At 59.2% G+C, this 115,343-nt stretch carries 94 protein-coding genes, 3 pseudogenes and 1 riboswitch (1 of these 98 running past the window's edge); of the genes and pseudogenes, 50 read left to right on the top strand and 47 right to left on the bottom strand.

Annotated features, from left to right (window positions below):
• The 7 genes and pseudogenes from EN850_RS28505 to EN850_RS28460 form a co-directional block, all read right to left on the bottom strand.
• Positions 1-533: the 5' portion of an NAD(P)-dependent oxidoreductase gene (locus tag EN850_RS28505; RefSeq protein WP_135880861.1), read on the bottom strand. It extends 388 nt beyond the left edge of the window; the window shows 533 of its 921 coding nt (coding positions 1-533); it begins with the start codon at positions 531-533; its stop codon lies off the left edge, out of view.
• Positions 530-919 carry a YciI family protein gene (locus tag EN850_RS28500; protein ID WP_167531263.1) on the bottom strand — a complete coding sequence of 130 codons (390 nt, stop codon included), beginning with the start codon at positions 917-919 and terminating at the stop codon, positions 530-532. The genes EN850_RS28505 and EN850_RS28500 overlap by 4 nt, the downstream gene beginning before the upstream one ends.
• 17 nt (positions 920-936) lie before the next feature.
• Positions 937-1,335 (bottom strand): hypothetical protein, encoded by a 399-nt coding sequence (locus EN850_RS28495; protein ID WP_135917387.1) that lies wholly within the window; start codon positions 1,333-1,335, stop codon positions 937-939.
• A gap of 495 nt (positions 1,336-1,830) precedes the next feature.
• Positions 1,831-2,652 (bottom strand): annotated as a pseudogene (locus EN850_RS37320) (IS66 family transposase); the annotation flags it as partial.
• A 6-nt stretch (positions 2,653-2,658) separates the two neighbouring features.
• Entirely contained in the window at positions 2,659-4,086 is a 1,428-nt protein-coding gene (locus tag EN850_RS28470; protein WP_135917393.1) for an aldehyde dehydrogenase family protein, read from the bottom strand.
• An 84-nt stretch (positions 4,087-4,170) separates the two neighbouring features.
• On the bottom strand, positions 4,171-5,646 hold the full coding sequence (locus tag EN850_RS28465; protein ID WP_135917395.1) for an amidohydrolase family protein: 1,476 nt from the start codon (positions 5,644-5,646) through the stop codon (positions 4,171-4,173).
• A gap of 26 nt (positions 5,647-5,672) precedes the next feature.
• Entirely contained in the window at positions 5,673-7,187 is a 1,515-nt protein-coding gene (locus tag EN850_RS28460; RefSeq protein ID WP_189591237.1) for a UbiD family decarboxylase, read from the bottom strand.
• Positions 7,188-7,327: 140 nt separating this feature from the next.
• On the opposite strand from EN850_RS28460, the gene EN850_RS28455 reads away from it, so the two are divergent.
• From EN850_RS28455 to EN850_RS28440, 4 genes are all read left to right on the top strand, one after another.
• A complete protein-coding gene (locus tag EN850_RS28455; RefSeq protein WP_135917400.1) occupies positions 7,328-8,875 on the top strand; it encodes an ABC transporter substrate-binding protein in 1,548 nt (515 codons plus the stop codon).
• Positions 8,876-9,173: 298 nt separating this feature from the next.
• Positions 9,174-9,644, top strand: coding sequence for a (2Fe-2S)-binding protein (locus EN850_RS28450; protein ID WP_135917402.1), 471 nt, complete (start codon positions 9,174-9,176; stop codon positions 9,642-9,644).
• A complete protein-coding gene (locus tag EN850_RS28445; RefSeq protein WP_135932937.1) occupies positions 9,641-11,746 on the top strand; it encodes a molybdopterin cofactor-binding domain-containing protein in 2,106 nt (701 codons plus the stop codon). Before EN850_RS28450 ends, EN850_RS28445 begins: the two co-directional genes overlap by 4 nt.
• Positions 11,747-11,823: 77 nt before the next feature.
• The gene (locus EN850_RS28440; RefSeq protein ID WP_189522237.1) at positions 11,824-12,777 is read left to right on the top strand and encodes an amidohydrolase family protein; all 954 of its coding nucleotides are present in this window, start codon (positions 11,824-11,826) and stop codon (positions 12,775-12,777) included.
• A gap of 719 nt (positions 12,778-13,496) precedes the next feature.
• Here EN850_RS28440 and EN850_RS28430 read toward each other — a convergent pair.
• From EN850_RS28430 to EN850_RS28420, 3 genes are all read right to left on the bottom strand, one after another.
• Positions 13,497-14,927, bottom strand: coding sequence for an aldehyde dehydrogenase family protein (locus EN850_RS28430; protein ID WP_135917410.1), 1,431 nt, complete (start codon positions 14,925-14,927; stop codon positions 13,497-13,499).
• 500 nt (positions 14,928-15,427) lie between these two features.
• Positions 15,428-16,462 carry a C-terminal binding protein gene (locus tag EN850_RS28425; RefSeq protein ID WP_135917412.1) on the bottom strand — a complete coding sequence of 345 codons (1,035 nt, stop codon included), beginning with the start codon at positions 16,460-16,462 and terminating at the stop codon, positions 15,428-15,430.
• A 60-nt stretch (positions 16,463-16,522) separates the two neighbouring features.
• Complete coding sequence (locus tag EN850_RS28420) at positions 16,523-18,286, bottom strand: thiamine pyrophosphate-binding protein (protein WP_210235465.1); 1,764 nt, start codon at positions 18,284-18,286, stop codon at positions 16,523-16,525.
• A 475-nt stretch (positions 18,287-18,761) separates the two neighbouring features.
• Here EN850_RS28420 and EN850_RS28415 point away from each other — a divergent pair, with 475 nt between their 5' ends.
• From EN850_RS28415 to EN850_RS28385, 7 genes and pseudogenes are all read left to right on the top strand, one after another.
• A complete protein-coding gene (locus EN850_RS28415) occupies positions 18,762-19,949 on the top strand; it encodes an alpha-hydroxy acid oxidase (protein WP_135917414.1) in 1,188 nt (395 codons plus the stop codon).
• Positions 19,950-20,262: 313 nt separating this feature from the next.
• Positions 20,263-20,409, top strand: a pseudogene (locus EN850_RS37315) (pseudoazurin); the annotation flags it as partial.
• A gap of 25 nt (positions 20,410-20,434) precedes the next feature.
• Entirely contained in the window at positions 20,435-21,304 is an 870-nt protein-coding gene (locus tag EN850_RS28405) for an MBL fold metallo-hydrolase (protein ID WP_135917415.1), read from the top strand.
• A 550-nt stretch (positions 21,305-21,854) separates the two neighbouring features.
• A complete protein-coding gene (locus EN850_RS28400; protein ID WP_135917417.1) occupies positions 21,855-23,147 on the top strand; it encodes an amidase in 1,293 nt (430 codons plus the stop codon).
• 31 nt (positions 23,148-23,178) lie between these two features.
• Positions 23,179-23,838, top strand: coding sequence for a DUF2848 domain-containing protein (locus tag EN850_RS28395; RefSeq protein WP_135917419.1), 660 nt, complete (start codon positions 23,179-23,181; stop codon positions 23,836-23,838).
• Between the two features lies 1 nt (position 23,839).
• Entirely contained in the window at positions 23,840-24,211 is a 372-nt protein-coding gene (locus tag EN850_RS28390; RefSeq protein WP_135880847.1) for a cupin, read from the top strand.
• Positions 24,171-25,148 carry an ABC transporter substrate-binding protein gene (locus EN850_RS28385; RefSeq protein WP_210237992.1) on the top strand — a complete coding sequence of 326 codons (978 nt, stop codon included), beginning with the start codon at positions 24,171-24,173 and terminating at the stop codon, positions 25,146-25,148. Before EN850_RS28390 ends, EN850_RS28385 begins: the two co-directional genes overlap by 41 nt.
• 18 nt (positions 25,149-25,166) lie before the next feature.
• On the opposite strand, the gene EN850_RS28380 is transcribed toward EN850_RS28385, so the two are convergent.
• Complete coding sequence (locus EN850_RS28380) at positions 25,167-25,775, bottom strand: MarR family transcriptional regulator (protein ID WP_135917421.1); 609 nt, start codon at positions 25,773-25,775, stop codon at positions 25,167-25,169.
• A 793-nt stretch (positions 25,776-26,568) separates the two neighbouring features.
• Between EN850_RS28380 and EN850_RS28375 the strand changes: the two genes are divergently transcribed.
• The 12 genes from EN850_RS28375 to EN850_RS28320 all read left to right on the top strand — a co-directional run bounded on the left by EN850_RS28375 (position 26,569) and on the right by EN850_RS28320 (position 43,073).
• Positions 26,569-28,080, top strand: coding sequence for an aldehyde dehydrogenase family protein (locus EN850_RS28375; protein WP_135880844.1), 1,512 nt, complete (start codon positions 26,569-26,571; stop codon positions 28,078-28,080).
• A gap of 3 nt (positions 28,081-28,083) precedes the next feature.
• Positions 28,084-28,509 (top strand): RidA family protein, encoded by a 426-nt coding sequence (locus tag EN850_RS28370; protein ID WP_135880843.1) that lies wholly within the window; start codon positions 28,084-28,086, stop codon positions 28,507-28,509.
• Between the two features lie 313 nt (positions 28,510-28,822).
• Positions 28,823-30,262: an FAD-dependent oxidoreductase gene (locus tag EN850_RS28365; RefSeq protein WP_135880842.1), complete on the top strand. Its 1,440-nt coding sequence runs from the start codon at positions 28,823-28,825 to the stop codon at positions 30,260-30,262.
• A gap of 37 nt (positions 30,263-30,299) precedes the next feature.
• A complete protein-coding gene (locus EN850_RS28360; RefSeq protein ID WP_135880841.1) occupies positions 30,300-31,271 on the top strand; it encodes an ABC transporter permease in 972 nt (323 codons plus the stop codon).
• Positions 31,268-32,170, top strand: coding sequence for an ABC transporter permease (locus EN850_RS28355; protein WP_135880840.1), 903 nt, complete (start codon positions 31,268-31,270; stop codon positions 32,168-32,170). The genes EN850_RS28360 and EN850_RS28355 overlap by 4 nt, the downstream gene beginning before the upstream one ends.
• Positions 32,167-34,005 (top strand): ABC transporter ATP-binding protein, encoded by a 1,839-nt coding sequence (locus tag EN850_RS28350; protein WP_189522236.1) that lies wholly within the window; start codon positions 32,167-32,169, stop codon positions 34,003-34,005. The genes EN850_RS28355 and EN850_RS28350 overlap by 4 nt, the downstream gene beginning before the upstream one ends.
• Positions 34,002-35,702, top strand: coding sequence for a thiamine pyrophosphate-binding protein (locus EN850_RS28345; protein ID WP_135932936.1), 1,701 nt, complete (start codon positions 34,002-34,004; stop codon positions 35,700-35,702). The genes EN850_RS28350 and EN850_RS28345 overlap by 4 nt, the downstream gene beginning before the upstream one ends.
• Positions 35,703-35,843: 141 nt before the next feature.
• Positions 35,844-37,400 carry an ABC transporter substrate-binding protein gene (locus tag EN850_RS28340; RefSeq protein ID WP_135917425.1) on the top strand — a complete coding sequence of 519 codons (1,557 nt, stop codon included), beginning with the start codon at positions 35,844-35,846 and terminating at the stop codon, positions 37,398-37,400.
• Positions 37,401-37,449: 49 nt separating this feature from the next.
• Positions 37,450-39,246, top strand: coding sequence for a thiamine pyrophosphate-binding protein (locus EN850_RS28335; RefSeq protein WP_135932935.1), 1,797 nt, complete (start codon positions 37,450-37,452; stop codon positions 39,244-39,246).
• A gap of 135 nt (positions 39,247-39,381) precedes the next feature.
• A complete protein-coding gene (locus EN850_RS28330) occupies positions 39,382-40,878 on the top strand; it encodes a 4-hydroxyphenylacetate 3-hydroxylase N-terminal domain-containing protein (RefSeq protein WP_135906878.1) in 1,497 nt (498 codons plus the stop codon).
• Positions 40,799-41,464: a flavin reductase family protein gene (locus EN850_RS28325; protein WP_335930846.1), complete on the top strand. Its 666-nt coding sequence runs from the start codon at positions 40,799-40,801 to the stop codon at positions 41,462-41,464. Before EN850_RS28330 ends, EN850_RS28325 begins: the two co-directional genes overlap by 80 nt.
• 184 nt (positions 41,465-41,648) lie before the next feature.
• Positions 41,649-43,073 (top strand): UbiD family decarboxylase, encoded by a 1,425-nt coding sequence (locus EN850_RS28320; RefSeq protein WP_135917429.1) that lies wholly within the window; start codon positions 41,649-41,651, stop codon positions 43,071-43,073.
• Positions 43,074-43,713: 640 nt separating this feature from the next.
• Here EN850_RS28320 and EN850_RS28315 read toward each other — a convergent pair.
• Positions 43,714-45,174, bottom strand: coding sequence for an aldehyde dehydrogenase family protein (locus EN850_RS28315; protein WP_135917431.1), 1,461 nt, complete (start codon positions 45,172-45,174; stop codon positions 43,714-43,716).
• A 238-nt stretch (positions 45,175-45,412) separates the two neighbouring features.
• On the opposite strand from EN850_RS28315, the gene EN850_RS28310 reads away from it, so the two are divergent.
• On the top strand, positions 45,413-46,036 hold the full coding sequence (locus EN850_RS28310; protein WP_135917433.1) for a MarR family winged helix-turn-helix transcriptional regulator: 624 nt from the start codon (positions 45,413-45,415) through the stop codon (positions 46,034-46,036).
• A gap of 288 nt (positions 46,037-46,324) precedes the next feature.
• On the opposite strand, the gene EN850_RS36500 is transcribed toward EN850_RS28310, so the two are convergent.
• From EN850_RS36500 to EN850_RS28270, 7 genes are all read right to left on the bottom strand, one after another.
• The gene (locus EN850_RS36500; protein ID WP_245521032.1) at positions 46,325-46,882 is read right to left on the bottom strand and encodes a TetR/AcrR family transcriptional regulator; all 558 of its coding nucleotides are present in this window, start codon (positions 46,880-46,882) and stop codon (positions 46,325-46,327) included.
• A 633-nt stretch (positions 46,883-47,515) separates the two neighbouring features.
• A complete protein-coding gene (locus EN850_RS28300; protein WP_135917437.1) occupies positions 47,516-48,088 on the bottom strand; it encodes a TIGR02444 family protein in 573 nt (190 codons plus the stop codon).
• A gap of 110 nt (positions 48,089-48,198) precedes the next feature.
• Positions 48,199-48,771, bottom strand: a complete 573-nt coding sequence (locus tag EN850_RS28295) for a UbiX family flavin prenyltransferase (protein WP_135880828.1) — start codon at positions 48,769-48,771, stop codon at positions 48,199-48,201.
• 1,244 nt (positions 48,772-50,015) lie between these two features.
• Positions 50,016-51,056, bottom strand: coding sequence for a DUF3445 domain-containing protein (locus EN850_RS28285; RefSeq protein ID WP_135917439.1), 1,041 nt, complete (start codon positions 51,054-51,056; stop codon positions 50,016-50,018).
• A gap of 38 nt (positions 51,057-51,094) precedes the next feature.
• Positions 51,095-52,060 (bottom strand): PDR/VanB family oxidoreductase, encoded by a 966-nt coding sequence (locus EN850_RS28280; RefSeq protein ID WP_135932934.1) that lies wholly within the window; start codon positions 52,058-52,060, stop codon positions 51,095-51,097.
• A complete protein-coding gene (locus EN850_RS28275) occupies positions 52,057-52,662 on the bottom strand; it encodes a dimethylamine monooxygenase subunit DmmA family protein (protein WP_135917444.1) in 606 nt (201 codons plus the stop codon). The genes EN850_RS28280 and EN850_RS28275 overlap by 4 nt, the downstream gene beginning before the upstream one ends.
• A 4-nt stretch (positions 52,663-52,666) precedes the next feature.
• Positions 52,667-53,800, bottom strand: coding sequence for an aminomethyltransferase family protein (locus EN850_RS28270; RefSeq protein WP_135917446.1), 1,134 nt, complete (start codon positions 53,798-53,800; stop codon positions 52,667-52,669).
• A gap of 908 nt (positions 53,801-54,708) precedes the next feature.
• Here EN850_RS28270 and EN850_RS28265 point away from each other — a divergent pair.
• The 3 genes from EN850_RS28265 to EN850_RS28255 are packed head-to-tail and all read left to right on the top strand — an operon-like array spanning position 54,709 to position 59,476.
• Positions 54,709-57,459 carry a phosphoenolpyruvate carboxylase gene (locus tag EN850_RS28265; RefSeq protein ID WP_245521031.1) on the top strand — a complete coding sequence of 917 codons (2,751 nt, stop codon included), beginning with the start codon at positions 54,709-54,711 and terminating at the stop codon, positions 57,457-57,459.
• Between the two features lie 39 nt (positions 57,460-57,498).
• Positions 57,499-58,803: a serine hydroxymethyltransferase gene (glyA, locus tag EN850_RS28260; protein ID WP_135906890.1), complete on the top strand. Its 1,305-nt coding sequence runs from the start codon at positions 57,499-57,501 to the stop codon at positions 58,801-58,803.
• Between the two features lie 25 nt (positions 58,804-58,828).
• A complete protein-coding gene (locus EN850_RS28255) occupies positions 58,829-59,476 on the top strand; it encodes a response regulator transcription factor (protein ID WP_135906892.1) in 648 nt (215 codons plus the stop codon).
• Positions 59,477-59,857: 381 nt separating this feature from the next.
• On the opposite strand, the gene EN850_RS36495 is transcribed toward EN850_RS28255, so the two are convergent.
• Complete coding sequence (locus EN850_RS36495; RefSeq protein WP_189522235.1) at positions 59,858-60,259, bottom strand: hypothetical protein; 402 nt, start codon at positions 60,257-60,259, stop codon at positions 59,858-59,860.
• Positions 60,260-60,617: 358 nt separating this feature from the next.
• On the opposite strand from EN850_RS36495, the gene EN850_RS28245 reads away from it, so the two are divergent.
• The 15 genes from EN850_RS28245 (at position 60,618) to EN850_RS28175 (ending at position 78,159) form a co-directional block, all read left to right on the top strand.
• Complete coding sequence (locus EN850_RS28245) at positions 60,618-61,808, top strand: aminotransferase class V-fold PLP-dependent enzyme (RefSeq protein WP_135917448.1); 1,191 nt, start codon at positions 60,618-60,620, stop codon at positions 61,806-61,808.
• Between the two features lie 12 nt (positions 61,809-61,820).
• Complete coding sequence (locus EN850_RS28240; RefSeq protein ID WP_135917450.1) at positions 61,821-62,786, top strand: CoA ester lyase; 966 nt, start codon at positions 61,821-61,823, stop codon at positions 62,784-62,786.
• Positions 62,787-62,799: 13 nt separating this feature from the next.
• Positions 62,800-63,984, top strand: a complete 1,185-nt coding sequence (locus EN850_RS28235; protein WP_135880819.1) for a malate--CoA ligase subunit beta — start codon at positions 62,800-62,802, stop codon at positions 63,982-63,984.
• 14 nt (positions 63,985-63,998) lie between these two features.
• Positions 63,999-64,898 carry a succinate--CoA ligase subunit alpha gene (gene sucD, locus EN850_RS28230; RefSeq protein ID WP_135880818.1) on the top strand — a complete coding sequence of 300 codons (900 nt, stop codon included), beginning with the start codon at positions 63,999-64,001 and terminating at the stop codon, positions 64,896-64,898.
• A gap of 65 nt (positions 64,899-64,963) precedes the next feature.
• Positions 64,964-65,932: a D-glycerate dehydrogenase gene (locus EN850_RS28225; RefSeq protein WP_135917452.1), complete on the top strand. Its 969-nt coding sequence runs from the start codon at positions 64,964-64,966 to the stop codon at positions 65,930-65,932.
• Positions 65,933-67,234, top strand: a complete 1,302-nt coding sequence (locus tag EN850_RS28220; RefSeq protein WP_135917454.1) for a DUF4147 domain-containing protein — start codon at positions 65,933-65,935, stop codon at positions 67,232-67,234. It abuts the gene before it with no gap.
• A gap of 159 nt (positions 67,235-67,393) precedes the next feature.
• Positions 67,394-68,116 carry an XRE family transcriptional regulator gene (locus EN850_RS28215; protein ID WP_135917456.1) on the top strand — a complete coding sequence of 241 codons (723 nt, stop codon included), beginning with the start codon at positions 67,394-67,396 and terminating at the stop codon, positions 68,114-68,116.
• A 304-nt stretch (positions 68,117-68,420) separates the two neighbouring features.
• Positions 68,421-69,317 (top strand): glutamine amidotransferase family protein, encoded by an 897-nt coding sequence (locus EN850_RS28210; RefSeq protein ID WP_135917458.1) that lies wholly within the window; start codon positions 68,421-68,423, stop codon positions 69,315-69,317.
• 3 nt (positions 69,318-69,320) lie between these two features.
• A complete protein-coding gene (locus EN850_RS28205; protein WP_135880813.1) occupies positions 69,321-70,061 on the top strand; it encodes a GXGXG domain-containing protein in 741 nt (246 codons plus the stop codon).
• 10 nt (positions 70,062-70,071) lie between these two features.
• Positions 70,072-71,400 carry an FMN-binding glutamate synthase family protein gene (locus tag EN850_RS28200; RefSeq protein WP_135880812.1) on the top strand — a complete coding sequence of 443 codons (1,329 nt, stop codon included), beginning with the start codon at positions 70,072-70,074 and terminating at the stop codon, positions 71,398-71,400.
• Positions 71,401-71,426: 26 nt separating this feature from the next.
• Entirely contained in the window at positions 71,427-72,770 is a 1,344-nt protein-coding gene (gene glnT / locus EN850_RS28195) for a type III glutamate--ammonia ligase (protein ID WP_135932933.1), read from the top strand.
• A gap of 112 nt (positions 72,771-72,882) precedes the next feature.
• On the top strand, positions 72,883-74,136 hold the full coding sequence (locus EN850_RS28190) for a sarcosine oxidase subunit beta family protein (protein WP_135880810.1): 1,254 nt from the start codon (positions 72,883-72,885) through the stop codon (positions 74,134-74,136).
• Between the two features lie 24 nt (positions 74,137-74,160).
• Positions 74,161-74,484, top strand: coding sequence for a sarcosine oxidase subunit delta (locus EN850_RS28185; protein WP_135917463.1), 324 nt, complete (start codon positions 74,161-74,163; stop codon positions 74,482-74,484).
• On the top strand, positions 74,481-77,534 hold the full coding sequence (locus EN850_RS28180; RefSeq protein WP_135917465.1) for a sarcosine oxidase subunit alpha family protein: 3,054 nt from the start codon (positions 74,481-74,483) through the stop codon (positions 77,532-77,534). Before EN850_RS28185 ends, EN850_RS28180 begins: the two co-directional genes overlap by 4 nt.
• Positions 77,535-77,628: 94 nt before the next feature.
• On the top strand, positions 77,629-78,159 hold the full coding sequence (locus tag EN850_RS28175) for a sarcosine oxidase subunit gamma family protein (RefSeq protein ID WP_348630945.1): 531 nt from the start codon (positions 77,629-77,631) through the stop codon (positions 78,157-78,159).
• Positions 78,160-78,466: 307 nt separating this feature from the next.
• On the opposite strand, the gene folK is transcribed toward EN850_RS28175, so the two are convergent.
• From folK to EN850_RS28150, 6 genes are all read right to left on the bottom strand, one after another.
• Positions 78,467-79,318 carry a 2-amino-4-hydroxy-6-hydroxymethyldihydropteridine diphosphokinase gene (gene folK / locus EN850_RS28170; protein WP_189522234.1) on the bottom strand — a complete coding sequence of 284 codons (852 nt, stop codon included), beginning with the start codon at positions 79,316-79,318 and terminating at the stop codon, positions 78,467-78,469.
• A 77-nt stretch (positions 79,319-79,395) separates the two neighbouring features.
• Positions 79,396-79,620 (bottom strand): hypothetical protein, encoded by a 225-nt coding sequence (locus EN850_RS36490; protein WP_189524184.1) that lies wholly within the window; start codon positions 79,618-79,620, stop codon positions 79,396-79,398.
• Between the two features lies 1 nt (position 79,621).
• Positions 79,622-81,301 carry a formate--tetrahydrofolate ligase gene (locus EN850_RS28165; RefSeq protein WP_135917470.1) on the bottom strand — a complete coding sequence of 560 codons (1,680 nt, stop codon included), beginning with the start codon at positions 81,299-81,301 and terminating at the stop codon, positions 79,622-79,624.
• Between the two features lie 43 nt (positions 81,302-81,344).
• Entirely contained in the window at positions 81,345-82,256 is a 912-nt protein-coding gene (folD, locus tag EN850_RS28160; protein ID WP_135880805.1) for a bifunctional methylenetetrahydrofolate dehydrogenase/methenyltetrahydrofolate cyclohydrolase FolD, read from the bottom strand.
• 280 nt (positions 82,257-82,536) lie between these two features.
• Complete coding sequence (locus tag EN850_RS28155) at positions 82,537-84,246, bottom strand: APC family permease (RefSeq protein WP_135880804.1); 1,710 nt, start codon at positions 84,244-84,246, stop codon at positions 82,537-82,539.
• Between the two features lie 1,141 nt (positions 84,247-85,387).
• A complete protein-coding gene (locus tag EN850_RS28150; RefSeq protein ID WP_135880803.1) occupies positions 85,388-86,605 on the bottom strand; it encodes an ROK family transcriptional regulator in 1,218 nt (405 codons plus the stop codon).
• A 196-nt stretch (positions 86,606-86,801) separates the two neighbouring features.
• Here EN850_RS28150 and EN850_RS28145 point away from each other — a divergent pair, with 196 nt between their 5' ends.
• From EN850_RS28145 to xylA, 6 genes are all read left to right on the top strand, one after another.
• On the top strand, positions 86,802-88,154 hold the full coding sequence (locus EN850_RS28145; protein ID WP_245521029.1) for a glycoside hydrolase family 30 beta sandwich domain-containing protein: 1,353 nt from the start codon (positions 86,802-86,804) through the stop codon (positions 88,152-88,154).
• 70 nt (positions 88,155-88,224) lie between these two features.
• Positions 88,225-89,469: an extracellular solute-binding protein gene (locus tag EN850_RS28140; RefSeq protein ID WP_136092737.1), complete on the top strand. Its 1,245-nt coding sequence runs from the start codon at positions 88,225-88,227 to the stop codon at positions 89,467-89,469.
• Between the two features lie 60 nt (positions 89,470-89,529).
• Positions 89,530-90,450: a sugar ABC transporter permease gene (locus EN850_RS28135; protein ID WP_135917472.1), complete on the top strand. Its 921-nt coding sequence runs from the start codon at positions 89,530-89,532 to the stop codon at positions 90,448-90,450.
• Positions 90,447-91,277: a carbohydrate ABC transporter permease gene (locus tag EN850_RS28130; RefSeq protein ID WP_027030997.1), complete on the top strand. Its 831-nt coding sequence runs from the start codon at positions 90,447-90,449 to the stop codon at positions 91,275-91,277. The genes EN850_RS28135 and EN850_RS28130 overlap by 4 nt, the downstream gene beginning before the upstream one ends.
• A gap of 40 nt (positions 91,278-91,317) precedes the next feature.
• Positions 91,318-92,322: an ATP-binding cassette domain-containing protein gene (locus EN850_RS28125; protein WP_136092736.1), complete on the top strand. Its 1,005-nt coding sequence runs from the start codon at positions 91,318-91,320 to the stop codon at positions 92,320-92,322.
• A gap of 109 nt (positions 92,323-92,431) precedes the next feature.
• The gene (xylA, locus tag EN850_RS28120) at positions 92,432-93,757 is read left to right on the top strand and encodes a xylose isomerase (protein ID WP_135917477.1); all 1,326 of its coding nucleotides are present in this window, start codon (positions 92,432-92,434) and stop codon (positions 93,755-93,757) included.
• A 360-nt stretch (positions 93,758-94,117) separates the two neighbouring features.
• On the opposite strand, the gene EN850_RS28115 is transcribed toward xylA, so the two are convergent.
• The 21 genes and pseudogenes from EN850_RS28115 to EN850_RS28020 all read right to left on the bottom strand — a co-directional run bounded on the left by EN850_RS28115 (position 94,118) and on the right by EN850_RS28020 (position 113,972).
• Entirely contained in the window at positions 94,118-94,825 is a 708-nt protein-coding gene (locus EN850_RS28115) for an ABC transporter ATP-binding protein (protein WP_135880799.1), read from the bottom strand.
• Positions 94,822-95,538, bottom strand: a complete 717-nt coding sequence (locus EN850_RS28110; RefSeq protein WP_136092735.1) for an ATP-binding cassette domain-containing protein — start codon at positions 95,536-95,538, stop codon at positions 94,822-94,824. Before EN850_RS28110 ends, EN850_RS28115 begins: the two co-directional genes overlap by 4 nt.
• Entirely contained in the window at positions 95,535-96,566 is a 1,032-nt protein-coding gene (locus tag EN850_RS28105) for a branched-chain amino acid ABC transporter permease (RefSeq protein ID WP_210235466.1), read from the bottom strand. Before EN850_RS28105 ends, EN850_RS28110 begins: the two co-directional genes overlap by 4 nt.
• Before the next feature lie 4 nt (positions 96,567-96,570).
• Complete coding sequence (locus EN850_RS28100; RefSeq protein WP_135917481.1) at positions 96,571-97,443, bottom strand: branched-chain amino acid ABC transporter permease; 873 nt, start codon at positions 97,441-97,443, stop codon at positions 96,571-96,573.
• Between the two features lie 11 nt (positions 97,444-97,454).
• Positions 97,455-98,708, bottom strand: coding sequence for an ABC transporter substrate-binding protein (locus EN850_RS28095; RefSeq protein ID WP_135917483.1), 1,254 nt, complete (start codon positions 98,706-98,708; stop codon positions 97,455-97,457).
• Positions 98,709-98,764: 56 nt separating this feature from the next.
• Positions 98,765-99,760 carry a GMC oxidoreductase gene (locus EN850_RS37885; RefSeq protein WP_348642451.1) on the bottom strand — a complete coding sequence of 332 codons (996 nt, stop codon included), beginning with the start codon at positions 99,758-99,760 and terminating at the stop codon, positions 98,765-98,767.
• On the bottom strand, positions 99,730-100,359 hold the full coding sequence (locus EN850_RS37305) for a GMC family oxidoreductase N-terminal domain-containing protein (RefSeq protein WP_348642450.1): 630 nt from the start codon (positions 100,357-100,359) through the stop codon (positions 99,730-99,732). Before EN850_RS37305 ends, EN850_RS37885 begins: the two co-directional genes overlap by 31 nt.
• A gap of 46 nt (positions 100,360-100,405) precedes the next feature.
• Positions 100,406-101,812, bottom strand: coding sequence for an aldehyde dehydrogenase family protein (locus tag EN850_RS28085; protein ID WP_135917487.1), 1,407 nt, complete (start codon positions 101,810-101,812; stop codon positions 100,406-100,408).
• A 104-nt stretch (positions 101,813-101,916) separates the two neighbouring features.
• Complete coding sequence (locus EN850_RS28080; RefSeq protein WP_135881135.1) at positions 101,917-102,846, bottom strand: helix-turn-helix domain-containing protein; 930 nt, start codon at positions 102,844-102,846, stop codon at positions 101,917-101,919.
• Positions 102,847-103,288: 442 nt separating this feature from the next.
• A complete protein-coding gene (locus EN850_RS28075) occupies positions 103,289-104,050 on the bottom strand; it encodes a hydroxymethylpyrimidine/phosphomethylpyrimidine kinase (RefSeq protein WP_135880793.1) in 762 nt (253 codons plus the stop codon).
• The gene (locus tag EN850_RS28070) at positions 104,041-104,646 is read right to left on the bottom strand and encodes a thiamine phosphate synthase (protein WP_135906938.1); all 606 of its coding nucleotides are present in this window, start codon (positions 104,644-104,646) and stop codon (positions 104,041-104,043) included. The genes EN850_RS28075 and EN850_RS28070 overlap by 10 nt, the downstream gene beginning before the upstream one ends.
• On the bottom strand, positions 104,643-105,416 hold the full coding sequence (locus EN850_RS28065; RefSeq protein WP_135916641.1) for a thiazole synthase: 774 nt from the start codon (positions 105,414-105,416) through the stop codon (positions 104,643-104,645). The genes EN850_RS28070 and EN850_RS28065 overlap by 4 nt, the downstream gene beginning before the upstream one ends.
• Position 105,417: 1 nt before the next feature.
• Complete coding sequence (gene thiS / locus EN850_RS28060; RefSeq protein ID WP_135880790.1) at positions 105,418-105,618, bottom strand: sulfur carrier protein ThiS; 201 nt, start codon at positions 105,616-105,618, stop codon at positions 105,418-105,420.
• Positions 105,587-106,588, bottom strand: a complete 1,002-nt coding sequence (gene thiO / locus EN850_RS28055) for a glycine oxidase ThiO (RefSeq protein WP_135916642.1) — start codon at positions 106,586-106,588, stop codon at positions 105,587-105,589. The genes thiS and thiO overlap by 32 nt, the downstream gene beginning before the upstream one ends.
• The gene (thiC, locus tag EN850_RS28050) at positions 106,585-108,420 is read right to left on the bottom strand and encodes a phosphomethylpyrimidine synthase ThiC (RefSeq protein WP_135906944.1); all 1,836 of its coding nucleotides are present in this window, start codon (positions 108,418-108,420) and stop codon (positions 106,585-106,587) included. The genes thiO and thiC overlap by 4 nt, the downstream gene beginning before the upstream one ends.
• 105 nt (positions 108,421-108,525) lie before the next feature.
• A riboswitch (TPP riboswitch) is annotated at positions 108,526-108,642 on the bottom strand.
• Between the two features lie 108 nt (positions 108,643-108,750).
• Positions 108,751-109,203, bottom strand: coding sequence for an aspartate 1-decarboxylase (panD, locus tag EN850_RS28045; RefSeq protein WP_135880787.1), 453 nt, complete (start codon positions 109,201-109,203; stop codon positions 108,751-108,753).
• Positions 109,204-109,318: 115 nt separating this feature from the next.
• Positions 109,319-109,420: pseudogene (locus EN850_RS37300) on the bottom strand (biotin synthase); the annotation flags it as partial.
• A gap of 148 nt (positions 109,421-109,568) precedes the next feature.
• Complete coding sequence (gene nadC, locus EN850_RS28035) at positions 109,569-110,435, bottom strand: carboxylating nicotinate-nucleotide diphosphorylase (protein ID WP_135906946.1); 867 nt, start codon at positions 110,433-110,435, stop codon at positions 109,569-109,571.
• Complete coding sequence (locus tag EN850_RS28030; protein ID WP_135906948.1) at positions 110,435-111,976, bottom strand: L-aspartate oxidase; 1,542 nt, start codon at positions 111,974-111,976, stop codon at positions 110,435-110,437. The genes nadC and EN850_RS28030 overlap by 1 nt, the downstream gene beginning before the upstream one ends.
• On the bottom strand, positions 111,973-112,947 hold the full coding sequence (nadA, locus tag EN850_RS28025) for a quinolinate synthase NadA (RefSeq protein ID WP_135917493.1): 975 nt from the start codon (positions 112,945-112,947) through the stop codon (positions 111,973-111,975). Before nadA ends, EN850_RS28030 begins: the two co-directional genes overlap by 4 nt.
• A gap of 59 nt (positions 112,948-113,006) precedes the next feature.
• Positions 113,007-113,972, bottom strand: a complete 966-nt coding sequence (locus EN850_RS28020) for a hypothetical protein (RefSeq protein WP_135906952.1) — start codon at positions 113,970-113,972, stop codon at positions 113,007-113,009.
• 207 nt (positions 113,973-114,179) lie between these two features.
• Between EN850_RS28020 and EN850_RS28015 the strand changes: the two genes are divergently transcribed.
• Together EN850_RS28015 and EN850_RS28010 are read left to right on the top strand one after the other, a co-directional pair.
• Positions 114,180-114,905, top strand: coding sequence for a toll/interleukin-1 receptor domain-containing protein (locus tag EN850_RS28015; protein ID WP_189524185.1), 726 nt, complete (start codon positions 114,180-114,182; stop codon positions 114,903-114,905).
• Positions 114,902-115,343, top strand: a 442-nt coding sequence (locus EN850_RS28010; RefSeq protein ID WP_135917497.1) for an ArdC-like ssDNA-binding domain-containing protein, incomplete at its 3' end; no start/stop codon positions are given. The genes EN850_RS28015 and EN850_RS28010, both read left to right, overlap by 4 nt.

The following is a 115,343-nucleotide window of genomic DNA, read 5'->3' as shown; positions in this document are numbered from 1 at the left end:
CCAAAATCTCCACAGTAAACAACGCTGTCGAGCATGTCTTCGAGAACGGAACGCCAGCGTTCGACTACAGCGAGTTCCCCGCTCGCGAGCATCAAACCCTTTCGAGCCGCGACGGCAGTCGGAATACCTGAGATCGGGCAGTCCAGCATGACGCCGCCGTGAGCGGCGTACTGGCGCGCCGTATGCATTTTCACGTCGATGTCAAGTGTGCTCATTTCGACAAGCACTGGGAGCAAGCCGCCGCGCGACAGAAATCCATTCGGACCGGCCACGACCTCGGTCAGGGCTTCAGGTGTCGGCAGGCAGGTCATGAGCACGTCCGATCCGGCGGCGGCCGCCGCCGGCGAAGCCGCAGGCGTGCCACCAATACCTGAGAGCGGCTCAAGCGACCCGCGCCGATAGCCGACGACGCGGTGACCACGTTCTATCAGGTTGCCTGCCAGTACCAAACCGAGACTGCCAAGGCCGACAAAGCCGACCTGGACAGATCGCGCGATCGGCTCGGTTGGGGCAGGTCTGTCAGAAACGCTCACGACGAGACCCCCGGAAGGGAGGCTGTCGCCGTCGACAGAGACAATCGGATGCGTAGTGCGCCTTCGTTGAGAGTCCAGATGGCAAAGTGCGCGTCGCGAAGCCCAGCTTTAAAAAAGGGCTCATCGCACCAGAGGGCTTGAGCTTCGGAGAGATCAACACCCTGAAGGATAGTCAGACCCTCATAGGGAGGCACCTCCGGGCCCGCTACAGGACCAGACCCAAACAGCACGCCGCGGCGCTCCAGTTCAATGAGGTAGGCGAAGTGATCGGGCAGGAGCCGGCGTATCGCGTCGGGATCGCGGGCATTGACATGGCGGATCACGACAAATGGTGCTGCCATCATTCGCTCTGTTAGGAGTTTGAGGTCGTTACCCTCGTTCGGCATTTCCGTCTCCCCCGTTGTCATGCCAGGTTGAACGAGCGGTCGGAGAAATGCACAGAGAGGTCCAGTGCTCCTTTATTGATCAGCCAGGGACGGACTCGGTAGGTCCGGTACTTCAAGACATGAAAGATGTCCCCTTGTGCAATTTCGTGCGCCTCCGCTTCTGAGACAACCTTTAGCAGGATCATTCCATCGGGGTGGTCTGGATCATCAACGAAAGGCCCAGCCAAGAAGACTTTGTTCTGGCGCTCCAACTCGGCATAGTACCCAATATGCTCACCAATACGTGCGATGCGCCCGCCAGCATCTTCGTTCCATAGGGGCGTCTTCTCTAGAAGGAGGGCATAGACCAGAAGCCCAAGCATGCCTTGGGTGCTCTCCTGCTCGCTGGCGCGTACCGCCTCGCGGAAGGTACTCATCGCATGCTCTCCTTAAGTGTGGTCGGCCTCGGGCACTGCCGCATAACAGCACCACAAAAGCAGGCTGGCAGACATTCATATTTTCTATAGCTATTTTTAACAGGCGTTTGCAAGGCCTGCAATCGACATTGTGAATCTGGCTTCGGCTAAACCGCCGGATGGAGATTGATGTCGTATTGGGCCCAAATAGCCCAAACGTGTCAGCAGCCCCCTGGCTCCCGGCCTCGACACAGGGCACCTCGTGCCCGACCGGAATGCGCTCGAGCTATTGCGGAGAATGGGTGACGACGGAGGCGTGAAGGCGGCGTATCGAGGCGGGTGTCCAAGCCTGTCAACCTCTCAAAGAGAGCGACACGCCATGCACACACCTACCAGCATCGTCCGACTGCGTTAGTCCGACAAGATCGACGATCACCTGACTGAGAGGCTCCGCACAGGAGTCTGCCGTCTCCTGGCCCTAGCTGTCGAGATGGAGGCTGAAGCGCATGCGGTGTTCTAAGGCCCACGGCCTTGAGCGGCTTGGCGCATAGGCAGCAGGTCGTTGATCTGGCTCTGCGGGTGGCAGGCGACGATGCGGGCGATGAGGTCGGCGAGGTAAGATTGTGGGTCAACGCCGCTGAGCTTGTAGTTTCGATGACCTAGCGATGACCGTCCAGCGCTCGCCGCCGCCGTCGCTGCGGGTAAAGGCCGCATTTTGCGATTGAGCGCGATTGGTCGGATAGCGCGTTCGATGACGTTGGAGTCGATCTCGGCGCGGCCGTCGTCGATGAAGCGACTGAGGCCTATCCATCGCGAGAGTGCGTGGCGGATGGCCTCGGCGAGTTTGCTCTTCTGGCTGATGAGGGCGAGTCGACGATGATGCGGCTTCTCGCCAGGCGGATGTCGCGGCGTTCCTCGGCCGAACCGCCGCGGATCTCACTGTCGATCCGGTAGAGTTCGGCGATCCGCGCGAGCGCTTCCGTGGCGATCGGCGCCGGACCGCTCGGCGCGAGATCGTGTAACTTGTGCCGCACGTGGCTCCCGCAGAAGGCCACGCCCACGGTATTGCGGTCGGCCAGAACCTTATAGCCTGCGTAGCCATCGACCTGCAGCGTGCCGACGAAGCCTTGAAGGTGCCGGACCGCCTGCTCGGACTTGCGATCAGGCGCGTAGAGATAAGCGACGCCCGGCGGATCGACGCCCCCAAGGTCGTTCGTCACGAACGTAGGCGAAGAGCTGGCCGGTCTTGGTTCGGCCGCGACCGGGATCGAGCACCGGCGCCGTGGTCTCGTCGGCAAAGAGCTTGGCCGACGCCTTCAAGCGCTCGATCAGACGTTCAAGCAGCTATGCCGCCGCCCAACCAAGTATCGCCTTCACTTCCAGATACTCTTCCAGTCCGAACACACCGTTCTCGCGTCCGTTGCCCGACTGCCGGTACCCTCCAAAGGGCGCGACGGTATCTGACGTTGCCATGTTGATGTAAGCGCGTCCGGCACGGAGCTTTCGCGCAACAGCCTGCGCGCGCAGGAGGTTAGCTGAATGGACGTACGCGGCTAGACCGAAAACCGTTCCATTCGCGATCTCCACGGCTTCGTCCTCGTCCTCATAGCCGATGATGGACAGAACAGGCCCAAAGATCTCCTCCTGTGCGATCCTCATTCCGGGCGCCACATCAGCGAAGATCGTGGGACGAACATAATAACCGCGATTGAGACCGTTAGGGCGACCAAGACCGCCGCCTACCAATTGAGCGCCTTCGTCGATCCCAAGCTGAATATAGGTTTGCACACGGTCGAACTGTGCCTGGCTGATAAGCGGCCCGAGTCGGGTGCCTGCGTCATCCGGGTGGCCGACCACAACCTTGTCGAGGGCACGGCGTGCGATTTCGACAACGCGAGGCATCTGATCACGTTGTACCAGCATGCGGGTCGGCGCAACGCAGGCCTGTCCGGAATTTGTGAAGGCCCGCAACACCCCAGCTGGAATTGCCTCGTCGAGATCCGCGTCAGGCAGGATGATGTTGGCTGACTTGCCACCAAGCTCCTGATGAACGCGCTTCACCGTATCGGCCGCCGTTTTGGCGATTTGAATGCCAGCACCGGTGGATCCCGTGAAGGACACCATGTCGACATCCGGGTGGGAGCAGATTGCGTGACCGACCACCGGCCCAGTCCCGTTCACGAGATTGAAAACGCCCGCCGGGACGCCGGCGTCATGTAACACCTCGGCGAGCAGTACCGAGCTCAAGGGGGCTATCTCGCTCGGCTTGAGCACGACGCAGCACCCCGCGGCCAATGCGTAGGCAAGCTTCGAGGCAACAAGTCCCAGCGGCCAGTTCCAGGCGGTGATCAACCCGCAGACGCCGATCGACTCCCTCACAATCCGACTCGTCCCAAGCGGGGCCTCGAAATCGTAGGCCTGCAAGACGCGTCGGGCTTCCCGGAAGTGGGATAACGCCATCGTCACCTGCACTTGGCGTGAGAACCAAGCCGGCGCTCCCATTTCCAAGGTGATGATCTTGGCAAACTCATCAAGACGCTGCTCGTAGATGTTTGCAATCTGGTCGAGGAGTTCTACGCGTTCAGCTACCGAGGTTGCACTGTAGGCTGGAAAAGCCCGTCGAGCAGCGAGCACGGCCTTATCAACATCCGCAGCCGCCCCCAAACTGATCTGCGCGAAAGGCTCCTCCGTCGACGGATTGATCACGTCCATCGTTTGCGGGGCGACGGGGTCAACCCATTCGCCCGAGATATAGAATTTGTGATGATGCATCTCTTCCCTCGCAGATGGCGCTCGTGTTGAGACGCCGGATGTTTCAGAATGTAAAATCTGGGTTTTGCAGGTTCAGGGTGCCTCTCATTTATTCCCCTGCCCTTGCTCGATGAGTCTCTGACCTGATTGCAAGAGACGGTCGCGCAGGCCGTGGGCTGCAGAGTTGACGAGACGCCCTTGCCATTTCTGTGCTTTGCCGTTCACGAACACCGATTCGACTTGCGCTGCCGTCGAATAGAAGACAACGCTTTCAGCAGGGTTCTGTGCCTGCCCAAGATCGCGGGGTGATTTCCTGATCAGCTGAATATCGGCAGCCTTTCCTTTTGTGATCGAGCCGATCTCCCGATCCATACCCAAAACTCTGGCGCCCTCTATGGTCGCCCATTCGAGAGCTTCGTGTGCGGTGATGGTGAGCTCCTTTGGATCCTGACCCTCTCGAAGAAGGCGATCGTTGTCGAGCGCGCGCTGCATCTGCAGCGCGATCCTGATCTGGGTAGCCATTTCCGGACCGACGTTGGTGGGGATGTCCGTCCCAACCGCAGGTCGTCCCCCGGCCAGCCGAACATGTCCGGTGGCTGGGAAGCCCATCCCCATCTGCATTTCGACCTCCGGTGTCACCGTGATCGTCGCACCCGAGTCGACGACGGCCTTATACTCGCTGGCCGTGAAGGAGTTTGCGTGAACGAGGTTGATGTCAGGGCCAAGCAGCCCCGCGTCCGCCAGCTGGCGAGCCGCTTTGTTCTTCGGTCCGACCGTGCCCCATCCTGTGTGCATCGTAACCATAACGCCAAGGCGGCGCGCCATGGCGATATCGCGCGTCGTGGCCGGCAGAGTTGATTCATCCGGCCCACGGATAGCAAGAGCCATTCGTACAAGCCCGCTGTCAGACGATAGACGCTCCTTCCGCAGCCGGGCCGCATCTTCGGGATGGTCCCGGTTAGGGTCGGCATACCAGTCCCAATCGCCAGGCGGGCCGTATCCGAAAACGCTACGGACGCCCGACTCAAGGAGAGCGTCAACGGCACGGTCCGCATGAGCCGGCGTATTGATCGCATGACAGTAATCGAACACAGTGGTGGTCCCGGCGCTCACTTGCTCGAAACAACCCGCCAAGTTCGCCAGGTACAAGTCTTCGGCGCTGATGTGGGGTCCGATTCCACCCAGAATACGCTGAACATACTGGTCCAGGCTCCAATCGCCTGCGATACCAGCCATAGCGCTTTGCCAAAGATGGATATGAGCATTCACGAAGCCTGGCAGAGCTATCAAGTCGCTTGCATCTATGACTTCGGCATCTGGCGCGTCGATGGAGTGATCGACGGCTGCGATTCGACCGGAGCGGATAAGGATGTCACCACGCTCAAAAATCGGGTTTTGCGGATCCATTGTCAGGATTGAGGCGCCGCGGATCAGAATGTCGTCCCGAGTTGGTGCCGGCCGAGATTGTGTCGGCTGGTCAGCGCTGCGCGCGCCCTGGGCGCCCGCCAGCACCGCGGCTCCGGCAAGAGCTGGCAAGATCTGTCTGCGATTCAAGTAAAACAGGTGTCTATCATTTTTCATGAGTGTTCCTCCGTTGAAAGTTTCTCTCAGAGCCCGTTCTTCGGTGCGCGCCCTGCCGTGCTGGTGGTTCCTGCCCGATTGATCGCTGGACCTTCTTCCTCGGTGCGTGTGGTCTGAGCGCGCAAGACCGTGGCCCACTTATCGCTGACGGCCTTAGCCTCTGCTGGATGAAGCGCGGTGCTGGGCGGAAAGCGCGAGGACCAGGCATAAGGCCGACAAGCATCGATGATGGCTTTGGAATGCGCTGTCACACCAAGCTCCTTCGCCTCGGGCGGGATGCGCGGGTCGAGGGCGGAACTCCAGCCATTTCTGATGATATCGATCGAGTCCGAGGGCTCGCAGCGCGTAGCGACCGCCCACAGAACATCGTCCATGTTGGACGGATCGATATCGTCATCGACGAGAATGATCAGGCGTCCCATGTAGCTATTGGCGGCCGCTATCAGGCCAGCTCGCTTCGCATGCCCATCATAGCGTTGCTTGACAGCGACAACCGTAACGAGTGACGAGACATGCTGCCAAACACCGGTGACATCGGTGACACCGGCGTTTTCGAACAGTGTCCAAAGGGTTGCAGCCTTCAATGGCAGCCCAAAATGGTGGAGCGGAGGCTTCAACGGAGGCGAGGCAAACAGGATCGGATTGTGCCTGAAATGCACCGCGTCGACCTGCATTACCGGTTGCGGTCGGCGATCTGCCGCATAGTATCCGGTGAACTCTCCGAATGGACCTTCCTCCGCCATCACCGTCTTCGGATCAAGCAGGTAACCTTCCAGAATACTTTCGGCTAGTGCCGGAACCAACAGTTGTGTCAGCGGCGCTCTTGCCAGCGGAATCGCTTCGCCCTTGACGGCTCCGGCAAAATCATACTCCGAATAACCGGCTGGGAGAGCTTCGAAACCTGCTAAGAAGAGTGACGGATCCTGGCCGTTGACGATGGCGACCGGACAGCTTTTACCCTGGTCCCAGAACTTCTTTGCAAGGATGGCTCCGTGCCGTCCCAAGTGATCGAACTGAATCGTGACCGTATTCGCTGTTTGAACCTGGACTCGGTAGATCGATGCGTTCACCCAGTCGCTGTCAGGATCGCCCATGACGACGAGGCTGCCCGATCCGATATAGCGGCCGCCGTCGTCCGCATGCCACTGCGGTACAGGAAAGCATGCGAGGTCGACTTCGTGGCCCGCCATCGTGTTCTCTAGAAACAGAGGTTCGGTGAGGCGCTGCGGCAAGGGGCCACTCCGCTGGAAGGCGGACCGTTTCTCTTTCCATCGCTTGAGAGCTTCCAGAGGGGCGAGCGATGGATCAAGGCCGAGTGCAATGGCCGCTTTGACGGAACTGTTTGTCGCGTTGGTGAAGACGCGAAAGCCCGCGGGATAGCCGTCGAACTTGTCAAACAGAAGGGCAGGGCATTCGGGTAGGTTGGCCGCGACCTCGGTAACAGCTCCAACCTCTAGATGCGGATAAGCACCGGGAACTCTTCTGAGCATGCCCTGGTTGTCGAGCGCCTCGATGAACCCTCTCAGGTCTGCGTAACTCACGAGAAACGTCTCCTCTGTGCGCAGTTCCCCGCGGCTCGCGCTCATCGATGCGCTTCGCCCGGGAGCAATCATTGAGTGAATTAAACACACTTGACTACCTATTGTCTATAGCAATATTCTATGTGTAGGGAGGAACGCACATGTCGAAAATACGCATGCTTCGGAACACACTGGACCGCCGTCAGTTGATGGGTGGCGCGATTGCCGCGATGGCTCTTGGTTATGCGGGCTCCGCACTTGGGCAGAGCAGCCCAAAACCCCAGAAGGGTGGGTCTCTGCGCGTTGGCATCGCCGGCGGCGGCCCCACCGACTCACTTGACCCGCATTCCGCGATTACCCCGGCTGACATCGCCCGTGTTCTCAATCTCTACGACGGTTTGGGGGATGATAACGAACAGGCCGAGTATCGACCGCTTCTGGCAGAGGAGTTCGAGGTAAATCCCTCGGCAACCGAGTGGACGATTCGGATCAAGCAGGGAGCTGAATTTCACAACGGCAAGACGATCGGCGCGGATGACGTCGCCTATACGATTCGACGGATCATCGATCCGAAGAACCCTCGCAATGTAGCGCCGCTTATGCGCTCCATCGATCCAACGCAGATCGTCAAGCTGGACGACCGTACGATCCGTCTTAAGCTTCGCCGTCCCGATGCGGCACTGCGGGACGCTTTCCGCGTACTAAGCACCGGTGTCGTGCCTGTCGATTTCGACCCTAAGAGCCCCGTTGGTTCAGGCCCGTTCAAGCTCGACCAATTCGTTCCGGGTGAGCAATCGACTTTCAAGCGCTTCGAGAACTATCATGGACAAGCGCCTTACGTAGACGAACTGGTCCTCATCGATCTCCCCGACGATGTTGCGCGGGTGAATGCTCTTCTCGGAGGGCAGGTTCACGCGATCGAGGGTCTTCCCTACTCCCAGATACCGGTGGTGAGTGCCAACAGTAGCTTCAAGGTCCTGACGAGCAAAGCGGGGTCGTTTCGGCCATTCACGATGCGGGTCGACAAGCCTCCTTTCGACGACGTCAGGGTGCGGCAGGCTCTGCGGTTGCTGGTCGATCGCGAGCAGCTCGTAAAACTGGCCTTCTTCGGCCACGGACGCGTGGCATACGATGCGTACTCGCCCAATGATCCCTGTTTCGACACGTCTCTGGTTCGGGAGCGCGACGTCAAAGAGGCTCGGTCGCTGCTTGCCCGCGCGGGTCATTCCAATCTGCAGTTGGAATTAGCCACGACCGCGGCCGCACCGGGTCTGCTCGAAGCTTCACAGATCTTTGCCGAACAGGCGCGGGAAGGGGATGTGACAATCAACGTCAAGCGGCTCGACCAGGGCGGCTTCTTCGCGGAGTATACCAACTGGCCCTTCGCGGTAGATTACTGGACCAACAATCCTTACCTGAACCAGGTTGCCTTGGGGGAACTCGCCACTTCACCACTCAACCCGACCCGGTTCTCCGACGAAGAGTTCACGCGTCTTAACGACCTTGCCCGCGCCGAACTTGATCAGAACCGCCGGTGCGAGCTTGTGCATCAGATGCAGCGGATTTCCTTTGAGCGGGGCGGGCTGATCATCTGGGGCTACCCCGACACTATCGATGCTCACTCGGCCCAGATTGGCGGCTTGGAACCCGACCTTACGGGGTGGGGTCTGAACCGTTACAAGTTCAAGAAAGCATACTTCGTCGCCTAGTGACGCTGGCGAGGCCGACCAGAATAGGAATGACGTGATGCTGTATCGTTCCGCGATGAGCACAGAGGACGTTGCTGCTGCACCGGCAAACCTGCCGGTGCCGTCTGCGCCATTCCGATCGTTCAACCCTCGCCGTATGATCGGCGACATCGTTGCTTCGCCCCTTGAAGCGCCAGCAGCTGATGGGCCGGGAAGCCTCTTACTGAAATGACAGTCCGGAACTTCCGAAAAGGCGAGGGTCCTGAATTGTCGAACCAAATGTCACTTTGATCAGTGGCATGGAAGTGCAGGTATTTTCATGAGCGGCCCGATCCATCTGACAGTCAATGGAACGTCCAGGATTTCAGGGGCTGCGCCGACGGTCCCGCTACTTTACGTCTTGCGAAATGAACTCAATCTGATGGGCACACGCTTCGGCTGCGGTCTGGAGGCCTGCGGGGCTTGCGTCGTTCTCGTTGATGACCAGCCTGCGTATGCTTGCACCTTGGAGGTTGCCGCCGCAGCAGGTCGGCACGTGCGAACGGTAGAGGGCTTGTCGGTCGAAGGGAGGGCCGGTCCTCTGCAACAGGCCTTTCTCGATGAGCAAGCCGGTCAATGCGGCTATTGCCTGTCTGGAATACTGATGTCGGCTCAGTCGCTGCTGGAGCGCAACGCCGCTCCGACCCGGGAGGATATCGTAGCGGCCCTCGACAAGCATCTGTGCCGCTGCGGGTCCCACCAGCGTATCGTCCGGGCGGTCGAACGGGCAGCAGAGGCGATGCGCGCATGATACCTAACGCGCTTCCGCAGAGCATTTTGGATAATCCACGCCTGAATCAGTGGATTGGCTTCACCGACGACAAGGTCATTGTCTCAACCGGCAAAGTTGAACTCGGACAAGGTATTCTGACTGCACTTTCCCAGATCGCCGCTGAGGAGCTGGAGGTCAGACCCTCCCGTATCCTGATGCAATCGGGTGAGACCAGCTGCGGTCCTGACGAAGGCGTTACGGCGGGCAGCCTCTCCATTGAGATGGGTGGCGCAGCTATAAGGCAGGTCTCTGCTGAAGTCCGTCAATTGTTCATCGAGCACATCGCACGCATGGCCAAGGTGTCGCCCGAAAGCCTCAAAATTGAAGACGGTGAATTCCATTGCGACGGGGGCGTTGTCGGAACATATTGGAGCGAGGCCAGCGTCGTCGATCTCGACTGCGAGGCGAGGGGGTCACTCAATGTTCGGCAGCGATCCAACTACCGGATTGTTGGCCATGACCTACCACGGGTAGATCTTCCTGCGAAGGTGTTAGGATCCGCTTCGTTCATTCACGATATCAGACTCCCCGACATGCTCCACGCCCGGGTGCTGCGGCGTCCGCGGCGAGGAGCACGTCTCGCAAACGAGCCTCTTCTACCTGGTCGTTTTGCAGGGATGGTGGAGATCGTTCGCGAGGGCGATTTTGTGGCCTTGCTGTCCGACGATGAGTTTGTCGTCCAAGAGTGTGCACCATTGGTTGCGGACCGGCTCATATGGGAAGACGGCCAGCCTGTCCCGGACGAGGCGGGCGAGCCTGAGTGGCTCAGACGCCAGGCTTCCGTCGACACCACGCGGGATGTGGGAACCGTGGGCAATGCTTTGCGCACATCCAGGTTCGAGGCGACTTACTGGCGCCCCTACCTAGCGCATGGATCGATCGGACCCTCTTGTGCCCTGGCTCAGGTCGTCGGCGCGCGCACACTTACGGTTTACACTCATTCTCAAGGCGTCTTTCCGCTACGTGCTGCGTTAGCCAAGGCACTTGCCCTAGACCCCGCAGACATTGATGTGCGCCATAAACATGGCGCTGGCTGCTACGGCCACAATGGAGCGGATGATGCGGCTTTCGATGCGGCCTTTTTGGCGGTACGCACTCATGGCCGGCCCGTCAGGGTCCTGTGGACACGACGTGATGAGCTCTCAGCGTCACCAGTAGGCGCTGCCATGTCCATCGACCTGGCCGCCGAACTTGATGTCGACGGTCGGCCGTCGGGCTGGACCATATCGGTTTGGAGTACCCCGCACGCGCAACGGCCGGGGACCAGCGGTGGCGTCAATTTGCTCGGGGCCGAGGCCATACCAAACGGACCGCCATTGGTGACGCCGCTTGATCTGCCGGATGCGATTGGCGCCGGCGCTATGCGCAACGCTGTCGCGCTTTACGATTTTCCGCAGAAGCTCATCAGCCATTTTGTGCCTGACGTCCCGGTCCGCACGTCCGCTCTCCGTGGGCTTGGCGCGCTAGGCAACGTCTTTGCGATCGAGAGCTTCATTGACGAACTGGCCGACAATGCTGGCCAGGATCCAATCGCATTCCGACTTTCCTTGCTTAAGGATAGGCGAGCCAGGCGAGTGCTGGAGGCCGTAGCTGAAACGTCCCAGTGGAACACACTACGCACAAACAATGCCGGCGGCGTCGGAGTCGCGTTCAGCCGCTACAAGAATTATGCCGCCTACATGGCTACGGTCGCTGAGGTCAGCGTCGGCGAGACAGTTCAGGTGCACCGAATCTGGTGTGTGGTTGATGCGGGCCTCGTCGTCAGTCCTGACGGCGCCCGCAATCAAATCGAGGGCGGTATCGTGCAGGCGACGAGCTGGGCACTGCACGAAGAAGTCCGCTTTAGCGAAGGTGAGATCGCCGCCAAGAGCTGGGAGCAGTACCCAATATTGCGGTTCTCGGAAGCTCCCGCCGTGGACACTATGATAATTGACGCGATTGATGAGCCTCCGCTCGGGGTGGGGGAAGTTGCCTTGGGCCCGACAGCGGCAGCCATTGGCAATGCCGTCGCAATGGCTCTGGGTCAGCGTGTTCGCCGGCTCCCCTTCAACCGAGTTCGCCTCGTCGAAGCGCTGACTTAGTCGCTCGCCGGCTGTGGGGCGGCTTGCCGTCCGGCTCACGAAGCGCCTTTCCCGTAACCCATTGATCGGAAATGACCATGATCAAGAACCACCGCGTCATCGCCCTGGAAGAACATTATCTTGACAGCCAGTTGGCCCAGGCCATCAAGGCTTTTCCCATGCCGAAAATTGATCCCTTGCTTACTGATTTCGCCGAGGCGCGTATCGGCTCAATGGATAGTGCCGGGGTAGACTTTCAGATCCTGTCACACTTGCCTCCTGCGTTGCAGGGCCTGCTCACCAATGATGCAGCCGAAGTTGCCATTGCTGTTAACGATCGACTGAAGAAGATCGTCGATGCCGCACCGCATCGCTTTGCGGCGTTCGCGTCAGTGCCGACTTCCAATCCGGAAGCTGCGGCGCGCGAGCTCGCGCGCACGGTCGGAGACCTTGGTTTCGTCGGCGCCATGATCCACGGCCCAACAGACGGTGTCTTTTTAGACGATCCACGCTTCGACCCTCTGTTCGACGCAGCGCAACGTCTTGATGTACCGTTGTATCTTCACCCAGCTGATCCTCTGCCGGCGGTTCGCGATGCTTACTTCGGCCCGCTCGCCGAGAAGCACCCAATGTACCTGCGGGCGGCATGGGGATACACGATAGAGACCGCCACCCAGGCGGTCCGGCTGATCCTGAATAATGTTTTTGACCGGTTCCCTAGCCTAAAGATTGTCCTCGGACACCTTGGCGAAACCCTGCCCTATGTAATGGATCGCATGGACGAGGCTCTGTCGCGGGACGCACCGGATCTGCACTTCAAGAAGCAATTCCTTGAGCACTTCTATGTCACGACAAGCGGGTTCTTTTCCGACGCTCCGTTGAAATTTTGCATCGCCGAGATGGGCATCGAACGTGTCATGTTCTCAGTCGACTGGCCCTTCGCGTCCAATGAAGTCGCCTGCAGTTGGGCTGCCAAACTCGACCTTTCAGATCCGGACAAGGATCTTCTGCTGCATGGCAACGCCGAGCGACTGTTCCGTTTGCCAACGTAATCTCTGTCCGCCTGGACTGGCGAACTCGCTGAGAAGAGCTGCCAGCACCGTTGGTTGAGCCAGCATACAGTCGTGCGGGGCCGCCAGGCTGCACCATCTAAGGCCGGCTTCTTCGCGGAGTATGCCAAATGGCCCTTCGCTGTAGATTACTGGCCCCACAATCCTTACCTGAACCACGTTGCCTTGGGTTGGAACCCGACCTTACGGGCAGGGTATGAACCGTTAGAAATTCAAGAAAGCATACTTCGTGGCCTAGTCTAGTGACGCTGCTGAACCGGACCTTTCAGAATAGCAAATGACGTGATGATGTATCGTTCCGCGATGGAGCGGCCTATGCCCGGGTTTCAGCCACCCTTTTGCGCCCTGGCCGTATCGATGGACCTTGGTGGGTGGTGACATCGACCATAATCTGGCTCATCGGGGCACGCCTCAAAAGCCGAATGAAAACATCGGCTTTGACCCTATCGCGGTATCTTTGGAAAACTGTGTTCCAGCTCCCGAAAAAGGCTGGAAGGTCGCACCACGGCTTCCTGTCCGCACGATCCAAAGCAACGCTTCGATGAAGCGGCGATTGTCGCCACCACTTCGTCACGGATCGGCTGGCTTGCCCAGACAATGCGGTTCCATCTTCGCCCATTGGGCGTCCGTTAGCACAACCGTTCCATCCAAAGCTTGAATCACAATCGAGCCAAAAGTGGAGTTCTGAATCTCAACAAGCCTTAGTCCATGATTGCCTTTGTCTCCAGGAATTCCTCGAGACCAAAAACACCAACCTCTCGGCCGTTGCCCGATTGCCTATAGCCGCCAAAAGGCGCTTCGTACTCTGTGTCGTCTTCGCTCGGTCCATTGTTAAGATATATGCGGCCGGCACGAATCCGTCGGCCAACTCTCCTGGCTTCACCGACGTCATCGGCAAAGACATGACCCGCAAGGCCGAAGATCGAATCGTTGGCGATGTCGATCGCTTCGTCTTCGTCCCGATAGGTCATCACCGAAAGGACCGGTCCGAAGATCTCCTGCTGGGCGATGGTCATTTCGCGTGTGACGCCGGCGAACACGGTCGGCCGCACAAAATAGCCCCGGTTGAGGCCTTCCGGCCGACCAAGACCACCCACGACGAGGCGAGCGCCTTCTTTTATGCCGGTCTCGATAAACGACTGCACGCGATCGAACTGCTGTTTGTTGACCAGCGGCCCATGCGTGGTCCTGTCCGCGCGCGGGTCGCCCACGACCATTGCAGCCACCGTGGACTTGGCGAGTTCAAGGCACTCATCAAGTTGGTTCTCGTGAACCAGCATGCGGGTCGGCGCCTGGCACGACTGTCCGCTGTTACGGAAAGCACGTATGACACCAGCAGGCACCGACCTGCCGAGGTGATTGCCGGGAAGCAGGATGTTGGCAGACTTGCCGCCCAACTCCTGGTGCACCCTCTTGACGGTTGCAGCAGCGTCGATGGCCACTTGGATCCCCGCGCGCGTCGAGCCCGTGAACGACACCATATCGACGTCTGGATGCGTGGAAATAGCATGCCCGACGGTAGGGCCGTCACCGTTGACAAGATTGAAGACGCCGGCCGGAGTGCCTGCTTCGTGAAGGATTTCGGCGAGAATGATCGCGCTCAAAGGCGAAAACTCGCTCGGCTTTACCACCGAGGTGCACCCTGCAGCAAGTGCGCTCGCGAGCTTCGCCATGATTTGGTTGAGCGGCCAGTTCCATGGGGTGATGAAACCGCACACACCGATCGGCTCGCGCACGATCAGCGCCTTGTCCAGCATCTGCTCGAACTCGTAGGTTTTCAGCACTTTGACTGCCGATTTTAGATGGCTGAGCGAAGAGGCTGCCTGGAGCTCGCGTGAGAAATTGATCGGAGAGCCCATCTCCAGCATCATAGCCTGCGAGACGTCCTCGAACCGGCGCCGATATTCATCGGTTATCGCATTAAGGAGATCGATGCGCTCGGCCTTGCTCCACCGCGAAAACGCTGGAAATGCCTTTTGCGCCGCCTTGACGGCTCGATCGACATCTTCGGCCGTGCCCAGATTGATGCGCGCAACTGGCTCTTCTGTCGCTGGGTCGATCACGTCAACTGCGTTGCGGGCGACCGGGTCAACCCACTTCCCGTCTATGTAGAATCTAAGATTGTTGTCCATAAAGACCTCCATTGCGCCGCCGTCGCTGCGGGCAGATCCAGCGGTGATCGACGTTTCCCTCGGTCGATATTGCTACATGTTAAACCTATCTTATCAACATATATTTTCCGGGTGCCACCGAATTCTTACGGTCTAATCCAACAACAATGAATGTGCCTGTCTTATGGATTGCCGGATCGCGATGGCTCCAGCCGCACTTCCGACGGAGGCTCATCTATGGCGCGTCAGGCGCCAGACACGCGCTCGCAATAATTGTCGAGCGTCGCGTTTTTGTTAGGGCGTGTTGGAAACGCTCGCTAAACCTGCTGGCCAGCATCCTTCTGTTTGCCCTGCCATCTAATGAGGCCAATTCATCGCGAAACGCTCTAAGCGGTTGTCGGATGCGCCCTTGCGTACGCTGAATTCTGTCGATTGTGCGCCGAGCTGATCGTTTGTCGCTCCACTACGTGGCGGAAGACAGACTCCAAGATCGAGTTTGCTTGAAAAGTGCTGCGCCTCGTTCAAGAAGCTAGCAGGTTTTCCTTAGAAAATTTTTCCCAATCTGGATTTACGTTGTTCCGCACCAGGCCATGCTCAAAAAAGTCTTTGAGCATGCCGGCTGACAGCCTACGGCGGTCACTCGTCGAGGCGTCAGAATAGGACGCGGCATGGGGCGTCAACGCCAGGCGCCCGGCAATCCAGGGCTCACGGTCCAACCATGCCTTGAACAAAGGCTGTGAAGGGTCCGGAGGCTCCGATGGCAGGACGTCGAATCCCGCAGCTCCCAGACGGCCGCTTAGCAGCGCGTCGTAAACCGCGTCGATATCGACCAGCTTGCCACGAGCAATGTTTATGAGAATGGCGCCTGGCTTCATTTCACCAAGCCGGTTGGCGTCCAGTAGTCGAAGCGTGGTATCATTGAGGGGCATGTGGAGACTGACCACATCTGATACGGAAAGCACTTCCGAAAGGGACTTGGCACGCCGAAAACCCATCCCCAGCTCATGCCCTTCGGGCAAGAGTGGATCAAAATACAGGACGCTCATGTCTAGAGCGGAAGCTCTCCTGGCCACTGCGGTTCCTATCCGGCCCAAGCCAACGGCACCGAAGATGCCGCCGCGGAGACGCCGCACGACTGGCACATTTTCACCGTTGAAGTTACCGGTTAGATCCGTCCTCAAGCGTTCGTCATACGAGCCAAGGCCCCTCGCTAAGTAGAGCAGCAGTCCAATCGCGTGGTCTGCTATTTCGGACGTACCGTAGTTCGGCACGTTGCAAACCGGAATGCCGGCTTCGGAACATGCACCTATGTCGATGTTGTCATAGCCAACACCTGCTCTGACGATGATCCGACACCTCGAAAGCTTGCCGATTGTAGAACGATCAAGGACGATGCGATTCCGCATCAGGACGGCATCGCAGTCGCCCCAATCTTCCGCACTTATGGCGCTCACATGTTGCACGCCACGAACGTCGAAAGACAAGTTTGGGCCGGCCACGTCGGCGGCAACCTCTTCGACGTCCATATCGGGCACCAGAACTTTGATAGTCGACATGTTAGGAGACTCACCCGTTAAACTTATCGGAGATAATGTGAATGACGATTGGTCGAACGTTCAGCCGCGCGACATCATCGAGGGAGGGGCGTAGGTCGCGCCAACGAGCACATCGATGAGATAAGGCCGTCCTTCTCTCACTGCATCGAGCCCTCGCGCGATCGCACTCTCGAGATCTTCGATGGTTTCAACTGGGCCTTCTGCCTGCACACCTTGGCTGCGCGCCATTGCACTGAGGTCAACGGCAGGATCATCGATGCGCTGACCAATCCAGCGGTTTGCGGTTTCACGTGACCTAACCTTCGCAACCGCCTCCTGGTGCAGCTCATCATTGAAATTCGATCGATTGTTGCTGACGATAAAGAGCGCCGGCAGCTGATAATGTGCAGCGGTCCAAAGAGCCGTAACACCTTGGAGAAAATCGCCATCGCCCAGGACGCCCACAACCAGTCTGCTCGTATCTTTCAACGCGAGCGCGGCTCCAACCGTCAGGCCGGGGCCTGCAGCCAGGCCGCCGCCTCCGTCGTGACCAAGAAAATCCAGCGGCCCACGAAGATCGAAAACGTCTCCAACCCAGCTCAGATTTGAGTGGGCCAGCGTCAATTCGCGATCACCTCGAGCACGTTGCAGGGCAACTTCGATATCGTGGGGATGTATTCCCGGGCCGGGGGAGTAGTCCCCTGATGGCGACGTGGACGCGGGATAACTGACGGAGCTTCCTCGGGTCAGGGAGCGCGTGGCGTCGAGCAGTTGCTCGACAAATCTGTCAGAGTTTGCCAGCACCGGCGCATCGACTGGGGGAAGCCCGAAATAATCCATGCTCCAGCCCCGATGTAGATGGCTATCCAGTGATACGTTAATGATCGTCGCCTGTATCTTGTGGGTTTCAGAACTTACGCCGCGCAACAGGCCGTTGAGGTCCGGCCAGTCCAAGCTCAAGATCACATCCGCGGCCGCAACCTCATCCTTGAAATTTCCACCCAAAATGGAGATTGGCGGCAAAACATGAAGCGGATGCGATGTCGGGAAAACAGCACGCTCGAGAACCGACGTCACCACCGTTGCGCCAAAGAATTCGGCGAGTTCGACACGGCGGTCCCAGTCCGCTTGAGATCGCGATCCACGTCCGATAAGGAAGAGGGGGTGTGTCGCGGCGTTCAGAAGATTCGCGATCCTGCTCACCGTAGCCGCATCCGCAACGGCAGCTGGCGCCGTACCGTAACGCGCCGGAGGAAGCTCCACCTGCTTTGTCAGACGGCTTTCCTGCATACCCGCATCGAGGCAGATGTAGACCGGCGCTTTTGGTTCAGTCTGCGTTAACTGCATGCCACGGAGAAATGCCTCGATTGTGCCGTGCGTAGACCGCGGCTCGTCGTCCCATTTCACATAATCCCGTAGGAGTGCTCCCTGATCCTTCGCCGTATGGATCCAGTCGATCCAGGGTCGCCGTTTCTCGGGTTCAATGGGGCCGGTAGCGCCCACGACGATCATGGGCATGCGGTCGCAATAGGCGTTGAAAATGCCCATGAGACCGTGCATCAGGCCGACGTTGCTATGGAGAATAGCCCCCATAGGCCTATCGCGCACTTTCGCGTAGCCGTGAGCGATTGAGATTACATGATCCTCATGCAGGCAAAGCAACATTTTCGGCCGCTCATCACCGAGGAAATTGACAAGGCTGTCGTGCAACCCCCGATAGCTGGCCCCCGGGTTCATGGTCACATACTCAATCCCGAGATGTCGCAGCATGGCAGCGGCGACATCGCTTCCCCACTCGGGGCTCGGCTCGGAAACGATCCCCGCTTGCAACTCCGACTGGCGCACCTAGTGCCCTCCCAAAAAAGCTTATTTATGAAGCTAAATTTCATATGCATTATGATAGCTTTCTATCGTCCTAATGTGCAATAGCGGTGTGCATTCCATCGATCCGCGGCCGCCGTTTGGTTGCATCGACAGGACTCGTGCTACGGATAAGCAGCATCGGAGACCTGTCGATCCAACTGTCGAACACTCCGATCCGCCGACGCTATATTCGGCATCGGCGCTGTCTTCATCGTCGCGGGGCTCCGTCCATAGCAGCGGTGCCGACGACCTCAGCACCGCACTCCCCCGGTCACATGCTGGCGTCACACGTGGCCTGGTCTGCTCCACCTATTGGCTGGTATTTATCTGCCGTTGACATGTTGCGAAATAGCATAGTTAAGTAGGTAATTAGCCAATGTCGGCTGCCCTTGCGGGGGGGCATTATTGTTATGCTCGAAGTTGCCATAAGGGTGCATAAGGGTGAGAGGAAACCGATATGCGTTTGACGGAATGCCTCTCCGTTTCGGATTTCAGGCTAGCCGCGAAGCGCCGATTGCCAAGATTTCTGTTTGAATTCATTGACTTAGGGTCCGAAGACGGGGTTGCGCTTAACGACAACATCGAATCTTTCAGAAAGATCAAGCTGCAGACTAGGTTTCTGGTCGACCTCTCCAAGCGCGATATGAGCACCCAGTTGTTTGGGATGCCACTTTCGCTACCCCTCGCCACTGCTCCAACCGGTATGGGAGGTTTTTGTTGGTACAGCGGCGAGGTTGCTATTGCGAAAGCTGCGGCAGAGGCTGGGATTCCGTTCACGCTCGCGTCGACGTCTGATGCCAGTATGGAGACCGTCGCGAGAGAAGCCGGCGGCCGACTTTGGTTTCAAATATATATGTGGAGGGAGACACACTATTGTTACGAGATGATCGCGCGCGCGCGTGACCTCGGATTCGAGGCATTGGTGGTCACTATCGATCAGGCGCTGGGGCGATCGAGAGAACATAATGAACGAAACAAATTCTCAATACCGTTCCGATTGAGCACCCGCACCAGCATTGATGCTGTTCGCCGGCCGCGCTGGTTGTTGGGCGTTGCGGCACAGCAATTAGCAAAGAAAGGAATTTGGTATCACGCCAATCATCCGCAACGGTATCAATCAATTTTAGGCAATGCAGCGATACCAGACCGACATGAGGCGATGACCTGGGATGAGATTGCTAAAATTAGAGATGTATGGCCGGGAAGACTAATTGTTAAAAGCGTTCTCAGTCGCAAGGACGCTCAAAAAGCGATTGCCTGTGGCGCCGACGCGATTGTGGTCTCCAATCATGGAGGGCGAGCTCTCGATTCAGCCGTCTCCTCAGTCGAGATGCTGCCGGAAATCGCTGCTGAAGTGGGCAAGCGTATACCTATACTTGTTGACGGCGGAGTGCGGCGTGGAAGTGATATTGCAAAGGCTTTGGGCCTTGGCGCGGCTATGGTTCTTATTGGTCGCGCTCCGCTTTACGGCGCTGCCGTTGCTGGGCAGCCCGGCGTCGCAAAAGTCTTCAGGCTCTTGGCTGACGAGTTTGAAAAAACTTTGGCCTATCTTGGATGTCGTACGCCGGCTGAGGTGGATAAATTCATTTTTGCAGATAACGCATTGCGGAATGCCCTCTCTACGGGCCAGGACCAGCATCGGTAGCGTCGCATCTCGTGGTGAATGAACACCCGGATATGGGCCGGCCAGCGTCGCACAACGCTCTCCGCGCCAATCACCCGGCCTATTGTCTGTATGCGGAGCTGCCATACGCGCGCTGCTTTCCTGGAAGATCCCGAGTAGCGGATCGAAGCTCGTTGGTTCTTTGCGCCAACGCAACGTCAAGCGATGTGAAACGAGGTTGTGCCAGCGCAGAGAGCGCCCCGCGAAGCACGCTGTCGGTCCTCTGGAACCGATAGGGCTGGCTCAAGAAAGACTGAGGGACAGATCCGATGAACAGAGCACTTTCGATCTCACCGTGGCAGCCGCATGTGGTGGCGACATGTCGGGCAAGCATCAAGTGCAGATGCTGAACAAGGGAACCACCGGGCGGGCTCAGCACTTCGAGCCGGAGTTCCTGAGGGTAGCACCCGGCGACACGGTGACATTCGGGGCAACGGACAAAAGGCCATATCTCGGAGGAAGGTAGCATGCAGACGCTTCGAATAGGGGACGTAACAATTACCAGCATAATAGAACGGGACGGCCCTTGGCGCCGACCCGAGGACATGTTCCCAGCTTATGATCCGGAGATCGGGCGGCGTCACATCGCCGAACTAGACCCGGTCGTTTTCGACAAGGCATCTGGCCGAATGGTTATCACGTATCAGAGCTTCGTCGTGCGCACGCCGAAGCACACCATTTTGGTGGACACCTGCACCGGCGACCACAAGGGCTACTCGGCTCCAATGGACTTTCCGAAACAGCCCTGGCTGGACGGGTTCCGTGCCGCGGGCCTGCGCTTCGAGGACATCGACTACGTTTTTTGCACTCATCTCGACATCGATCACTGCGGCTGGAACACCGTCCTCAAGGACGGGCGCTGGGTACCGACGTTTCCGAATGCCAAATACGTCTTCCACAAGGGCGAGTACGCCGCCAGGGAAGCTGAGACCCGGCAAGGCGACAATACGCTCGACAACGTCTGGCGTTTCAACTGTGAGCCGATCGTTGAGGCGGGGCAGGCACTTCTGGTGGACGAAAACTATGAGCTCGACAATACCGTGTCTCTGACGCTGACACCCGGCCATTCTCCTTGCCATTGCTGCGTCAATATCCGCTCGAGGGGCCAAAGTGCCGTAGTCACCGGCGACCTGTTCCACCACGCCCTGCAATGCCGCGAACCGGAATGGTCGACAAACTTCGACTGGGACCCAAAGGCTGGCATCCGCTCGCGCCGAAACTTCCTGGCATCGGTTGCCGGAACCGGCACCTTGGTTCTGCCGATCCATTTCCCAAATCCGACGGTCGGACGAATCGAGGCGGACGGCGACCGGTTTCGCTATTCTTTCGTACGTTAGAAGTGACACCGCGACCCAGCGGAACTCTGTTCCGAGCGACAGGAGGCGGAGGCATTTCAGGAGGAAAGGCTCCATGTGCATATTCGCCTAGGATGTGTGGGTTCCGATAGCGGACGCTTCCCCGAATGCCTGTAACGAGCGCACTCGAGAGTTCCTTCCTTTGATTAAGATTGGTCCCTCCTCGATGTGTAGCTCGACGTATGCGCGCACTTTGCCATCGTCAATCTGTGGTATTCCCACTCGAACGGCCTCGAGCTTCAGTCCGAGCGACGTGACGTGTGGTCGGTTATGTCTCAGCCGTGCCAGACTGTCGGATCGCCAGCGCATCACCGGGAATAGGGCAGCAGGTACCAAAGGTTGGCGCCGACGGCCTTGATTATCTGCCTAATGCGTGTCGGCCAAATCCTGCCAGCGTGCCTTCTTTATCTGAGCCTAGGACCGACGGTTAGATTGTCGCCGCCGGAAAAAGCTAGACAGACTGCCGGCAACAGGATTATGTTCATTAGGTATGTATGTTCCTATGTAAAATTTAGAGATATCGAGGTCTCCAATGGATCGGAAGTGCGCTGCGGTCGAGCGGCTAGACCGGGCGATTGCCGCCATCGGGGACCCAAATCTAGACGGCATGGTGGCTTGCCCCACCGTGTACTTTGAGGCTGCGCGCGCCGCGGCAACGGCAGCGGATGCGCGTGCAAAGGCTGGTATCAGTCTCGGGCCGCTCGACGGGGCGATCGTCACAATCAAGGATCTTTTTGATGTCGCCGGCGAGGTGACCCGCGCAGGTTCTGTGGTTCTCGCCGGCGAAGGCAAGGTTGCGACCCGTGATGCGGTTGCTGTGAACCGAATGCGGGCAGCGGGCGTGATCATCGTCGCGAAGACGAATATGAGCGAGTTCGCATTCTCGGGCGTCGGCACCAATCCGCATCTGGGAACGCCACGCAATCCACTCGACACCAGCCGGGTCCCGGGGGGCTCATCGTCAGGCGCCGCCGTGGCGGTAGCCCGCGATTTCTGCGAGATCGGGATTGGCACTGATACCGGAGGCTCGACACGGATACCGGCCGCCCTATGCCGCCTGGTCGGCTTCAAGCCGACCAGCAACCGGATTTCCACCGGAGGTGCTTTTCCTTTGTCGGAAAGTCTGGACTGTGTGGGTCCGATCGCCCGCACGGTCGACGCATGCGCTTCGGCGGACGCGGTTCTGGCCGGCGTCGAAGACGACCAGGCTGCGGTGCCGCTGGCGGGGCTGCGCGTCGGCGTCGTCCAAGGTTTGCCCTTCGAGGGCATAGATGCGGCGATTGCCGAGTCGTTCGATCGCGCCTTGCAGGCGTTGGCGGCCGCTGGTTGTCGCGTGACAGATGTCATACTGACTGAACTCGACGGCATGCGCGAGGTCAATGCCAAGGGCGGAATTGCAACCGCCGAAGCCTTCGCGTTGCACCGCCACAGGCTGAGCCAGGCTTCCCGCATAGATCCGAACATATTGGTGCGGATCGAACGCGGCAAGACGATCGGCGCCGCCGATTACATCGATATGATCCGTGGACGTGGCGCGCTTGCCGCTTCAGTCGGCCGGAGCGCGGCCGACTGCGATGTGCTCGTCATGCCAACTGTTCCGATCGTGGCACCGACGCTGGAGCAAGTAGCAAGTGCGGCAGGTTTCACGGAGCGCAATGCACTCCTGTTGCGCAACACGGCGATCGCGAATTTCTTCGATCTGCCCGCCATTTCGTTGCCTGTCGAAGGCCTGCCTGGCGCTGCTCTCATGATGATCGGGCAATCTGGCCGGGACAGGCGACTGCTGGCCATGGCCCGATCGGTCGAGGCATGTCTGGGCGAATAATGACCGCGTTGAAACAGAAGGAGGGGGTCACTTGATCCAAACGAGAACGCTCGATCCGAGGGATGTCAAAGATCTGACGATCGCCGGATGGACTGGCAGAAACCGTGATGCCGTCGAAAAACACATCCACGAACTAGAGGCGATCGGCGTTGCCAGGCCCACCTCCACGCCGATTTTCTACCGGGTTTCTGCCTCGCTCTTGACCGTCAGTCACTCGATCGAAGTGATGGGTGATGCCTCGAGCGGGGAGGTGGAGCCGGTGCTGGTCACACTCGGTGGCCAGCTTTGGGTAGGCGTCGGTTCCGATCATACCGACCGCAAGGCAGAAACAATCGGCGTGACGCTCTCGAAGCAACTTTGCGCGAAACCAGTAAGTTCGACACTCTGGCGCTTCGCGGACATCAAAGACAGATGGGATGACATCGAAATCCGCTCGCATATCAATGTCGACGGCGAACGGCGTCTCTACCAGGAGGGTACGCTTAGCACCATGCGCCCACCTGGGGAACTGGTGGTGCTTGGGTTCGGCGGTAAGGGTCTGAGCGAAGGGTCTGCCATGTTCTGCGGCACGCTCCCTGTTCGTGGCGGCTTGCAGCCGTCCCAGCGGTTCGAGATGGAGATGCGCGATCCATTAACCGGTGAGACAATCACCGCTGCCTACGACGTAATCACGCTGCCTGTGCGAGGATGAGATGACAGAAAAGCTTCACGAGGAATTTGCCATCGTCGACCTTGAAGAGGGTTGGCACACCCCGGATGGCTACCCATCGGGCATCAAGCAGAAGATTCTCTCCGGCGGACTTGACGAGGTGGCGCGCAAGGGTAATCGGACCCGGCTGCTGCGTTTCGACCCGGGCGTCTATACGACCTCGCCATTCGTCCACATTTACTGGGAGGAAGTCTTCCTCGTTTCAGGGGATCTCATTGTCGGTAACGACACGGACGGGAAGGGGGGGGAGAAATTCGAGGGCTATACTTACGCAGTTCGGCCGCCCGGCGTCTATCACGGCCCCTTCAAGTCGGATGGCGGCTGTCTCCTGCTTGAAACGCACTGGTTCCAATAAGGAGTTTGCCATGCTTAAGCTTGCCGTGCCCGACATGGTGTCGAACTCCTACTTTCCGGCGGAAGCCGCGATAGAGCTTGGCCATTTCCGCGATAACGGGTTGGATGTTTCCCTGGACCTGATGTTCCCAGTAGACCGTTCCTACAAGGCGCTGCGGGACGGTGAGATCGACATAGTCGCCGGATCCGCACATTCGGCGCTGGCCGCCTTTCCGAACTTCAAGGGGGTGAAACTCCTCTGCGCGCAAGCGCAAGGCATGTACTGGTTCCTGGTCATGCACGCCGACTATGCCGCGCAACGCGGCGACCTTTCGGTATTGAAAGGCAAAAGGATCGGCGCGGCGCCGTGGGTGGAAACCGGATTGCGTGGGTTGCTCGCTGAAGCGGGTATCGACATCGAACGCGACGGGGTAACGATCGCTCCGGTTCCATCGCAGCCCGGCCAAACCGTCAACTTCGGTCTCAATGCCGCCAAGGCGCTCGAGGCTCGCCTGATCGACGGATTCTGGGCTAATGGCATGGCAGCCGAGATCGCTACAACCAGGGGCATCGGCAAGGTCATTCTTGACGTGAGGCGGGGTGACGGTCCTTCCGAGGCCTTCGATTATACTTTCGCCTCGATCGCGGTTCGCGACGAGTTCGTCGCGGAAGACCCGAAACGCGCACAGGCGATCGTGCAGGCGATCGTCGATACCCACGCCCATCTGCATAAAAATCCGGATGTGGCGGCCCAGGTCGGCGCAGCGCTGTTCCCGGCAAACGAAGCCGGCCTCATTACAACGCTGATCAAGCGCGATCTGCCATTCTACGATCACCGCATCTCCCGCAAGACCGTCGCGGGAATGAGCAGGTTCGCACGGCACATGAATCTGGCTTCGCAGGATCTCGCCTACGAGGATGTGGTGGCGAGCCGGACAAGCGCCTTCAGCGACGTCTGACCGCTGGCGGATGGCTGCTCAGTCGATCGGGTTTTCCCGCTCCGCGACCTTGAGTTGCGCCAGCGCCAACTCGCTGTTGCGAGAAAGACGAGTGAAGAGCGATTCGGCCGAAGCAAGATCGGCCGCCGTCATTCCTTCAAACAGAACGTCGTTAACTTTGGTGACGAAAGGTGCGACAGATTTAACCGTCTTTTCGCCTTCCGCGGTCAGACTGACAAGCACGCTGCGCCTGTCGTCATCCGACGAGCGCTTCACGAGCAGGCCACCGCGAATCAAGCGGCCCACCTCGGTCGTCACGTGCGTTGGTGCCAGATGAACATACTGCGCCAGCCGCTTTATGGTGACGCCCTGCTCACCTTGTCGATAGGCCACTCCGAACAAGACGGCAAACTGGGAACCGGTCAGCCCGATCTGCCGACCGAACGCCTCTCGGCAAACAGTCAATTTTCCGAGAACTTCGGCAAACAGGTATACGACATGACGGAAGCTGTCGTCGCTGCCGTCAACGAGTAAAGTGGGATTGGAGACTGTCAACGGCGCAGAAAATTCAGTCTGCTTGATGCTGGCAACGGTCTTCGTCTTTGCCGCAACCCCGGTTGTAGCCAACTTCTGCTTGATCTCTGGCACTCATGTCCTCCGGATAAACCACCCCGAACCTTCTTGCCCAAGCGCCAACGACGGCAGACCAGAGCGAGTCAGGTTCTAGGAACTGGTACCTGAAAGGTATCTTGATATCAAATCTGGAAAGTTTTCTGGCAGCTATTCAACGGTATCCGGTGCGTGGCTTTCTGCTGTGGCAACAACGGACAACGCAACAATGCGCCCTGTATCCAACTCCCCATTCCCAGAGCTTTCGTAAAGCTTCTGAATTAATGTTAAACATTCTCCAAATTAGAAAGGTATTGAAGTCCTGGTCAAGAGGGAATCGGGCAGACGCACCGTCAGCGGCGGCGAGGGCTGCGGCAAGCAGTTGCGTCAGTGGAATTTAGTGACAACGAGCTTGGCGTCGAAGGGGGGAGGTTCCGCCCCCTTTATGCGGTCAGATCTCCTGCATTGATAGCATCGGCATTGGTTTCTTCGATCTGTCACGCTGGGGATCTGCCCGATTGGCTTGATCTGATGAACTGATGCCTCCCAGGCATAGTGTTGAGCCAAAGCCCCGTTGTGGGCTCGTGAATGTCCCAGCGCAGTCCGATTATGATCACACTGTGCCCTTCCAAAGCTCGATGCCATCTCATGTCACGTGGTGTGCAAGTCGGTCGCAATGTCATGACGCGGTGCCAGACGTGACGCAGAGGTTAAGCGCTTCACCTGTTTCAACGAGCGGCATCAGCCAGGGAAATTGCTAGTTGACAAAACATCAAAATGATATGTTAGTTATGGATATAACAGTTGGTGTTTTGGAGGAGATTTCATTCAGATGGTTCGCGATTCCGCAGCTTTTGAAGCGTCAGAACCAACGCTGTCGTCAACCACATCGATGGTCGGTGCACGAAAGTGGGGGTTGGTGATAGACGGTAAGATCACTGGCGCGTTGGAAGGGCAGGAGTTTGAGAACTTCAGTCCCGTCACCGGCGCCATGATATGCCAACTGCCCGATGCGCGTGAGCGCGATGTCGAAGCTGCGGTTGCGAGCGCGGCCAAAGCTCAGGTTGATTGGGGCCGCATGCCCGTCAAGGAGCGCTCTTCCATTGTAAGGAAGCTTGCGACGGTACTCCGGGAGCACCGCAAGGAGCTCGCTGCGCTCGACGCCATTGATGTCGGAAACGTGTATTCCTTTATGCTTGCGGACGTGGATGCCGCAGCCGACACGCTAGAGATGATGGCGAATTTCGGCCTGAGCCTGACTGGACGGACTTACCCGGTCGCGGATACGCACCTTTGCTATTCCCGGTATGAGCCCTACGGTGTGGTCGCACGCATCAACGCGTTCAATCATCCAGTGTTGTTCGCGGGTCAAAAGATCGGCGCGCCTCTGGTCGCGGGCAACGCCCTTATCATGAAGCCTTCTGAGAACGCCGCTCTTTCGGCTTTGCGTATGGGCGAATTGTTTGCAGAACATCTTCCGCCGGGATTGCTCAATGTGATCGTCGGGAAGGGGGCGGAGTGTCCGCAAGCGATTGTCCGACATCCGGCAGTCAAGAGAATTGGCTTCATCGGCAGCTCACAAGTCGGGATGGCCATTCAGCGCGACGCCGCCGCTGTTGCAGTAAAGAATATCACGTTGGAACTTGGCGGCAAGAATGCACTGATCGTTGCTCCTGACGCCGACTTCGAAGCCGCTGCAGTCGGCGTCGTAAAAGGAATGAATTTCGTGGGCTGGCAGAGCCAGTCCTGCATGTCGACGACCCGTGCAATCGTGCCCCGTTCCGAGCAGGAGCGGTTCGCCTCTCTGGTTAAGGCGGAGGTTGAATCTATTGTGATCGGGGATCCATTTGAGCCCACCACCAGGATGGGAACGCTCGCCTCTCAGGCGCAGTTCGAGAAAACACGGATGTACGTGGACATCGCCAAAAGCGAGGGCGCCGAACTCGTGACCGGTGGTGAGCCTCACACGGGCTGCGGGCCTGGCCTCTATCACAAGCCGACCGTTTTCACCAACGTTCGTCCCGAAAGTCGCCTGGCGCGCGAAGAGGTCTTTGGACCAGTTCTATCGATAATAGGTTACGACACCCTCGATGAGGCAGTCCAGATCGCCAACTCCGTCACCTTCGGGCTCACGGGTTCCGTCTGGAGTCGCGATATCGGGACCGCTCATCGGCTCGCGCACGCATTACAGGCCGGTTACGTGTGGATCAACGATTCCTCCTCGCAATTCGAAGGCGTTCCGTTCGGCGGCTACAAAAACTCCGGCATCGGACACGAGGATGGATTGGAGGAGCTGTTTAGCTATGCGCAGCTCAAGGCGCTCAACGTTCGTATCGGAGGATAGATCGTGACTGAAGTTGGTATTTTGCCCAAAGGGCTTGGACCGTTCCGCATAGGCCGCGATACGATGCCTTGGAGCAGCGGGTGCGTATCTGGCGGCTTCGTTTTTCTCTCAGGCATCGTCGGGCACGTCGACGACGATGGCAATCCAGTTCCCGGACTCGAAGAGCAGACGGAACTCGCCTTCGCCCGTCTAATCTCGGAACTCGAAAGGGCTGGAAGCTCGTTCGATAATCTGGTTCGGCTGAACCAATATATCACCAACGCCTCTGAGCGAGAACCTTACGTGGGCCGGCGGGAGGCCTTTCTAAGGAGTAAAGTAGACAAGTACCCGGAACGCCGGGCTTTTGCGTCAACTCTCCTTATCACCACCCTTGCAGACCCCGCTATCCGGTTGGAATTGGAAGCGACTGCGGCAGTCGGGGCAAAGTGAATTGACGCGAGTAAATGCTTGACAGCTACGAAATTCATATTAATATTGTATGTTAATTATCTCGTCGGAAGGGATGAGCATGCGGCGAGACGGTAGGTAGATATTGCACCTTGGCATACGACGAGCGGAGAGGTTGAGACCATGAAGGCTTCTTCGCTTGATGTTTGAAGGGGCGACTTGAGTCCTCTCCCGGCTGGATCGAGCGAGCCCAGATGTCGCCTCTGCAGGCGAAAGATGAAGTTGAGTTAGATAGGCGCCCGACAGTTACTACTACTGTGATCGTCAGTTCGATAAGATTGGAAAGTTAGTACAAATGGCAAGTCCAAACGGTCAAGCTGTAACACCATTGACGCTGCGCGCCCCTAGTGTTATCGATCTGGGAAAGCGCCGCCCGCTTTGGCTTGACCAAGCTTTTGGCGACGATTTTCCTGGCAATGCCCCTCTTAGCGGCAATCATAAAGCTGACGTTGTAATCGTAGGCGGCGGTTATGTCGGCTTGTGGACAGCTTTAGAGCTGAAGCGGCTTCAACCGTCGCTCGACGTAGCGCTTGTGGAGCGCAAGACGTGCGGCTCCGGCGCCTCGGGGCGCAATGCCGGGTTTGCCATGCCATGGTGGCTCAAGATCTTAACGCTGGAAGAGGTCCTTGGTCGGGAGGAGGCGTTAAAGCTTTGCATAGCGAGCGAAGATGCGGTGGCGCAGGTCATAAGTTTCTGTGAAACGCATTGCCCGGAGGCACAACCGCGGAAAGATGGCTGGATGTGGGCTGCGTCCACGCCAGCACATGTAGGACGTTGGGAGGCAACGGTCCGCAAGCTTGAAGAGCTCGGCAAGCAGAGGTTTACACTCTTAGGCGCGAAAGAGATTCAGGAGCGGATCGGGACCAATACCCACCTTTCTGGCGTCTATGATCCGAACGCAGCTACTCTTCACCCCGGTTATCTGGTTCGCGGACTCCGTAGACGGGCAATCGAATTGGGAGTGAGGGTATATGAAAATTCGCCCATGCTCGAGATCAGAGACGCTAACCCGGCTGTGGTCGTCACGAAAAACGGCACGATCTCGGCACCCCAGGTTGTGTTGGCCAACAATGCCTGGTCAGCAAACCACCCCGCAGTCAAGGGAAGAATCGTAGTTATTGCGGCTGACCTGCTTGCTACCAGCCCGATTCCGCAAAGGTTGGCTCAGTTGGGATGGACTAACGGCACCGGCGTTATTAACGCGCGCCAGCGCATCCAGGTTTATCGCACTACCCCGGACGGCCGAATTTACTTCGGTCGCGGCGGGGGAGGACTTGCATTCGGAGGTTGGTTCGGCGACCGCTACGACTCGTCCCCAAAACATTCTCGTGAAACCGCGGAAGCCTTCCAAAAAATATTCCCGATGTTGGCTGACGTAAAGATCTCTCACAATTGGACCGCGCCGATAGACATGACGCCGACGGGGCTTCCCTTCTTCGGCCGCTTTGGGAAGTACAAGAATGTATCCTATGGCGTTGGCTGGAGCGGCTATGGAGTCGCATTGTCCCATATTGGCGGACGCATCCTATCTTCGATGGCCTTGGAGCTAAAGAACGAGTGGTCGGAATGCGGCCTTGTAGACCGGCCGGCTGAGAAATTTCCACCCGAACCTTTCCGCTATCTCGGGGGCAAGCTCGTACAGGCGGCGGTGACGGCTAAAGAGAAATCGGACGATTCACAGAAGAAGCCCACTAAGTTTGTGTCTCTTCTGAGTCGTCTTGCGCCAAAGCATTGACGTTCCGCTCTGGGCAATCGGGACTACCGGACAGAGGATGCAGATGCGAGCATTAAGCGAAACATTGAAGCAGGTCGGTTCGGCTTTGCTTGCGCTACTTATAATCAGTATCGTGACATTTGCCGCGACCAGTATTCGTTCGCCTGAAGCAGTGGCAATGAATGCGCTGGGCCGCGAAGCGAGCACCGACGCAATCAACAATTTCATCATCCAGAACGGGCTTGACCAGCCATTGGTATTCAGGTTCCTGACGTGGCTCTGGCACTTCGTCCGCCTCGACTGGGGAATGTCCGCGGTGAACAACCGGCCGGTGAGCGAGGTTGTCATCCCTTGGATCAGCAACACCCTTGCGCTTTCAGTTGTCGCACTCGCTCTCGCCCTGCCCATATCCGTTTGGCTGGGGCTCTTGATGGCTAAGAAATGGGGTACTGCCACGGACGTGGGTCTTCTCTCCCTGACAGTGATCCTGGCCGGCATCCCAGAATTCGTCGTGGCCATTATATTGATGTTCGTATTTGCTCTGTGCCTAGGCCTGGTGCCGGTCGACAGCACGCTCGCAGACCACGGGACTGTTCTGGAGCGTATCCAAGCCTATGTTTTGCCGACTTTGACCTTGGTCGTTGTGATGGTGCCGCATATGAGTCGTATCGCGCGCGCATCCGCTGCCGAAGCTCTACGCGCGCCTTTTATCAAGGCCGCAATCCTGCGCGGCATGAGTCGCAGCATTGTCTTGTGGGACTATGCGATGCGCAGCGCGGCTGTGCCCTTCGTCAACGCCGTGGGCATCAATGTCGTCTATCTGCTTAGCGGGGTAGTCGTCATCGAGAATGTGTTCGCATTTCCTGGCATTGGGCGGCTGCTCGTCCAGGCTGTGGCTTCCGGCGACACCAACGTGGTGCAGGCGATAGCAGTCGTCATGGGCACGCTTTTCCTCGCCATCAGCTTCGTTTGCGATCTTCTGGTGATCTATTTCAATCCGAAACTGCGCAGGCGGAAGGGTAGTGCATGAGCACGATTATAGTGGGCGGCGCTGTCACGGGTTCCCTGGACGCACCAGCCAAGCCGTCTTCCATTTTCAAACACGCGCTGCTCCACACGGTGCAGGGGCGTGTTGGAATAGCATCGCTCACATTGATCTTCCTGGTTATTCTGCTTGGCCCGCTGTTCGCTCCCTATTCGTACAGCGAACTCGGCGTCGGTGCGCCGCTTGAGCGCGCGTCGTTGGCTCATCTCTTTGGGACTGATCAGTTAGGTCGGGATATCCTGAGCCGGCTCCTCTTCGGCGGCGGGACAGTTGTGCTCGTGCCTTTGGTTGCCGTCACCCTGGCGTTTTGCATTGGAGGCGGTGTCGGCACCTACGGCGCCTACAAAGGGGGCAAAACAGATCTGCTCATAACTCGCACATTTGATCTGTTTCTCGCTGTTCCGCCCCTGCTGCTAGCACTTGTTATAATTAGTGCCCTGGGAACTTCGCCAATGGTCCTCGTGGCTGTGGTGACGATTGTCTATATCCCTCGCATTGGCCGAGTGATACGCGGAGCCACACAGGGCATCATTACGAACGACTACGTTGCGGCGGCCGAGGCGCGCGGCGAATCTACTCTCGCGATTCTACTTCGTGAGGTCTTCCCAAATGTTATGGGTCTTGCCTCAGCAGAGTACGCTCTCAGACTTACCTATTCAATTCTGTTCGTGGCTACCCTGAGTTTTCTGGGCCTCGGCGCTCAACCGCCGAGCTCTGATTGGGGATTGATGGTCGCCGAATCCAGAGGGTTCATCTCCATCAATCCATGGGCAACCTTGGCCCCCAGTTTGGCTATCGCCATCCTCTCGGTCGGGTTCAACCTTGTCGCGGATGCACTGGCGAGCGTCGTCGGAGCCTCCGAAAACGGAAGAGTAGTGATTTGACAGCGGTCCTTGACGTCCGAAATTTGTCTGTTGCCTACCGGCAATCGTCGGGGACACTGAACCACGTCGTCGAGAAGGTCGACCTGAAGCTATTTGCGGGTCAAGTTCTTGGTCTCGCTGGAGAATCAGGTTCGGGCAAATCAACCACTGCACTCGCTGCTATAGGTTATAAAAGCAGCAACGTGGCAATCACGTCTGGAGAGGCACTCCTGGGCGATCGCGACCTTCTCGTGCTGCCTCGAGAGGATCTGCGCGGTATCTGGGGCAAGGAGATCGCTTACGTCTCCCAAGACTCATATGGCGCCCTCAGCCCGGCTACAACCATCGGTCACCAATTCATTCAAACGATCCGGCGGCACTTCGCGATCTCCCAGGCCGACGCTGTCGCTCGATGCATTGAGTTGTTGAGATCTGTTGCTATCCCAGATCCCGAGAGCGCTGTTGGTCGCTATTCTTATGAATTCAGCGGCGGACAACTCCAGCGCATCTGCATTGCGATGGCCATGGCCTGCAAACCACGCCTGCTGCTCCTTGATGAGCCAACGTCGGGTCTGGATGTTACGACCCAGGCTCGGATTTCGGCGCTCATCCGAGAGTTGGTCTCGGAGAATAACGTCGCCACTCTCTACGTCAGCCATGATTTAGCTTTGCTGCGCGAATGCTCTGACGAGTTGGCGGTAATGTACAACGGGCGTGTGGTTGAATATGGTCCGACTGCAGCGATCGTTGACCGTCCGCAACACCCATATACGAGCGCTTTGATCCGAGCAGTTCCAAGCGTTCGCATACCCGCAAAGATCGAAGGGATCTCAGGTCAGACACCCCCCAGCGTTGTACTGGGTCGGTGCTCATTCTCTGATCGCTGCGCCTACAAACGCGAGGCTTGCGAACAGACAGACATTCCCGATCTTTTGCGCAATGACGGCGGCGTTGTTAAATGCCTGTTCCCGCTGAAAGGCCAGCAGGCTAGGGCGCGGATCGATACTGGACGCGCAACAGGCCTGAGCGCACTTGCACCGGTCCTGAAGGTGAGTAACATTTCGTGCCATTATCTCTTCAAAAAAGAACCAGCAGTAAACAACGTCTCGCTTACGCTACGGCCAAAGGAAATCATTGGCATCGTTGGAGAGAGCGGGAGCGGAAAATCGACACTGCTGCGGGCAATCGCAGGTCTTCAACCTTTTTCCGGCTCGATCGAGTTTGATGGAGAGGTTCTTGCGGCCTCCGCCCGCAAGCGTTCGAAGATTGCCAAGTTCGGCATTCAGGTCATCTTTCAGAATCCTGATACTTCGTTGAACCCAAGGCACACCATTTTTGACTTAATCCGGCGTCCGCTGGTCCTCGCCCGAGAAGGCAAGATCAGCCGATCTGACCAGCATGACATCGTGGTGGAGACAATGCGATCGGTCTCCCTCCCAACTAGCATCCTGGATCGATACCCCTCGGAGCTTTCCGGTGGGCAGAAGCAACGTGTTGCAATCGCTAGGGCCTTCGCACCGAAGCCCAAGGTCGTCTTGTGCGATGAAATCACGTCTGCCCTGGACGTATCGGTTCAGGCCCACGTCTTGCAGCTTCTGAGAGATCTCTCGGACAAAAGCGGCACCGCCATTGTTTTTGTCAGTCACAACTTGGCTGTTATCAGATCTCTCGCTGACAAGTGCATGGTGATGCATTTGGGAAAAGATGTTGAACAGCAGCCGACAGAACAGCTGTTCAATTCCCCATTGCAGGAATACTCGCGAGAGCTATTGCGGGCTATTCCTGATCTGCAGTGTGGAGATAATGAGAATGCGTTCTCGCCAATGCGTGTATCGGTCAAAGGGGAAATAAATTGACGGGAACATCTGTTGAATATGGGTCGGATTTGGTGATGTCGCTTCTTCTTGAGGCGGGCATCGATACAATTACCTTCAATCCCGGGTTCAGTGTAAAAGGGATCACCGACTCGCTCGCCCATTTCGGGTCCGAATTCAGGGCAATCATGTGTCCCCAGGAGGGCGTCGCGGTTGCTGCCGCACACGCTTATGCGAAAGCGACGGGCAAGCCGATGGCCGTCATTCTGCATAACATCGTCGGTCTACAGAACGGGACCATGGCCATCTTCGACGCCTGGTGCGACCGAGTGCCGATGATCGTGCTTGGTGGTACCGGCCCGCTCTCGAAGGAGGAACGTAGACCATGGATCGACTGGATCCATTCAGCGCATGATCAGGGTGCGCAAATCAGAGAATACACAAAATGGGATGATCAGCCCCTCGACGTTGAGTCGGTGCCGGAGAGCTTTTGGCGGGCGTGGCAGACCTCGGTAGCCGTCCCGCAAGGTCCGGTCTACGTGTGCTTCGACACTTCCGTTCAGGACGCCCCAATCGGAAGTTCGGCGTCTACCCACTGGCGCAAGCTAAACAACGCACCGACGTCGCCGGCCCTCAGTCGGGAGCATGCGCAATCTGTTGCGAGCCGTCTTGCAAGCGCTACGCTACCTGTAATCGTTACCGATTTCGCTGGCGAGACACTTGAAGGTTTCAACTCGATTCGTGAGCTTTCTGAGTTACTGGAGTGTCCGGTAGTCGACTGCGGAGCGAGGTTCAACTTCCCGACCAATCACCGGCTCAATTTCAGCTATCTGGAAGAAAAAGTAGTGCCGCAAGCTGATCTGATCTTGGCGATCGACGTCGAAGATCGCGACGGCCGCGTTCTCCCCCATATCCGTCCCGAGACGGAAGTGATCTGGATAAGCCCGGCGCACTTACGCATCCGTTCTTGGTCGCAGGACTACCTAAAGCTCCCGCGCGCCAGCGAGCAGGTCACCTCCGCGGCTGCGCCTGCCTTGAAGGCCATCCTCCAAGAGATCGTTCACTTTCCTGATGTCGCCGAGCAATCCGGGCGCCGGCGCGCGCAGATCGAGGGCGTAGTCGATCAGGCGAGGGCGCAATGGCGCCAGGATGTGTCTACACAGACGGGCATCTCACTGTCGACTCTGGCCGCAACTATGAAAACGGTCCTCTCTGAACTCGATTGGACCCTGGTTACTGGGTCAATGTACGGGTGGGACAAAAAGCTGATCGACATGACCAAGCACCGCGCGCATCTGGGCGGCGAGGGCGGAGGGGGCTGTGGCTATATGCCAGGAGCCGCGATAGGCGGCGCTATTGGACTTAGCGACGGCAGTGTCCCAGTTGCAGTTATCTCCGACGGTGACCTTCTTTTCTGCCCGTCGGCTTTATGGACAATCGCAAATCAAAATCTTCCCATGCTGATTATCATGGACAACAACCGAGCTTACAAAAATACGCTGGCCCACGGACAGCGCGTTGCGACCCGACGAGGCCGCGCTGAAGCAAATGCGTTGCTGGGCAATGTTTTCACCGATCCGAAAATCGATTTCGCTGCTATGGCGCGATCATACGGGTTGGAGGCGTTCGGCCCGATAGAACGGCTGGAGGATCTAGAGAGCACTTTGAGAAAAGCAATGGATATCGTTCGTAGCGGACGCCCCGCTCTTGTCGATGTTGTGACAGAGCTTGTCATCTGACGCTTGTGGCCCCCGCGCGGCCAACGCGTTTCCCGACAGAATATGTACGATTTTAGGTGCTATTTTAGATGACAGAGATATGTTAATCTGGTAGATTAATATTGGCGGCGTTTCGGCCGTCCTAAAACAGGGGAACTGGTCATGAAGAAGCAGCAGGAAGCTGTCGGCTGGAACATCAGTCGACGCCACGCTATGATGCTTGCGCTAGGTGCTCTAGCGCCTTTGAGCATCGTAGATTCACTAATCTCTCAGGCGCACGCTGCCGGCAAAACAGAGATCAAACTCGCCATTGGCGATGCCCAGGTCAAAGAAACGCTTGATCCAGCGCTGTCTGAAATAACCAATTCACATGTCGTCGTCGGCGTGGTTTACGATCATCTGGTTCGTTATGATGCGACATATAAGCTAACGCCACATCTTGCGGAGCGCTGGGAGCCCAACAGCGACGCGACCGAATGGACATTCTATCTTCGAAAGGACGTCAAGTGGCATGACGGCCGCCCGTTCACCGCTGCGGATGTCGAGTATACGATCCGCCGCCTGATTGATAAAAATGTCGGCTCAGATCTTTTTGCGCGGCTTGCGCCCTCGATTGATCCCAAGCGTATCGTGGTGAAAAACGATCACGAGATCTCGATCGGCCTGTTGCGACCCGACGCGTTCCTTCCGCTTACTTTCGGCACGAGGCAGTCAGCGATCGTTCCGACCGGCTTCGAAACGCGGACAACGGACCTGAGCAAAGCCATCGGATGCGGTCCATTTAAGCTTGTCAGTTATTCGCCTGGCAAGGGCTGGGAAGCTGTAAGGAATGACGAGTATTATGGTGGAGCGTCGAAGATTGAGCGTATTCGCGTTTCTGTAATCCCGGAGCAGGCGACTAAGTTGCAGGCAGTGGTTGCCGGCGATTTCGACGCGTGTGATGCGATACAACCTTCGCTCGCTCGGACGATTGAGGGCAACAGCAAGGTAAAGCTGGCACGGCTCACCGCTGATCGAATGATGTGCATTGCCATGGATTCGACTCAGAAGCCGTTCAATGATCCGCGTGTTCAAATGGCAATCAAGCGCGCTATAGACCGCAAGAAGCTACTAGACCTTTCCTATCTAGGCTATGGCGAAGTCAGCAACGACATTCCCGTGCCTCCAACGGATCCCTTATATCCTTCAGACGTAGATCACTCGCAGGATATTGAACTGTCGAAAAGGCTGCTCGCGGAAGCCGGATATCCCAACGGTATCGATATCGAATTGGGAACGTCGGAATCGTTCGGAGGAATGGTTGATCTTGCCGTTGCCTTTGCGGGCATCGTTGCCCCGGCTGGAATTAGAGTAACCGTCAAGCAGCACCCGCCTTCGACTTATTGGGATCAAGTCTGGCTGCATGGGGCGATGTATGTGACCTACTGGACAACCCGCCACGCAGCAGACCGGCTTCCGATCACCTACGGCGAGGACTCCCATGTGAACGAATCTCGGTTCAAAAGCCCCAAGTTGCATGATCTGGTTGCCGGGGCCCTGGCTACGCTGGATGAAGCGAAGCAAAAAAGCCTTTTTCAGGAGGCTTTGCGCCTCGTCGCCGAAGAATCCGGACTGATCGTGCCGTTCTTTATCGACAAGCTGTGGGTGGCTCAGTCGGCATTCGACCTTCGTGTGTCGCTGGAAACCCAGGTTGATCTGGCAAACTCGAGCTTTAGTTAGTCATTGCTTTTTAGGTATGTAGATAGGTTTTAACGTGCAAAAAACTATAATGCTTGAGTCCGTCATCAAGTCCGGCCCGTCGAAAGACGGGCCGGAGTGGGGGTCGGATGTCGTCGCTGCAATGCTGCACCGAATGGACATCGAATACGTTGCTGTAATGCCCGGTGCATCCTTCCGGGGAATGCAAGACTCGTTCGTCAACCACATAGGGAATAAGGATCCAGGTCTTCTTCTGTGCATTCATGAGAATTCCGCCGTGGGCATCGCCCGCGGTTACGCCAGGGCCTCCGGCAAGCCCATGGGGGTCATCTTGCATAATGTCGTCGGTCTCTTGGCCGGCTCCATGGGAATTTTCGACAGTTGGATCGACCGGAGCCCTATGCTCATCATCGGCAGCACGGGACCCGTAGACGCCGCGAAGCGACGGCCGCTGATTGACGGCATGCATACGGCAAACGTTCAGGGCAATCTGGTCCGCGACTTCACGAAATGGGATGATCAGCCCGCCTCGTTCGCAGCTCTTACAGAAGCTCTTCTCAGGGCAAATCGCATTGCGCGGCAGGAACCGCCAGGCCCTGTCTATGTCTGTGTTTCCACTGATATTCAGGAGGCACCGGTCCCAAGTGATTTTGTTCTGCCGGATCAGACCCGTTTCGCGCCCGCTGCATCGCCGTTTCCACCTCCTGAACTGGTTGAACAAGCAGCCTCTTGGCTCTGCAAGAGTCGATTTCCCGTCGCTATTGCCGACCGGTCCGGACGAGACGAGACTTCGAGCAAGGCGTTGGTGGATCTTGCGGAGATGCTCGCCATGCCTGTCCTTGACCAGGGCTGGGCATGGAGGAGCTTTCCTAGTCCGCACGACCTTGATTTCACCGGAGACGAGAAGGCGATTTTGTCGAAGGCGGACGTCGTTCTTGCGCTCGATTGTACGGATTTGGCCGGCGAAACGGCCGACCTGCCCGCAGGTGTTAAGATCATCAACATCTCGAGCGATGAGCTGCTACATCGCGGCTTTACCGCCGAATATCAAGCCCTGCCAGCTGTAGACCTACCTATCCTCGCTTCTCCGGCAACGGCCCTCCCAGAGCTCCTGCGATGCTGTAAAGCCAAAATTGAAGCCGATACGTCGTCGGGAGCTCGGGTAGAGGGCCGGCGTACTCAACTAAGGGCGTTCAAGGCCGAGCTATCTGCACGACAAGCGGCGCTAATAGCCTCGAACCGTGCAGGGCAACGGCTGACCGAGACATCACTTTGGACGGGCTTGGCGGAACAGCTGGCGAATGAACCGTACTGTATCACTGTCGGCAATTCGCGTCGCCAAGCGCCTGGTGTGATGAAACTCGGGACGGGTTTGAGCCTCGACCTGTCCGGAGAAGCTGGCGGCGCCGTCGGCATGATGGTTCCCGTAGCGATCGGCAGTGCGATCGTTGTCAGCAAAAATGGCCAGCTCCCCGTCGCAGTCATAGGTGACGGAGAATTTCTTGCAGGCTCCTCGGCGATTTGGACGGCCGCCAAATACCGCATTCCAAGCCTGATTGTGGTCAACAACAACAGAAGTTTCCTCAGCGATGAGCATCATCAAGTCCGAATGGCGGAACTTCGTAATCGTCCCACGGAGAACGCCGGCGTGGCAATGAGCCTGGTGGACCCGTCATGCGAGATTGTTTCTGTTGCGAAAGGCTTCGGAGCAATAGGTATTGGACCCATTACTAGCTACGACGAGTATCTGGCAGCGCTGAGTGAGGCGATCCCAATGGTTCGCGATGGTAAATGCGTCGTGGTGGAGTGCCTTACTGAGTATCGCAAGCTCAATGTCTTCAAAGAGCGGGATTCCGGGCGAACCTGACAGGCGGGTCCTATTTGCAATCAGGGCACCCCGCAGACCGAGAGATAGGAAAGCGGGTCGCCAAAAATTCTGCTTGACCAAAATAGCTACAATATGTATGTATCTAATTAGATCAATCAAGTAGGAGTGCATTCGATGAATCCTGGTCTCCATGCCATCGACGCCGCAAAGGCTCAGTCTTCAAGGAGCATGCGAACGGGTGAGGAGTATCTAAACTCGCTTCGGGACGGTCGCGCCGTCTTCGTTGATGGCGAACGTGTTCGTGACGTCACGACGCATCCTGCTTTCGCGGAAGGGGCAAGGTCGGCTGCTCGGCTATTCGACATCGCCTCTGACCCTGCGATGGAGGAGCGGATGACTTTCGTGTCGCCGACCTCTGGCAACCGCGTGTTGCGCGCTTATCAAATTCCTAAGAGCCACGCGGATCTTAAGGCACGGCGATTGGCGTCTGAAACGTGGTCTGAGGCCTCGTTTGGGATGATCGGCAGGTCACCCGACCACGTATCTGGTTTCTTCTGCGGCTATGCGGCACTTCCGGAAGTTTTCGCAGCCGGCGGCAAGGAATACGGCGAGCGCGTGGTTTCTTTCTACGAAAAGCTGCGCGAAAATCACCTTTGGGCGACCTACGCCATTGTGCCGCCGCAGATCGACCGGTCTAAGCCGGCGCACAAACAAAGTGATCCCACTCTCTACGCAGGTGTCGTGAAGGAGAAGGATGGCGGGATCGTGATTTCCGGCGCCCAGCAATTGGCTACTGCCGGGGTTTATTCTGACTACCTTTACCTAAGCTGCATTCACCCACTTCAGGCGGGTGACGAGAACTACGCCATTGGCGTCGCCATACCCATGAACGCTCCAGGTCTGAAGCTCTATCCTCGGCGTCCCTTCGCTCTGCAAGCTACCAATACCTTCGACTATCCGCTTACGAGCCGGTTCGATGAATCTGATTGTTTTGTGGTGTTGGACAACGTGTTCGTGCCGTGGGAAGAAGTGTTCATCTATCGCAACATTGAGGTGTGTCGCGACCAGTGGTGGAAGACACCCTCGCATCTTTATGGCAACCTTCAGGCGCAGGCTCGCTACGCGACCAAGCTCCGCTTTATGGTCGGCTTGCTGCAGCGAATGAACGAAACTACCGGTAACTCAGGGCTTCCGCCTGTGATGGTACAGATGGGAGAACTGACAGCCCTGGTGTCGATCGTGGAGAAGATGCTGGAAGCGCAGGAGACCACAGCGACCTATGATGAGCGCGGTTTCATGTGGCCTGATCCAGCGGCGCTTTATTCGGTGATGGCGCTTCAATCTGAGATCAACCCCCGCATGATAGAGGTGGTGAAAGAGCTGACCGGTGCAGCGATGATCACCATGCCTTCCTCGGTGAAAGATCTCGACAGCCCGGAGACTGCCTCCGATATTGAGCGCTACATGGCGTCCGGAATAACGTCTGCTCGCGATCGCATTCGGCTAATGCGGCTGGCGTGGGACTTCGTCGGCTCTGAGTTTGGTAACCGGCATCAACAGTACGAGAAGTTCTACGGCGGCGCGTCGTTCATTGTTAAGCAGAATATGCTGCGAAGCTACGACATGCGCCGCGCAACTAACTTGGTGGACAAAGCTCTTGCCCTCGATTAGTTCACTCCAGGCCTCAGGGCCTTCGCACAAACGAAGCGGCCAGCCCGTCACGTTAGAGGACGGCCGGGAACTTCGGAATGCTTTCGCGACGTTCGCGACGGGTGTTGCGATCGTTACCACCTGCGTCGGCGACGAGATGATCGGTGCGACTGTTAGTTCGTTCAACTCGGTTTCGCTTGTCCCTCCGCTTGTGTCGTTCAGCATTGCGCGGACGGCTCGGGCATTGGAAGCCTGGAACGCGACTGACCGGTTCGGCGTAAGCATCTTGGCGCGGGCGCAGTCCGAGCTTTCTAGCCGGTTTGCCAGGAGCATGGCGGATAAATGGAGCGGAGTCGAAATCCGTGAGGCTAATGTGATCAACGTTCCCCTGATCGGGGGAGCGCTGATGTGGTTTGAATGCGAAGTCTACGCGCGCTACGATGGAGGGGACCATATTATCCTTCTCGGGCGTGTTCTTGCCGCAACTCGCAACTCCGAAGCCGGGACCGATCCCCTCCTTTTCCACGGCGGTACTTATCGGCATCTCGCGCCCCCAGTGGGTTCGGAAACAATTCCAGACAACGCGATGTGGCCGCACGGATGGTAGGTACGCGACACGCTGCCCACCATAGCCGCCAACGCGGTGTCTGCTGTGCCCCGCCAACGGGACTGCCACATCATTGTCTTTCAATGCGGCTTGGGGAGTCGACGCGTCGCCGTTGCAGGTTGACCCTGCCAAATAGGGCATCTGAACCACTGCACATGCATCATTTGTCTGATAGGGGCTCGCCATGAATGTTGCCTACCGAGATCTTCGCGAATTCATTGGGTTGGTGGACGACATAGGCGATCTCCGGCGCGTTTCAGGCGCATCCCTTATGCATGAGATAGGCGCTATCACCGAAGTCGCTGCCGGCGACGCAAGCTGTCCAGCCCTTTTGTTCAACGACATTCCCGGCCAGGCGACTGGCAACCGCGTTTTCACCAACGCAACGGTCAGTGCGCGGAGAGCAGCGCTGGCCCTTGGCATAGATTACAACCTGCCAGCACTGGAAGCACTGAAGCTTTGGAAAACTCGACGCACGAGCTTGAAGCCGATCGCGCCTGTAGAGACTAAAGACATCCCAGTTCTGGAAAACGAAGCGCGTGGCCAGGATGTTGACCTCTCTCGTTTCCCAAGCCCAGTCTGGCACAAGCTGGACGGGGGCCCCTATATCGGGTCTGGCAGCGTCGTCCTGACGCAAGACCCCGATACTGGCTGGGTCAACTGCTCGATCTACCGCGTCCAAGTCCACAGTCGAAATCGCGTCACTATTCAATTCGATCACAACGGACGTCATGGTGCGATCATTTCGAAGAAATATTGGGATCGCGGCCAGGCCTGCCCCGTGGCCGTCGTCAATGGCCAGGACCCATCACTGTTTATCGCTGGCTTTGAGTATCTCCCGGAGGGAGCATCGGAACTTGACTTTGCGGGCGCCATCCGCGGAGCGCCGGTAGAGGTGTTCAAGGGGCCGCTTACTGGCCTTCCGATCCCCGCACGGGCGGAGATAGTCCTTGAAGGGCGATTACTGCCGATGGCTGTTGAAAGCCTTCCAGAAGGGCCGTTCGGGGAGTTCACCGGCTACTACGCGGCCGATTCTCGACCAGGCCCGGTGATGGAGGTGGACGCCACTTACTTTCGCAACGATCCAATACTTTTCGGCTCTCCGCCTTTGAAGCCACCACGCTTCCATTTCGGATTGTCGTTCCGTGCTGCCAGCATCTGGAGCAACCTGGAAGCAGCTGGTGTCACCGACGTAGTAGGAGCTTGGCAGCACGTTTCGCAACTGATGACAGTCGTCGCAATCCGGCAGCGCTACGCCGGTCATGCTAAGCGCGCAGCGCTCATTGCGGCCGCGCATAGCTATATGGGGCGTCTAGTGGTCGTGGTCGATGAAGATATCGATCCCACAAGTCTCAATGACGTAATGTGGGCCATAACCACGAGAGCCGAACCGTCTGAGGATGTGGACATTATCCGGAACGCTTGGAGCTCTTCGCTCGATCCTCGCATCCCCCCAGCGCATCGGGATATTGGTTTGACCTCACATTCGAAAATGATCATCGATGCCTGCATTCCGTTTCAGCAGCTGGGCACCTACGCGCCCACCACAGCGCTTGGCATCCAAGAGGCCCAAGGAATCCGGCAGAAGTGGCCGCAGGTATTCAAGTAGAAGGGCGGCCTCCAATCTCATGCGAATGCCGGCGCCGATAACCGGAGTGAGGTCTGGGTATAATTTATTCGCACAGACCCTGAGCCGACGTGCCCTTTCCGTAGCGGTAGTTGCGGATTGGTCATCGTGCTGGTGATCGGCGCTGTTGGAGGCTCACTGCCAACTTCGCGAACTGTTCACATTCCTCGTCATTTTCCTCGGTCGCGCCTGCACGGCTCCAGCTGACCAGCAAAGCAGTCGACCGTGGCATCGGCAAATTGCACAGTACGCCAGCTTCTGAACTCGGAGGATTTGCACTGCCGTTAGGGTGCCTACATCCTACATCCATCTTGGCGCCTTCGCTCTCACCGGAGGCACCGGATCCCGGTCGGCGTCGCCTTGAACAGTGCGGCTCTCTGGCGTCCCCTGGCGAGACCGAGTGAGCAAATAGGGCCGAGTCGCTGCGGACAACAATGTCAGTTTGTATCCGAAACTTATCCAGGTCGACTGGCGACGGACATTCAACCAAGGACGCTGACATGTCGTCGCGATTTGGACCCATTGTCGAGCACCATCAAATCACCGTGGAAGTGAACGTGCGTTGATTTGTCGGCGTTCGTAGGAAGACCCGCATCCATATTGCGGGTCGCCCCCGAACCCATCAGAAAGCAATGTTGACATTCTTGAGCTGAGTGCATGCAAGAAGTTCCTCGATGGATTCCTCCCGTCCGAGGCCGGACTGCTTGTAACCACCGAATGGCGCGCCAAGGAAATGCGTGCTCGAGCCGTTGACCCAAATATACCCAGCCTCGACCCTTGCGGCCGCACGGTGGGCGGTACTCAGGTTTTCGGTCCAGATCGAGGCGGTCAACCCCAGCTCTGATTCGTTTACAGCCTGGAACAGGCTCTCTTCGTCAGACCAGCGAATGATGGACATTACCGGACCAAAAATCTCTTCGCGCGCAATTCGCATGGACGGCGAGACATCTTTGAAAATTGTCGGAAGGTAGAAGAAGCCTCCAGAAAGCCGGGGATCCTCTGGCCTCTTACCACCGAAGATCAGCGTCGCTCCGTCCTCCTTGCCGTACTCAACGTAACGCTCTGTCTTTGCCAATTGCTCTGCACTGACGAGGCATCCCATGTCCGTGTCCGGGTCGGATGGAATGCCGGCCGTGAGTTTCGACACGGATGCCACGATGTGCCCAATGACCTCGTCGTAAATACTCTCATGCAGGAAAACACGAGACGTCGAACCGCAGGACTGGCCACACCATGTAAAATTCATGCCCTGGACCGCGCCAGCTGCGACCTTCGCGGGGTCTGCATCGGGAAAGGCTATCAAAGCATTTTTGCCCCCTAGTTCGAGACTGAGTTTCTTTAACGTCCCGGCCGCGGAGCGAGCGATGGCCTTTCCTGTGGCGACCGACCCGATCAAGCCAACCATGGCGACTTTCGGGTGCTCGACAAGCGCTTGGCCGCATTCGAGTCCTCCCGGCAAAACCGTGAATACCCCGGGTGGAAACAGGTCGCCAACCAGTTCTGCAAACAGCAGCGTGGACAGTGGCGCCTGGGCGGGCGGTTTCATAATAATTGCGTTACCCGAAACGAGCGGGGCGGCTGCGCGTTGGGCGGCAAACAGAAATGGATGGTTATACGCATTGATACGCACGACCACGCCGAGGGGCTCCCTCACCGTGTAGTTGATTGAATCTGCACTGAAGGGGATAGTGGTTCCCTTTGCTTCCGTCGCAAGTCCTGCGAAGAACTCGAAGGTGGCGGCTCCGGATTCGGCGTCCTTAATCATCCGCTTGTATGGGCCACCAGAATCGACAGAATCTGTCAGAGTTATCCGCTCGGCATTGGCTCTGATGATTGCTGCCGCCTTGCGCAAAAGTGCGACCCGATCTTGCAACTTTGTTTGTCGCCACTCTCGGAAGCCTGCCTGTGCGGCGTCTACAGCGGCGTCAACATCCGCCTTACCTGCAATCGCGGTGATGCCAAGACTTGCTCCGGTAGCAGGATCGAAAACCTCTTCGCTCAAACCCGTCAGAGACTCGTGCCATCCGCCACCATAATAAAGCTTGCGGTGCGAGGGGAGGGCAGCCTGGATATTGGATTGCATGAGGGTCCTCGTGGCGAGCGTTCAATCTAGAGGCTATAACTACAAAATGTACGTTTCTTATCAAGCTTTTTTTGGAACGAGAACGGAAGGATCGCAAGGGGGAACACAAATGTCGCGGATATGAGTGTCCTGCGGAAATCCCCAATCCCCTCTTTGATTGAGTTAGCTTTGTGATGTAACTAGTGCTCCTTGGGATTGTACGCTTATCCCCTACGGCTGCGCAGATAGAGGTATATGGATGGCGAAAGTGACAACGACCAAGGAAGTCGCTCAAGGGAGAGTACGAAAACGCAAGTCGCAGCCAGCGCCCTTTTCTCCCCCGTTAACCGTTTCACACCGCGAGCTCTTGTACAAAGGTAGCGACGACCGCTTTCGACAGGTGATTTACCTTTTCGTTGAGGTGCTGGGACGCTTTTCGGTCTGCCGAGATGCGTTTGGTCGCTCGATCGGTCTGACCGGTTCGCAGTTCGCCGTCCTCGCCGGCGTTGCATACCGCCAAGGTGAGCAGGGCGTCACGATAAAGCGTTTAGCTCAATACATTCATCTCGCGCCGACGCACGTAACGACGGAGGTCGGCCGGCTTATCCGTATGGGCCTCCTGCAAAAATTCGCTGCTGACGATGACCGCAGAAGTGTGCTTGTCAGTTTGACTGCGGTTGGCGAGGAGACGGTCGTAACTGTCAACCACTTCGTCCGCCGCGTAAACGACGTCTTGTTTGAAGGTGTGTCCGCAGAGGATCTGGAGCGCGCGGAGGGCGTTTTCAACCGTCTGTCGCGCAACAGCGAGTTCGCCATAGCCGAGCTTAGAGTGGCCGAGCGTGAGAGCGCTGAAGGTGATAGTAGGTGGGGCATGGGCCGGTAAGGGGGATACAGCGCCAGTGCGCCCTCAGCACATTTGAGCCTGCAAGCGTTTCAAAATTCCCAACCAGTCGACCTGATAATTCCAGCATTCGACATTGCCGCATCTAGCCGAATTTGCGTTCACCTCTTGTTGTTGGTGACGCTGACGTCCAGCACCACCATTTACCGCGATCGAACGATGCGCTTGAAGGCACCTGTCGATGCCAGCCATGAGGGCAACCCGAACGCCGTGGCCTGGCGCGTAAGAACCGCTTCCCGCGCCCGCGATATCCCGACATGTCTGAAGGAGCTAGCGAACCTGTTTTTGAATCAAGTCGACGCCGCCAGCGGTCATGCCGTGGGCGAACCATGATGCGACCTGATTGAGATTTGGCCTGACCGCATCGGCTACGAGCAGATGCGCCACTGAATAGGATGCTATTATTTCGATAGCATGCTGCACATCGATAGCGCTGTGCACCTCACCTCGGGAAATCGCTGCTGTGAAGGCAGTCTCCATTTGGCGAAAAGTTTGAAAGACCACCTGTCGAAGCGACGATTTCACTAAAGGGGCTGACACAGCCTCTGCGAACATACACTGCAATATCTGGCCTGATCCACGAGACCAGCTGTTAAATACCTGCGTCAGGCAGGCGGCTATGTCCTCTTCAAAGGAATCTTTAAAAATTGGGGCGGCGCCATGATTTCTCCTCTCGTAGATATCTTTTAGCAAAGCAAACTTGTTTGGCCACCATCGATAGATCGTTGGCTTGCCCGCATGTGCTCGTCGTGCCACCGCCTCAAAGGAAAAGCCTGCGTGACCAGCCTCCAACACCAGGCTTTCAGCCGCCTTTAAAATAGCGTTCATTGTCTCGTCGCTTCTCCTCGGTCCAACTGAATGCCTGCTCATTGCCATCCACACCTTTCCGTCGAAACCGAAGCCGCTCAACGAAATGACAGGTGCCTTGCACAGCGGGCTACGGCACCCTTCCCGCACTTCGATCTTGCGCTAGATAGCTACATCATATACATTTATCGAAAGGTCTGTGGTTGTATAACTAGCGGTGCCTATTAGATGTTTGGCAAAGGTCTCATCCAGGTGCACGACGACTCGACGGGATGCGACTACTTCATCCTGGCCATCGACGGTCAAACTTTTGTAGCTCATCGGTCGAAACCAGATTTTGGCACGAGCTGTAAAAGCGATAAATCGCTAGTTCCAGATCGGCCTCGACGTGCAATTAATTTTTCGATCGCGAGATTCGGCATCACAGCACAGTACCAGGGCTGGGCAAAGAATTTGCAGTGCCGATCGGTGCGTGGAATCGCGAATTTGTTGAAGCAGCTCGTTCGCACTATGTCATCGCGATCGAGGCGTTCTAGATGGTATTCCGCCCGAACCTAGAGCTTTGGCGCTAACGCGCTTGGGTCGCCCACTGGAGCCTCACAGCGGCCACTGCTATCGGTAAGCCATCGTTGTAGTGGCCGGTGAGGCATAAAATCATCCGATCGAGGATACCGAAGCGGACAAGTGTGAAAGAGCGGTCAGTGGCGGCACGCCGCAACAGAGGGCGATAATTGCGGCCATGTCGTCAAAGTCCTGAACATCCATCTTGCGGCCAAGATGCGAGCTGTAGAGCGCGATGTTCAAGGCAGCCCTTGACGCGGAAACCCGGAGCCCAGACGGTAGGGTGCCAGTATGTTCGACGGCACCTCCAACTAGAATCGTTTGCTCGGCATGCTCGGTGTCAATCTCGACCTTCAGAAGTGCACGGTAGAGGTCGCCTGTTTGTCCAGCCGGCAGGTTTGCCATGCCGCCTTTTGACGCCTTGCGGGCCGCGCGCGTTGGGAGAACCACCGTGCGGTGCCACCGCACAGCCGGAGCAATTATTGCGTCGAACGCATTTTGGTCGAGGTAGGTTGCTGAAGGATCGGACCACCAGAGGCAGAAAAATGCGATATTTACATCAAGCCCAAGCGCATCCTGCAGATTGATACAACGCTCCTTCACTCCTGGGCGGGCGTAGAGTTCTAGAGAAAAACTCCACAAGTCCTTCTCTGCGACGTGGGGCATTTCGTCCTCCCAAGTTCGATCGGGTGCGAGTTAAACCAGCAGTGGGCAAGCCGCGGGCAGGACTGTTCACGCTGTCATTTGTGCGCGAGGGGTGCGTATAGTGCTGGAACCTATGCTCCGGACCACCTGACGAGATCCGGAGGCCTCATTCCAAAGAGATCGAGCGCCCTGCCCACGGTATGATCAACAATGTCATCAATCGTCTGAGGGCGAATATAGAAGGCGGGAACCGGTGGCATAACGATAGCACCAGCTTCAGTCACCTGCACCATGCTTTTAAGATGCCCAAGATGAAGCGGGGTCTCTCTCACCAACAGGACCAGCCGTCGCCGTTCCTTCAGGACGACGTCTGCCGCGCGCGTCAATAAGCTCGAAGTAGTGCCATGCGCTATCTCCGAGAGGCTCCTGATGGAGCAGGGCGCCACAATCATGCCAATTGTTTCGAATGAGCCACTTGAAATCGAAGCGGCAACATTTTCGTTGCGATGAACAACGCTAGCTAGTTCCTCAATCTCTTTGATCTTGAGTGAGACCTCATGCGTGGCCGTCAGCTTCGCTGATTTACTCATAACAAGGTGAGTTTCAAGATTCAGACGGCGTGCGATCTCAAGCGCCCGTATCCCGTAGATAATGCCCGAAGCTCCGCTAATTCCCACAATCAGGCGTTTCGACGATCCGGTCAAATGCTACCTCCAAAAATCAACCAACCTATCCTCGACGAACTGCAAAACATATCAAGGGGTGCATCGCCTGAGCAGGTGCAAAGTCGCGGTCCATCTTAAACGTTGCTTGAACCGCGGTTGCTTCAGGAGATCGCTCAACGAAGATTGGGGACGACGCTTAGACGACCGTTAAATGCAGCCAATCCAATGGCGGGGCGGTATATGCTCCTCGCTGTCCACCGTCACGCTAACATCCAGACCGCAGAAGTCAAGACATGTGAGCGAATAACATTTCATGATAGAACATCGTTGTAGGTAACGGCTTCCCTGCGCGCACAACGAGCTATCTCCCAGGGACGTCTCGCGCTGCACGTGGCGGTTGGCTTGAATGGCTTGAATGCGGAGCTTCGCCATCGCCTTAAAGGCAGGAGCCATGCCGGCAACTCGTGAATAGGGCGGAGGTCTTGTTCATAAACTGGAGCACTGCCTCGGGCGATGTTTCGAATCAACCTTCGCCTACAGGGTTCAACATTATGCATTCCACCTTGTGCTCGAGCTAGGCAGCAAGCTTCAGAAGCCGTGGTAACCCGCTCTCGCGGCGGGTGAAAGGTCAGCTCGCGCGAGAACCCGGGTCCCAGCAGCGGCATCAACTCGACGCTCTCGATACGGGCAGCGCCCTGGTGCAGGCAGAGAGGGGGCGTAATGGCGACACAGACGCCGGTCGCCACTCTGGCGGCGAGTGCGTCGGAGGTGTCGAATTCGAGCATGCGCGGCGGCTCCGGGCGTGGCGGGCGAAGATGCCACTCGACTTGCGTGCCGCTATGCGAGTGCGCTTTGTGCCAAATGAGCTGATGGTGAGAGAATATCTCGCGCCCGGCAATCGGGACCGAGGTTTTCGAGACTAACAAGAAACAGGGCGCGCTAAACAGCGGATGACCGATGCCGCCGTCACCTCCTCGACGAAGACCTAGTTAGCGCCCATCCGGGCTGGCATGACGCTTTGCGATCCCACCTTAGCTCTGGCCAATCATCCCGCTGCGGCCCGTGTTTGTGTTCACAAAATGGTCTAGGTCAGATCGTGGCAAGATCGAATCCGTAAAAAATGGGCCACTCTTTGTTGGAGCGGCCCCAGCTGGGGAGACAAATCAGATGATCAAAACCGTCCGTTTGGCGTTATTCCAAAGCAAGTTCCGACAGGACCCAGTGCATCGACAAGAGTTCGATACCTTTCCGGCTGATGTCTTGCTGCGACTGCGTCGGTAGGGTCAGTTCGGCCCAAACCCGGGCGAAGTCGGGCTCCCGTCGTCGAGTTTAGACAGCCAATCGATCAGGGCCGGGCGGTAGCGTGTAAGGCCCTTGTAGGTTGCAAGTTCTTCGGGCAGGTCGCGGATGACGCGGTGCAGGCGCCGCGCCCATTTCGGCTGCGTCACCAGTTCGTCCATCTTGATGAGGTAGCAGCGGATCGGGAAGACGATGCCGTTGGAGCGCGGCAGCCGCCAAAAACTCTGCAATTCGACGCGCAGATGCACCTTGTCGCCGACATTCTCGGGCGTCACCGTGGTGCGGTCCGGTCCCCATTTGTGGTAATTCTCCGGGCTGGTGTCGAGGCGCGGATTGACGGTCATCGTCCAGTTCAGTCGCCTGGCCGGTTTGCCCTGCTGGATATTGGTGAGGAATTTCAGCGCCCTGACGAAAATCCCCTTCTCGTGCGCCAGCGGCACTGGCGCGTGCCACTCGAAGAAGTTCATGCCGATGTCGAAATCGAGCGACCAGTCGGCCTGGGTGGTGACCATGCCGGCATCCATCCACAGATTGCCGTCGCGCTGGTCGAGGATGCAGAAATCGCCCTGGCTCTGGCGGGTGATGTATTCCATCGGCCCGTAAGGCAGCGTCGAGGTGTCGCCGAAGGTGAAGGTGTCATCGATGCCGAGCGGCCGGTTGATCCAGCGCCAGCGATCGCCGTTTCGCTCCAGGGTGAAATGCTCGGGGTAACCCAGCGCCTGCTGTTCCATCAGAAGCTCAAGCAGGTCCCAGCCGGCCAGCGTCATGTGCGGCAGCGACTGGCAGCGCAGCGGGTCCTCGGCCAGCACCAAAGCGCGGTCCTGCATCTCGGCGACATAGTGCTCGTCGACGTCGATCAGGTTTTCCAACACGCTGCCCTTGGGACCAACAACATGCGGCTCGATATTGACCGCATACATGTAGCTGTCTTCGTGGAACGGAAACGGGAAGCGCTTGATCTGCTCCGGGCTGTTCCTGAAGGTAAAGTCGCCCCGGAACGTCTCTTTTCTAAAGTCAATTCCCATAACATCCTCCTCCTGACCGACGAACGCGCCGATATGCCTCAGCGTTCAAGCACCAACGATTTGCCCTCGAAGCGGGAGACGCATGGCATGATCTTGCAGCCTGAACGGTGGTCTTCCTCGCTCAGCCAATGGTCGTTGTGGATGAACTTGCCGTCATACGAGATGACGTTGGTCTCGCACTGGCCGCAGACGCCGCCGCGGCAGAGATATGGCGGATCGACACCGGCGGCTTCGATGGCTTCAAGCAGGCTTTGCTGCTCGCCGATGCGGATGGTCTTGCCGCTGACGGCAAGTGTCACGTCGAAAGGCAGGCCGGGCTGGGGCGCCGCGAAATGCTCGTAGTGTACGGTCTCCGAGGGCCAGCCCAGCTCTGCAGCGCGGGCGCGGACCCAGTTGATCATGCCGGCCGGGCCGCAGACATAGAGATGCGTGCCCAGCGGCTGCGACGACAACAGCCGGTCCAGCTCGATGCGCTCGTCGCGATCGTCGTGATAGAGCCTGATGCGGTTGCCATAGCGCTCCTGCAGCACGTCGGCATAGGTGCCGAGCGAGACGGTGCGGCAGGTGTAGTGCAGTTCGAAATTGCCGCCGGACCCGGCGAGCTGCGCGGTCTGCGCCATGAACGGCGTGATGCCGATGCCGCCGGCCAGCATCAGATGCTTCTTCGCCCTGAGGTCGAGCGAGAACAGATTGACGGGGTAGCTGACCACCATCTCCAGGCCGGGCTTGACCGACCGGTGCATGAACAGCGAGCCGCCGCGGCCGACATCGTCGCGGCGCACCGAGATGGTGTATTCGCGCGTGTCGAGCGGCGAGCCCATCAGTGAATAAGGATTGAGCCTTGTGAGGTCGCCGTCGCGCATCTCGACCACGACATGGGCGCCGCCGGAAAAGGTCGGCAATAGCTCGCCATCGCGGCGGCGAAAATGGAAGCGGGTGACGAGGTCGTTGACCGGAACGACATCGCTGACGACAACATCGAGCTTGGTGGTGCCGGTGCTCATGGGAAGGCCTCCTCCATTGGAGGAATTTCCGAGCGATCCTCGGCATTGATGCACACGCCCTGGAACGCCGCGAGACGCCGCGAATAATGATCGCGCACCAGAAGCAGCAAGCCGCAATGTGCGCAGGTCGCCGGCTGCGTCGTGACATTCTCGGTGATGCCCTTGCAGTGCACGCACTGCATGCGCCGCGCCAACGAGCCGCGATGCTCTGTTTGCATCGAGGTGTGATCGATGCCGGCTTCGAGCGCCACCTGCATGGCCTGGCCGATCAGCCCTTCGGTGCCGGCGAGGTAGAGGCGCAGGCCCATATGGGCGTTGCTCAGCGTCTGTTTCAGTCGCGGCAGCAGGCTGGCGAAGGACGGCGCCTGATGAAACTGCCCCGGCTTCAGCGCTTCGAGAGCGGCGACGTGTTTGCCGTCCGGATCCGGGATATAGACGATTTCGGCGCCTTCGAAAAATCCGGCCGGCGCTCTTGCGGCCATATCTGAAATAGCAAGAGCTCCTTCCGCGTCAGCAACAAAAAGGTGGTGGCTTCCGGTCTGCGGGGACAATGTTCCGAAGACCGGCCGACTGAGAATCGTCTTTACCGGCGTGGTGTCCAACGCCTCATCCCTTCGCAGTGCGCTTGATCTTCTTGGGGTCGTCGAAGGGCAGCGGCTGCGCCGTCGCCTTGATCGAGCCGCTCTTGTTGCGGATTTCGAGCTTGGTGTCCTTGACTGCACAGTCGACGTCGAGCCGGGCGATGCCCATCGATTTCTCGACCAGCGGCGAATACATGGCGCAGGTCACCACGCCTACCTTTTTGTCGTCGCGATAGACCGGCGCGCCCTCGTCGGCCGGCTCCTTGCCGTCGAGCAGAACGCCATAGATCTTGAAGCGTTCCTTGCCCTTGAGGCGGTAATGCTCTTCGGCGCCGCGGAAGCCAGTCTTGCCTGGGCTGACGGTGAAGTCGAGGCCGAGCTCCCACAGCGTGTCACCGGGGCCTTCATTCTCGAACGGATACTTTTGCGAATTATCGTAGGGGTAGAACAAGAGGTAGCTTTCGACGCGCAGCATATCGAGCGTGGTGAAGCGGCAAGGAATGATGCCGGCGCTCTTGCCCTCGTCCAGGATCCTGTCCCAGATCGTGCCGGCATCCTGACCACGGCAGAAGATTTCGTAGCCGCGCTCGCCTGTATAGCCGGTGCGCGAGATCATCACGGGCAAGCCGAACAGCTGCGTTTGCATGTGATGGAAATAGTTGAGATCGCGAATGCCAGGCACATGCTTGGCCAGATAGTCGACCGCTGTCGGACCCTGCAGCGACAAATCGTGCAGATTGTCGTCGAAGCGAACGGAAACATCGCGGCCGATCGACGCCCGGGTCAGTTCTTCATGACCAGACCCTGAGCCATGGACGACCATCCAGGAATTGGTGGATATCCGGTAGATGACACAATCATCGGTGAATTTGCCTTGGTCATTCAGCATGCACGCATAGACAGATTTGCCGGGATAGATCTTTTCGACATCACGGGTGGTTGCGAGATCGATGAGATGCGAGGCGTGCGGCCCTGTGATGTGCACCTTCTTCAGGCCCGACACATCCATAAGTCCGGCCTTGGTGCGGATGGCGATGTACTCCTCGTCGGCATCCTTGTCGTAGGTCCAGGCGGTTCCCATGCCGCTCCAGTCTTCGAGTTTCGAACCCAGCGCCCGGTGGCGATCCGCCAGGGTCGAAAATCTCCAGGATGCCGTCATCAGTAGTCCTCCTCCGAAACTGTCCCAATCGCGTCCGCGCTTTGCCTAAGGCTGGCGCCAAGTAAGCCATACTGAACTGAAATTCGAGCGCAGTGCAATACCCATATGCAATAAAGTTTACTGTAAGGCAACTTTTCGGTTTGCGAGCCTACCGCCGAACTCGTAAAGAATGCCTGCCCTAAAGGAACAGTTATGCGCTTTCAGAAATGAGGCTAGAGCGTCGAGATGGTTGGAGTGACCTCGTAGTTCCTGTGACGACTATGAAAGCCATTAAATTCAAGGTCTTGAAAGTGGAAGCGCGCGGCTGCGGGGCACCGCCGCGAGCCCTCAATCATGTCCGCCAGGCAGTTGACGAGGCCTTCGTATTCCCTGTGGATTGCTAGAAAACTCGCGTGCGGGAAACGATCCTGATGATGGCGAATGAGTTCGTTGGCGTCCTTCCCCAGCAGGATGGACGCGCCCCCCTTTGAGCTAGAGTCGACAAGAACCGTTCTGGCCAAGTGGGATGCATCTGTCTGGCCTCAACGGGAGCTTCGCAAACAGCCAAGGGGCTTGCCACCTCTGTCATCTGAAAAAGGGGAAATGGCGATGGTCCGGCGAAAAGTTCGTCGTTCGCGTCGACACAACTGCTTGGCGATGTGCCAAATGCGCGGCGAACCGCGTCAGACCCGCAGCTGATCTGCTGGATCCCTGTGTCGCTCCTGTCGGGGACTCCATCCGGAGGATGGCTGGTGCTGCTGAGCGGGACATAGGCTGTAAGCATCTGAAAAAATTACATTTAATTATATCCTACGCCGCCGACAATATGCTACTTGAAGCGTTGCTTTTACACTGATATGAATATAAAATTCATTGCAGGAATATCAGAAACCCCTCAAGTATGCCCCAGGGGCCGAAGGGTCACGAAGATGATCATGCTCCCGGAACAGGACCATCGCCCAAGAGACGAGCAGGGCGATGTTTTGGAAGAAAATCGGCCAATGAATTTCCGTGAAGATGCCCGCAGCTTGCTGTTCCGACTGCTCTTGTCGGTTGTGGCCGAACGCGAGCCAGACATAGCCGAAGTGCTGAATGGGCAAGTCGATCTCGACACATTGCCAAAGGAACGGCGCATCGCCGCTCTGCAGGCCGCTGGCATCTGGTTTCAGCTCCTGGCCATTGCCAGAGAACTGGCTGCAATGCGCTCACGCCGGGAGCTTGAGCAGGCCGGCGGGGCCGACGAGGTGATCGGGTCATTCTCCAATGTGGTTGGCCAGATCGCAGCGCAAGGCTACTCGGCCGCGACTGTACAGGAGGTCCTGAACGGGCTCTGTGTCGGACCGACGATGACGGCGCACCCTACCGAAGCAAAGCGCGTGACGGTGCTTGAGATTCACCGGCGCATCTACCGCAAATTGACGGAACTGGAGCAGCAGCGATGGGCGCCACGTGAGCGCGATACTCTGGTCCGCGATCTGAAGAGTGAGATCGAAATCCTGTGGATGACCGGCGAGCTAAGGCTGGAGCGCCCTTCCGTCGAGCGAGAGATTGCCTGGGGATTGCATTTTTTTCGTGAGGTGATTTTTGAGGCGACGACGCAGCTCTATGAGACCTTGGAGGGAGCATTGCGCCGGCACTATCCGCAGCATGATCTCAAGACGCCGTCGTTCATGCGCTATGGTTCCTGGATTGGGGGCGATCGCGATGGCAACCCCTATGTGACGGCAAAGATCACTGCATTTGCCTTGTCTGAGTGTCGCAACGCGGCCATCGAATGGTATCGGGAAAAGGTACGGCGGCTGGTCACAGTTTTGAGTGCCAGTTCCAATGTTGTCGATATGCCGGAGTTCTTTGGATCTGCGCTGACGGTGGCGCTTGATAAAAGCGGTGATGGACAGCAGATCGCGACGAGGAATTCGAATGAACCTCTTCGGCAGTTCGCTGCAGCCATGCTGTGTCGGCTTGATGCGCTGCATGGCAGGGGAAGTGGTGTTGCCTATCAGAATGAAGAGGGTTTCAGGAAGGACCTGCTATCGCTTTCGAAGGTGCTTGACGCCATCGGAGGCAATCTGATTGCCAAACGCTTCGTCCATCCGCTGGTGAGGCAGCTCGATACTTTTGGTTTTCGCACCGTGTCGCTGGATATCCGACAGAATTCGACGGTGGTCAATCGCGTCCTGGCGGAACTGTTCGCAGCAGCCTCGCCGCATGTTCCGGCGTGTCAACCTGGAAGCCCACAGTGGTCGGCGCGCATACGCGAAAGCCTTCACGCCGGCGAACGGCTCGAGATCAAACGAGACAATCTTGGTGAGGAAGCCCGTGAACTCCTCGATCTGTTTGATGTCATTCGCGACGCTGCGCTTGAAAGTGGTAACACGTCGATCGGCACCTTCATCCTGTCCATGACACAGTCTCCCGAGGACATTCTGGCGGTATACCTCCTTGCCCAGTATTGCGGTCTGGCGACCGCTCTCGATGGATCTGGCACGATCAGGCTCAAGGTCGTGCCCCTGTTCGAAACGATTGGCGATCTGCGCTCAGCACCAGAGATCATGGATCAATTGCTGGCGACGTCGATTGTTCGTCGATCGATACGTGACTTCGCCAACCGTCAGGAGATCATGCTCGGCTATTCTGACTCCAACAAGGATGGCGGGTTCCTCGCCTCTAACTGGGAATTGAGCAAAGCCCAGAAACGACTCACGCGGACGGGTCAGAAAAACAAGATCAAGATCAGCTTCTTCCATGGTCGTGGTGGATCGGTCAGCCGTGGCGGTGCGCCGACTGGAAGGGCGATCGCGGCCCAGCCCGCGCAAACAGTTGGTGGCGTGATGCGCGTGACTGAACAAGGCGAGGTGGTGTCTTCGAAATTCGCCAATCGCGGAACAGGGCTCTATCAGCTCGAAATCCTCGCCGCGAGTGTATTGGCCCACAGCGTCAAGTCGGCCGACGAGGCCGAACTTAAGGACAATCCGGAATTCGAAGAAGCGCTCGATGCCCTGACCGGCATGTCGCAGGCCTCCTATGCCAGCCTGATCAACGAGCCGGGATTCATCGACTATTTCAACCAGGCGAGTCCCGTCGAAGAGCTCGCCCTCCTGAAGATCGGGTCGAGACCTCCGCGTCGTTTTGGTGCAAGCAGCCTTGCTGATCTTCGAGCCATACCGTGGGTCTTTGCCTGGAGCCAGAACCGTCATCTTCTGACGGGATGGTACGGTATCGGCAGCGCATTGAATTCGTTCGTCTCCGTGCGAGGCGATCATGGCATTAATCTGCTGAAGCAGATGTTCGAGCGTTCGCGTTTCTTCCGCCTGATCGTCGATGAGGTGGACAAGACGCTATACCAGGCTGACATGGAAATTGGCCGCCTATATGCCGGGCTTGTCACTGATCCTGAGACAGGCGAGCGCATCCATAAGAAGATTGCTGCCGAATATCAGCTGACGCGCCGCATAATCGGGGAGATCACCGGCCCGGTCGACCTGTCGCGACGCTTTCCTGCGTTTAAGCGCCACTTCGACCGAACCCGACCGCAGATGGACGACATCCACAAGCTTCAGGTGAAGTTACTGCATGAGGTCCGAACGCATGATGGTTCGAAGCCAAGTCCTAAGCGGGCAATCAATGCGCTTCTGTTGTCGATCAACTGCATATCCGCTGGCCTTGGATGGAGCGGCTAGCATCAGAGCTCGCTATTGTACTGAATAAGGAGGACACAAATGAATATTCCGACAAGACCGGACCTTGGCAGCCTCGGCCAGTTCTTTCGCACAGGCGTTGCAGAATCCGATCCGGCCGTCGACGCCGCGATGAATCGTGAACTGCAAAGGCAGCGGGACGAGATCGAACTGATCGCTTCGGAAAACATCGTTTCAAAGGCGGTGCTGGAGGCCCAAGGGTCTGTCCTGACCAACAAATACGCCGAGGGATATCCTGGCCGGCGTTACTACGGCGGTTGCCAGTATGTCGACGAGATAGAAGAACTGGCCCGCAATCGTGCCATGGAGCTGTTCGACTGCACTTATGCCAACGTGCAGCCCAATTCTGGCAGCCAGGCGAACCAGTCGGTCTTCATGGCGCTGATGCAGCCGGGTGACACGTTCATGGGGCTCAACCTTGCCGCCGGCGGCCACCTCACTCACGGATCTCCAGTCAGCCAATCGGGTAAGTGGTTCAACGTTGTCTCCTATGGCGTGAGGCCGCAGGATCAGCGGATTGACTATGATGAGGTGCGTCATCTCGCAATCAAGCATCGGCCGAAACTCATTCTGGCTGGCGGCTCGGCCTATCCTCGCATCATCGATTTCGAAATCTTCCGCAACATCTGTGACGAAGTTGGCGCCAAACTCTTTGTCGACATGGCCCATTTTGCCGGTCTGGTTGCAGGCGGGGTACATCCCAATCCGTTGCAGCACGCGCATGTCGTGAGCACCACCACGCACAAGACGCTGAGAGGTCCGCGCGGTGGCATGGTGCTGTCCAATGACGAGGAGATTGGGAAGAAGATCAACTCGTCGGTGTTTCCAGGCATCCAAGGGGGACCCTTGATGCATGTTATCGCAGGCAAGGCGGTTGCATTCGGTGAGGCGTTGAAGCCCGCGTTCAAAACCTATGCCGCCAATGTTGTCGCAAATGCCAAGGCTCTGGCCGAAACCATCGCGGCTGGTGGGGTGGACATCGTGTCCGGCGGCACGGACACCCATCTGATGCTCGTCGATCTGCGCCGCAAGCAATTGACCGGAAAGACTGTGGAAGCCGCTCTCGGTCGCGCTCACATCACCTGCAATAAGAACGGTATCCCCTTCGATCCGCAGACCCCTGCAGTCACTTCTGGGATCAGGCTCGGGACCCCCGCTTGTACGACGCGCGGCTTCATGGCCGAAGAATTTCGTCAGGTAGGGAAATTGACGATGAAGGTTGTCGACGGGCTTCTGGCAAACGGGGAACAAGGCAACAAGGCCGTCGAGAACGAAGTTCGCGAAGAAGTGGGCACGCTGGTGCGCAGGTTCCCCATCTACGATTAAACCGGGTTCAGGATCGACAATACCCATGGCCGAAGTGAACAGATTCAAGGTTATGATCGCGGACCGCAACCCGCTGGTCTTAAGTGCCCTTTGCGACATGATAAACAAGGATCAGCGTTTTGAACTCGCACAATGCGTTCAGAGCGGGGAAGCCTTCATCAAGGCGGCTTCCGAGCCGGTCTGCGCCTTTGATGTCGCGGTCGTCGGTTGGAAGCTGTCAGATATGGATGGTGGCGAGGTCCTGGCCGCGTTGCGAAGGCTCGAGCTTCACGTGCGTGTCGTGGTCTTCTCCAATGAGCACGACACCGCCATTTTGAAACAGTGCGTTCGCATGGGAGCACAAGGCTTTTGCTATCAGTTCGACGATCCATGTATTCTCTTCGAAACGTTACTCGTCGTCGCGAGAGGCAGGATCTGCATACCTTTCATCGATGTCGCCAAAATTAACGATACACCGTTGTCAAAACTTACACCGCGGGAGCGAGAGTTGCTGGCCGTTCTGGCGGACGGTTGGACCAATCTACAGATCGCGACGCGCACCGGTCTTTCCGAAAACACGGTCAAATACCATCTGAAAAATCTCTACGACAAGCTCGATGCACGCAATCGTGCTATGGCCGTGGCGCTGTATGCTGCAGAGAAGAAGCGGGGCGTGCCGCAAACTATCCGCTAAGTCCGGCAGACGACCTGGTGTCATTCACTCCACGTTCTGGCGCAGGCGGTCGGTCATTGAAGAAGGCCGCTTCACGCAGGGTTTGTTCTTGCCATCAGGCTCCAGCATGCGCCTGTCCGATTTCGCGCGCCAGACGCCCGCGATGCAGCACGCTTTTGGGTCGAACACGCACCCGCCGGTGATTTAGAAATATTCCTTTTAAGAAAGAAATATTATTTGTAGTATTCGTTTGGTTAAGCTATGGTTGGGCCGATAAAGGCAGAACGTCTCCTGCGAGACAGGTGCTATATGCAGGCATGTCTTTGCGAAACGCCGAGCGCGGAGTTCGTCATTTCCATGGAAATTGCCAACGTTTGCCCAGGCGGATTTCATCAACGTGGCTCATGCGAGGCGTCGCGCTTTCTGCCGCCGCTTCACGACGGGCATGCCCCATTCGGGCTTCATTTGTCTTTCCAGGATGCATTGGATTCTTACGAAGAATGGGCGGCTGAGGCCGACGAACCGTCGGTTGCGGTTGACGGTCAGCATGTGACGATCAGCTCCGTTTTCTGCCGAATGAGTGATTGCAAGGACCTGCTTCCCCGGCGCATGCTCGATGCACTGGTCGTTCTGGTTCCGCCAGAGGCTCAGAGATCGCTTGAAGCGGGTCGGACCACGTTTGCAAACGGGAGCCGACTGTTGTTGGCCATGTGCCATCAACGCCGCACCTGTCGTCGACAGATGCATAGTGACGAGCTGGCGCTCAATCACGTCGATTCGCTCCGGATGGAAAATATAATTCAAAAAATATTATCTCGGATTTATTGTTCCAAAGAGATATCGGCACCTCAGGTCAATATTATTTAAAATTCTAGTTGTAAAAAAAACATCGAAGTCATTCACAAATTTCTCTGGCTAGTACAGACAGTCATACTGATAACTGTCAGTGGTCTTGCGTGCGGTATAATTGAAAAGGGTAGGTTTGTCCTACCCTTTTGGGTCATGATGGAGTGCTCATATGGGCCTATTTCGAGGCGGGATCTTTGTATTTTCTCCCCGGATGGGTGTTGTTTCGAATGGGCCGAGATATCTATGCTCCAATCGGAACCAGGCGATGCCTTCAGAGCCGGGATTCGCCAAGCCGATATGAGGAGAATCTGTCATGGCCGGATACAACCATCTTTTCATCCCAGGACCGACCAACGTTCCTGAACGGGTCCGGCAGGCGATGAATGTTCCGATGGAGGACATGCGCGCCGGATCATTTCCGGAATTCACGCTGCCGTTGTTTGAAGACATCAAGAAGGTGTTCAAGAACGAGACCGGCCGCGTCTTCATATACCCCTCGTCAGGCACTGGCGCCTGGGAAGCGGCGATGACCAACGTGCTGAGCCCCGGCGACGGGGTGCTGATGTCACGGTTCGGCCAGTTCTCGCACCTTTGGATCGACATGGCCGACCGTCTCGGCTTCGTTGTGGATGCAATCGATTGCGAGTGGGGGACCGGTGTTCCGCTCGAGCTCTACGCCGAGCGGCTGAAGGCCGATAAGGGGCACCAGATCAAAGCGGTGTTCTGTACGCAAAACGAAACCGCCACCGGCGTGACCAGTGATGTCGCTGGTTGCCGTGCCACACTCGACGCGATTGGTCATCCTGCGCTGCTCTTCGTCGACGGTGTGTCATCGATCGGCTCAATCGATTTCCGACAGGAAGAATGGGGTGTCGACTGCGCCGTCAGCGGTTCCCAAAAGGGCTTCATGATGCCTGCGGGTCTCGGATTCTTATCGGTCAGCAAAAAAGCCATCGCCGCCTCTAGAGAGGCGACCCATCGGCGCTGCTATTTCTCGTTCGAGGACATGATCCGCGCCAACGATGCCGGCTATTTCCCCTACACGCCGGCGACACAGCTGCTGCGCGGCCTGCGCGCCTCGCTCGATCTGATCGCTGAGGAAGGGCTCGACAACATCTTCGCCCGTCACCATCGCCTCGCCGAAGGCGTGCGCAAGGCGGTCGACGCCTGGGGCCTGAAGCTGTGCGCAAAGGCGCCGAAATGGCACTCCGACACCGTCAGCGCCATCCTGGTGCCGGAAGGCATCGACAGCGGTGACGTCGTCAAGCGCGCCTACCAGACCTATCAGACCTCGCTCGGCGGCGGCCTCAACAAGGTGATGGGCAAGGTCTTCCGCATCGGTCATCTCGGTTGGCTGAACGAGGTGATGGTTCTGGCGTCACTGTCCGCCGCCGAACTGGCGCTGCTCGACTGCGGCGTCAAGCTGGCGCCGGGCTCCGGCGTCGGCGCCGCCATCCAGCATTTCCGCGCCTCGGCCGCGATGCCGGTCGCCGAAGCCGCCTGAGGGGAACCGACGATGAGCCACACCATCAACCATTTGAAAAAATTGCGGCTGCAGCGCAGCGAGCTGGCGGTTCCCGGTTCCAGCCCGGAAATGATCGACAAGGCGGCCAGCAGCGCCGCCGACTTCGTCTTCCTCGACATCGAGGACGCGGTCGCGCCGCCCGACAAGGAACGCGCCCGCAAGAACATCATCCAGGCGCTCAACGACATCGACTGGCGCGCCAAGGGCAAGACCGTCTCGGTGCGCATCAACGGGCTGGACACCCATTACATGTACCGCGACGTGGTCGATGTGATGGAGCAAGCCGGCGACCGGCTGGACACCATCCTGGTGCCCAAGGTCGGCGTCCCGGCCGATCTCTACATGGTCGAGGCCATGGTCAACCAGATCGAGATGGCCAAGGGTTTCAAGACCCGCGTCGGCCTCGAGGCGCTGATCGAGACCGCGCTCGGCATGGCCAATGTCGAGGCGATTGCCGCCACGCCCGGCCGGCTGGAGGCCATGCATTTCGGCGTCGCCGACTATGCGGCAAGCTGCAAGGCGCGCACCGTCAACATTGGCGGCCTCAATCCCGACTATCCCGGCGACCAGTGGCATTTCGCGCTATCGCGGATGACCGTCGCCTGCCGCGCCTATGGCCTGCGCGCCATTGACGGGCCGTTCGGCGATTTCTCCGATCCGGAGGGCTACATCGCCGGCGCCAGGCGCGCCGCTGCCCTTGGCATCGAAGGCAAATGGGCGATCCACCCGTCGCAGATCGCGCTCGCCAACGACGTCTTCTCACCGCCGGAAAAGGAGGTGACGCGGGCCAGGCGGATCATTGAAGTGCTCAAGGAAGCGGAGGAGCAGGGCAAGGGTGCTGCGTCTCTGGATGGCAAGATGATCGACGCTGCATCGGAACGCATGGCGCGCAACGTCCTGGTCACGCACGAAGCCATCGAGCGTCCGATGCATTTACGCGAAGCCGCACAGAACTGAGGAGGAGTTCGACATGGACATCCACGAGTATCAGGCGAAAGAATTGCTCTCCCGTCATGGGATCCATGTGCCGCGCGGCGGGCTGGCCTATAGCCCCGAGCAGGCAACGTATCGTGCCAGCGAAATCGGCGGCAGCAAATGGGTCGTCAAGGCGCAGGTTCATTCCGGCGCTCGCGGCAAGGCCGGCGGCATCAAAGTCTGTGCTTCCGATCAGGAGGTGTGCGATGCCGCCGAGTCCATGCTGGGCAGGAAGCTGGTGACCCACCAGACCGGCCCACGCGGCAAGCTGGTATCGCGGCTCTATATCGAGGAGACGGTCGAGATCCAACAGGAAATCTATCTCGCCTTTGTGCTGGATCGTAAGGCCGAGAGGGTCATGATCATAGCTTCCGCTTCTGGCGGCATGGAGATCGAAGAAATCGCGGAGAAAAAGCCTGACTCGATCATTCGGGCAACAGTCGATCCCGGTACGGGTATGCAGCAATACCAGGCGCGCGAAATCGCCTTTGGTCTGGGCCTGGAAACCAAATTGATCGGAAAGGCGACCGAGACGCTTCTGGGTTGCTATCGGGTGTTTCGCGACTATGACGCCGCGATGCTGGAAATCAACCCATTGGTCATCACCGGAGACGGCAATCTGATGGCCCTGGACGCCAAGATGTCGTTCGACGAGAACGCCTTGTTCCGGCGGCCGGAAATCTCCGAACTGCGCGACAAGAGCCAGGAAGACCCACGCGAAACCTTCGCCAGCGACCGCGGCCTCTCCTATGTCGGCCTCGACGGCAATATTGGCTGCATCATCAACGGCGCCGGCCTCGCCATGGCGACGATGGACATGATCAAGATCGCCGGCGGCGAGCCGGCCAACTTCCTCGACATTGGTGGCGGCGCCTCGCCCGAGCGGGTGGCGAAATCCTTCCGCGCCGTGCTTGGCGACAAGAATGTCGAGACCATCCTGGTCAACATCTTCGCCGGCATCAACCGCTGCGACTGGGTTGCGGAGGGCGTCATCAAGGCAATACGGGAAGTCGGCGTCAACGTGCCGCTGGTGGTGCGGCTTGCCGGCACCAAGGTCGAGGAAGGGCGCCGCATCCTGGCCGATTCAGGCGAGGCGGTGATTGTCGCCGACACGCTGGCGGAAGCCGCCGAAAAGGCCGTCGCCGCCTGGCGCGCGGCCACCAAGAAAAAAGCAGCCTGAGGGAGGTCGAGAAAATGGCAATCCTGCTCAACCGCAGCACCCGCGTCATCGTCCAGGGGTTTACCGGGAAGATCGGCAGTTTTCATGCCGAGGATATGCAGCGATACGGGACCAAGGTGGTTGGTGGCGTCACGCCCGGCAAGGGCGGCCAGACGCATCTCGGCCTGCCCGTCTTCAACACGGTCAAGGGCGCCGTGCGTGAGACCCGCGCGGAAGCGAGCATCGTCTTCGTGCCACCGCCCTTCGCCGCAGATTCGATCATGGAAGCCGCCGACGCCGGCATCAAACTCTGCGTCTGCATCACCGACGGCATCCCCTCGCAGGACATGATGCAGGTAAAGCGCTACATGCGCCGCTACCGCTTCGAGGACCGAATGCGGCTGATCGGCCCGAACTGCGCCGGCATGATCACGCCGGGACAGGCGCTGATGGGCATCATGCCGGGCAACATCTACCTGCCCGGCCGCGTCGGCATCGTCGGCCGCTCCGGCACGCTCGGCTATGAGGCGGCCTCGCAGATGAAGGCGCTCGGCATCGGTGTATCGACCAGCGTCGGCATCGGCGGCGACCCGATCAATGGGTCGTCCTTCCGCGACATTCTTGAACTGTTCGAGAAGGATGATGACACCGACGCGGTGGTCATGATTGGTGAAATCGGCGGATCGCAAGAAGCCGAGGCCGCCGAGTGGGCCAGATCGAATATGAAGAAACCGTTGATCGCCTACATCGCCGGGCTCTCTGCGCCGAAGGGAAGACGTATGGGCCATGCCGGAGCAATCATTTCCGCCTTCGGCGAGTCTGCACAGGAGAAGGTGGAGATCCTGCGTGACGCCGGCGTGACCATTGTGCCGACACCCGCCGCGTTCGGCGCTACAGTGGCCGGCGTGCTCGCCGAGCAAATGAAAGCCGCCTGATCCGAGTTCGTGCAATCGGGATTGGTTTTGACGGGCGATCCTTATCCAACCGGCGAGGAACTCGCATGAAGCCGCGCATAATTGTGACGAGGCGTTGGCCCGACGCTGTCGAGCGCGTCCTTGCGGAACGCTTCGACGTCACGCTGAACCAGGGAGATATTCCTTTCACATCGACGCAGCTCAAGGCCGCGATGGCGGGCTTTGATGCGATTCTGCCGACGGTCAGCGACAAGCTGCCCGCGTCTGTTTTTCCCGATGAGGACGGGCGCACCAAGTTGATCGCAAATTTCGGAGTTGGGTTCAGTCACATCGATCTCGATGCCGCCAGGCAGCGCGGCATCCTAGTGACAAACACGCCAGGCGTACTGACGGATTGCACCGCCGATATTGCCCTGAGCTTGCTGCTCGCGGTTGCGAGGCGCACCGGCGAGGGCGAACGCCAATTGCGGGCGGGAAAATGGTCGGGATGGTGTCCGACCCATATGATTGGCGCCAAAGTTTCGGGCAAGACGCTAGGCATCATCGGGATGGGGCGCATAGGCAAGGCAGTTGCGAAGCGTGCCCGTTTCGGCTTTGGCATGGACATCATATTCTTCAATCGCTCGCGCGTGGATGATGATGAGCTCCGGGCGATGGCTGCCACGCAGGTATCAAGCATCGAAGAAGTCCTCAATCGATCGGATTTCGTGTCGCTGCATTGCCCCGGAGGGGCCGAAAATCGACACTTGATCGACGTCAAGCGCATCGGCGCAATGAAGCCCGGGGGATTTCTGATCAATACGGCCAGAGGTGACGTTGTCGATCAGGATGCGCTTATTCAGGCGCTCGAGAACCGCACCATCGCTGGCGCCGGCCTGGATGTATTTGCCGAAGAGCCTCTCGTCCCCGAACGGCTCTTGCGATTGAACAATGTTGTTCTGCTTCCGCACCTGGGCTCTGCCACCGAAGAGACACGCGTGGCGATGGGGATGAAGGCGGTGGACAACCTGATCGCCTTCTCCGAGGGGCGTCAACCGCCCGACAGGGTGACCTAGGTGGTCATCCAATCGGCTGGCGTGCTCAAGGCCCTTCGCCAAGAGGCTGTAGCCCTGTTTCGCGACGGCGTGGCGGCAGCAAATCCTGAACACGCAGTGTCCGCGGCGTTGCTTGAGCGCAGTGAGCTGCTCGAGCGGGCGTCGCGGATCATTCTGGTCGCCTTCGGCAAGGCAGCCTGCTCCATGACGCGGGCTGCCCTGCCTTTTGTCCGCGACAAGTTGGAGAGGGCCATCGCCCTCACCAATCACGAGAACATCGACCCCATTGATGGGGTCCAGGTGATCACCGGCGGCCACCCGATCCCGGATCAGGGCAGCATTGCGGGCGCAGCGGCGATCGAGAATGCCGTTGCGGGCGCGCGGGACGGCGACCTGGTTCTTGTTCTGGTCAGCGGTGGCGGCTCGGCCTTGCTGTGTGCGCCGCCGTTGGGCATCGAACTCGCCGACAAGATAGCCCTCAACAAAGTATTGGTTCACTCCGGGGCGGACATTGGCGAGATCAATTCCGTCCGGCCATTGTTCTCGCGACTTAAGGGCGGCCAGCTTGCCCGTTTGGCGGGAAAAGCCCGCGTATTATCATTAATTCTCTCGGACGTTCGTGGCGACAAAGTCTCGGCAATCGCCAGCGGACCGACCGCGATGCCCGATGTCTCGGCCCGACGAGCAGTTGAGGTGCTTGATAAATATGGACTGCGGCCGAAGTTAACCACCGCTTTGAATTGCCGGCTTGATGAGTTCCAAGCGGTACCTCACGAGGCCGCGTATGATTTCGACAATGTCGAGAATGTCATTGTCGGGAGCAATCTGATCAGTCAGCGAAGGGTAGCTGACAAGGCCCGCATCCGGTTTCATTCCGTGGTTCACCCAAATGACTGGCTTTGCGGAGATGTCCTTGCTGCTGCAGCCACGCTCCACAAACGCGCACGCACGGCCGCCGAACACAATGCGCCTGTGGCACTGGTCTTTGGCGGGGAAACCACCGTAAAGGTGAGGGGTAGTGGGACCGGCGGGCGTAATCAGGAACTCGCCTTATGCTTTGCTCTGCTGAACGAACATTTGCCTATACGCAGACCATGGGTTTTTCTCAGTGGTGGAACCGACGGTCTTGACGGACCGACGGATTCAGCGGGCGGCATAGTTGATGTTGGCTCGCTTGACCGGATGCGGAAGACGGGCCTCGATCCCCTCGGCAGCCTGGAGAACAACGATTCCTACCGGGCGCTTGCTGGCTCAGGGGACTTGTTGATTACCGGCGCGACCGGCACCAATGTTGCCGATATTCAGATTGTCCTGATGCGCTGACCTTCAGTGTCCTCGGGCGCCCGGATAGTGCCGGCACCCTTTAACAACGCTTCGATGACAGCCAGCCGTGCCCAGTGCCAGGAGTCGGCGTATTGTAAGGTGTGGCAAATATGTTTACCTAAAGTGAAATCGTAGGGTCTGGGATTTGGGCGGTTCGAAATGGCAAAAGTCAAAAAGCTTGTGACGGCCGCCAAGGTGTCTGTCAACGAGCCAGAGGGCAAACCGCCCGCGGCGCCAGCCGTCCCACGTTCTGCTGTCTTGTCCCAGGATCCCCATGCCGTTCGCGATGCCAGGGAGAAAGTCCTTGAGCTTGCGATCGGTCGCGAGGTCCGAGCCTTTCGCAAGAAACTGGGCATTACTGTCGCGGACCTTGCGAGCACCACGAATATCTCGCTCGGCATGCTGTCGAAGATCGAGAACGGGATAACATCACCGTCCTTGACGACGCTACAGACGCTTTCCAATGCCCTGGGCGTGCCGATCACGGCCTTTTTTCGACGCTTCGAGGAGGATCGAAACGCTGTTTTCGTCAAGGCAGGCGAGGGCATGGACGTTGAACGGCGTGGCACCCGGGCAGGTCATCAGTACACCTTGCTTGGCCATATCGGTTCGAACACCAGCGGAGTCGAGGTCGAGCCCTACCTCATTACCTTGACGGAAGACTCCGACGTCTTTCCAATGTTCCAGCATGATGGCATGGAATTTCTCTACATGCTCGAGGGCGAGGTTGTGTATCGCCACGGCGGCAAGCTCTACCGCATGTTGCCTGGCGATAGCTTGTTCTTCGATGCTGATGCCCCGCACGGACCGGAAGAACTGATCAAACTTCCAATGCGCTACCTTTCCATCATCTCGTATCCGCAGAGCGGCGGACAGGATTAGCTGGGCAGAGGACCACGGGAACACGGGTTTATTTTGTGGCCGACTGAGGCCCTTAACCCAGCGGCGTTGCCTATTCTCGTCAACGCCTTCGCCAGCCTTGTCAGGCAGCCTTCGAGAATTTCTATAAAAAGCAGATAGTTGGCTCTCGCTGCTATCATCAGTTGGGTATGGTTCTGGCCTGTATGCGAGAAAAAAATGGTGTCCGCTTATTTCTCCCTCAGGAAAAAAAAATTCATGACAGTTGATTTGCCAATTTGGACCTGCTACCAAAATTGTCAGCTGCAATCACTATGGAGTGGCCGTCATGTGCGGAATCGTGGGGCTTTTTTTGAAGGACAAATCGCTTCAACCCCAATTGGGTGCGATGTTGTCCGAGATGTTGATCTCTATGACGGATCGCGGACCTGATAGTGCGGGCATTGCTATCTACGGACCTGCCACGCCTGGCCGCGCCAAGGTCACCATTCAGTCGCAGTCGCCGCAGTCCGATTTTGCCGGATTGGCAGCGGAGCTGCGCAAGAAGATTGGCGTCGAGGTCAAGGTCGCTGTCAATTCGACGCATGCCGTCATCGACGTCCCCTCAGACCGGATCGATGCGACCCGTGCGGCGCTTGGCGAGATCAGGCCATCGATCCGCGTCATGGGTTCGGGCGATAACGTCGAAATTTACAAGGAAGTGGGCTTGCCTGGGGACGTGGTCGATCGTTTCGGCCTGTCCAAGATGATTGGAACGCACGGCATCGGTCATACCCGTATGGCCACCGAATCGGCGGTGACGACCATGGGCGCCCATCCGTTTTCCACGGGGCCGGACCAGTGTCTGGTTCATAACGGCTCGCTGTCAAACCACAACAACGTTCGTCGTGAACTCAAGCGCGAAGGCATGAAGTTCGAAACCGAGAATGATACCGAGGTGGCGGCTGCTTATCTTTCATCGAAGATGGCTCACGGTATGAAGCTTGGCGAAGCGCTGGAGCACACACTCGGCGATCTGGATGGCTTCTTCACTTTTGTCGTTGGCACCAAATCAGGCTTCGGCGTGGTCCGTGACCCCATCGCCTGCAAGCCGGCAGTTCTCGCCGAAACCGACCAGTATGTGGCCTTCGGGTCGGAATACCGCGCTCTCGCGATGCTGCCTGGCATAGAAAACGCCAAGGTTTGGGAACCTGAGCCAGCAACTGTCTATTTCTGGGAGCATTGAGGTATGCATACGACCAATCTTGCCACGGCCGCAGCGCCGCGCAGTTCGGACCATTCAGCGGTTAAGTTCGATCTTGCCAAGACGCCGCTACGGGAACTCAACCAGGCGCTTCACAACATCAAGCCGGGGTCCAACGAGACGGCTTGGGAAATTCTAAACCCCGGCGGCGGGCATGCTGTCGCTGCTGGAGTGGACCAGCCAATCACTGTCGATATCAGGGGCAGCGTTGGCTATTACTGCGGCGGCATGAATAGCCAGGGCACCATTACGGTACATGGGTCGGCCGGACCTGGTGTTGGCGAAAACATGATGTCGGGTGAAATCATCGTGAAGGGTGACGCCAGCCAGTACGCTGGCGCTACCGGCAGGGGTGGCTTGCTGGTTATTGAAGGCAATGCGTCTTCGCGCTGCGGGATCTCCATGAAGGGCATCGATATCGTCGTTCATGGCGATATCGGACACATGTCGGCTTTCATGGCGCAATCAGGGCATCTGGTGGTACTCGGCGATGCGGGAGACGCGCTCGGAGACTCCATCTACGAAGCGAAGTTGTTCGTCAGGGGCAAGGTCCAGAGTCTTGGAGCCGACTGCATCGCCAAGGAAATGCGTCCCGAGCACATCGCCAAGCTGCAGGAACTGCTCGACCGCGCCGGTGTCAAGGGCGTGAAGCCGGAGGAGTTCACGCGCTACGGCTCCGCGCGCACCTTGTACAATTTCAACATCGACAACGCCGCCGCGTATTGAGGCCAGCATCATGACCTATCAGAATCCGCCAACCATCCCGCGCAAATCCGCGACGTTCGACGACTATACGATGTCGGAAATCCGCCGCGCCGCGGCCACGGGCATCTACGATATTCGCGGTAGCGGCGCCAAGCGCAAGCTCCCGCACTTCGATGACCTTTTGTTCCTCGGCGCGTCAATCTCCCGCTATCCGCTCGAAGGTTACCGTGAAAAGTGTGACACGACCGTCATACTCGGCGCACGCAACGCCAAGAAGCCGATTACATTGAAGATCCCGATCACTGTTGCCGGCATGAGTTTTGGCTCGCTGTCTGGCCCAGCCAAAGAGGCGCTGGGACGCGGTGCCACGCTGTCGGGAACATCAACGACTACCGGCGATGGCGGGATGACCGAGGAAGAACGAGGCCACTCGCAAACGCTGGTCTATCAGTATCTGCCCTCGCGTTATGGAATGAACCCGCGCGATCTTCGCCGCGCCGACGCAATCGAGATCGTTGTAGGCCAGGGTGCTAAGCCCGGCGGCGGCGGCATGCTGCTTGGCCAGAAGATCTCTGACCGCGTTGCCGAAATGCGCACGTTGCCCAAGGGGATCGACCAGCGTTCGGCTTGCCGGCATCCTGACTGGACAGGACCTGACGATCTTGAGATCAAGATTCTCGAGATCCGTGAGATCACCGATTGGGAAAAGCCTATCTACGTCAAGGTCGGTGGCGCACGTCCTTATTATGACACCGCGCTTGCGGTGAAGGCGGGTGCCGACGTGGTCGTGCTTGATGGAATGCAGGGCGGCACCGCCGCAACCCAGGAAGTGTTTATTGAAAACGTGGGCCAGCCTATACTTGCCTGCATTCGGCCCGCCGTCCAGGCGTTGCAAGATCTCGGCATGCACCGAAAGGTGCAACTCATCGTCTCTGGAGGCATCCGCAACGGCGCCGATGTCGCCAAGGCGTTGGCGCTGGGGGCCGATGCCGTGTCGATCGGAACGGCGGCGCTTATTGCTCTAGGCGACAACGATCCGCGTTGGGAGTCCGAGTACCAGAAACTTGGAACCACTGCTGGCGCATATGACGACTGGCACGAAGGCAAGGATCCGGCCGGTATCACCACGCAGGACCCCGAGCTGATGAAGCGGGTCGATCCGATCGCGGCGGGGCGACGGTTGGCCAACTACCTGAAGGTGATGACGCTGGAAGCGCAGACGATCGCGCGTGCGTGCGGGAAGAATCATCTGCACAATCTGGAGCCGGAGGACCTTTGTGCCCTGACGCTTGAGTCAGCAGCCATGGCCGGCGTGCCTTTGGCTGGCACGAACTGGGTACCGGGCAAAAACACCTTCTGATTCAGCAAAGCTGGGAGAGACAAGCTATGGGAACGGCTTTCGAGAGCAAACTGGAGCCTAAGGCGGCAACCGATCTGGGTGAATTCGCCAAGGCGCGGAGCATCAAGTATTTCATGATCTCCTATACCGACCTTTTTGGTGGGCAGCGCGCCAAGCTGGTTCCCGCTCAAGCAATCGCCGACATGCAGAAGGATGGTGCCGGTTTTGCCGGCTTCGCCACCTGGCTCGACCTGACGCCGGCACATCCCGACATGCTGGCGGTTCCGGATGCCTCCTCCGTCATCCAACTGCCGTGGAAGAGGGATGTAGCCTGGGTCGCCTCAGACTGCGTGATGGAAGGCAAAGGCGTCGAACAGGCGCCACGCAACACACTCAAGCGTCTGGTGGCGGACGCGGCCGAATTGGGCATGCGCGTCAAGACCGGTGTCGAGCCGGAGTTCTTCCTGACGACGCCGGGGGGAGAGAAAATCTCCGACGAGTACGATACCGCGGCGAAGTCCTGCTACGACCAGCAGGCCGTCATGCGTCGCTACGATGTCATCGCCGAGATCTGTGACGCCATGCTGGAGCTTGGCTGGAACCCCTATCAGAATGACCATGAGGACGCGAACGGCCAGTTCGAGATGAACTGGCAGTATGACGACGTGCTGCCGACCGCGGACAAGCACTCGTTCTTCAAGTTCATGGTCAAGTCGATCGCAGAAAAGCACGGCTTGCGCGCCACCTTCATGCCGAAGCCATTCCAGGGTCTGACCGGAAATGGCTGCCACGCCCACATCTCGGTATGGGACCTTGCCGGCAAAACCAATGCGTTCGCAGACAAGAGCATGGAGCTGGGCCTTTCCCAACAGGGCCGGCATTTCCTCGGCGGCATCATGAAGCATGCCTCGGCACTTGCCGCGATCACCAATCCCACGGTCAATTCCTACAAGCGCATCAATGCCCCACGCACGATCTCCGGCGCGACATGGGCTCCCAACACGGTGACCTGGACCGGCAACAACCGAACCCACATGGTGCGCGTGCCTGGCCCTGGCCGCTTCGAACTCCGCCTGCCCGATGGCGCCGCCAACCCTTATCTCATGCAGGCAGTCATTCTCGCTGCTGGTCTTTCCGGAATTCGCACGAAAGCCGATCCGGGCGAACGCTCCGACATCGACATGTACAAGGACGGCCACAGCGTAACCAACGGTCCGAAGCTACCGCTAAACCTGCTCGACGCGCTGCGCCAATACGACAAGGACATCGAACTCAAGGCCGCGATGGGCGAGGAGTTTTCGACGGCGTTTCTCAAGCTGAAGCATCAGGAATGGAACTCCTATGCCTCCCATTTCACGCAATGGGAACGCGATCACACACTGGACGTCTAAATCCAAAGAGTCCGCGTGGAAAACGGCTCCGTCGCCGCCTCCGCTTCCTCCCAGGGCCCGGCGGAGCCGTTTTCGAACATTTTGGAAGTGCAACTTTCGCAGAATTGACCCGATGAAATACTCCATCTTCTCCCTGGCGCGTGCGGCATTGTCCGGGCACAAAAACTGGTCCCGTACCTGGCGTGACCCGGCGCCTAAAAGTCGTTATGACGTCGTGATCATCGGCGGCGGCGGCCACGGGCTGGCCACTGCCTATTTCCTGGCCCACAAATACGGCATCAGGAATGTCGCCGTACTGGAAAAGGGCTGGATCGGCTCCGGCAATGCCGGCCGCAACACCACCATCATCCGCTCCAACTACATGCTGCCCGGCAATACCGGCTTCTACGAGCTGTCGATGAAGCTGTGGGAGCGGATGGAACAGGACCTCAACTATAACACGATGGTCAGCCAGCGCGGCATCATCAACCTCTACCATTCCGACGCCCAGCGCGACGCCTTCGCGCGGCGCGGCAACGTCATGCGCATCAACGGCATCGACGCCGATCTGCTCGACGCCACGCAGATCCGCAAGATGCTGCCGTTCCTCAACTACGACAATGCACGCTTCCCGATCCAGGGCGGACTGCTGCAACGCCGCGCGGGCACGGCGCGCCACGACGCCGTCGTGTGGGGCTATGCCCACGCGGCCGACAAGCTCGGCGTCGATGTCATCCAGAACTGCGAAGTGACCGGCTTCATCCGCGACCAGAACGGCGCGATCACCGGTGTCGAGACGTCGCGTGGCAGGATCGGCGCCGGCAAGGTCGGCATGGCGGTCGCCGGCAGCTCCTCGAAGGTGGCGGCGATGGCCGGCCTGCGCCTGCCGATCGAAAGCCACGTGCTGCAGGCCTTCGTGTCGGAAGCGATCAAGCCACTCATTCCCGGCGTCATCACCTTTGGCGCCGGCCATTTCTATGTCAGCCAGTCCGACAAGGGCGGCCTGGTCTTCGGCGGTGATCTCGACGGCTACAATTCCTATGCCCAGCGCGGCAACATGCCGGTCATGGAGGATGTCTGCGAAGGCGGCATGGCGCTGATGCCGATGATCGGCCGGGTGCGCATGCTGCGCCAGTGGGGCGGCATCATGGACATGTCCATGGACGGCACGCCGATCATCGATCGCTCGCCGGTCGACGGCCTCTACATCAATGCCGGCTGGTGCTACGGCGGTTTCAAGGCGACACCTGCCTCAGGCCTGACCTTCGCGCATCTGCTCGCCCGCGACGAACCGCATGAGGAAGCCAAACGCTTCCGCCTCGACCGCTTCCAGCGCGGCTTTATGATCGACGAAAAGGGGCAGGGGCCCCAGCCTAACCTTCACTGAAGACCAGAACAGGACTATCGGGAAATGCGCATAGCATGTCCATTTTGTGGAACGCGCGAAGTTGGCGAGTTCACCTATCTCGGTGACGCCAAACCGAAGCGCCCGGCCATGGTGGCCCTCGATGTCGCCGGCGGTGCCGTCGGCGAGGCGGAGGCGTTCTACGATTATGTCTATCTGCGCGACAACGTCGCCGGAGAGATGAACGAATACTGGTACCACGGCGGTGGCTGCCGCTCCTGGTTGCGCGTCTCCCGCAACACCGCCACGCATGAAATCACATCGGTTGTGGCTGCGCCCGGCGTAGGCGCCAGCTCTTCGCCGGCTCCAACCGCAGGTGTTAGATCATGACCGGCTCGCTGACGCTCACCTCCGCGCAAGGCAGGCCCGCGGCAGGTGCCAAGGTTCCCACGGCGGCTTCCGGCAGCGCCCAATCCAACCGCCTCGTCACCGGCGGCCTGATCGACCGTGCCGCACCGCTGAACTTCGCCTTCGACGGCAAGACGATGACTGGCTTTGCTGGTGACACGCTTGCCTCCGCGCTTGTCGCCAACGGCGTCAGGCTGGTTGGCCGCTCGTTCAAATACCATCGCCCGCGCGGCATCCTGACGGCCGGCTCGGAAGAGCCGAACGCGCTGGTCGAATTGCGCAGCGGCGCCCGCCGCGAGGCCAACACCAAGGCGACCACCACCGAGCTTTATGACGGCCTCGATGCGCTGAGCCAGAACCGCTGGCCATCGCTGCGCCACGACGTGATGGCGGTCAACCAGCTCCTGTCGCCGATCTTCGTCGCCGGGTTCTACTACAAGACCTTCATGTGGCCGGCGAAGTTCTGGGAGATGATCTATGAACCCGCCATCCGTCGCGCCGCCGGCCTTGGCCGGTCGAGCGGCCTGGCTGATCCGGATCACTACGACAAGGCCTGGGCGCATTGTGACGTGCTGGTGGCGGGCAGTGGCCCGGCCGGCATCTCCGCCGCACTCGCCGCCGGCCGCGCCGGCGCCCGCGTCATTCTCGCCGAGGAAGACAGCCGCGTCGGCGGCAGGCTCTTGTCCGATCACGCTGAGATCGACGGGCTGTTTTCGCGCGAATGGCTGACCAATGCGCTTGCCGAGCTCTCGTCCTTGCCCAACGTTCGCATCATGACCCGCACGGCGGTGTTCGGCGTCTACGACGGTGGAACCTATGGCGCCCTCGAACGCGTCAACGACCATGTGGCGACGCCCGCCAAGCATCGGGTCCGCCAGCGGCTCTGGCGCATCGTCGCCAAGCGTTGCGTGGTGGCGGCCGGCGCCATCGAGCGCCCGATCGTGTTTTCGGGTAATGATCGCCCAGGGGTGATGATGGCTTCGGCGGTCCGCACCTATATCGACCGTTTCGCCGCGACGCCGGGCAAGCGCATCGCGCTGTTCACCAACAACAATGACGGCTGGCAAACCGTCGAAGCAGCGCTGCGTGCCGGCATCGAGATATCCGGCGTCATCGATTCACGCCCGCACATTCCCGACCAGTTCCGGGCGGTTGCCGAGGCTTCCGGCTTCCGCGTCTTCAACGGCGTCGTCAGTGACGCCAGCGGCGGCGTGTCGGGAATAAGCAGGATCAGCATCGCCCAAGCCAGTGGCGGGACAGCGGAGATCGCCGCCGACACGCTGGCCATGTCCGGTGGCTGGAACCCGTCGGTCGGCCTGTCCTCGCATCAGCGCGGCCGACCCACCTGGCGCGACGACATTGCCGCCTTCGTGCCGGGCGATTGTCCGCCTGGAATGACTGTTTCTGGTGCGGCCAACGGTGACTTTTCGCTTAGCGCCTGCTTGCGTGGCGGTCATGCCTCGGGCATCGAGGCCGCCGCCGAATGCGGCCACAAGCAAAAGGCCGGCGCCGCGTCCGCGGCCGTCGCGGAGGTATTCTCGATCGCGCCGCTGTGGCATGTCGAGGGCAAGCACAAGGCATTCGTCGACTTCCAGCATGACGTCACGGCGTCGGACATTGCGCTCGCCCAGCGCGAAGGCTTTGAATCGGTCGAGCATCTGAAGCGGTACACGACGCTTGGCATGGCGACGGATCAGGGCCGCAATTCCAACGTCACCGGTCTTGCCATCATGGCCGAAGTCAGCGGGCGCACGATCCCGCAGACCGGCACCACCATCTACCGGCCGCCGCAGGTTCCGGTTGCCATCGGTGCCCTTGCCGGCCACCATCGCGACGAAAAATTCCATTCGACTCGGTTGACGCCCTCGCACCGCTGGGCCGCCGAGCGCGGCGCCGTATTCGTCGACACCGGCCTGTGGAAGCGCGCGCAATGGTATCCGCTGCCCGGCGAAAAGGACTGGCTGACGTCGGTTGACCGCGAAGTGCTGACGGTGCGCAACGGCGTTGGTTTCTGCGATGTCTCCACGCTCGGCAAGATTGACGTAATGGGTCCCGACGCCGGCGCCTTCCTCGACCGCGTCTACATCAACATCTTCTCCTCGCTCGGCGTCGGCAAGGCGCGCTATGGCCTGATGCTGCGCGACGACGGCATCGTCATGGACGACGGCACCACGTCGCGGCTTGCCGAGGACCATTATTTCCTGACCACCACCACGGCCAAGGCCGGCCCGGTGATGCAACATCTCGAATATTGCCGGCAGGTGCTGTGGCCCGAACTCGACGTGCAACTGACATCGTGCACCGACCAGTGGGCGCAATTCTCGATCGCCGGGCCGAAAACTCGCGATCTGCTGCGCGAGATCGTCGACCCGGCCGAAGACCTGTCCAATGAAGGCTTCCCCTTCATGGGCGTGCGCGAGGTGAAGCTGCGCGGCGGCGTCACGGCCCGGCTGTTCCGCATTTCTTTCTCGGGTGAAATGGCCTTCGAGATTTCCGTGCCGGCGCGCTATGGCGACGCCCTGGTGCGCAACCTGATGATTGCCGGCAAGCCGTTCGGCGTCATCTCGTATGGCACCGAGGCGCTCGGCGTCATGCGCATCGAGAAGGGCCACGTCGCAGGTCCCGAACTCAACGGCACGACGACGGCGGGTGATCTCGGCCTCGGCAAGATGGCGTCGAAGAAGAAGGATTTCGTCGGCCGCGTTCTCGCCGCTCGCGAAGGCCTCGTCGATCCGAACCGCCAGGTTGTGGTCGGCCTAAAGCCGGTCGACAAGGCACGACGGCTGCGTTCGGGCGCGCACATCATCCCCAAGGGCGCGATACCGGGACCCGACACCGACCAGGGCTACGCAACCTCGGTCTGCCACTCGCCGATGCTTGGCCAGTGGATCGGCCTTGGCCTGGTCGAGCGCGGCCGCGAGCGCTTTGGCGAAATCGTCCGTGTGCATGACCCATTGCGCGGCGAGGACTACGACGTCGAGATCTGCAATCCGGTCTTCTACGATCCCGAGGGAGGACGCCAGCGTGGCTGATTTTACCTGGACCGCCAGTTCGCCGCTGCAGCATGCAGCCGCTCCTGGTCGCCGAGGCGCGGCCGTGCTTCAACCTGGCATCGTCTTGTCGGAGGTGCGCGACTTCAGCCTGGTCCTGGTCTTCGCCCGGCGCGGGCAGGGGCCGGCCACCGCCAAGGCCGCCAAGGCACGGTTTGATGTAGAAGCGCCGTCAACGCCCCAGGCCGTCGCGGGCGAGTCCGCCACGCTGATCTGGTCAGGCGCCGACCAGTTCTATGCCCTGTTTGCCAACGCGAAGGAGCAATCGCCGGTCGACGCGCTACGCGAAAGTTTTGCAGGCAAGGCGTCGCTTTCCGATCAGTCGGACGGCCGGGCGCTGATCCGGATATCCGGCCCAAGCGCGCGCAAGATGCTGGCCAAGCTGTCATCGCTTGATCTGGACGATACGGTCTTCCCCGTCGGTGCGGCCGCCGCGACCTCGATCGACCACACCGGCGTCAATTTGTGGCGCGGCGCCAACGCTGACGATGGATCACCAGTCTTCAACGTCCTGGCTTTCACCAGCTTTGCCGATAGCATCTGGCATAGTATCTTAGACGCATCCGCCGAATATGGCACTGAGATCGTCGGTTCTGATGGGCTCTAACGGAAGCTTCATTTTTGGCGGTCGACTGCCTGCAGTCAACCCAAATCAAGCGCGTCGCCTGGTGGAGACATCAATGCAGCACTGCCGCTTTAAGTGTCATCCTCGACCGTACTGACGTGAATCTCGGTCGGCACGAGGGGCAGAGCCTTTGTAGGACGGCGCATCGATAACCTGTCTCCCCCGAGCGAAGCTCGCTTGAAAGGCTGTATCGCTCAACGGATCGCCTCTATAGTTGTGGCGCTCCCATGCACTCGGACCACAATCATGAACCATCAAAGCTCGGGATCAAACATCCGGCTGAAATCGATCAAGAGGGGTCATCCAGTCTAACGACGTCGCCGGCAATGCGCTGGAGCTGCGCCACAGCGTTCCCGACAAGTCGTCCCATTACTTTTTGCTCCGATGCGATCTCGGCCAAGGGTACCAGCACAAATGCACGATTGAACATTTCCGGATGAGGCAGGGCACAGCCTGGGAGGCGAATTTCCGCGTCACCAACGAACAGAACGTCGATATCAATGAGACGAGGCCCCCACGGTCTCTCTGGTGTACGCCCAATCTGGCTTTCGATCGCTTTGCAACGTTGCAGCAGATGGCGTGGAGGCAGACTGGTCAAGCCGATTGCACAGCCGTTGACAAACCAATCCTGGTCCGTCGCGCCCCAGGCAGCCGTCTTGTAGAAATGTGAGACGGCATCGATTTCCACGCCTTCTTCGAGGCTGAGCAATGACAATGCGGCGCGAAGGTTCGCCTGTTTGTTGCCTATGTTGCTGCCAAGGGCAAAGGCTACCCGCGACTTGCGCGCGCGGCGTACTTCGATTCCGACATGATCCAAGGCGTGGGCAATCGGGGCAGAAGGCTTGCGGATCCGGACCAGCACCTCAGACACGGATGGAAATCCGACAAGAACTCTCTCGGCGATACGGTCACCGAGCGTTTCGATCAACCTAAAGGGGCCGGAAGCCGACACCTCGACCGCGAGGTTGCATAGCGTGGCGTAGCAGACGGCCTTCGAATAGTCGTCGTCACGCACGCATTGTTCAAGATCCGAGACGCAATCGATATCGATGAAAAATTTCTGCCCCAGACGCGTCTCTTCGCTCAGCACTCCATGATACCCGTGTACGCAGAGGTTGGACACAAAAACCCGGTCGGTCACCGCCGCGATGCTGGGCCTCGGCGAATCCTCAAGCAGACCGGCTGAGTGACGGGTTGTGGGAGATGCGAACGGGACGTTCAATTGACGGCCCGTTCCAGTTCCCGCGATTCCGCGAAGCTGCCTGAGGCCTCGAAATTTTCGTCGGAAACTTTTCCAACTCCCGTCGGCGGCATGCCTGCGACATCCTCGTTGTGCGGATAAAACGGCATTGCTGCCAGCGGGCCTTGGCTGGCAGCAAGTCCGGTGGAGTCCGGCGAACACATGACGGTTTGCACAGCAATCGTCGCCGCTAACCCGTGCATCTCAGAACAGGCCTTCGATCTGGCCGGCCTCGTTGAGGAAGATCTTCTCCGAGGACGGCGCCTTGGGCAGGCCGGGCATGGTCATGACCTCGCCGCAGATGATGACGACGAAGCCGGCGCCCGCCGACAGCCTGACCTCGCGCACCGGCACGGTGTGGCCGGTCGGTGCGCCGCGCAGGTTCGGGTCGGTCGAGAACGAGTACTGGGTCTTGGCCATGCAGACCGGCAGATTGCCGTAGCCGGCGTCTTCCCAGGCCTTGAGCTGGTCGCGCACCGACTTGTCGGCGATCGCTTCCGAGCCGCGATAGATGCGCTGGACGATGGTGTTGATCTTCTCGAACAGCGGCATGTCATCGGGATAGAGCGGCGCGAACTGCGAGGCGCCGGATTCGGCCAGCGCCACCACCTTGTTGGCGAGGTCCTCGATGCCGGCGGAGCCCTTGGCCCAGTGCTTGCACAGGATCGCCTCTTCGCCCATCGAGGCGACATAGTCCTTCATCGCCTGGATCTCGGCGTCGGTGTCGGAATAGAAGTGGTTGATGGCAACCACCGCCGGCACGCCGAACTGGCGGATGTTCTCGATGTGGCGGCCGAGATTGGCGCAGCCCTTCTTGACCGCCTCGATGTTTTCCTTGCCGAGGTCTTCCTTCTTGACGCCGCCATTCATCTTCATGGCGCGCACGGTGGCGACGATGACGGCCGCTGCCGGCTTCAGGCCCGCCTTGCGGCACTTGATGTCGAAGAACTTTTCAGCGCCAAGGTCGGCGCCGAAACCGGCTTCGGTGACGACGTAGTCGGCGAGCTTCAGCGCCGTCGTGGTGGCGACGACCGAGTTGCAACCATGCGCGATGTTGGCGAACGGACCGCCATGGACGAAGGCCGGGTTGTTCTCGAGCGTCTGCACCAGGTTCGGCTGCATGGCGTCCTTCAGAAGCACGGCCATGGCGCCGTCGGCCTTGAGGTCGCGGGCATAGACCGGCGACTTGTCGCGGCGATAGGCGACGATGATGTCGCCGAGACGCTTTTCGAGATCCTTGAGGTCTGTCGACAGGCACAGGATGGCCATGACTTCGGAAGCGACGGTGATGTCGAAGCCGGCCTCGCGCGGATAGCCGTTGGCGACGCCACCGAGCGAGCAGATGATCTCGCGCAGCGCCCGGTCGTTCATGTCCATGACGCGGCGCCAGGCGACGCGGCGGGTGTCGATGCCGAGCTCATTGCCCCAGTAGATGTGGTTGTCGATCAGCGCCGACAGAAGATTGTGCGCGGTGGTGATGGCGTGGAAGTCGCCGGTGAAATGGAGGTTCATGTCCTCCATCGGCACGACCTGTGCGTAGCCGCCGCCGGCGGCACCGCCCTTGACGCCGAAATTCGGGCCGAGCGAGGCTTCGCGAATGCAGACGATCGCCTTCTTGCCGATGCGGTTGAGGCCGTCGCCCAGACCGACCGTGGTCGTGGTCTTGCCTTCGCCGGCCGGCGTCGGGTTGATGGCGGTGACCAGGATCAGCTTGCCGTCCTTGTTGCCCTTCACCGACTTGATGAACTCGGCGGAAACCTTCGCCTTGTCGTGGCCGTAGGGCAAAAGGTGCTCGGTCGGGATGCCGATCTTGGCGCCGATCTCCTGGATCTGCTTTTTCTTGGCGGCGCGCGCGATCTCGATGTCGGATGATACTTCGGCCATGGGTTCTGCCTCAATGAGAGTTCGGATTGAGCGGACGATGCGCCTATTGAGCGCGCGATGCAGCGGAAAGTGATAGCGGCGCCTGCCCGGCTGCGCGGCGGGCAGCGGTCAACGTATTGGCCATGAGCATGGCGATCGTCATCGGCCCGACACCGCCTGGAACCGGGGTAATGTTGCCCGCCACAAGTTCGGCTTCTGCGTAGGCCACATCGCCAACCAGCCGGGGCTTTCCCTCGCCATTAAAGACACGGTTGATCCCGACGTCGACGACGGTTGCCCCCGGCATGATCCAGTCACCTCTGATCATTTCCGCTCGGCCAACTGCAGCGATCAATATGTCAGCGGTCCGGCAAAGCGCGGGCAAATCCTTGGTTCGGCTGTGGGCAACAGTTACGGTGGCATTCGCGTTGAGCAACAGGCTCGCCATTGGCTTGCCGACGATGTTGGAACGACCCACCACCACAGCATTGAGACCAGAAAGGTCACGGCCGCGTGCACGTTCTATCAGCAGCATGGATCCAGCTGGCGTGCACGGCACGAAAGCTGTGTCGAGCTCACCGGTGCCGAGTTTGCCGACATTGATGAAATGGAAGCCGTCGACATCCTTGTCTGGTGCGATCGTTTGAATGATCCGCCCTGTGTCTATGTGAGCCGGCAGAGGCAGTTGCACCAGAATGCCGTGGACCGAAGCGGTCGCATTGAGCTTTTCGATGAGCTCGACAAGCTCTGCCTCGTTGATATCGGCTGGCAATGTGTGTTGCACCGAGTGGAAGCCGCACTCCTTGGCCTTCTTGCCCTTTGAGGAGACGTAGACCTGGCTCGCCGGGTCCTCGCCCACGATAACGACAGCAATACCTGGCGTGACGCCGCTGGAGGCTATCAAGTCAGCGGTCGCGGCCTTAACTTGATTGACCACGTCGGCCGCAGCGAGCTTACCGTCCATCACTTTCGCCATCGGTCGGATGACTCCTCATCGTTCGTGCAAGGCTGGAATCCCTTTGCATCCAGGGCGCCAGAGTCCGCATTGCGGAGGTGACTCGAAATCCGAGCTTTGGCCCAAAGGTCGCTGATTTCTCGGGGCGGAGTCGTATCAGCGGAGCAACGCAAATGTCAACTAAGATGCAATAAATATTCATAACAAGAATATTTGACTGGCGCCGGCTTGCGGGTTTCGGACTGCCGAAACTTTTAGGAGGGGCCAGCTCGCGCCGGTCCCTCCTCGTCGGTTGGCTGGCTCAGAGAACGAAGAACCAGTTGGCAAGCAGCACCACCATTATGCCGGCTAGAAGGGTCAGGTATGGCAGGATGCCAGCTTTCCTGACGCTCAGGTCGCTCGGCGTCATGCCAAGGTCGTCAAGCATGTGCTCGGGGAATTTCCCGCCGTCCTGGACATAGTGACGGAAGCAGAAGACCGGGAGGATCAAAGCTGCGGTGATCAAACCGGCCCATAGAGCCATTGGATTCCAGACCTTTGCGCCGGCACCCATAAAGGCCGCATTGCAATAGGCAAAAAGCGCACCGAGCGTAATCAGCCAAGTCGGTGCCCGCCACGGCCGCTTGATGGCGCCATTGTCTATGCGATGTATCCAGCCGGAGTTCAGGTTGAGGAAGTTGAAGATGATGTAGCCGCAGTTCGACACAGCCAGGATAAAGAAGAAGCTTGTCGCGTCAGCGGAGGCGATGGCCAGTACGATCAGATTGAATATCAGGTCGGTCCACATGGCGCGCGTGGGGGCACCATGCTCGTTGACATGGCTAAGATAGCGCGGCAGCCACCCATCGACGGAACCTTGATAAAGCGTGCGTGAGGACCCAGCCATTGCCGTCATGATGGCGAGCAGCAACGCCAAGATCATCAGCATGACGAGCAAGGTCTTTACCAAGCCGCCACCGCCGACCATGCCCGCGAGAGCATCGGCGACGCCTGAGCCGTCCACGATCGGCGTAGCCAGCATGCCATTCAATCCGAGCACGCCTTGAAAGGTGAACGGGACCAGCACGAAGAGCAGCATGCACAACAGCCCGGAATAGAAAATGGCCTTGAATGTATCAGTAGCCGGGTTCTTGAACTCAGACGTGTAGCAGACGGCAGTTTCGAATGCATAAGTGGACCATGCCGCGATGAACATACCTCCAAGAACAAGCGTCCAACCGCCAATGTTCCATGCGCCGGGGGCGGGTGCATAGGGGGCGGCGAGCGGAACGAAGGGAGCATAGTTGGCCCAATTGATCTGACCTGTGATGATAGGCACGACGCCAACGATCAGCAGTGGAACGATGACCAGCAGTCCTACGACTTTTTGAACCGCCGCTGTTCCAAGAATGCCTCGGTGTTGGATGGCGAAGGTGATGAGCATCAGCACTGCGCCGATGAAGAACGTGGCGTTGAGAGAGAAACCGACCGGTCCCAGATTATGACTGTAGAGCGTCCATGTACGAATGGCGGGCGTTGCGGCAGCGGTCACTGCTGCGAGGGCATCTGTAGCACTCGCGCCAACGTTCGCGGCAAGATATTGGGCGACTTCTGGCGAGGCAGCTGTGAAAATGGGCACGGGCGTCAGGGCATTGAGAATGTAAGCCGCAGCAATTGAGCAACCAAGCGACAGCACCGGTGACCAAGCGAACCAGTTACACCATACGGACAACGGTGCCACGAATTTGGAATAGCGAAGCCAGGCCGTTGCCCCGTAGACCGAGGCGCCGCCTGACTTATTGGGAAAAAGGCCCGCGATTTCGGCATAGGTAAAAGACTGAATAAAGCCCATCGTCATGGATGCGATCCAGATCGCGAAGGCGACGTTGCCGGCCGTCCCCGCAATGCCGCCGATCGAAAACAGGACCAATGGTGGCACGCCGCTGGCCACCCAGAATGCACCACGCCAGTCGATGGTTCTGTGCAGTTGCCCCGCCGGCTCTGCAGGGCTTGTGTCGACGAGTGAACTCATTTGCTAGCTCCCATTGTTGTAGATCTCATCCTGGCACAGGCCCTACCGCGTTGCGTGTCGGTTCACTTAATCAACCCAGAGTTGCTGGAATGACCGCAAAGCACACATCATGTGGATCAGAGCATGCCTCCTCTAGGGATTGTTCGTTCTGATCGCTGTTAATTCAGGCAGGATCCGCCGGTCGCGGCGCAGCAAAGTCCCCAGATCCCCCTCACCAGATGATTGCTGGTAAGAAAAAAATTTCACTGTGAGGAGAATACTTGGTCTTTCCGGCCTGTCAAGAAGGTTTCGGTTGGCATGTAATCGAGGCCTGACACCAAAACATGCGCGTGGCGGTTTGTGTCCCGCCTCCGTGTCAAACGAGAGGTCAAGTCGATTGCTCCGCGTGTTTCTCGGTTCGAGGTCGCAACATTTGGATGGTGCCTCTGGGGAGTGTTCTCAACTGGTCGTCGGCGAATTGGGTGCTCCTTGGGCGGGTTTCAGGGTGCTCGTTTCTAAGCACACGGCCTTGCCGACAACAGCCATCCTGCACCTGCCCGACTCCGAGCAGGTGCGTGACTGTGTGTGGTTGAGATCGATCGGTTTGCTGATCAACTCCAGATGCAGAAACCACGCAAGGATGGCTGCGCAATCGGAATTTAGAACGCCACACAGGCCTTGGATGAGGAACAAAGGTCGGGGCCCACTGCCCGGCGATCTCATATACTTCGGCGTGTGGGCTCATCCTAGTCGGATGAGTCTGAGGAGAAAGCGTCCGGCAGCAGAGCAGGACGCCCCTGAGCGGCCGGAATGTTGCAGAGCAAATCTTCGCAGCACGGGACGGCGGCGGCATGGAATGGCGTGCAGATCGGCGGACTGCTCTGAGTTCATTGCGGCCACATCGAACTGCCCCTGAGGGGGTCAAACTTGCATAACATGCTGGCCTGAACTTGGTCTGGTCTCCAGAGTTCACTTCGGAACTCAGTAATGGCCCGGCAATCCGGTGACTCTCGCTGCCAACTTAAAATCAGACGTTCTGCACCAAGGACTCGCTGCATCCTCTTCAATGGCCGACAATGGATTTCGACAAAGGCCGGAAGACGACCGGGCAGGTCGCTACGGGCGGGTGCGATCACCCGCGACGGCAGCCTCACAGATATTGCTAGCCGCGTCTTTCGGTGAAGGGTTCGTTTCCGGTTGGGCGCGCACCACTCTCGCGCTCAAACCCCGCAGTGCCTTCGAAGTCGAAGAACTTCTGAATCGCGAGTGCCGAAGCGCCTCGGGACCAGACGTTGTTGTCCCAGTCAATTTCGATCGGCGGCGGGGTCGCGAACGAGGATTCGCGGACAGCGGCAATGAGGGGCTCGATAAGCGCCGGGCCAAAACGAACCGCTTCTCCGCCGACGATGACGACTTCCGGGTCGATGAGATCGATCAGGCCGCTGAGCCGGTGACCGATCTCGCGGCCGACTTCGCTGAGATAGTCCAGAGCGAGCCGTTCGCCTGCTTCGATGGCCTGCTGTAGGTCGGCAGGGAGCTTGCGGGAGCGCTTGCTGATTTCAATCCAGGCGCTGTCCATGGCTGGCTCGGAGAGACGCCGATCCCAATTCAAGCGGTCCTGCGTCGCAATCGAGTCATCGCCGTCCTTGACGGGGAACCCGATCTCGCCAGCCGCGGATCGCGCCCCACGATGGATCTGGCCATTGAAAATCAGCGCCGCCCCGACGCCCGTGCCTATGATCAACACCAGCACCGAACTGCGTCGCCGTCCGTGTCCGAAGAGTTGCTGGGCTATGGCGAACGCATTGACGTCGTTGTCGACCCAGACGGGTACGCTGATCTGCGACGCGATCATTTCCGCGATCGGCACGTCCCACCATCCCAGGCGCTGCGAGACCAGACAGACGCCACGGTTGACGTCGACCAATCCTGGCATCGCCATGCCGATGCCGACAAGTTTCTGCCGGCCTTCGCGCCGATCACCCATAAGCGTGGCCACGCCCTCCTTGACGGCATGGGCGACGGCCACGGGGCCGTGGTCGGGGAGCGGCAGTTCGCAGGCGCCAATCGTGCGGGTGGAAAGGTCCGTGAGTGTGCCCTCCAGCCGGCCCTCCGTCAGCTTGAACCCGATGGACCAATGTCTGGCATAGTCGATGCTGAGTGGTATCGGCCGGCGGCCGCCGCTGCTTTGGGTGCTCTTGCCTTCCAAGACGATGCCTTCGTCAATCAGTGCGGCCGTAACACCGGTAACCGCGGCTGGGCTCAGACCTGTCATCGCAGCTATCTCGACCCGGCTTAGATCACCTTCCCGACGCAGGCAGTTGAGTATCAGGCGCCGGTTCATCGCCCGCGTCGTATTTTGGTCCGCCTTGAGTTTCATGACTTACTTCATTCTGTGAATTAAGTATTGCATTAGCGCGCATGATGCCCTATGAAGGCTGAAGAGATCAAGCCGCGTAACGATGCGGCAGATCGCTCCCGGGGAGGGGTTCCGGACCGAGCTAACACGACTGTTGCCGCCCATGGGCAGCAACAGCAGGTGATTTTTGCAATGCACGCCTCTTTCCCGCGAGGGCATGGAGCATCGTCTCCAGTTTGCCCTCGACGGCGGAGCTGTGCGCGGAGAACAGGCGGCTATGGCACCACAACTCAGATCGTCTTCGCCAAGCGCCCAATGGGCTACGATCCGCGTCGACGCGCATCAGGCGTCGGACAGTCCATCCGTCTGGGCGGATGGCGTGGTTACGCCCGACTTCAAGGGTTTTGGCGGCTGCTTCAACGAGCTTGGGTGGAAGGCCCTTTCGCATCTTGACGAAAACGAGCGCGGCGAGGTGCTCGGTGCCCTGTTCTCGGACGATGGCTGCGCCTTCAACTATTGCCGGCTCCCGATCGGGGCCAACGATTACGCGGAGAGTTGGTACAGCCACAACGAGACCGAGGGGGACTTCGCCATGGAGACCTTCTCGATAGCCCGCGACCGGCAATATCTGATCCCTTACATCAGGGCCGCGCGCGCGGTGCGTGGCGACGATTTCCATCTCTTCGCCTCGCCGTGGAGCCCGCCGACCTGGATGAAGTTCCCGCGGGCGCATAACCACGGAACGTTGATCTGGGAGCCGCGCTATCGCCACGCCTATGCGAATTACTTCGTCCGTTTCGTCAAGGCATACGAGGACGAGGGGATCGCGATCAATGCGGTGCACGTCCAGAACGAGCCGAACTCGGATCAGAAATTTCCTTCCTGCATTTGGACAGGCGCGAAAATGCGCGACTTCATCCGCGACGATCTGGGAGCTGCCTTCAGGTCTGCCGGCCTTGATGCCGAGATATGGGCGGGCACGATCGAGCGCGGCGACTTCAATGACTGGGCGGGCACCATTCTGTCGGATCCGGCTGCGGCCTCTTTCGTGAAGGGGATGGGATTCCAATGGGCCGGCAAGCACGGCGTGCAGCGAACGCGCCAGGCCTTTCCAGATCTGCCGATTATTCAGACCGAAAACGAATGCGGTGACGGCGCCAACAGTTGGGATCAAGCCCACTACGTCTTCGACTTGATCCAGCATTACCTGAGCAATGGAGCCGAGGCTTACCTTTACTGGAACATGGTGCTGGAGCCCGGAGGCGTCAGCACCTGGGGCTGGCGCCAGAACGCCATGGTGACCGTCGATCCCACCACGCGCAGCGCCATTTTCAATCCCGAGTTCTACGTCATGAAGCACTTCGCCGGCTTCGTGCGACCGGGCGCGGCCGTATTGAAGACCGGTGGCCCGATGGCCGCAAACACCCTGGCTTTCCGCAACCTCGATGGCGGCGAAGTCTTCGTCGTGCAGAACGCGCAGGATATCGAGAGGACGATCACGGTCCGGGGCAGCCGTGAATCGGCAACTTTGAACCTCGCCCCCTTTTCCATAAGTACGCTCACTCTTTGAAACCAAGCGGCGGGCGCCAAGCCCGTTCTCTAGGGAGGAAACCGAAATGAAAAAATTGTCATGCTTGCCCATGCTGGGGGCAGCATCGCTGCGGGCCACATTCTTTGCATCTGCGGCGTTCGCGGATGTGACGGTCCACGTTCTTCGGCCAGAGGTACCGAATACCGAAAAGGCCTATCACCAAAAAATGGCCACGGACTTCGAGAAGTCGCATCCAGGTGTCGATATCGCTTTCGAATACATCGCCAACGAGGCCTACAAGCAGAAGCTTACGACGCTGCTGCAGTCGGATCAGAAACCGGACCTCATTTTCAGTTGGGCGGGGGGCGTGCTCACGCAACAGGCCAAAGCCGGCGTTCTCCAGGACATCTCCGCATCCGTCACCAGCCAGTGGTCGGCGTCGATCGCTAGCGCCGGATTGTCGGCGTTCACCGTCAACGCAAAAGTCTATGGCATGCCGGTCAACGCGAGCGATGTGGTGTTTTGGACCAATCTCGATCTCGCAAAGAAGGCTGGTGTCGACCCTGAAAGCATCAAGACCTGGGATGATTTTCTGGCAGCGGTCAAGAAGGCAAAGGAGGCTGGTGTCACGCCGATCATGGTTGGCGGCAAGGACAAATGGCCACTGCACTTCTACTACGGCTATCTGTGGGTGCGTGAGGCGGGCAAGGACGGAATGGCCGCGGCCATGGGCGGCGAAGGCGACGGTTTCTCTGCCGCGCCCTTCGTGAAGGCTGGCGAGGACTTCAAGAAACTCGTCGATCTGCAGCCCTTCGAGGCTGGTTTCATGGATACCACGTTCGAGCAGGCGACGGGCCAGTTCGGGGACGGCAAGGCCTTGTTTCATCTCATGGGTGATTGGGAGTACGGGACCGAGAAGCAGAATTCGGTCAGCGGCAAGGGCATTCCGGACGACAAGCTCGGAACCATACGCTTCCCTGCGGTCGCAGGTGGGGCCGGCGAGGCGACCGACACGTTCGGGGGCATCAACGGTTACGCGGTCATTGCCGGAGCACCACCGGAAGCGGTCGAATTCCTGAAATACATGACCGACACCGAAAATCAGAAGCTGGCGGGCGCCCAGGGTCTCTTCATACCGATCGCCAAGGGCGTGGAAGAGAGCATTGCGAATCCCTTCTTCCGCAAGATGTCCGAGGCGCTCGCTGTCTCGAAGTTCCATCAGATCTTTCTCGATCAGGCGCTCGGATCCGATGTCGGGGCCACGGTCACGGACGTGGCCGCGGATCTGGCCCAAGGCGTCGTCACGCCAGAGGCGGCGGCAAAGACCGTGCAGGACGCCTGGTCCATGCGCTGATGGCTTTGACCGGGCGCGAACCACGCGCCCGGTCTTTCAATCCATCCAGGGAGGATGAAAATGACCGAGCTTGCTGCGCCCGGACTAGCTCCGAGCATGCGTAGTGGAAGGCGCTTCACCAGCCAAACCAGCGCCCTCCTTCTGATGTTGCCGCCCGCGCTGGTGCTTTTCACATTGTTTGTGGCGTTACCTCTGTTCGACGCCGCGTACTACAGCCTGTTCAAGTGGGACGGCTACGGCACACCGACAGATTTCATCGGTCTGGACAATTTCAAGCAGGCCCTGGGCCATGCCGTCTTCTGGCAAGCAGTACGCAATACGCTGATCGTGCTTGCGGTTTCCGTTTTCGTTCAGCTACCCATCGCGTTGGGCCTCGCCTTGCTGATCTACGAGAAGACCCCTGCCAATACGCTGTTTCGCCTCATCTTCTTTCTGCCTTTCATCCTGGCCGAGGTAGCTTCGGGCCTGATTTGGAGTTTCGTATTCGACGGCAACACGGGCGTGGCTGCCGCTCTCTTCCATGCGCTGGGAATGGAGCCCGTTTTCATTCTCGCGGATCGCCACTGGGCATTCGCGGCCATTACGCTGGTCGTCGTCTGGAAATATTTCGGGTTTCACATGATGATCTATATCGCCGCCCTGCAGGGCGTGCCCAAGGAAATGCTCGAGGCGGCACGGCTGGAAGGTGCCGGGCGCTGGGCGATCGTGCGCCATGTCCAGGTGCCGATGATCGCCTCGGCCATCGCCGTGTCGGTGTTTTTCTCCATCGTCGGCTCCTTGCAACTCTTCGACGTTGTGATCCCGCTCACCAATGGTGGCCCGTCCAACTCCACGCATACGATTGTCACCTATCTCTACACTTTCGGCCTCACCCGAACGCGTATCGGCTTCGGAAGTGCAGTCGGCGTCATGCTGTTCGTCACCGCTGTCGCTTTCGCCGTTCTCTACCAACGCCAGATTAGCAAGGGGAGCCGGTCATGAATGCGTTCAGATTTCTTCCAGCGCTTGGAAAGGCCGCCGTCCTGCTGGTCTTCACCGGTTTCGTGCTGGGGCCGTTAACGGTCGCCGTCTTTGGCGGCTTCAAGACCAATGGCGAACTCCGCGTCAATCCCTTTGGCATCCCGCAGCAATGGGACTTCGAGTTCTACGCGGCCATGCTGGGCGATCCGGCGTTCTGGCGCTACATGGGAAACTCGCTGATCATCTCGCTGTTGACCGTGTTTTTGACCCTGATCGTCTCAGCGGCGGCGGCTTATGTCTTCGCCCAGATCCGCTTTCTTGGGTCGAGAATGATGCAAGCCTATCTGCTGGCGGGTCTTGTCTTTCCGTTCGCCACCGCGATCCTGCCGCTATTCATCAAGGTGCGTGACCTCGGGCTGCTCGACAGCTACTGGGCCGTTATCCTGCCCCAGACAGCTTTTGGCCTTTCGCTTTCGATCATGCTGTTCAAGACGTTCTTCGAACAGTTGCCGAAGGATCTCTTCGAGGCGGCACATGTCGAAGGCTGCGGCTATGTCCGGTTCTTCTGGCAATTCACGCTGCCCCTCTCGACGCCGATTCTGGCGACCGTCGGGGTGTTCGTGTTCGTTCAGAGCTGGAACAATTTCCTGCTGCCGCTCGTCGTCATCAACTCGCGGGAACTGTTCACCTGGCCACTCGGAATGATGCAGTTTCGAGGCGAATATCTCTCGGAGTGGAACCGCACCCTGGCTTTCATATCCCTGACCATTCTGCCTGCGGTCGCCTTCTTCATCGCGGCCCAGAAATACATCGTTGCCGGACTGACGGGAGGGGCGGTCAAAGGCTGACCGTTTCTGTCGGACACCAAAGAAACCTAGGGAGGAATTCATGGCCGCCGTCGAACTTTCGAGCATCAACAAGAACTTTGGTTCTGTCGAGACCATACCCAACCTGACGCTCTCCATTCCCCATGGCTCTTTCACCGTGCTGGTCGGTCCGTCCGGTTGTGGCAAGTCCACACTGCTCCGGATGGTCGCCGGCCTGGAACAACCGACGAAGGGATCGATTGCCATCGGCAATCGTGACGTCACCCACGAGGAACCGTCGAAACGCGGCATCTCGATGGTCTTCCAGTCCTATGCGTTGTTTCCACACATGACCGTGGAACAGAACATCGACTTCGGTCTGCGGCTCGCCAAGGTTCCGCAGGCGGAACGTGAAGCGCGCGTCGCAGCCGCTGCCGAGGTGCTGCACCTCAAGCCTCTGCTGCAACGCAAGCCGGCGGCACTCTCCGGCGGCCAGCGCCAGCGCGTCGCCATCGGGCGCTCGATCGTCCGAAACCCGGAGGTTTTCCTGTTCGATGAACCGCTTTCCAATCTCGACGCGGCACTGCGTACCCAAATGCGTGTTGAACTCGCGGATCTGCACAAGCGGCTTAACGCGACGATGATCTATGTCACCCACGACCAGGTCGAGGCGATGACACTGGCAGACCAGATCGTCGTGATGAATGCCGGGCGTATCGAGCAGGTCGGGTCGCCGATGGAACTCTACGACGCGCCAAACACCTTGTTTGTCGCTACGTTCATCGGATCTCCGCGCATGAACCTGATATCGGGAGAGAGTGCAAAAGCCGAAGGCGCCGCCACGATCGGCGTACGCCCCGAACATATCGCAATAGACGACGCCAATGGCATCTGGACGGGCAGGTTGCGTTTCGCCGAGCATCTCGGCAACGAGACGATCGCCTATGTGGAGTCGGATGAGGGCGAAATTACCATACGCCTCGCAGGGCATCATGGCCTCACGGACGGGACGCTACGCATGACACCTGACCGGCTGCACCTGCATCGCTTCGATGAGAACGGCCGGCGAATTTCGGCTGTAAACTGACTTTGTCCCGCAATGTAGAAACTGCAGCTGGCCCCGAGGACGGTCCGCTCTTTCCAAAGGCTTCCGGCGCTACCGTGCGATATCTCGCGCCATTTAAAGGAGTTTTCCAATGACCACCGATTTCTTCGGGGGAATCGAGTCCATTCGCTATGAGGGGCCGGATTCGACCAATCCGCTGGCCTACCGCTTCTATAACCCGGATGAGGTCGTGGCCGGCAAGCGGTTGGAAGACCATCTGCGCTTCGCTGTCGCCTACTGGCATTCCTTCGCCTGGCCGGGCGGTGATCCGTTCGGTGGCCAGACCTTCGACCGTCCCTGGTTCCCCAAGGCCGGCGGTGTCGACACGATGGAACTGGCGAAACTCAAGGCCGATGTCGCCTTCGAGATGTTCTCGCTGCTTGGCGCGCCCTATTTCTGCTTCCACGACGCCGACGTGCGGCCGGAAGGCAAGGACTTCTCCGAAAGCGCTGCCCGCCTCGACGAGATCGCGGACTACTTTGCGGACAAGATGAAAAGGACCGGCGTCAAGCTGCTTTGGGGCACGGCGAACCTTTTCTCCAACCGCCGCTTCATATCTGGGGCCGCCACCAACCCGGATCCCGATGTGTTCGCCTATGCGGCGGCGACGGTGAAGAGCTGCCTTGACGTCACCAAGCGGCTCAAGGGCGAGAACTATGTGCTGTGGGGCGGCCGTGAGGGCTATGAAACGCTGCTCAACACCGACCTTGGGCGCGAGCAGGAACAGGCCGGCCGCTTCCTCAACCTCGTCGTCGACTACAAGCACAAGATCGGCTTCAAGGGCACCATCCTGATCGAGCCGAAGCCGCAGGAGCCGACCAAGCACCAGTATGATTACGACGTCGCCACTCTTTATGGCTTCCTGAAGCGCTTCGGACTGGAGAAGGAGATCAAGCTCAACATCGAGCAGGGCCACGCCATCCTCGCCGGCCATTCCTTCGAGCACGAACTGGCGCTGGCCAATGCGCTCGGCGTGTTCGGCTCGATCGACATGAACCGCAACGACTACCAGTCGGGCTGGGACACCGACCAGTTCCCCAACAACGTTCCGGAGATGGCGCTGGCCTACTACCAAGTCCTGCAGGCCGGCGGCTTCAAGACCGGCGGCACCAATTTCGACGCCAAGCTGCGCCGCCAGTCGCTCGACCCGCAGGATCTGCTGATCGGCCATATCGGCGGCATGGATTCCTGCGCGCGCGGCCTCAAGGCCGCCGCCCGCATGGTAGAGGACAAGGCGTTGTCCGCGCCGCTGGCGGAGCGCTACGCCGGCTGGAACACGGCCGAGGCCAAGGCGATGCTGTCGGGCAAGCGCACGCTGGAGGAGATCGCCGAGCGCGTCGTCAAGAAGAAGATCGAGCCGCAGCCAAAGTCCGGCCGCCAGGAATATCTGGAAAACATCGTCAACCGCTACGTCTGAAGGCGGAAAGCTGACAGATCACGCTCCATTTCGCGCCTGGATCGGCGCGGCTATTTGGCGAAGACGGCGGCCGCGTCAGGGGAGCGTCCAGCGCATGGCATTGTGGTAATCAGGCCGTTGCGGGACGCGCCAGAGCGCGCGTCGGCGCCACCACTGTCGGCACCTCGATGCTGCGACGCCACTTTGAAAAACGATCGCGGCCAGCGGAGGCGGAATGCAATGCAGCGGCCCTGTCATCGCCGGGCCGGGTTTCGTCGTCTCGGCTTAGTCTGAATGGTCAGCTGCGCTCTGGAAAGCGAATGTTGGCCAGCCCTGCGGCACTTCGTGGAGCAAAACGCATCAATACCAAAACGGTGCTCATCAACCGAGATAGGCCCGATGCAGGATATCCGGTTGCTGTTGAAGATTCGCGGGGGTGCCGCTGAAACTGAAACGGCCACGCGACATCACGTGGGCCGCCTGAGCATTTTTCAGCGCGAGTGCGGTAAACTGCTCGATCAGGAGTATGCCGGTACCGTGCTGGGCCAGTCTGCTCAGCACATCCATCAGCCGCTTGACGATCAGCGGTGCAAGGCCGAGCGACATCTCGTCGGCGAGAATGAATTTTGGTTGCGCGACCAGACCTTGGCCGAGCGACAGCATCTGTTGCTGACCACCAGACAGCGTACCCGCGCGCTGTTGCTTTCGCTCGGCCAGTTCGGGGAAGATCGTGTAGACTTCCTCGACGGCTTCGGCTGCACCTCTTGCAGACAGCTGAAAACCGGCGGCTTTCAAATTGTCGTCGACGTTGAGGCCGTTGAGCACCCGGTGCCCCTCCGGCACGGCGGCGACGCCAGCCGCGCGGATGGCTTCGGGCGATTTGCCGGTGAGCGGTTTGCCGTCGATTTCGACTGTGCCTGCCGCGATCGGGATCGCACCGGCGAGCGCCAAGACGAGTGAGCTCTTGCCGGCGCCGTTCGGGCCGAGAAGGGCAGTGATGTGGCCGCTTACCAGCGTGAAGGACAGGTCCTTGACGACACGCTTGCCGCCCCGATCAATCGCCAAATCACGAACTGTCAGGATGCTCATGCGGCGTCTTCCATGCCGAGATAGACGGCGCGGACTTTCTCATCGGTCAGCACGCTGGCCGTGTTGCCAACGGCGATCAACGAACCAAAATCGAGCACCATGGTCTCCCGACAAACCGCCTGGATCAAGTCGACATCGTGATCAATCAGCAGCGTGATGGATCTGGTTGCGTCGTGAAAGCTGGAGATGACTTGCCGCAATTTCTCGACCTCTCCCTGGGAGAAGCCTGCTCCCGGTTCATCCAGAAGGATCACCCGTGGGCGTCCCACGACGCAGCGCGCGATTTCGATCATCCGACGCTCAAAAGCATTCAACCCTCCAGCCGAGACTCGGCGTAGCACCGAGAGCCCGACGAATTCCAGCGCGGCAGCCGTCGCATTCAGCCGCTCGGTCGCCGACAGTCCGAGTTGGTCAAGCAAGACGAGGACGTTGTCCTCCACCGTCAGTTCGTCCACCACCTGTTCCTTCTGAAAGGAACGGCGCAGGCCCCAGCGAGCCCGCCCATGTGGTTTCATCGGCAGTATGTTGGTGTCCATCATGTGGATTGAGCCGCTTTGGGGCAGAACGAAGCCGGACAATACGTTGAGAAGGGTCGTTTTGCCGGCCCCGTTTGGCCCGATGATACCGCAGACCGGCTGTGTGAGTTCGACGGTGACCGCATTGAGCGCGGTAACTCCCCCGAAGGCAACGGATAGATTCTCGATCGAGATCATGCGGAGGGCTCCGTCTTGCGCAACCGCTTCAAACCATCCGACAGCTGTCCGGCCAGCCCCCTGGGAGCCGTGGAAAGCGCGTGAATAAGGGCAAATCCGAAGATGATGTAGGCCGCGTTGCCGTCCACGCCGAGGTTGTTGAGGAACGCCGGGAGGAGCCGATAGAGCAGTGCCGCGATCACAGCGCCATACCAGTGCCAGGCGCCGCCGACGACCGTCAGCGCGAAGATCATTACCGATTCCGCGGGCGGGAAAGAGCGTGCATCAAGCAGTTGGAGATTGCCCGCGAGCAAGGCACCCGCAATGCCGGCGAGAAACCCGGAAAGGGCAAAGCCCCATACTTTATAGAGCGTCACATTGACACCCGCGGCCATGGCGGCGGCCTCGCTTTTGCGAATAAGCGCCCAACCACGGCCGGCGCGGCTGCGTTCATGGATGTCGATCAACAGGAAGCTGACGGCCACCACGATCAGACAATAGCTGAAGAAGGCCGCGTCCGATTGTGCGATCGCCGGCCGTGGCAGATAACCGATCGCCTTGACTTCGAAACCGGCAAAGCCGCCACCCCCATTGGGGAACTGAATGACATTGATGAGGATACCGAAGCCACCCGCCGCCATCAACGTGATGAGCGCCAGATAAAGGCCGCGCATTCGCAGCGCCGGATAGGCGAGGATCATGCCGATCAATCCGGCAAAGAGGCCGCCAGCAAGAAGGTTCAGTTCGAATGGCAGTTTGAAGCCATGGCCGAAACGGAGCGCCACCCAGCCGCCGCATCCCATGAGCGAGACCTGGGCCAGAGACACAAGGCCGAGACGCCGATAGAGGACCGCGATGCTGGCGGAGGTCAGTGTGTAGATCGCCACGGCGGTCAAGACTTTGAGCCATAAGGCGCTTGCGACAAACGGCACCACGATGGCCGCGCCGACGAAAAAAAGCTGCGGTGCATAGCGGCCGGACGAAAAGCTGGCCGGGCTCATGCCAGAAGGGGCCAGAAGTCCGGAAAGAGGCTTTTGCGCTGCTTGCATGCTCTCAGTCCTGTCCGGCAAAGGTCAGCCTACGGCCGCGCTGGAGCCACATCATGGCAAGGATAGCCACGATAAAGGGCGTTGCGACGCGGAACGGCGCGAACGGCTTGTAGAGTGTGACCACGCTTTCAAGGACGCCGATGGCAAGGCCGCCGGCAAAAGTCGCGGGTATGGATGTAAGGCGACCGAGGATGGTGGTCGCGATGATGGGAATGACGAGGAAGGTCAGCACTGCGGGGTCAAGTCGCACGAGGGATGCAAACATCAAGCCAGTGAAACCAGCGAGCACGCCTGAAATGGCCCAGGCGATCGTCTCCACCCTGATTACCGGCGTACCCAGGATCGATGCGACCTCACGGTTGTCGGCGAGCGCACGCATCATCAAACCAATGCGGGTGCGTATCAGGAAGACACCCATTCCGATGGTAATGCTGAAAGCTGCAAGCAGTGACAAAATCCGGATTCCGGTGATTCTCAGACCTAGGATCGACATGGAGGCCCCGTCGAGGGTGAGTGTCAGCTTGCGCGGTGTAACCACCCACAGGAGGTTCATGGCGCCGAGCAAAGCGAGGGCAAACCCGAGCGTAGCGACCGCCTTGACGATGGGTTCGCGATGCGCGAGGCCCGGCGCGATCAGCCGGCCATAGGAGACGGACAGGGCGAGGGCGATCCCGATGCAGGCTACCCAGGCAACGGGCTCGGGCCATTGCCATTCAAGCAGTTGCCAGGCGACCACGGCGCCCACGGCGCCGATGGCGCCGTAGGCAAAATTGAGCACGCCGGTGGCGCGGTTGAGCAGCACCAGCCCAACCCCGCCGAGTGCATAGAGTGCGCCGACGGCAAGGCCGGATACGAGAAACAGGCCAAGGACGTTCATGTCTTCGCCGATCAGTTTGCTATGCCGAGGGCTTTTTCCGCGGAGCGGATAGGATCGAGATACGCGCTGTCGACGTCAGTGCAGCCGCCGACGACCTTGAAGCCGTTGCCCGAAATCTGAACCATCATGTTCGCATGGTTGGGCATGTGCCGGTCGGCTTTGCCAACGTAGTAGGGGCCGCAGAGCAGGTCCGAGGTCTCGTTCTTGATTCCCCGGATCGCCTCTGAGACCGATTTGCGATCAATGGTCGCCGGATCGAGCTTCAGGAGGGCATCGGTGAAGAAGCGGGCGGAGAGATAGCCCGACTGGCTGAAGGTGTCGCGCGGATCCTCCGGGCGAGCATACTTGTCCATGATCGCGCGCCAGTTGCTGGCGTCTGGACCGGTGCCATCGATCGGCGTGAGCTCGATATTGACGTTCATGACACCATTCCAATAGGCGCCGAGCATGGCGGGAACCGCGGCATCATAGAGGGGTGTCGAGGATATCCACTTGAAGTTATCGCGCAGGTTCTGTTCCTCGACGGCCTTGAGGTAGGCTGCGGCCATTCCTCGCGGCAGGTTCACGAGAACGGTGTCGGCGCCGCTCGCTACGGTTTCCAGAACGGAGGCATTCATATCTGCCGCGCCCGGATCGAGCAGAAGGCTTGAGCCGGAGAGTCCTTTGGACTGCATGTACTTCTCGGTCCAGCCACAGGAATAGGGACCGACCGAGGGGATGGTGAGCCCGATGCAAACGACGTTCTTTGAACCGAGATTGGCAACGGCCCATTGGGCTGCTCCGACGCTCGAGGGCAGGGGTCCCTCATTGGTCGAAACAATGTTCTTCGATTCGAAGCATTCGGCGACGGCGCAAGCTGCCGCCATCGCCATGACATCCTCCTCTGCGTAGAGCTTGGCGTTGACGCCCATCTCAACAAAAGAGCCGTTGGCAACCAGCGCGACGACGCCCTTGTCCTTTACCAGTTTGGTCGCGACCTGGCTCGCGACTTCCGGGTTCCACTGGTCGTCTTCAACCAGATATTCGATCGGGCGGCCGTGGATACCGCCATTGGCATTGAGACAGTTGAAATAGGCGCGCGCGGCGTCGGCTGAAGACGAGAAGTCGTCAGGGCCAGTTTGGCCGACCAGGGCACCAACCCTGATCGGCACGCCGGTCGCCTTCTGACCGTTGTTCAATCCACATTGCGGTGCAGCCATGGCTGAGCCACTCGCCAGGATAAGCGCGGCCGTTGATGCCGCCAGAAGTATCGTTGTGCGTTTCATGCTTTCTCCTCCCAAAGAACTCTTGAAATCAGTAGGTCGTCCGAAATCCCGTCACTTCATGCGACGAGGTCCTTACCCAGCATAAAGCGGGCGGCGCGCTCGCCGATCATGATGACCGGTGCATTGGTGTTGCCCGAGACAAGGGTTGGCATGATGGAGGCGTCCGCCACGCGTAGCCCTTCTACGCCGCGGACCGCGAGATCCTCGCCAACAACGGCCATGCGGTCGTCCGGCCTGCCCATCCGGGCCGTGCCCGAAGGATGAAAAACCGTCTTCGAAATCGAGCGGATATAGTCCCGCAGGGCTTCGGGATCTCGCTCCAGTCCGGGCGTTGGCAGGACACGCCGCTTCACGATGCGGGCGAGCGATGGGGCTTCAATGATCCGGATCGCCCATTCCACCCCGCGTACGAGCGTGTCGAGATCGGCAGGACTGGAGAAGGAATTCGCGTTGAACAGGGCACTATCCCTAGGATTGGCCGAACGCAGCTTGACCGTGCCCCGTGATTTCGGCCTCAGGAAACAAGGACCGATGGCAATGCCGTGACCTGGTTCCGCAGCCCGGTCGGCAAAGCCGATGAAGGTTGGCAGGACATGAAACTGGATATCCGGCTGGCCGGTCCCGGCCGTGTCGACGAAGCCGCCCGACTCCACAACATTGGATGTGAGGAGGCCGGTCTTGGTGAGAAGATATTGCAGCATGTGGCCCGCCGCCTTCAGCCCCTTGTCCTGGGCGAAGAGCGAGATCGGATCCTTGACCTCCGCCTGAACCGTGGCTTCGAGGTGATCCTGATAGTTTTCTCCGACGCCCGGCAGATCCATGATCACGTCGATCCCAAGGTTCTTCAGATGCTCGGCCTCGCCGATGCCCGAGAGCTGCAGGATCTTGGGTGTGGCAAGCGCGCCTGCCGTTAGAACAATCTCGCGTCGGGCCCTATAGGTGACGCCGGTCTCGGTCAGAACACCGACCGCTTTCCTGCCTTCAAACAGGACTTTATGAACGCGGGTTTCGGTCAATATGGTCAGGTTCGAGCGTTTCTCGGCGTCGCGCAAGAAGGCTTGCGCAGCGCTCCAGCGCCGACGTTGTGCGTTGTTGTCTGGTAGAAGCCGACGCCTTGCTGCACCTTGCCGTTAAAGTCTTCGTTGTACGGAAGGCCGGCCTCCTGGGCTGCCCGGATGAAGGCCCAGGACAGAGGATGACCAAAGCGGCGATCGGAGACCTTGAGTTCGCCGGTTGCTCCATGGAATTCGCCCGAAAGGCGCTGGTTGGCCTCAACGTCGCGAAACACCGGAAGAACCTTGTCATAGGACCAGTTGCGGCATCCCATTTGCGCCCAGGTGTCGTAATCCTGCTGCTGGCCACGAATATAGATCATGGCGTTCAAGGAACTGCCGCCGCCGATCACATTGCCCTGTGGCACGACGTTGGGCTTGCCGTTCAACCCCTTGTCCGGCTCGGACACGTAGAAGTGCACATCCTTGCCCTTCTCGATCACCTTGAAGAACGTCGCCGGGATATGGATGAATTTGTCGGTGTCGCGCGCGCCGCTTTCAATAAGCAGGACCTTGTTTTGCGGATTCTCCGACAGCCGGGCTGCAACGACGCAGCCGGACGAGCCGCCACCGACGATGATATAGTCGAATTCGTTCATGGGTTGCTCCGATGCGGAAGGGCAGACGCTCGCGACAGCGTTGGTGTCAGCAAAAGATCGTTTGAATGGTGGTGAATTCCTTCAGCCCTTCGACGCCGAATTCAACGCCGATCCCGGACTGCTTTACCCCACCAAAGGGCGCATTCGGCTGGATTGCTCCATGCTTGTTGATCCACACGGAGCCGCATTCCAGTTGACCGGCCACCTGTTTCGCCCTTGCCGTATCCCGGCCCCAGACGGAGCCGCCGAGGCCCGCCGGATTGTCGTTGGCCTTCGCGATCACGTCGGCGAGGTCGATGTAGCGGATGATTGGCAGGGCGGGGCCAAATTGCTCGCGATCGACGAGCTCGCAGCCATGATCGACATCGGCAACGATTGTGATCGGATAGAAGTAACCGGTTCCACCGTTGCTCTGGCCGCCGATCAGAACGCGGCCGCCTTTGGCGCGTGCATCCTCGACATAGGAAGCTACGATGTCGAGTTGCATCCGATTCTGCACGGGACCAAGGATCGATTGTTCCGACAGGCCGTCGCCAACCGGAATGTGGGCTGCATAGGCGACGAGGCTTTCGCACACGGCGTCATAAAGGCTGTCATGGACATACAGGCGCTTCAGGCAGGCGCAGGTTTGGCCGTTGTTGATGAAGGCGCCCCAGAACAGCCCTTCGGCGATTTCCTTGGGGTCGGCGTCGGGGAGCACGATGCCGGCGTCGTTGCCGCCTAATTCCAATGTGAGCCGCTTGAGCGTATCGACGGCATTGGCCATGACCTTCTTGCCAGTGGAGGTGGAGCCGGTGAAGGTCAGTTTGGCGATGCCTGGATGGGCGGACATGGCGGCGCCAATCTCGTTCTCGCCAGTGACGACGTTGACGACGCCCGCCGGCAGAACCTCGTTCATCAGCTCAACAAGGCGAATGGTCGACAATGGTGTCTGGGGTGATGGCTTGATGACAACGGTGTTGCCGGCGCGGATTGCGGGAATGATGTGCCAGCAGGCAATCATCACCGGCCAGTTCCATGGCGTGATCGAGCCGACAACGCCGATGGGCTTGCGATGCAGCTCCACGCGACCCTCAGGCGTATCCTGCAGGACTTCGACGGGAAGCTCGATTTCCGCCGTGTGGCGGGTCCACGCGACAGCACCACCGATCTCGAAGCGAGAGCCGAGACCATTGAGCGGCTTTCCCTGTTCGAGCGTCAACAGGCGCGCAAGATCTTCCGAATTTTCTTCTATCTTGGCGGCAATGGCGCGGCAGGCGTCGGCCAGCTCCAGACTCGATTTCAACTGCCACTTTTCGAACGCAGCCGCTGCCGCAGTAACAGCTGCGTCGAGGTCCCCCACCGTGGCCAGGGGCATTGCGCCGACAACTTCCCCGGTCGAAGGATTAGGGATATCGGCGTGGCGTGCGGTTTCCACCGGCTTGCCGCCGATGAACAGCGTGTAGCGCTTCATATCCGAGCTCCTCCCAAAGCAATTTGTGAGGAGCATTCATATTGAAGCCGCCGTTTCTGTCTTGGATTCGAACGCGGCGCGAATAGGACAAAAGCGCAGCGCTATCACTGCTGGAGAATATCCTTTGGCGAACAGGCGAAGGCCTTTCGGAAGCAGCGGTTGAAATATGAGATATCGTTGAAACCAGCGGAATAGGCGACCTCGGCGATCGTGGTCGCCTTCGTGGTGTTCTTCATCTGCGCCAGTTGTTCGTGAGCAAGATGCAGGCGGCGCATTCGTATCAGCGATGTCGCCGTCGTGCCAAGTGCATTGAAGTCCTCCTGCAGCGTCCGCAGCGAAATACCAACCTTGTCGGCAAGCCATTGCGGCGTCAGATGCTCGTCAGTGAGATATCTGTCGATGAGTATCTGCACGACTTCCAACCTGCCGCCGGAACTGTCCGAGAGCAGCGGCTCATCCATCTCACTATCGGTCGCGAAAGCCTGGCGTGTCGTGCTGAAGAGGAGGTCGCGCAGATGCGGTGCTCGCTTGTCGCTTGCGTCTGTTTTCAGAAGCTTGGCAACGACCGCTCGCAGCATCGCCGACATCGGGTCTTCCGCTTCTACCCTGCGTGAAACTTCGACCCGTGCTGATTTGTCGGCGAAGATCAACTGGCGGGGGAGATGCACCGAGAGGTGGTTGGAAAAACGGCCGCCGAAATGGAAGATCGATGGGCTGGAGCTGTCGACGAGAATGCAGTCGCCCGGGGTAATGATAGATTGCCTTCCGTTCTGTTCGATACCGCAACTCCCTTCGAGTTGCAGCAACAGGAAGAGATTTTCGCTATAGTCGATCCTGATATCGGCGACGTCGCGGCGGATCACGTCGAGATCGTTCGCCACCTGAGCAAGGTCGAGCCCGCCTGCATCCAGTATGGTGGCATTGCCGGTTACGAGGGTGTGCTCGGCCCGTTGCGTGTTGAAATTTCCGCAGATCGATTTCAGTTCCGCAGTCCACTCCTCAAGGGAATGTATAGGCCATTGCGTGGCGGTCATCCCACCGAATTCCGCTAGGTGCTGCAGCTGCTGCATGGCGTCTTCTCCCAAAGACCGTCGAGCCACCCTGCCCATTGCCGACCAAGATAGTTCCCATGTTAAGCGATTCTTTATACTCGCTTTTGTCAACTCGTTTTTTGCGTGGCGAGGGTTGGAAGTATGCCGGCTTTGGAAGTGGTCCGCCAGGCGCTGTTGTAAAATATGTCATCCCGCACAGGGTCGACCGTTCCGCTAGCACAGGGCCGACTCGGTCGCCGGGCGGTTGGGATCATGGCTGTCGCGTCAGATAAATCGTGTACGGATCATCATAGCCGACACGCTAGTGAATGCCATTGGGACCAAGGATTGCCCCCAACCGACCTCCTTACTGATACGCACAGCGCCGATGTGTCGAAAGATGGCGCCGCTCATGCGGGCAGATCGACTTCGCATAAAGCCACTGTCATTCGGCTGTTTGCCTCTGGAGCTTCTCGAAAACAAACCGCTTGCCTTTGCGCACGCTGTCTTCGAGTGGGCTCGCCTTCGCCAGATGCGCCGCGATCGCGCTGGCCAGCACGCAACCCGTCCCGCGCATCGATACGGCAAGGCGTGGCAAGTCGAAGTGGATTGGTTCTTGATCGGAGCGCAATAAAATATCGGTTGATCTAGGTCCCGATGCGTGGCCGCCCTTGATCAGCAGGGCCTGAGGTCCGGCGGCCAGCAGTCTTTGTCCTTGTTGAAGCGCGCTTCCCTCATCCATCGCCAATTCCGAGCTGACAAGGAGCGCCAACTCGATGAGATTGGGGGTGACGAGACGGCAAAGCGGCATCAGATTGCGCTTCATGGCGGTGATGGCGCCTGCTTCCAGGAGCGCCCGGCCTGAGGTCGAGGCCAGCACCGGGTCAAGTACTGCCGGCACCTGCGGATTCTCGCGCAGCACGCCGGCAACGGCAACGACGATCTCAGCCGCCGCGAGCATGCCGATCTTGATGGCGGCCACCTCGTTGGCCTGCAGCGCGGCGCGCATCTGCTCGGCCACTAGGCGAGATGGCGAATGATGGATTTCCATGACAGCTTCGTGCGTCTGCACTGTCAGCGCGGTGACAGCAAGGCAGGTGCGCACGCCAATGGAAGAGATCGTCTCGATATCACGTGCAATTCCAGCCCCGCCGCTGGAGTCCGATCCGCCAACGACAAGCACATGCGGTTCTCGCCTCAGCGCCATCGATCTGTCTTTTCCATCCACTCTCTGGTGCGTGCTTCGGGATCGGCATTCAATGTAATGTCAGTCACCACTGCCGCGCTGTCGGCGCCAGCCGCGAAGACACCATCGAGCCGGTCCGGGTTAAGGCCGCCGATGGCCACCAGTGGAACAGGCGCGACCCGACGCTTCCATTCGCTGACCCGTTCGAGCCCTTGCGGCGCCCATTTCATCTTCTTCAGGATGGTCGGGTAGATGGGGCCAAGCGCGATGTAGTCGGGTTCGGCTTTTATCGCCGTTTCCAGTTCGATATGATCATGGGTGCTCAATCCGAGCCTCACGCCGGCTGCCCGTATCCGCGTCAGGTCGGCGGCTTGCAAATCCTCTTGACCGAGATGAACGAAGTCGCAGCCTTCCTCGATCGCCAGCCGCCAGTAATCATTGATGATCAGCTGGCACCGGTATCGAGCGCACAAAGCCTTCGCTGAGCGGATCTCCGCGCGTAATCCGGCCTCATCCATGGTCTTTATGCGAAGCTGAACCAGATTGACGCCGAGCGGCACCAGCCGCTCGATCCAGGCAGCGCTGTCGACGATCAGGTAGAAGGGATCGAGCTTCATGAAAAAACGGCCCTGCCGATCGTCGGCGTCGATGGCACGGCGACGTCGCGCGGTTCGAGCATTCCTGAGCTGAAAGCCTCACGACCGGCCTCGACCGCCTTGCCGAAAGCACGCGCCATGCCGACGGGATCGGCCGCCCTGGCGACCGCCGTATTCAGCAGCACGGCGTCAAAGCCGAGTTCCATGACGGTGGCAGCGTGCGACGGCCGTCCCAGCCCCGCATCCACGATCAGGGGGACGCCTGGGAAATGTCCGCGAATCGAGCGCAGCGCCGTCATGTTGACCGGTCCCAAGGCGGAACCGATCGGTGCGCACCACGGCATCAGGACCTTGCAGCCCGCTTCCAGCAGCCGCTCGGCGACGACGAGATCGTCGGTGGTATAGGGGAATACCGCAAAGCCGTCCTCGCACAGGATACGGGCGGCTTCGACCAGGCCGAACACGTCCGGCTGCAGCGTGTCGTGGTTGCCGATCACTTCGAGTTTGATCCAGGTCGTGCCGAAGACCTCGCGCGCCATGCTCGCGGTGGTGACCGCTTCCTTGACGGAGTGGCAGCCGGCCGTGTTGGGCAGGATTCTCGTGCCGAGCGAGCGGATCAGCGACCAGAATTTTTCGCCGGCCCTGCCGCCCGCCATCTCACGCCGCAAAGAGACGGTCACCACCGACGTGCCCGACGCCCTGACTGCATCGGCAAGGACGGCCGGCGAAGGATATTGAGCCGTGCCGAGCAGCAGGCGGGATTGAAGCGTCGTCCCCAGAAGGTCGAACATGCTAGCCTCCCTGCATGGGCGAGAGGATTTCAATCCGGTCGCCTTCGTTCAAGCAGAACGCCGTCCGGCTGGCTTTGTGCACCAGGTCGCTGTTGACGGCGGTGGCGAGCCAGTCGCCCTCATAGTCGAGCGCGGCAAGCAATTCGGCTAGCGTGGTGGCGGTGGCAACCTCACGCGCTTCGCCGTTGACGGTCAGTTTCATGAGCAAGCTCCTTGGTTCTGTCCTGGCTGAAAACCAGGTCGGCGGCCTGGCGCGCCATGGCGGGGGCGAGGAGAAAACCGTGTCGATAAAGCCCGTTGATCGCGATGATCCCGCCGTTCGTTTCGACCCGCGGCAGATTGTCGGCAAAGGCCGGACGAACGCCGACACCGGTTTCGACGATCTCGGCCTCGCCAAAGGCCGGGTGGAGGGCATAGGCGGCACTCAGCTGCTCCATCATCGAACGTGCCGTCACCGGACCGGCGGACTGGCTTTCAACCATTGTCGCGCCGATCATGAAACGGTGGTCGGCGCGCGGCACCGCATAGAGTGGAAAGCGCGGATGCAGCAGCCTGACCGGGCGAGACAGCGAGATATCAGGCGCGCGCAGGATCAGCATTTCGCCGCGAACGCCGCGCAGCCTGTCATCGGCTGCTGCCATTCCCGTGCAGTCGATCCAACGATCGAAACCGGAAATCCGCCTGATATCGACATCGAACTGGAATTCGACACCCATGGCCGACAACCTGTCATGGAGTGCCGCCATCGCCCGGCGCGGGTCGAGATGGGCTTCGTCGGGGAACAGCAGCCCGCGGCGAAAGCGGCCGGCAAGGTCGGGCTCCAGGAACGCGATTTCATCTCCGTCGACACGCCGATGCCCCCACGTGCGACTGGCGAACCGGTCAAGCTCACCGGCATCTCGCGGCATGGCCACGACCAGTGTTCCGGCCCGTGTCACCTGATCCGGCAGTGCCGCATCCCACCAGTCGGCGGCGACGCGTCCGAGATCCAGCACCGGCTGCTCGGCGCTTTCACGCTCGCACCATGGCGCCAGCATGCCGCCGGCGAACCACGAGGCATTGCCGCCAAGGGTCTGCCGGATCTCAGCGACTGTGACCGTCGCGCCGCGGGCGGCGAGTTCGAAGGCGGCGGTGAGGCCGGCGACGCCGGCCCCTTTGACCAACACCCTCATGATGGCTCCGGCGCCTCTGGCATGAGCGCTACGCCGGTCTCGTCAGCCGGCATGTAGAGATCGCCGCCCTCGCGGTATTTCGCCGCCATCGCCGCCATGCCTTCCTTCTGGGCTTCGGCGCGGATGTCGTGGGAGATACGCATGGAGCAGAATTTCGGCCCGCACATCGAGCAGAAATGCGCCAGCTTGTGCGCCTCCTTGGGCAAGGTCTGGTCGTGGAAGGACCGCGCGGTTTCGGGGTCGAGCGACAGGTTGAACTGGTCTTCCCAGCGGAACTCGAAGCGCGCGCGGGAAAGGGCATCATCCCTGACTTTCGCTGCCGGATGGCCCTTCGCCAGATCGGCGGCATGGGCGGCGATTTTGTAGGTGATCACGCCAATCTTGACGTCGTTGCGATCGGGAAGGCCGAGATGCTCCTTGGGCGTGACATAGCAGAGCATGGCGGTGCCGAACCAGCCGATCATGGCAGCACCAATGCCTGAGGTGATATGGTCATAGCCCGGCGCAATGTCGGTCGTCAGTGGTCCAAGCGTATAGAAGGGCGCCTCGCCGCAGACAGCGAGCTGCTTGTCCATATTCTCCTTGATCTTGTGCATCGGCACATGGCCGGGACCTTCGATCATCACCTGGCAATCCTTGGCCCAGGCGATCTGCGTCAATTCGCCGAGCGTTTCCAGCTCGGCGAATTGCGCCGCATCATTGGCATCGGCGATCGAGCCCGGACGAAGGCCGTCGCCGAGCGAGAAGGATACGTCATAGGCGCGGCAGATGTCGCAGATCTCCTCGAAATGCTCATAGAGGAAGCTTTCCCGGTGATGGTGCAGGCACCATTTGGCCATGATCGAGCCACCGCGCGAGACGATGCCCGTGACCCGGTCGACGGTCAGCGGGATGTAATGCAGCCGCACACCGGCATGGATGGTGAAATAGTCGACGCCTTGTTCGGCCTGCTCGATCAGCGTGTCGCGGTACACCTCCCAGGTCAGGTCCTCGGCGATGCCGCCGACCTTCTCGAGCGCCTGGTAAAGCGGCACCGTGCCGATCGGCACCGGTGAATTGCGCAGGATCCAGTCGCGAATGTTGTGGATGTTGCGGCCGGTCGACAGGTCCATCACCGTATCGGCGCCCCAGCGGATCGCCCAGACCATTTTTTCGACCTCTTCGGCCATCGAGGAAGTGACAGCGGAATTGCCGATATTGGCGTTGATCTTGACGAGGAAATTGCGCCCGATGATCATCGGTTCGCTCTCTGGGTGGTTGATGTTGGCTGGAATGATCGCCCGCCCGTGCGCCACCTCGTCGCGTACGAATTCCGGCGTGACGAAATCGGGAATAGCCGCGCCGAAGCTTTCACCGTCGCGTTGCAGCTTGCCGCGGGCGATTTCCCGGCCGAGGTTTTCGCGGATGGCGACGAACTCCATCTCGGGCGTGATGATGCCGGCGCGCGCATAGGCAAGCTGTGTCACCGCCTTGCCGGCCCTGGCCCTTAGCGGCCGGTTGCGAATGGGAAATTCCGGCGTCAGGCGCTCACCCGTGACGAAGCCATTGTCTTCCGGCCGCACATGGCGGCCGTCATAGGCTTCGACATCGCCCCGCGCCGTGATCCATTCGTGGCGAGGCCGGGCGAGGCCCTTTTCGATGCTGGTTTCGACAGTCTGGTCGGTATAGGGGCCGGACGGATCGTAGACGGTGATGGGCGGCTCGCCCGCTGTCGGATGGACGGAGATTTCGCGCATCGGCACTTTGATGTGCGGATGGAGGACGCCGGGCTTGTGGATTTTCCGTGAGGCAGGCAGCGGTCCCGTTGAGACGGCTGGGGTTAGGGCATTCATCTTGAGGCTCCTTTGCTCATGCATTGGAGACCCAGTTCTGTGCCGGAAGGATGAAAAGACGCTTTGGTCGACCTGCTTGAAAACAGGTCTTCGGGCGTAAACTCCCGCAAAGCGCTTGCACCGTCCCTACGCCAGTATGAACTGGATCAGGTTCAACGGGTCACTGCGCCGCGATAGCCAGCAGTATCTCAGCCCCTTGCCGGGACTCCCCTGGTGAATGTTTTCGAATTGACCGAGCCGACACTGCTTTGTCAAGCGCATTTCCACCTGCGGCGGTGATCGGCGACTAATGAAACCCCGCGCAAAGCACGGGCAAATCTCGAGAGGAAGTCACGCGCCGGAGACCAGCGCAGGAATGGCCAAAGGCTCATTCGCCTCGTCAAGGATCGAGAAACTGTAACGCCCATGTGCGTCAAGATCGACGGAGTAGCTCAGGCGATCGAGTATGTGATTGTCCTGGTCGAAGGTGATGATCCGCGGCTTCAACGAGGTGATATTCGCTTCGTCCAGGTATATGGAGTTGCAAACAATGATCTGGTCGTCTGGCTGGCAGGTGCGGGCAGCCGCACCATTGAGGATGCAGCATCGTGAGCCGCGCTCGCCGAAAATGACATAGGTCGAAATCCGCGCACCGGAATTCTTGTTCCAAATCTCCACAAATTCCATCGGCAGGATCCCGGCTGCTTCGCAGTGGTCAGGGTCCAGCGTTATCGATCCATGGTAGTTGAGGTTCGCTTCGGTGACGTAGATGCCGTGCAGCTTGCCAGCGACTAGTTTTCGCAATGGTCCTGTTTCCTATCATCATGGATGAATCGTCCCGCCATCCTCTGGGTGGCCGGGTTACCCCGCTAGATTCCGACGACGAGGGCGCCGCCGCTGAGACCAGCGCCCGCCGCCGCCTGTTGGGATCGAAATTCCGGCGGTGAACGGTTTGCGCTTGAAACAGCAGGTCGTTGAAAGGCGCGTCATGCAGCGCCCGAGCAGCTTCCACGGTCCACATCCGGTGGCCGTCGAAGGATTGAGCTTCACGCATGGTTTTTCCGAAATCGCTGCGTGCATTTCCATCCTGTTCCCCTTGCATTGGGCGACCTAGGCACCTTTGAACTTGGCGGGCTGGGTCGAAAAAGCGTCCGGTCGACCGCCGATTGTCAGGCCCGACGGACAAATTTCGCGGAGTCGAGCCCGATATCGAGGATTGGCGCGCTGTGGGTCAACCAGCCGATGGAGATCAGGTCGACACCGGTCGCGGAGACGGCTGGAGCCGTCGCCGGCGTTATCCTGCCCGACGCCTCGGTAATCGCCTGGCCGGCAACCATCGCCACTGCTTGGCGCAATTCGTCGACAGACATGTTGTCGAGCAGGACGGCGTCTGGGGCGAGGGCCATAGCCTCTTCTAACTGGGCTAGCGTATCGACCTCGACTTCGATCTTGACTAGGTGGCCGACGCTGCATCGCGCGCGCTCGATTGCCATGCGAATTCCGCCAGCGATGGCGATGTGGTTGTCCTTAATCAGGATGGCGTCGTCGAGACCGAAACGATGATTGGAGCCGCCACCGGCGCGCACGGCATATTTTTCGACCGCTCGCAATCCAGGCGTCGTCTTGCGCGTGCAGACGATTCTTGCGCCGTGGCCGCGGACCGCCGCGACGATCAATGCCGTCGCGGTGGCGATACCGCTCAGATGGCACAGAAAATTGAGCGCCGTCCGTTCCGCGGTGAGTATGGCCCGGGCCGGACCGCTGACCGATGCGATGGTCTCACCTTGCGCGATGTTGCTGCCGTCCGCTCGCTCCACTGTCATCTCGACATCCTGGTCGATCAACCTGAAAGCGAGCATCGCCAGGTCGAGACCGGCTATAGTTCCGGCCTCGCGCGCAGTCAGCACCGTTGTCGCATGATGGTCCTTCGGTACGATGGCATCAGTGGTCAAATCACCGGCCTTGCCAAGGTCCTCGAGCAGAGCTGCCCGCACCAGAGGCTCGAGCATGATCGTTGGAAGGGGGGATAGGTTCATCAAGCGACGCTTTCGAGCATTGGAGAGTTGCCGAGTTCCCGCGCCGCAAACATGGCCGCGTCGAGCCTGATTTCGGAGCGGCGGGCGACGGCCGCTTGATGGGGAAAGTCGTTCCGGTAGTGAGCGCCACGGCTTTCGCGGCGCAGCAAGGCGGCAACCGCGATCATCAGCCCTACGGCGGCGGGATCGGACGCTGTGTCGTGCCGATGCAACAGCAGCAACAAGGCGCGCGCAGCCTCTTTCAAACCTTCGCCATCCCGCGTGACGCCAAGGGCATGTGACAGGAGAGGGCGCACAGGCCTCGGATCCGGCGCGGGCAGGTTAGCTGCCATCGCTGGCTTCCCACCGCCGTCCGGTGCACCAGCGACGCTTTCGGCAACCCAGCGCGCGCAAACGACGGCCTCGGTCAGCGAGTTGCTGGCGAGCCGGTTGGCGCCGTGCAGCCCGGTCGACGCGACTTCGCCGCATGCCCAAAGTCCAGGAACCGATGTTCGCCCGGCCAGATCCACGGCGACACCACCCATGTGGTAATGCTGGGCCGGCCGGATGGGAATGAGGTCTCGCGCCGGATCGATGCCGGCCTTGCCGCAGGCTGATGCGATTGTCAGAAATTGCTGCGCGAACATCGTGCCTGGCTTCTCGCGGACGTCGAGGAAGACGCGATGGCCGTCGGCAAGATGTCGCCAGACGGCGCGCGCGACGATGTCGCGCGGTGCGAGTTCCGCCCCGAGCAGGCCATCGAGGAAGCGCCGCCCTGTTTCGTCGACGATTGTTGCACCTTCTCCGCGAACCGCCTCGCTGATGAGCGGCATCGGACGGCCGGGCCCGTCAAGCGCGGTCGGGTGGAACTGAATGAACTCCAGATCGGCAAGGACGGCACCCGCGCGCGCCGCAAGCGCCAGACCCTGTCCGCAGCTGCCCAGTGGGTTGGTTGAGTCGCGGAACAGGCCGCCGATTCCGCCCGTGGCGAGAACGGCCCGTCCCGTGGCAAAGAACACCGGACCTGTCGGACCGCTCGCCACAACACCGGCGATTCTGCCGTCCTCGACGGCCAGCCGGCGTGCTTCGACTCCTTCCACGACAAGAACCGAAGGCGTGGAGCGCACGGCCGCGATCAGGGCGCGCATCACCTCCCTTCCGCTGCCGTCACCTCCGGCATGAACGATGCGCCGCCTGCTATGCGCGGCTTCCAGCCCGAGACGCAGAACTCCTGCAGATGTGCGATCGAAGCGAGCCCCAAGGCGCGTCAGATCCTCGATCGCCGCGGGCGCGGCGTACACGATGCGCCTTGCTGTATCTGCATCGCAAAGGCCGTCCCCTGCGGCGAGCGTGTCGGCAAGATGGAGCGCCGGTTCATCATCGCCGCCCAGGCTGGCGGCCAGCCCGCCCTGCGCCCACGCACTCGACGCCTCCGCGCCAAGCGGCGATCTCGACAGGAGCAGCACCGGCTCAGGCGCCATGTGCAGCGCGGTCATCAGCCCGGCTATGCCGCCGCCGATGATGACCGGCCGGCGGGCGAGATCGCGAACGTCCATGCTCATACCGCCAGCATCCGCTCGACGGCCAGCCGCGCACGCCCTGCAATCTCCGATTCGATGGTTACGACATGGCGGTTCTGTTCGAGCGCAGTACGGATGTTGGCGAGCGTTATCCGCTTCATGTGCGGGCAGAGGTTGCAAGGCCGGATGAACTCGACTTCGGGATGCTCCACCGCAACGTTGTCGCTCATCGAACATTCGGTCATCAGCACGACCCGCGCTGGCTTTTGTCTTCCGACATAGTCGGACATGGCGGCCGTCGAGCCGGAGAAGTCCGCTTTCGCGACCACTTCGGGCGGGCACTCCGGATGCGCGAGCACGGTCACGCCCGGATGACTTTCGCGCAACTCCCTGATGTCGGCCGGCGTGAAGCGCTCATGCACCTCGCAATGCCCTTTCCAGGCGATGATCTTCACCGCGGTCTGGGCGGCGATGTTCCGGGCGAGATATTCATCCGGCAGCATGATCACCTGCGGAACGCCGAGCGCCTCCACGACGGCTTTGGCGTTACCGGACGTACAGCAGATATCGGACTCGGCTTTCACTTCGGCCGAAGTGTTGACATAGGTGACGACCGGGACGCCCGGATAGCGCTGTCTCAGCAGGCGAATGTCCTCGGCGGTAATCGAATCCGCCAGCGAACAGCCTGCTCGCAGATCAGGAATGAGCACCGTCTTTTGCGGGTTGAGCAGCTTCGCCGTTTCGGCCATGAAATGCACGCCAGCCAGCACAATGACATCCGCTTCGACCGCCATCGCCTTGCGGGCAAGCGCCAGGCTGTCGCCGACGATGTCGGCAACGCAGTGGAAGATCTCAGGCGTCTGGTAGTTGTGCGCCAGGATAACGGCATTGCGCCGCCGTTTCAGATCGAGGATGGCTTCGATATCATCGGCGAATGCCGGCCACTCGATTGACGGAATGACTTGCCGCACGCGGTCGTACAGCGCGGCCGTGCGCGCGGAAGTGACAGGCATAGCCAATTATTCTCCAAATGAGTATAACTGACATATACTTACCTTGAGTATAAGAAATGTCAACCGCGTGAGAGTGGCAATTTCGTCCCTGCGACGGTTCGCTCCACCAAGACCGTTTGGCGAAAGCGGAAGCGCTTCGCTGGGCGCCCCCCGGTGTCGGACATCGTCTCGCCTGTCTCCTCGACCAGATCCTGCTCTTCGATCAGACGCCGAAAGTTCGGCTTGTGAACGAGCCTGCCAGCCAGAGCCTCCACGGTTCGCTGCAGCTGCAGCAATGTGAACGTTGCTGGCATCAACTCGAAGACGACGGGGCGGTACTTGATCTTGGTCCGCAGTCTGGACATTCCCGTTGCCAGAATACGCCGGTGATCTGCGATCATCGGAAGGCCAGGGATGGACGGCGGATTGCCGTTGTCCCGTCCGCGTGTGGCCTCGGCCACCAGCGCGGCTTCGTAGAGCAGCTCGTATCTCTGCAGGACGAGTTCCTCATTCCAGTCGCGATCATCCAGACCGAAAGCATATGCCACGCGCTGCCGGCGGTCGCGGTGTATGCTTGGGTCTTCCGCGTCGTCGGACCACGCCGAAAGACGCGGCAGGACGATGTCAGGCAGGATAGAAGGCACGCCGGCGCGGTGATCTTCCCATGGAAAATAGTCGTACCATCCGTGCCAGCCATGTGTTTGCGAATGTTCTGCCTGCTCTTCCCGCGTCAGGCCAAGATAGCTGATCGAGATCTGCACGCGCTCGTCGTCGGTCCGGTCGCGGTCGGCGAAGGTGTAGAGTTGTTCAATATAGCCCAGTTGATGACCGGTCTGCCGCTCCACCCACGCTCGCAGACCCGACTGCAAGGAGCGATGGCCGAGCTCAAAAAGCCCGGATGGCAAAGCCTGAGCCTGCTCGATGGTGAGGACGCGTGGCTTACCGTCGGTCACCGCGATGACAACGGCGATCAGGTCCGCGCTGACGGCATGGCTCTGACTGTTCCTTTGAGCCTGCTTTGTCACCTGGGTTGTGTTGTCTTGCATCTGGGCTGTGATGGAATTCCGATGTGAAGGCACTAAAATGGGCAAGTCGAGCGAAAAGTGAACTGCCGCACGCCGCCCGTCAATGTTCGTCAATAACGGGGTGTAGAACCTCGATCCACCCCGTTCGTATAGACTTTTCCAGTCCGCAGACTAACCATCCGAGACATTCAACGCCTCGAATTTGCCGGCACCAGCCAGGAAATGGAAATGACCGATTTCTTTATCAGCTATACCGGCTCGGACAAAGAATGGGCCGAATGGATAGCCTTCATCCTCGAAGAGGCGGGTTTCACTACTATCCTCCAGGCTTGGGATTTCCGCCCGGGCAGCAACTTCGTCCTCGAGATGCAGGAAGCTTCCAGCGCCGCAGAACGAACGATCATGGTGCTCTCGCCCGACTACCTGAAGTCCGGCATGGCGGCGGCCGAATGGGCCAGTGCATTCGCGCGGGATCCTCAAGGACTTAACCGGCGCGTTGTGCCTGTCATGGTCCACAACTGCAAACCAGAAGGATTGCTGACGGCCATTGTCCAGATCCGCATAGTCGGTATGGACGAGGTAGTGGCGAGACAGGCGATCCTGAATGGCGTCGACATGAAGCGGGCAAAGCCCTCAAACCGCCCTAGCTTTCCTGGTGCTCCATTGGCCCCGGAGCACAAGGATTTCCCAGGCGTGGAGTCTGCGCCTGCGAGGTCAGTCCGGGACTTGCTGCCCAGGCTGCACGCAACGGCGACCGATGCGGACCGTCGCAGGTTTGCCAAAGGCGCCTTCGCCGCCATCCGCAAAACTTTCGAGGACAATCTCAAACAAGCCGCTGAGGAGAATGACCGCGTCGACTTCACCTCACCGATGCCACGGCTACGGATTTTAGGGCCGAGCTGTATCTCGATGGCGCCAGCAAGGGCCAATGCCGAGTCTGGCTCGGCGGGATGATAGGGGAGAACAATATCTGCTTCGCCGAAGGAAGGATGACGGGTGATGCTTGCAACGAGATCCTGGCCCCGGCTTCGGAGGGCGAACTCGTCGCGTCGCTTTCCCTGCCGAAGAATGCCAGCACGCATCGCACCTACAGCGGGATCAACGTGCTTATCCTCTGGGGTGCCGTCGTCGAACGCGGGTTCCCATCGCAGAGTTGGCTAACCTATCGACAGTCTGCCGCGCTCGGCGGGAACGTCCGCAGAGGCGAGCGTGGGACAACGGTCGTTTATGCCGATCGTTTTGTCCCGGATCATGAGAGGAAGCGGGCTCGCGAGACAGGCGAGGATGCCCAGGCGATCCCTTTCCTCAAGCGCTTCACCGTTTTCAATATCGAGCAATGTGAAGGACTGCCTGATGAAGTCGCGGTTTCGGCTCCGCTGCCGGTGGCTAGCT

This window comes from Mesorhizobium sp. M8A.F.Ca.ET.207.01.1.1, assembly GCF_004794715.1.
In the GTDB taxonomy this organism is placed as follows: Bacteria; Pseudomonadota; Alphaproteobacteria; order Rhizobiales; family Rhizobiaceae; genus Mesorhizobium.
This window is presented reverse-complemented; position numbering and strand designations above follow the sequence as displayed.

Excerpts from the sequence above, each read along its gene's own strand:
- EN850_RS28500 (WP_167531263.1), bottom strand. The coding sequence starts at position 919 with ATGCCGAACGAGGGTAACGACCTCAAACTCCTAACAGAGCGAATGATG.
- EN850_RS28495 (WP_135917387.1), bottom strand. The coding sequence starts at position 1,335 with ATGAGTACCTTCCGCGAGGCGGTACGCGCCAGCGAGCAGGAGAGCACC.
- EN850_RS28470 (WP_135917393.1), bottom strand. The coding sequence starts at position 4,086 with ATGCATCATCACAAATTCTATATCTCGGGCGAATGGGTTGACCCCGTC.
- EN850_RS28465 (WP_135917395.1), bottom strand. The coding sequence starts at position 5,646 with ATGAAAAATGATAGACACCTGTTTTACTTGAATCGCAGACAGATCTTG.
- EN850_RS28455 (WP_135917400.1), top strand. The coding sequence starts at position 7,328 with ATGTCGAAAATACGCATGCTTCGGAACACACTGGACCGCCGTCAGTTG.
- EN850_RS28450 (WP_135917402.1), top strand. The coding sequence starts at position 9,174 with ATGAGCGGCCCGATCCATCTGACAGTCAATGGAACGTCCAGGATTTCA.
- EN850_RS28445 (WP_135932937.1), top strand. The coding sequence starts at position 9,641 with ATGATACCTAACGCGCTTCCGCAGAGCATTTTGGATAATCCACGCCTG.
- EN850_RS28440 (WP_189522237.1), top strand. The coding sequence starts at position 11,824 with ATGATCAAGAACCACCGCGTCATCGCCCTGGAAGAACATTATCTTGAC.
- EN850_RS28430 (WP_135917410.1), bottom strand. The coding sequence starts at position 14,927 with ATGGACAACAATCTTAGATTCTACATAGACGGGAAGTGGGTTGACCCG.
- EN850_RS28425 (WP_135917412.1), bottom strand. The coding sequence starts at position 16,462 with ATGTCGACTATCAAAGTTCTGGTGCCCGATATGGACGTCGAAGAGGTT.
- EN850_RS28415 (WP_135917414.1), top strand. The coding sequence starts at position 18,762 with ATGCGTTTGACGGAATGCCTCTCCGTTTCGGATTTCAGGCTAGCCGCG.
- EN850_RS28405 (WP_135917415.1), top strand. The coding sequence starts at position 20,435 with ATGCAGACGCTTCGAATAGGGGACGTAACAATTACCAGCATAATAGAA.
- EN850_RS28400 (WP_135917417.1), top strand. The coding sequence starts at position 21,855 with ATGGATCGGAAGTGCGCTGCGGTCGAGCGGCTAGACCGGGCGATTGCC.
- EN850_RS28390 (WP_135880847.1), top strand. The coding sequence starts at position 23,840 with ATGACAGAAAAGCTTCACGAGGAATTTGCCATCGTCGACCTTGAAGAG.
- EN850_RS28385 (WP_210237992.1), top strand. The coding sequence starts at position 24,171 with ATGGCGGCTGTCTCCTGCTTGAAACGCACTGGTTCCAATAAGGAGTTT.
- EN850_RS28375 (WP_135880844.1), top strand. The coding sequence starts at position 26,569 with ATGGTTCGCGATTCCGCAGCTTTTGAAGCGTCAGAACCAACGCTGTCG.
- EN850_RS28365 (WP_135880842.1), top strand. The coding sequence starts at position 28,823 with ATGGCAAGTCCAAACGGTCAAGCTGTAACACCATTGACGCTGCGCGCC.
- EN850_RS28360 (WP_135880841.1), top strand. The coding sequence starts at position 30,300 with ATGCAGATGCGAGCATTAAGCGAAACATTGAAGCAGGTCGGTTCGGCT.
- EN850_RS28355 (WP_135880840.1), top strand. The coding sequence starts at position 31,268 with ATGAGCACGATTATAGTGGGCGGCGCTGTCACGGGTTCCCTGGACGCA.
- EN850_RS28340 (WP_135917425.1), top strand. The coding sequence starts at position 35,844 with ATGAAGAAGCAGCAGGAAGCTGTCGGCTGGAACATCAGTCGACGCCAC.
- EN850_RS28335 (WP_135932935.1), top strand. The coding sequence starts at position 37,450 with ATGCTTGAGTCCGTCATCAAGTCCGGCCCGTCGAAAGACGGGCCGGAG.
- EN850_RS28330 (WP_135906878.1), top strand. The coding sequence starts at position 39,382 with ATGAATCCTGGTCTCCATGCCATCGACGCCGCAAAGGCTCAGTCTTCA.
- EN850_RS28320 (WP_135917429.1), top strand. The coding sequence starts at position 41,649 with ATGAATGTTGCCTACCGAGATCTTCGCGAATTCATTGGGTTGGTGGAC.
- EN850_RS28315 (WP_135917431.1), bottom strand. The coding sequence starts at position 45,174 with ATGCAATCCAATATCCAGGCTGCCCTCCCCTCGCACCGCAAGCTTTAT.
- EN850_RS28310 (WP_135917433.1), top strand. The coding sequence starts at position 45,413 with ATGGCGAAAGTGACAACGACCAAGGAAGTCGCTCAAGGGAGAGTACGA.
- EN850_RS36500 (WP_245521032.1), bottom strand. The coding sequence starts at position 46,882 with ATGAACGCTATTTTAAAGGCGGCTGAAAGCCTGGTGTTGGAGGCTGGT.
- EN850_RS28300 (WP_135917437.1), bottom strand. The coding sequence starts at position 48,088 with ATGCCCCACGTCGCAGAGAAGGACTTGTGGAGTTTTTCTCTAGAACTC.
- EN850_RS28285 (WP_135917439.1), bottom strand. The coding sequence starts at position 51,056 with ATGGGAATTGACTTTAGAAAAGAGACGTTCCGGGGCGACTTTACCTTC.
- EN850_RS28280 (WP_135932934.1), bottom strand. The coding sequence starts at position 52,060 with ATGAGCACCGGCACCACCAAGCTCGATGTTGTCGTCAGCGATGTCGTT.
- EN850_RS28270 (WP_135917446.1), bottom strand. The coding sequence starts at position 53,800 with ATGACGGCATCCTGGAGATTTTCGACCCTGGCGGATCGCCACCGGGCG.
- EN850_RS28265 (WP_245521031.1), top strand. The coding sequence starts at position 54,709 with ATGATCATGCTCCCGGAACAGGACCATCGCCCAAGAGACGAGCAGGGC.
- glyA (WP_135906890.1), top strand. The coding sequence starts at position 57,499 with ATGAATATTCCGACAAGACCGGACCTTGGCAGCCTCGGCCAGTTCTTT.
- EN850_RS28255 (WP_135906892.1), top strand. The coding sequence starts at position 58,829 with ATGGCCGAAGTGAACAGATTCAAGGTTATGATCGCGGACCGCAACCCG.
- EN850_RS28245 (WP_135917448.1), top strand. The coding sequence starts at position 60,618 with ATGGCCGGATACAACCATCTTTTCATCCCAGGACCGACCAACGTTCCT.
- EN850_RS28240 (WP_135917450.1), top strand. The coding sequence starts at position 61,821 with ATGAGCCACACCATCAACCATTTGAAAAAATTGCGGCTGCAGCGCAGC.
- EN850_RS28235 (WP_135880819.1), top strand. The coding sequence starts at position 62,800 with ATGGACATCCACGAGTATCAGGCGAAAGAATTGCTCTCCCGTCATGGG.
- sucD (WP_135880818.1), top strand. The coding sequence starts at position 63,999 with ATGGCAATCCTGCTCAACCGCAGCACCCGCGTCATCGTCCAGGGGTTT.
- EN850_RS28225 (WP_135917452.1), top strand. The coding sequence starts at position 64,964 with ATGAAGCCGCGCATAATTGTGACGAGGCGTTGGCCCGACGCTGTCGAG.
- EN850_RS28215 (WP_135917456.1), top strand. The coding sequence starts at position 67,394 with ATGGCAAAAGTCAAAAAGCTTGTGACGGCCGCCAAGGTGTCTGTCAAC.
- EN850_RS28210 (WP_135917458.1), top strand. The coding sequence starts at position 68,421 with ATGTGCGGAATCGTGGGGCTTTTTTTGAAGGACAAATCGCTTCAACCC.
- EN850_RS28205 (WP_135880813.1), top strand. The coding sequence starts at position 69,321 with ATGCATACGACCAATCTTGCCACGGCCGCAGCGCCGCGCAGTTCGGAC.
- EN850_RS28200 (WP_135880812.1), top strand. The coding sequence starts at position 70,072 with ATGACCTATCAGAATCCGCCAACCATCCCGCGCAAATCCGCGACGTTC.
- glnT (WP_135932933.1), top strand. The coding sequence starts at position 71,427 with ATGGGAACGGCTTTCGAGAGCAAACTGGAGCCTAAGGCGGCAACCGAT.
- EN850_RS28190 (WP_135880810.1), top strand. The coding sequence starts at position 72,883 with ATGAAATACTCCATCTTCTCCCTGGCGCGTGCGGCATTGTCCGGGCAC.
- EN850_RS28185 (WP_135917463.1), top strand. The coding sequence starts at position 74,161 with ATGCGCATAGCATGTCCATTTTGTGGAACGCGCGAAGTTGGCGAGTTC.
- EN850_RS28180 (WP_135917465.1), top strand. The coding sequence starts at position 74,481 with ATGACCGGCTCGCTGACGCTCACCTCCGCGCAAGGCAGGCCCGCGGCA.
- EN850_RS36490 (WP_189524184.1), bottom strand. The coding sequence starts at position 79,620 with ATGCACGGGTTAGCGGCGACGATTGCTGTGCAAACCGTCATGTGTTCG.
- EN850_RS28165 (WP_135917470.1), bottom strand. The coding sequence starts at position 81,301 with ATGGCCGAAGTATCATCCGACATCGAGATCGCGCGCGCCGCCAAGAAA.
- folD (WP_135880805.1), bottom strand. The coding sequence starts at position 82,256 with ATGGCGAAAGTGATGGACGGTAAGCTCGCTGCGGCCGACGTGGTCAAT.
- EN850_RS28155 (WP_135880804.1), bottom strand. The coding sequence starts at position 84,246 with ATGAGTTCACTCGTCGACACAAGCCCTGCAGAGCCGGCGGGGCAACTG.
- EN850_RS28150 (WP_135880803.1), bottom strand. The coding sequence starts at position 86,605 with ATGAAACTCAAGGCGGACCAAAATACGACGCGGGCGATGAACCGGCGC.
- EN850_RS28145 (WP_245521029.1), top strand. The coding sequence starts at position 86,802 with ATGGAGCATCGTCTCCAGTTTGCCCTCGACGGCGGAGCTGTGCGCGGA.
- EN850_RS28140 (WP_136092737.1), top strand. The coding sequence starts at position 88,225 with ATGCTGGGGGCAGCATCGCTGCGGGCCACATTCTTTGCATCTGCGGCG.
- EN850_RS28135 (WP_135917472.1), top strand. The coding sequence starts at position 89,530 with ATGACCGAGCTTGCTGCGCCCGGACTAGCTCCGAGCATGCGTAGTGGA.
- EN850_RS28130 (WP_027030997.1), top strand. The coding sequence starts at position 90,447 with ATGAATGCGTTCAGATTTCTTCCAGCGCTTGGAAAGGCCGCCGTCCTG.
- EN850_RS28125 (WP_136092736.1), top strand. The coding sequence starts at position 91,318 with ATGGCCGCCGTCGAACTTTCGAGCATCAACAAGAACTTTGGTTCTGTC.
- xylA (WP_135917477.1), top strand. The coding sequence starts at position 92,432 with ATGACCACCGATTTCTTCGGGGGAATCGAGTCCATTCGCTATGAGGGG.
- EN850_RS28115 (WP_135880799.1), bottom strand. The coding sequence starts at position 94,825 with ATGAGCATCCTGACAGTTCGTGATTTGGCGATTGATCGGGGCGGCAAG.
- EN850_RS28110 (WP_136092735.1), bottom strand. The coding sequence starts at position 95,538 with ATGATCTCGATCGAGAATCTATCCGTTGCCTTCGGGGGAGTTACCGCG.
- EN850_RS28105 (WP_210235466.1), bottom strand. The coding sequence starts at position 96,566 with ATGCAAGCAGCGCAAAAGCCTCTTTCCGGACTTCTGGCCCCTTCTGGC.
- EN850_RS28100 (WP_135917481.1), bottom strand. The coding sequence starts at position 97,443 with ATGAACGTCCTTGGCCTGTTTCTCGTATCCGGCCTTGCCGTCGGCGCA.
- EN850_RS28095 (WP_135917483.1), bottom strand. The coding sequence starts at position 98,708 with ATGAAACGCACAACGATACTTCTGGCGGCATCAACGGCCGCGCTTATC.
- EN850_RS37305 (WP_348642450.1), bottom strand. The coding sequence starts at position 100,359 with ATGAACGAATTCGACTATATCATCGTCGGTGGCGGCTCGTCCGGCTGC.
- EN850_RS28085 (WP_135917487.1), bottom strand. The coding sequence starts at position 101,812 with ATGAAGCGCTACACGCTGTTCATCGGCGGCAAGCCGGTGGAAACCGCA.
- EN850_RS28080 (WP_135881135.1), bottom strand. The coding sequence starts at position 102,846 with ATGACCGCCACGCAATGGCCTATACATTCCCTTGAGGAGTGGACTGCG.
- EN850_RS28075 (WP_135880793.1), bottom strand. The coding sequence starts at position 104,050 with ATGGCGCTGAGGCGAGAACCGCATGTGCTTGTCGTTGGCGGATCGGAC.
- EN850_RS28070 (WP_135906938.1), bottom strand. The coding sequence starts at position 104,646 with ATGAAGCTCGATCCCTTCTACCTGATCGTCGACAGCGCTGCCTGGATC.
- EN850_RS28065 (WP_135916641.1), bottom strand. The coding sequence starts at position 105,416 with ATGTTCGACCTTCTGGGGACGACGCTTCAATCCCGCCTGCTGCTCGGC.
- thiS (WP_135880790.1), bottom strand. The coding sequence starts at position 105,618 with ATGAAACTGACCGTCAACGGCGAAGCGCGTGAGGTTGCCACCGCCACC.
- thiO (WP_135916642.1), bottom strand. The coding sequence starts at position 106,588 with ATGAGGGTGTTGGTCAAAGGGGCCGGCGTCGCCGGCCTCACCGCCGCC.
- thiC (WP_135906944.1), bottom strand. The coding sequence starts at position 108,420 with ATGAATGCCCTAACCCCAGCCGTCTCAACGGGACCGCTGCCTGCCTCA.
- nadC (WP_135906946.1), bottom strand. The coding sequence starts at position 110,435 with ATGAACCTATCCCCCCTTCCAACGATCATGCTCGAGCCTCTGGTGCGG.
- EN850_RS28030 (WP_135906948.1), bottom strand. The coding sequence starts at position 111,976 with ATGAGCATGGACGTTCGCGATCTCGCCCGCCGGCCGGTCATCATCGGC.
- nadA (WP_135917493.1), bottom strand. The coding sequence starts at position 112,947 with ATGCCTGTCACTTCCGCGCGCACGGCCGCGCTGTACGACCGCGTGCGG.
- EN850_RS28020 (WP_135906952.1), bottom strand. The coding sequence starts at position 113,972 with ATGCAAGACAACACAACCCAGGTGACAAAGCAGGCTCAAAGGAACAGT.
- EN850_RS28015 (WP_189524185.1), top strand. The coding sequence starts at position 114,180 with ATGACCGATTTCTTTATCAGCTATACCGGCTCGGACAAAGAATGGGCC.